The organism is Enterobacter soli (assembly GCF_964208575.1).
GTDB classification, from domain to species: Bacteria; Pseudomonadota; Gammaproteobacteria; order Enterobacterales; family Enterobacteriaceae; genus Enterobacter; species Enterobacter soli_A.
Genome location: NZ_CAXOFU010000002.1, coordinates 54,538 through 165,777, shown reverse-complemented (window position 1 = coordinate 165,777; position 111,240 = coordinate 54,538). Strand labels below are relative to the sequence as shown.

The 111,240-nt window shown below is 57.6% G+C and carries 114 protein-coding genes, 2 tRNA genes, 1 other RNA gene and 1 other annotated feature (1 of these 118 only partly in view); of the genes, 63 read left to right on the top strand and 54 right to left on the bottom strand.

Annotation, left to right across the window (positions count from 1 at the left end; all coding sequences use genetic code 11):
* Positions 1–726, top strand: partial view of an autotransporter outer membrane beta-barrel domain-containing protein gene (locus AB6V08_RS02630; RefSeq protein WP_368541159.1) — the 3' end only. Its footprint begins 9,285 nt before the window's first position; only the last 726 of its 10,011 coding nucleotides appear in the window; its start codon lies beyond the left edge, outside the window; its stop codon occupies positions 724–726.
* A 63-nt stretch (positions 727–789) separates the two neighbouring features.
* Here AB6V08_RS02630 and tcyP read toward each other — a convergent pair whose 3' ends face one another.
* The 4 genes from tcyP to hxpB all read right to left on the bottom strand — a co-directional run bounded on the left by tcyP (position 790) and on the right by hxpB (position 4,557).
* Positions 790–2,181, bottom strand: coding sequence for a cystine/sulfocysteine:cation symporter (tcyP, locus tag AB6V08_RS02625; protein ID WP_368541158.1), 1,392 nt, complete (start codon positions 2,179–2,181; stop codon positions 790–792).
* A 127-nt stretch (positions 2,182–2,308) separates the two neighbouring features.
* Positions 2,309–2,899 (bottom strand): metal-dependent hydrolase, encoded by a 591-nt coding sequence (locus tag AB6V08_RS02620; protein ID WP_368541157.1) that lies wholly within the window; start codon positions 2,897–2,899, stop codon positions 2,309–2,311.
* 94 nt (positions 2,900–2,993) lie between these two features.
* Positions 2,994–3,755, bottom strand: coding sequence for a 2-dehydro-3-deoxy-D-gluconate 5-dehydrogenase KduD (gene kduD, locus AB6V08_RS02615; protein WP_368541155.1), 762 nt, complete (start codon positions 3,753–3,755; stop codon positions 2,994–2,996).
* A gap of 133 nt (positions 3,756–3,888) precedes the next feature.
* Entirely contained in the window at positions 3,889–4,557 is a 669-nt protein-coding gene (gene hxpB / locus AB6V08_RS02610; RefSeq protein WP_368541154.1) for a hexitol phosphatase HxpB, read from the bottom strand.
* Positions 4,558–4,706: 149 nt separating this feature from the next.
* Between hxpB and AB6V08_RS02605 the strand changes: the two genes are divergently transcribed.
* Positions 4,707–5,243 carry a YniB family protein gene (locus AB6V08_RS02605; RefSeq protein WP_368541152.1) on the top strand — a complete coding sequence of 179 codons (537 nt, stop codon included), beginning with the start codon at positions 4,707–4,709 and terminating at the stop codon, positions 5,241–5,243.
* A gap of 34 nt (positions 5,244–5,277) precedes the next feature.
* Here AB6V08_RS02605 and AB6V08_RS02600 read toward each other — a convergent pair whose 3' ends face one another.
* From AB6V08_RS02600 to pfkB, 3 genes are all read right to left on the bottom strand, one after another.
* Complete coding sequence (locus AB6V08_RS02600; RefSeq protein WP_368541151.1) at positions 5,278–6,138, bottom strand: fructosamine kinase family protein; 861 nt, start codon at positions 6,136–6,138, stop codon at positions 5,278–5,280.
* Positions 6,139–6,243: 105 nt separating this feature from the next.
* A complete protein-coding gene (gene ghoS, locus AB6V08_RS02595) occupies positions 6,244–6,534 on the bottom strand; it encodes a type V toxin-antitoxin system endoribonuclease antitoxin GhoS (protein ID WP_368541150.1) in 291 nt (96 codons plus the stop codon).
* 103 nt (positions 6,535–6,637) lie between these two features.
* Positions 6,638–7,570, bottom strand: coding sequence for a 6-phosphofructokinase II (gene pfkB, locus AB6V08_RS02590; RefSeq protein WP_368541149.1), 933 nt, complete (start codon positions 7,568–7,570; stop codon positions 6,638–6,640).
* A 295-nt stretch (positions 7,571–7,865) separates the two neighbouring features.
* Between pfkB and AB6V08_RS02585 the strand changes: the two genes are divergently transcribed.
* Together AB6V08_RS02585 and AB6V08_RS02580 are read left to right on the top strand one after the other, a co-directional pair.
* On the top strand, positions 7,866–8,624 hold the full coding sequence (locus tag AB6V08_RS02585; RefSeq protein WP_368541147.1) for a YdiY family protein: 759 nt from the start codon (positions 7,866–7,868) through the stop codon (positions 8,622–8,624).
* Positions 8,625–8,888: 264 nt separating this feature from the next.
* Positions 8,889–9,122: a hypothetical protein gene (locus AB6V08_RS02580; RefSeq protein WP_368541146.1), complete on the top strand. Its 234-nt coding sequence runs from the start codon at positions 8,889–8,891 to the stop codon at positions 9,120–9,122.
* Positions 9,123–9,328: 206 nt separating this feature from the next.
* On the opposite strand, the gene yniD is transcribed toward AB6V08_RS02580, so the two are convergent.
* Together yniD and yncL are read right to left on the bottom strand one after the other, a co-directional pair.
* Positions 9,329–9,436: a small membrane protein YniD gene (gene yniD / locus AB6V08_RS02575; RefSeq protein ID WP_368541145.1), complete on the bottom strand. Its 108-nt coding sequence runs from the start codon at positions 9,434–9,436 to the stop codon at positions 9,329–9,331.
* Between the two features lie 98 nt (positions 9,437–9,534).
* Positions 9,535–9,627, bottom strand: coding sequence for a stress response membrane protein YncL (gene yncL, locus AB6V08_RS02570; protein WP_368541144.1), 93 nt, complete (start codon positions 9,625–9,627; stop codon positions 9,535–9,537).
* Positions 9,628–9,947: 320 nt separating this feature from the next.
* On the opposite strand from yncL, the gene thrS reads away from it, so the two are divergent.
* The 14 genes from thrS to selO all read left to right on the top strand — a co-directional run bounded on the left by thrS (position 9,948) and on the right by selO (position 22,593).
* Positions 9,948–11,876, top strand: coding sequence for a threonine--tRNA ligase (gene thrS, locus AB6V08_RS02565; protein WP_368541143.1), 1,929 nt, complete (start codon positions 9,948–9,950; stop codon positions 11,874–11,876).
* A 3-nt stretch (positions 11,877–11,879) separates the two neighbouring features.
* Complete coding sequence (gene infC, locus AB6V08_RS02560; protein WP_043000875.1) at positions 11,880–12,422, top strand: translation initiation factor IF-3; 543 nt, start codon at positions 11,880–11,882, stop codon at positions 12,420–12,422.
* A 97-nt stretch (positions 12,423–12,519) separates the two neighbouring features.
* Complete coding sequence (gene rpmI / locus AB6V08_RS02555) at positions 12,520–12,717, top strand: 50S ribosomal protein L35 (RefSeq protein ID WP_003030583.1); 198 nt, start codon at positions 12,520–12,522, stop codon at positions 12,715–12,717.
* A gap of 51 nt (positions 12,718–12,768) precedes the next feature.
* Complete coding sequence (rplT, locus tag AB6V08_RS02550) at positions 12,769–13,125, top strand: 50S ribosomal protein L20 (protein ID WP_000124850.1); 357 nt, start codon at positions 12,769–12,771, stop codon at positions 13,123–13,125.
* 117 nt (positions 13,126–13,242) lie between these two features.
* Positions 13,243–13,367, top strand: a sequence feature (Phe leader region).
* A complete protein-coding gene (gene pheM / locus AB6V08_RS02545; RefSeq protein ID WP_001386830.1) occupies positions 13,248–13,292 on the top strand; it encodes a pheST operon leader peptide PheM in 45 nt (14 codons plus the stop codon). It overlaps the preceding feature by 45 nt.
* Positions 13,368–13,429: 62 nt before the next feature.
* Complete coding sequence (pheS, locus tag AB6V08_RS02540; RefSeq protein WP_368541141.1) at positions 13,430–14,413, top strand: phenylalanine--tRNA ligase subunit alpha; 984 nt, start codon at positions 13,430–13,432, stop codon at positions 14,411–14,413.
* Positions 14,414–14,428: 15 nt separating this feature from the next.
* Positions 14,429–16,816: a phenylalanine--tRNA ligase subunit beta gene (pheT, locus tag AB6V08_RS02535; RefSeq protein ID WP_368541140.1), complete on the top strand. Its 2,388-nt coding sequence runs from the start codon at positions 14,429–14,431 to the stop codon at positions 16,814–16,816.
* 4 nt (positions 16,817–16,820) lie between these two features.
* Entirely contained in the window at positions 16,821–17,120 is a 300-nt protein-coding gene (gene ihfA, locus AB6V08_RS02530; protein ID WP_003857805.1) for an integration host factor subunit alpha, read from the top strand.
* 101 nt (positions 17,121–17,221) lie between these two features.
* The gene (gene btuC / locus AB6V08_RS02525) at positions 17,222–18,202 is read left to right on the top strand and encodes a vitamin B12 ABC transporter permease BtuC (RefSeq protein WP_368541361.1); all 981 of its coding nucleotides are present in this window, start codon (positions 17,222–17,224) and stop codon (positions 18,200–18,202) included.
* Positions 18,203–18,235: 33 nt separating this feature from the next.
* Positions 18,236–18,787: a glutathione peroxidase gene (locus AB6V08_RS02520; RefSeq protein WP_368541138.1), complete on the top strand. Its 552-nt coding sequence runs from the start codon at positions 18,236–18,238 to the stop codon at positions 18,785–18,787.
* The gene (gene btuD / locus AB6V08_RS02515) at positions 18,787–19,542 is read left to right on the top strand and encodes a vitamin B12 ABC transporter ATP-binding protein BtuD (RefSeq protein ID WP_368541136.1); all 756 of its coding nucleotides are present in this window, start codon (positions 18,787–18,789) and stop codon (positions 19,540–19,542) included. Before AB6V08_RS02520 ends, btuD begins: the two co-directional genes overlap by 1 nt.
* Before the next feature lie 74 nt (positions 19,543–19,616).
* Positions 19,617–20,081 (top strand): C40 family peptidase, encoded by a 465-nt coding sequence (locus tag AB6V08_RS02510; protein WP_368541135.1) that lies wholly within the window; start codon positions 19,617–19,619, stop codon positions 20,079–20,081.
* Positions 20,082–20,375: 294 nt separating this feature from the next.
* Complete coding sequence (locus AB6V08_RS02505) at positions 20,376–21,086, top strand: EAL domain-containing protein (RefSeq protein WP_368541133.1); 711 nt, start codon at positions 20,376–20,378, stop codon at positions 21,084–21,086.
* 64 nt (positions 21,087–21,150) lie between these two features.
* Positions 21,151–22,593, top strand: coding sequence for a protein adenylyltransferase SelO (gene selO / locus AB6V08_RS02500; RefSeq protein ID WP_368541132.1), 1,443 nt, complete (start codon positions 21,151–21,153; stop codon positions 22,591–22,593).
* Here selO and AB6V08_RS02495 read toward each other — a convergent pair.
* The 8 genes from AB6V08_RS02495 to ppsR all read right to left on the bottom strand — a co-directional run bounded on the left by AB6V08_RS02495 (position 22,590) and on the right by ppsR (position 30,705).
* Positions 22,590–23,369, bottom strand: coding sequence for a heme ABC transporter ATP-binding protein (locus AB6V08_RS02495; RefSeq protein ID WP_368541130.1), 780 nt, complete (start codon positions 23,367–23,369; stop codon positions 22,590–22,592). The genes selO and AB6V08_RS02495 overlap by 4 nt on opposite strands.
* A complete protein-coding gene (locus AB6V08_RS02490) occupies positions 23,362–24,354 on the bottom strand; it encodes a FecCD family ABC transporter permease (protein WP_368541129.1) in 993 nt (330 codons plus the stop codon). The genes AB6V08_RS02495 and AB6V08_RS02490 overlap by 8 nt, the downstream gene beginning before the upstream one ends.
* Positions 24,354–25,175 (bottom strand): hemin ABC transporter substrate-binding protein, encoded by an 822-nt coding sequence (locus AB6V08_RS02485; protein ID WP_368541128.1) that lies wholly within the window; start codon positions 25,173–25,175, stop codon positions 24,354–24,356. Before AB6V08_RS02485 ends, AB6V08_RS02490 begins: the two co-directional genes overlap by 1 nt.
* Positions 25,172–26,200: a hematinate-forming heme oxygenase ChuS gene (chuS, locus tag AB6V08_RS02480; protein WP_368541126.1), complete on the bottom strand. Its 1,029-nt coding sequence runs from the start codon at positions 26,198–26,200 to the stop codon at positions 25,172–25,174. The genes AB6V08_RS02485 and chuS overlap by 4 nt, the downstream gene beginning before the upstream one ends.
* Before the next feature lie 47 nt (positions 26,201–26,247).
* Positions 26,248–28,233 (bottom strand): TonB-dependent hemoglobin/transferrin/lactoferrin family receptor, encoded by a 1,986-nt coding sequence (locus tag AB6V08_RS02475; protein ID WP_368541125.1) that lies wholly within the window; start codon positions 28,231–28,233, stop codon positions 26,248–26,250.
* A 78-nt stretch (positions 28,234–28,311) separates the two neighbouring features.
* A complete protein-coding gene (gene hemP, locus AB6V08_RS02470) occupies positions 28,312–28,500 on the bottom strand; it encodes a hemin uptake protein HemP (protein WP_368541123.1) in 189 nt (62 codons plus the stop codon).
* A 172-nt stretch (positions 28,501–28,672) separates the two neighbouring features.
* Positions 28,673–29,719, bottom strand: coding sequence for a 3-deoxy-7-phosphoheptulonate synthase AroH (aroH, locus tag AB6V08_RS02465; protein ID WP_368541121.1), 1,047 nt, complete (start codon positions 29,717–29,719; stop codon positions 28,673–28,675).
* Between the two features lie 152 nt (positions 29,720–29,871).
* On the bottom strand, positions 29,872–30,705 hold the full coding sequence (gene ppsR / locus AB6V08_RS02460; protein WP_368541119.1) for a posphoenolpyruvate synthetase regulatory kinase/phosphorylase PpsR: 834 nt from the start codon (positions 30,703–30,705) through the stop codon (positions 29,872–29,874).
* 337 nt (positions 30,706–31,042) lie between these two features.
* Between ppsR and ppsA the strand changes: the two genes are divergently transcribed.
* The 3 genes from ppsA (at position 31,043) to AB6V08_RS02445 (ending at position 37,436) form a co-directional block, all read left to right on the top strand.
* The gene (gene ppsA, locus AB6V08_RS02455; RefSeq protein ID WP_368541118.1) at positions 31,043–33,421 is read left to right on the top strand and encodes a phosphoenolpyruvate synthase; all 2,379 of its coding nucleotides are present in this window, start codon (positions 31,043–31,045) and stop codon (positions 33,419–33,421) included.
* Positions 33,422–33,656: 235 nt separating this feature from the next.
* Positions 33,657–35,057, top strand: a complete 1,401-nt coding sequence (locus tag AB6V08_RS02450; protein WP_368541117.1) for an MFS transporter — start codon at positions 33,657–33,659, stop codon at positions 35,055–35,057.
* Between the two features lie 3 nt (positions 35,058–35,060).
* Positions 35,061–37,436, top strand: a complete 2,376-nt coding sequence (locus AB6V08_RS02445) for a glycoside hydrolase family 3 N-terminal domain-containing protein (RefSeq protein ID WP_368541116.1) — start codon at positions 35,061–35,063, stop codon at positions 37,434–37,436.
* A gap of 5 nt (positions 37,437–37,441) precedes the next feature.
* On the opposite strand, the gene rprA is transcribed toward AB6V08_RS02445, so the two are convergent.
* Positions 37,442–37,549, bottom strand: an RNA gene (rprA, locus tag AB6V08_RS02440) — antisense sRNA RprA.
* A 192-nt stretch (positions 37,550–37,741) separates the two neighbouring features.
* On the bottom strand, positions 37,742–38,857 hold the full coding sequence (gene ydiK / locus AB6V08_RS02435) for an AI-2E family transporter YdiK (RefSeq protein WP_368541115.1): 1,116 nt from the start codon (positions 38,855–38,857) through the stop codon (positions 37,742–37,744).
* A 197-nt stretch (positions 38,858–39,054) separates the two neighbouring features.
* Here ydiK and ydiJ point away from each other — a divergent pair, with 197 nt between their 5' ends.
* From ydiJ to AB6V08_RS02420, 3 genes are all read left to right on the top strand, one after another.
* The gene (gene ydiJ, locus AB6V08_RS02430) at positions 39,055–42,111 is read left to right on the top strand and encodes a D-2-hydroxyglutarate dehydrogenase YdiJ (RefSeq protein WP_368541114.1); all 3,057 of its coding nucleotides are present in this window, start codon (positions 39,055–39,057) and stop codon (positions 42,109–42,111) included.
* Positions 42,108–42,518: a 1,4-dihydroxy-2-naphthoyl-CoA hydrolase gene (gene menI, locus AB6V08_RS02425; RefSeq protein ID WP_368541112.1), complete on the top strand. Its 411-nt coding sequence runs from the start codon at positions 42,108–42,110 to the stop codon at positions 42,516–42,518. Before ydiJ ends, menI begins: the two co-directional genes overlap by 4 nt.
* 94 nt (positions 42,519–42,612) lie before the next feature.
* Entirely contained in the window at positions 42,613–42,807 is a 195-nt protein-coding gene (locus AB6V08_RS02420; RefSeq protein ID WP_368541111.1) for a YdiH family protein, read from the top strand.
* Between the two features lie 45 nt (positions 42,808–42,852).
* Here AB6V08_RS02420 and AB6V08_RS02415 read toward each other — a convergent pair whose 3' ends face one another.
* Positions 42,853–43,482, bottom strand: a complete 630-nt coding sequence (locus tag AB6V08_RS02415; protein ID WP_368541109.1) for a helix-turn-helix domain-containing protein — start codon at positions 43,480–43,482, stop codon at positions 42,853–42,855.
* Between the two features lie 45 nt (positions 43,483–43,527).
* Complete coding sequence (locus AB6V08_RS02410; protein ID WP_368541108.1) at positions 43,528–44,187, bottom strand: winged helix-turn-helix transcriptional regulator; 660 nt, start codon at positions 44,185–44,187, stop codon at positions 43,528–43,530.
* A 483-nt stretch (positions 44,188–44,670) separates the two neighbouring features.
* On the opposite strand from AB6V08_RS02410, the gene AB6V08_RS02405 reads away from it, so the two are divergent.
* The 6 genes from AB6V08_RS02405 to AB6V08_RS02380 are packed head-to-tail and all read left to right on the top strand — an operon-like array spanning position 44,671 to position 50,699.
* Entirely contained in the window at positions 44,671–45,201 is a 531-nt protein-coding gene (locus AB6V08_RS02405) for a fimbrial protein (protein ID WP_368541107.1), read from the top strand.
* 56 nt (positions 45,202–45,257) lie between these two features.
* Positions 45,258–45,935, top strand: a complete 678-nt coding sequence (locus AB6V08_RS02400) for a molecular chaperone (protein WP_368541106.1) — start codon at positions 45,258–45,260, stop codon at positions 45,933–45,935.
* 40 nt (positions 45,936–45,975) lie between these two features.
* Positions 45,976–48,504 (top strand): fimbria/pilus outer membrane usher protein, encoded by a 2,529-nt coding sequence (locus tag AB6V08_RS02395; protein WP_368541104.1) that lies wholly within the window; start codon positions 45,976–45,978, stop codon positions 48,502–48,504.
* Between the two features lie 25 nt (positions 48,505–48,529).
* Complete coding sequence (locus AB6V08_RS02390) at positions 48,530–49,540, top strand: fimbrial protein (protein WP_368541103.1); 1,011 nt, start codon at positions 48,530–48,532, stop codon at positions 49,538–49,540.
* 14 nt (positions 49,541–49,554) lie between these two features.
* Positions 49,555–50,067, top strand: a complete 513-nt coding sequence (locus tag AB6V08_RS02385; RefSeq protein ID WP_368541102.1) for a fimbrial protein — start codon at positions 49,555–49,557, stop codon at positions 50,065–50,067.
* 23 nt (positions 50,068–50,090) lie between these two features.
* A complete protein-coding gene (locus tag AB6V08_RS02380) occupies positions 50,091–50,699 on the top strand; it encodes a helix-turn-helix transcriptional regulator (RefSeq protein ID WP_368541100.1) in 609 nt (202 codons plus the stop codon).
* Positions 50,700–50,734: 35 nt separating this feature from the next.
* On the opposite strand, the gene fdhF is transcribed toward AB6V08_RS02380, so the two are convergent.
* From fdhF to ycgZ, 4 genes are all read right to left on the bottom strand, one after another.
* Positions 50,735–52,885, bottom strand: coding sequence for a formate dehydrogenase subunit alpha (gene fdhF / locus AB6V08_RS02375; RefSeq protein ID WP_368541099.1), 2,151 nt, complete (start codon positions 52,883–52,885; stop codon positions 50,735–50,737).
* Positions 52,886–53,076: 191 nt separating this feature from the next.
* The gene (locus tag AB6V08_RS02370; protein ID WP_368541098.1) at positions 53,077–53,355 is read right to left on the bottom strand and encodes a biofilm development regulator YmgB/AriR family protein; all 279 of its coding nucleotides are present in this window, start codon (positions 53,353–53,355) and stop codon (positions 53,077–53,079) included.
* Positions 53,356–53,384: 29 nt separating this feature from the next.
* Positions 53,385–53,705 (bottom strand): hypothetical protein, encoded by a 321-nt coding sequence (locus AB6V08_RS02365; protein WP_368541097.1) that lies wholly within the window; start codon positions 53,703–53,705, stop codon positions 53,385–53,387.
* Positions 53,706–53,708: 3 nt separating this feature from the next.
* Positions 53,709–53,948, bottom strand: a complete 240-nt coding sequence (ycgZ, locus tag AB6V08_RS02360) for a regulatory protein YcgZ (protein WP_368541096.1) — start codon at positions 53,946–53,948, stop codon at positions 53,709–53,711.
* Between the two features lie 338 nt (positions 53,949–54,286).
* Between ycgZ and AB6V08_RS02355 the strand changes: the two genes are divergently transcribed.
* The 9 genes from AB6V08_RS02355 (at position 54,287) to ldtE (ending at position 63,374) form a co-directional block, all read left to right on the top strand.
* On the top strand, positions 54,287–55,507 hold the full coding sequence (locus AB6V08_RS02355; RefSeq protein ID WP_368541094.1) for a diguanylate phosphodiesterase: 1,221 nt from the start codon (positions 54,287–54,289) through the stop codon (positions 55,505–55,507).
* A gap of 179 nt (positions 55,508–55,686) precedes the next feature.
* On the top strand, positions 55,687–56,415 hold the full coding sequence (locus AB6V08_RS02350; RefSeq protein ID WP_368541093.1) for a MerR family transcriptional regulator: 729 nt from the start codon (positions 55,687–55,689) through the stop codon (positions 56,413–56,415).
* A gap of 330 nt (positions 56,416–56,745) precedes the next feature.
* Entirely contained in the window at positions 56,746–57,114 is a 369-nt protein-coding gene (gene sufA / locus AB6V08_RS02345; RefSeq protein WP_010430228.1) for a Fe-S cluster assembly scaffold SufA, read from the top strand.
* 8 nt (positions 57,115–57,122) lie between these two features.
* Positions 57,123–58,613: a Fe-S cluster assembly protein SufB gene (gene sufB / locus AB6V08_RS02340; RefSeq protein ID WP_368541092.1), complete on the top strand. Its 1,491-nt coding sequence runs from the start codon at positions 57,123–57,125 to the stop codon at positions 58,611–58,613.
* 9 nt (positions 58,614–58,622) lie between these two features.
* The gene (gene sufC / locus AB6V08_RS02335) at positions 58,623–59,369 is read left to right on the top strand and encodes a Fe-S cluster assembly ATPase SufC (protein WP_368541091.1); all 747 of its coding nucleotides are present in this window, start codon (positions 58,623–58,625) and stop codon (positions 59,367–59,369) included.
* Positions 59,344–60,615, top strand: coding sequence for a Fe-S cluster assembly protein SufD (gene sufD, locus AB6V08_RS02330; RefSeq protein WP_368541090.1), 1,272 nt, complete (start codon positions 59,344–59,346; stop codon positions 60,613–60,615). Before sufC ends, sufD begins: the two co-directional genes overlap by 26 nt.
* On the top strand, positions 60,612–61,832 hold the full coding sequence (gene sufS, locus AB6V08_RS02325) for a cysteine desulfurase SufS (protein WP_368541088.1): 1,221 nt from the start codon (positions 60,612–60,614) through the stop codon (positions 61,830–61,832). The genes sufD and sufS overlap by 4 nt, the downstream gene beginning before the upstream one ends.
* A 14-nt stretch (positions 61,833–61,846) precedes the next feature.
* Positions 61,847–62,263: a cysteine desulfuration protein SufE gene (gene sufE, locus AB6V08_RS02320; protein WP_368541087.1), complete on the top strand. Its 417-nt coding sequence runs from the start codon at positions 61,847–61,849 to the stop codon at positions 62,261–62,263.
* Positions 62,264–62,360: 97 nt separating this feature from the next.
* On the top strand, positions 62,361–63,374 hold the full coding sequence (ldtE, locus tag AB6V08_RS02315; protein ID WP_368541086.1) for a L,D-transpeptidase LdtE: 1,014 nt from the start codon (positions 62,361–62,363) through the stop codon (positions 63,372–63,374).
* 49 nt (positions 63,375–63,423) lie between these two features.
* Here the strand turns inward: ldtE and lpp are convergent, their stop codons facing one another.
* From lpp to AB6V08_RS02295, 5 genes are all read right to left on the bottom strand, one after another.
* Entirely contained in the window at positions 63,424–63,660 is a 237-nt protein-coding gene (gene lpp, locus AB6V08_RS02310) for a murein lipoprotein Lpp (protein ID WP_001082307.1), read from the bottom strand.
* 310 nt (positions 63,661–63,970) lie between these two features.
* Positions 63,971–65,392: a pyruvate kinase PykF gene (gene pykF, locus AB6V08_RS02305; RefSeq protein WP_368541085.1), complete on the bottom strand. Its 1,422-nt coding sequence runs from the start codon at positions 65,390–65,392 to the stop codon at positions 63,971–63,973.
* Positions 65,393–65,399: 7 nt separating this feature from the next.
* Complete coding sequence (gene ynhH, locus AB6V08_RS23215) at positions 65,400–65,594, bottom strand: protein YnhH (protein WP_439649856.1); 195 nt, start codon at positions 65,592–65,594, stop codon at positions 65,400–65,402.
* Positions 65,595–65,769: 175 nt separating this feature from the next.
* On the bottom strand, positions 65,770–66,915 hold the full coding sequence (locus tag AB6V08_RS02300) for a PLP-dependent aspartate aminotransferase family protein (protein WP_368541084.1): 1,146 nt from the start codon (positions 66,913–66,915) through the stop codon (positions 65,770–65,772).
* 11 nt (positions 66,916–66,926) lie between these two features.
* The gene (locus AB6V08_RS02295; protein WP_368541083.1) at positions 66,927–68,297 is read right to left on the bottom strand and encodes a pyridoxal-phosphate dependent enzyme; all 1,371 of its coding nucleotides are present in this window, start codon (positions 68,295–68,297) and stop codon (positions 66,927–66,929) included.
* A 400-nt stretch (positions 68,298–68,697) separates the two neighbouring features.
* On the opposite strand from AB6V08_RS02295, the gene AB6V08_RS02290 reads away from it, so the two are divergent.
* The 4 genes from AB6V08_RS02290 to fumD all read left to right on the top strand — a co-directional run bounded on the left by AB6V08_RS02290 (position 68,698) and on the right by fumD (position 71,538).
* The gene (locus tag AB6V08_RS02290) at positions 68,698–69,720 is read left to right on the top strand and encodes a methionine ABC transporter ATP-binding protein (RefSeq protein WP_368541082.1); all 1,023 of its coding nucleotides are present in this window, start codon (positions 68,698–68,700) and stop codon (positions 69,718–69,720) included.
* On the top strand, positions 69,713–70,381 hold the full coding sequence (locus AB6V08_RS02285; RefSeq protein ID WP_368541081.1) for a methionine ABC transporter permease: 669 nt from the start codon (positions 69,713–69,715) through the stop codon (positions 70,379–70,381). The genes AB6V08_RS02290 and AB6V08_RS02285 overlap by 8 nt, the downstream gene beginning before the upstream one ends.
* 25 nt (positions 70,382–70,406) lie before the next feature.
* Positions 70,407–71,219, top strand: a complete 813-nt coding sequence (locus AB6V08_RS02280; RefSeq protein ID WP_003857677.1) for a MetQ/NlpA family ABC transporter substrate-binding protein — start codon at positions 70,407–70,409, stop codon at positions 71,217–71,219.
* Positions 71,220–71,328: 109 nt separating this feature from the next.
* Positions 71,329–71,538 carry a fumarate hydratase FumD gene (gene fumD / locus AB6V08_RS02275; RefSeq protein ID WP_368541080.1) on the top strand — a complete coding sequence of 70 codons (210 nt, stop codon included), beginning with the start codon at positions 71,329–71,331 and terminating at the stop codon, positions 71,536–71,538.
* On the opposite strand, the gene AB6V08_RS02270 is transcribed toward fumD, so the two are convergent.
* The 4 genes from AB6V08_RS02270 to AB6V08_RS02255 are packed head-to-tail and all read right to left on the bottom strand — an operon-like array spanning position 71,519 to position 74,613.
* Positions 71,519–72,205, bottom strand: a complete 687-nt coding sequence (locus AB6V08_RS02270; RefSeq protein WP_368541079.1) for an amino acid ABC transporter permease — start codon at positions 72,203–72,205, stop codon at positions 71,519–71,521. The two genes, fumD and AB6V08_RS02270, sit on opposite strands and share 20 nt — an antisense overlap.
* On the bottom strand, positions 72,202–72,966 hold the full coding sequence (locus AB6V08_RS02265) for an amino acid ABC transporter permease (RefSeq protein WP_368541078.1): 765 nt from the start codon (positions 72,964–72,966) through the stop codon (positions 72,202–72,204). The genes AB6V08_RS02270 and AB6V08_RS02265 overlap by 4 nt, the downstream gene beginning before the upstream one ends.
* On the bottom strand, positions 72,966–73,781 hold the full coding sequence (locus tag AB6V08_RS02260) for an amino acid ABC transporter ATP-binding protein (RefSeq protein ID WP_368541077.1): 816 nt from the start codon (positions 73,779–73,781) through the stop codon (positions 72,966–72,968). Before AB6V08_RS02260 ends, AB6V08_RS02265 begins: the two co-directional genes overlap by 1 nt.
* A 1-nt stretch (position 73,782) precedes the next feature.
* Entirely contained in the window at positions 73,783–74,613 is an 831-nt protein-coding gene (locus AB6V08_RS02255; RefSeq protein WP_368541076.1) for an ABC transporter substrate-binding protein, read from the bottom strand.
* Positions 74,614–75,171: 558 nt separating this feature from the next.
* On the opposite strand from AB6V08_RS02255, the gene AB6V08_RS02250 reads away from it, so the two are divergent.
* The 4 genes from AB6V08_RS02250 (at position 75,172) to AB6V08_RS02235 (ending at position 79,158) form a co-directional block, all read left to right on the top strand.
* The gene (locus AB6V08_RS02250) at positions 75,172–76,578 is read left to right on the top strand and encodes a DUF1996 domain-containing protein (RefSeq protein ID WP_368541075.1); all 1,407 of its coding nucleotides are present in this window, start codon (positions 75,172–75,174) and stop codon (positions 76,576–76,578) included.
* Positions 76,579–76,635: 57 nt separating this feature from the next.
* A complete protein-coding gene (locus AB6V08_RS02245; RefSeq protein WP_439649855.1) occupies positions 76,636–77,985 on the top strand; it encodes a sensor histidine kinase in 1,350 nt (449 codons plus the stop codon).
* On the top strand, positions 77,978–78,601 hold the full coding sequence (locus tag AB6V08_RS02240) for a response regulator transcription factor (RefSeq protein WP_368541074.1): 624 nt from the start codon (positions 77,978–77,980) through the stop codon (positions 78,599–78,601). The genes AB6V08_RS02245 and AB6V08_RS02240 overlap by 8 nt, the downstream gene beginning before the upstream one ends.
* A gap of 77 nt (positions 78,602–78,678) precedes the next feature.
* Entirely contained in the window at positions 78,679–79,158 is a 480-nt protein-coding gene (locus AB6V08_RS02235; RefSeq protein WP_368541073.1) for a heme-binding protein, read from the top strand.
* A gap of 36 nt (positions 79,159–79,194) precedes the next feature.
* Here the strand turns inward: AB6V08_RS02235 and AB6V08_RS02230 are convergent, their stop codons facing one another.
* Positions 79,195–79,335 carry a hypothetical protein gene (locus tag AB6V08_RS02230; RefSeq protein WP_003857665.1) on the bottom strand — a complete coding sequence of 47 codons (141 nt, stop codon included), beginning with the start codon at positions 79,333–79,335 and terminating at the stop codon, positions 79,195–79,197.
* A gap of 124 nt (positions 79,336–79,459) precedes the next feature.
* Between AB6V08_RS02230 and AB6V08_RS02225 the strand changes: the two genes are divergently transcribed.
* Entirely contained in the window at positions 79,460–80,242 is a 783-nt protein-coding gene (locus tag AB6V08_RS02225; protein WP_368541072.1) for an MBL fold metallo-hydrolase, read from the top strand.
* Positions 80,243–80,314: 72 nt separating this feature from the next.
* Complete coding sequence (locus AB6V08_RS02220) at positions 80,315–80,950, top strand: carbonic anhydrase (protein ID WP_368541071.1); 636 nt, start codon at positions 80,315–80,317, stop codon at positions 80,948–80,950.
* Between the two features lie 26 nt (positions 80,951–80,976).
* Here the strand turns inward: AB6V08_RS02220 and AB6V08_RS02215 are convergent, their stop codons facing one another.
* From AB6V08_RS02215 to mdtK, 4 genes are all read right to left on the bottom strand, one after another.
* Positions 80,977–82,572, bottom strand: a complete 1,596-nt coding sequence (locus AB6V08_RS02215; protein ID WP_368541070.1) for an FAD-NAD(P)-binding protein — start codon at positions 82,570–82,572, stop codon at positions 80,977–80,979.
* Between the two features lie 120 nt (positions 82,573–82,692).
* Positions 82,693–82,769: transfer RNA gene (locus AB6V08_RS02210), tRNA-Val, on the bottom strand.
* Positions 82,770–82,773: 4 nt separating this feature from the next.
* A tRNA-Val gene (locus AB6V08_RS02205) sits at positions 82,774–82,850 on the bottom strand.
* 153 nt (positions 82,851–83,003) lie between these two features.
* Positions 83,004–84,377 (bottom strand): MdtK family multidrug efflux MATE transporter, encoded by a 1,374-nt coding sequence (gene mdtK / locus AB6V08_RS02200; RefSeq protein ID WP_368541069.1) that lies wholly within the window; start codon positions 84,375–84,377, stop codon positions 83,004–83,006.
* A gap of 226 nt (positions 84,378–84,603) precedes the next feature.
* Between mdtK and AB6V08_RS02195 the strand changes: the two genes are divergently transcribed.
* Positions 84,604–85,245 carry a riboflavin synthase subunit alpha gene (locus AB6V08_RS02195; protein ID WP_368541068.1) on the top strand — a complete coding sequence of 214 codons (642 nt, stop codon included), beginning with the start codon at positions 84,604–84,606 and terminating at the stop codon, positions 85,243–85,245.
* Positions 85,246–85,274: 29 nt separating this feature from the next.
* Here the strand turns inward: AB6V08_RS02195 and cfa are convergent, their stop codons facing one another.
* Together cfa and punC are read right to left on the bottom strand one after the other, a co-directional pair.
* Entirely contained in the window at positions 85,275–86,423 is a 1,149-nt protein-coding gene (gene cfa, locus AB6V08_RS02190) for a cyclopropane fatty acyl phospholipid synthase (protein ID WP_368541067.1), read from the bottom strand.
* A gap of 298 nt (positions 86,424–86,721) precedes the next feature.
* Positions 86,722–87,921, bottom strand: a complete 1,200-nt coding sequence (punC, locus tag AB6V08_RS02185) for a purine nucleoside transporter PunC (protein WP_368541066.1) — start codon at positions 87,919–87,921, stop codon at positions 86,722–86,724.
* A gap of 115 nt (positions 87,922–88,036) precedes the next feature.
* On the opposite strand from punC, the gene punR reads away from it, so the two are divergent.
* Positions 88,037–88,948: a DNA-binding transcriptional activator PunR gene (gene punR / locus AB6V08_RS02180; RefSeq protein ID WP_368541065.1), complete on the top strand. Its 912-nt coding sequence runs from the start codon at positions 88,037–88,039 to the stop codon at positions 88,946–88,948.
* Between the two features lie 16 nt (positions 88,949–88,964).
* On the opposite strand, the gene purR is transcribed toward punR, so the two are convergent.
* Positions 88,965–89,990 carry an HTH-type transcriptional repressor PurR gene (gene purR, locus AB6V08_RS02175; RefSeq protein ID WP_368541064.1) on the bottom strand — a complete coding sequence of 342 codons (1,026 nt, stop codon included), beginning with the start codon at positions 89,988–89,990 and terminating at the stop codon, positions 88,965–88,967.
* A 296-nt stretch (positions 89,991–90,286) separates the two neighbouring features.
* Between purR and cydH the strand changes: the two genes are divergently transcribed.
* Entirely contained in the window at positions 90,287–90,376 is a 90-nt protein-coding gene (cydH, locus tag AB6V08_RS02170; protein WP_042319665.1) for a cytochrome bd-I oxidase subunit CydH, read from the top strand.
* 162 nt (positions 90,377–90,538) lie between these two features.
* Positions 90,539–91,705 (top strand): MFS transporter, encoded by a 1,167-nt coding sequence (locus AB6V08_RS02165; RefSeq protein WP_368541063.1) that lies wholly within the window; start codon positions 90,539–90,541, stop codon positions 91,703–91,705.
* Between the two features lie 35 nt (positions 91,706–91,740).
* Here the strand turns inward: AB6V08_RS02165 and sodB are convergent, their stop codons facing one another.
* Together sodB and AB6V08_RS02155 are read right to left on the bottom strand one after the other, a co-directional pair.
* Positions 91,741–92,322 (bottom strand): superoxide dismutase [Fe], encoded by a 582-nt coding sequence (gene sodB / locus AB6V08_RS02160; RefSeq protein ID WP_368541062.1) that lies wholly within the window; start codon positions 92,320–92,322, stop codon positions 91,741–91,743.
* Positions 92,323–92,444: 122 nt separating this feature from the next.
* Entirely contained in the window at positions 92,445–93,212 is a 768-nt protein-coding gene (locus tag AB6V08_RS02155; protein WP_368541061.1) for a C40 family peptidase, read from the bottom strand.
* Positions 93,213–93,551: 339 nt separating this feature from the next.
* Here AB6V08_RS02155 and grxD point away from each other — a divergent pair, with 339 nt between their 5' ends.
* Entirely contained in the window at positions 93,552–93,899 is a 348-nt protein-coding gene (grxD, locus tag AB6V08_RS02150; RefSeq protein ID WP_003832760.1) for a monothiol glutaredoxin 4, read from the top strand.
* Between the two features lie 49 nt (positions 93,900–93,948).
* Here the strand turns inward: grxD and rnt are convergent, their stop codons facing one another.
* The 5 genes from rnt to eptA all read right to left on the bottom strand — a co-directional run bounded on the left by rnt (position 93,949) and on the right by eptA (position 98,623).
* The gene (gene rnt / locus AB6V08_RS02145; protein WP_368541060.1) at positions 93,949–94,599 is read right to left on the bottom strand and encodes a ribonuclease T; all 651 of its coding nucleotides are present in this window, start codon (positions 94,597–94,599) and stop codon (positions 93,949–93,951) included.
* 95 nt (positions 94,600–94,694) lie between these two features.
* Complete coding sequence (gene gloA / locus AB6V08_RS02140) at positions 94,695–95,102, bottom strand: lactoylglutathione lyase (protein WP_368541059.1); 408 nt, start codon at positions 95,100–95,102, stop codon at positions 94,695–94,697.
* A 99-nt stretch (positions 95,103–95,201) separates the two neighbouring features.
* Positions 95,202–96,299, bottom strand: a complete 1,098-nt coding sequence (locus tag AB6V08_RS02135) for an alkene reductase (protein WP_368541058.1) — start codon at positions 96,297–96,299, stop codon at positions 95,202–95,204.
* Positions 96,300–96,352: 53 nt separating this feature from the next.
* Positions 96,353–96,952, bottom strand: a complete 600-nt coding sequence (locus AB6V08_RS02130) for a TetR/AcrR family transcriptional regulator (RefSeq protein ID WP_368541057.1) — start codon at positions 96,950–96,952, stop codon at positions 96,353–96,355.
* A 42-nt stretch (positions 96,953–96,994) separates the two neighbouring features.
* Entirely contained in the window at positions 96,995–98,623 is a 1,629-nt protein-coding gene (gene eptA / locus AB6V08_RS02125; protein ID WP_368541056.1) for a phosphoethanolamine transferase EptA, read from the bottom strand.
* Between the two features lie 144 nt (positions 98,624–98,767).
* On the opposite strand from eptA, the gene AB6V08_RS02120 reads away from it, so the two are divergent.
* The 3 genes from AB6V08_RS02120 (at position 98,768) to sodC (ending at position 100,551) form a co-directional block, all read left to right on the top strand.
* Positions 98,768–99,007 carry a DUF1289 domain-containing protein gene (locus AB6V08_RS02120; RefSeq protein ID WP_368541055.1) on the top strand — a complete coding sequence of 80 codons (240 nt, stop codon included), beginning with the start codon at positions 98,768–98,770 and terminating at the stop codon, positions 99,005–99,007.
* 48 nt (positions 99,008–99,055) lie between these two features.
* Positions 99,056–99,952, top strand: coding sequence for an aldo/keto reductase family oxidoreductase (locus AB6V08_RS02115; protein WP_368541054.1), 897 nt, complete (start codon positions 99,056–99,058; stop codon positions 99,950–99,952).
* A gap of 80 nt (positions 99,953–100,032) precedes the next feature.
* Positions 100,033–100,551: a superoxide dismutase [Cu-Zn] SodC gene (gene sodC, locus AB6V08_RS02110; RefSeq protein ID WP_368541053.1), complete on the top strand. Its 519-nt coding sequence runs from the start codon at positions 100,033–100,035 to the stop codon at positions 100,549–100,551.
* Here sodC and AB6V08_RS02105 read toward each other — a convergent pair.
* The 3 genes from AB6V08_RS02105 to AB6V08_RS02095 are packed head-to-tail and all read right to left on the bottom strand — an operon-like array spanning position 100,530 to position 103,662.
* A complete protein-coding gene (locus AB6V08_RS02105) occupies positions 100,530–102,563 on the bottom strand; it encodes an FUSC family protein (protein WP_368541052.1) in 2,034 nt (677 codons plus the stop codon). The two genes, sodC and AB6V08_RS02105, sit on opposite strands and share 22 nt — an antisense overlap.
* Complete coding sequence (locus tag AB6V08_RS02100; RefSeq protein WP_368541050.1) at positions 102,563–103,417, bottom strand: efflux RND transporter periplasmic adaptor subunit; 855 nt, start codon at positions 103,415–103,417, stop codon at positions 102,563–102,565. The genes AB6V08_RS02105 and AB6V08_RS02100 overlap by 1 nt, the downstream gene beginning before the upstream one ends.
* An 8-nt stretch (positions 103,418–103,425) precedes the next feature.
* Complete coding sequence (locus AB6V08_RS02095) at positions 103,426–103,662, bottom strand: DUF1656 domain-containing protein (protein WP_368541049.1); 237 nt, start codon at positions 103,660–103,662, stop codon at positions 103,426–103,428.
* Between the two features lie 186 nt (positions 103,663–103,848).
* Here AB6V08_RS02095 and slyA point away from each other — a divergent pair, with 186 nt between their 5' ends.
* Complete coding sequence (gene slyA / locus AB6V08_RS02090; protein WP_368541048.1) at positions 103,849–104,289, top strand: transcriptional regulator SlyA; 441 nt, start codon at positions 103,849–103,851, stop codon at positions 104,287–104,289.
* Positions 104,290–104,322: 33 nt separating this feature from the next.
* On the opposite strand, the gene AB6V08_RS02085 is transcribed toward slyA, so the two are convergent.
* Positions 104,323–105,684 (bottom strand): MASE4 domain-containing protein, encoded by a 1,362-nt coding sequence (locus tag AB6V08_RS02085; protein WP_368541046.1) that lies wholly within the window; start codon positions 105,682–105,684, stop codon positions 104,323–104,325.
* Between the two features lie 200 nt (positions 105,685–105,884).
* On the bottom strand, positions 105,885–106,352 hold the full coding sequence (gene slyB / locus AB6V08_RS02080; protein ID WP_368541044.1) for an outer membrane lipoprotein SlyB: 468 nt from the start codon (positions 106,350–106,352) through the stop codon (positions 105,885–105,887).
* Between the two features lie 254 nt (positions 106,353–106,606).
* Here slyB and anmK point away from each other — a divergent pair, with 254 nt between their 5' ends.
* The 5 genes from anmK (at position 106,607) to pdxY (ending at position 111,189) form a co-directional block, all read left to right on the top strand.
* Positions 106,607–107,731: an anhydro-N-acetylmuramic acid kinase gene (gene anmK / locus AB6V08_RS02075; protein ID WP_368541043.1), complete on the top strand. Its 1,125-nt coding sequence runs from the start codon at positions 106,607–106,609 to the stop codon at positions 107,729–107,731.
* 93 nt (positions 107,732–107,824) lie between these two features.
* Positions 107,825–108,148: a C-type lysozyme inhibitor gene (mliC, locus tag AB6V08_RS02070; RefSeq protein ID WP_368541042.1), complete on the top strand. Its 324-nt coding sequence runs from the start codon at positions 107,825–107,827 to the stop codon at positions 108,146–108,148.
* A 57-nt stretch (positions 108,149–108,205) separates the two neighbouring features.
* On the top strand, positions 108,206–108,862 hold the full coding sequence (gene pdxH / locus AB6V08_RS02065) for a pyridoxamine 5'-phosphate oxidase (protein WP_368541041.1): 657 nt from the start codon (positions 108,206–108,208) through the stop codon (positions 108,860–108,862).
* Positions 108,863–108,987: 125 nt separating this feature from the next.
* The gene (gene tyrS / locus AB6V08_RS02060; protein WP_368541040.1) at positions 108,988–110,262 is read left to right on the top strand and encodes a tyrosine--tRNA ligase; all 1,275 of its coding nucleotides are present in this window, start codon (positions 108,988–108,990) and stop codon (positions 110,260–110,262) included.
* 66 nt (positions 110,263–110,328) lie between these two features.
* Positions 110,329–111,189 carry a pyridoxal kinase PdxY gene (gene pdxY / locus AB6V08_RS02055; protein ID WP_368541039.1) on the top strand — a complete coding sequence of 287 codons (861 nt, stop codon included), beginning with the start codon at positions 110,329–110,331 and terminating at the stop codon, positions 111,187–111,189.
* The last annotated feature ends 51 nt before the right edge of the window (positions 111,190–111,240 follow it).

Genomic DNA, 111,240 nt, shown 5'->3' with positions numbered 1-111,240 from the left:
GATATCGCCAATAACCTGGAAGTGGAAAACCGCTGGCAGGTGGGCGTGATGGCGGGCTACGGCTCGGCCAGAACGCGCAACCAGGGCGGCGGCGACAGCTACGTGGCGCGCAGCGAGGTGGATGGCTACAGCGTCGGCCTGTACGGCACCTGGTTTGCCGACGGTCGTCCGGACGGCACCGGGCCATACATCGATACCTGGACGCAGTACGGCTGGTACAACAACAAGGTGAACGGCGAAGGGCTGCCGGAGCAGAAATACGACAGCACCACCCAGTCGGTATCCGTCGAGGGCGGCTGGGCCTTCAACGTTTATAACACCTCGCTGATGAGCTTCTTCATTCAGCCGCAGGAGCAGGTGATCTACACCCGCTACGATGCGGATGACGTGAAGGAAGATAACGGCACGAAGGTGAAAAGCCAGAACGACGGCGGCTTTAGCAACCGCCTGGGGATGCGCGTTTACGGCTACTCTGCGGACAAACAGGGCCGCCAGTGGCAGCCGTTTATCGAAGCCAACTGGCTGTACAACGGCTATACCGACACCATCAAGATGGACACCACCCGCCTGGAGTCCAATACGCCGAAGCACCGCTATGAGGTTAAGGCCGGGGTGGAAGCGAAGCTCAGCAACCAGTGGAGCCTGTGGGGCAACATCGGCACCCAGCAGGGCGGCAGCGAGTATCGCAGCATCGAAGGGGGGCTGGGGGTGAAATACACCTGGTAACTATCGGCAGAAACAAAAAAGCCCATCGAAGCGATGGGCTTTTTTTATGCTCAGCTAGCGCGATTAGCGGTGCGCTAACTCTGCGTCGTCTTCGCTCTCCAGCACCGCTTTATCGGTCTGCTTCAGCCACTGGCTGGTCAGCGTACCGGCAGTCATGGAGCCGCTCACGTTCAGCGCGGTACGACCCATGTCGATCAGCGGCTCAACGGAGATCAGCAGCGCAACCAGCGTCACCGGCAGGCCGAGGGCAGGGAGGACGATCAGGGCCGCGAAGGTCGCGCCGCCGCCCACGCCCGCAACGCCTGCGGAGCTGATGGTCACGATGCCAACCAGGGTGGCAATCCACACCGGATCCAGCGGGTTAATCCCCACGGTTGGCGCAACCATCACCGCCAGCATAGCCGGGTACAGGCCCGCACAGCCGTTCTGGCCGATGGTGGCACCGAAGGAGGCCGAGAAGCTGGCGATGGATTCCGGCACGCCCAGACGACGGGTTTGCGCTTCCACGTTCAGCGGAATAGACGCGGCGCTGGAGCGGCTGGTGAACGCGAAGGTCAGCACCGGCCACACTTTACGGAAGTATTTCAGCGGGCTGACGCCGTTCACGCCGAGCAGGATGCCGTGTACCACGAACATGATGCCCAGACCCAGGTAAGAGGCGACGACGAAGCTGCCCAGCTTGATGATGTCCTGCAGGTTAGAGCCCGCAACTACTTTGGTCATCAGCGCCAGCACGCCGTATGGCGTCAGCTGCATCACCAGACGCACCAGCTTCATCACCCAGCTTTGCAGGGTATCGATGGCGGTCAGCACGCGTTCGCCCTTCGGCGCGTCGTCTTTCAGCAGCTTCAGGGCGGCCACGCCCAGGAAGGCGGCAAAGATCACCACGCTAATGATGGACGTTGGGTTCGCGCCCGTCAGGTCAGCAAACGGGTTCTTCGGAATGAAGGACAGCACCATCTGCGGCACGGTCAGGTCTGCCACTTTACCCACGTAGTTAGACTGGATCGCCGCCAGACGCGCGGTTTCAGCCGAACCCTGCACCAGGCCTTCGGCGGTCAGGCCGAACAGGTTGGTCACCAGCACACCCACCAGCGCCGCAATCAGCGTGGTGAACAGCAGCGTACCGATGGTCAGGAAGCTGATCTTACCCAGCTGAGTGGCGTTATGCAGACGGGCCACGGCGCTCAGAATAGAGGCAAACACCAGCGGCATAACGATCATTTGCAGCAGCTGCACATAGCCGTTGCCGACAATGTTGAACCACTGAATAGAATCTTTCAGTACCGGATTATCGGAGCCGTAGATCGCCTGTAACGCCAGACCAAATACCACGCCCATACCCAGACCAACCAGCACCTTCTTCGCCAGACTCCACTGTTTGTGGCGCGTCTGGGCCAGAAGCACTAGCAAAACAACGAACGCGACAACGTTCGCAATGAGTGGAAAATTCATCCCCGTTCTCCTGATTTATTATACGGTCGGTTTAACCCGATCCTGTTGGCGCAAGGTTAGCAGAAGTGTGATGTGGCGCTTATATCCAAATGGAATGGTTTATGACAAATGTGATTGTTTTGTCGGTTTAATGTTCAATCTGGTGATTAATAAAACGATTGAACTGAAACTGCAGCGAATTGATCATCTGCGACGACCAGCGTACTGCACCATTTTCGGGCAAGGTTTGCGGCATCCAGACGGCATAGGCAAAGAGCGCCATGCACAGCACGCGCTCAAGCTGATTGCCTTTTTGCGGCGCGAGAATAGGAAAGCGAAAGCGCCAGCGGCAGGGCCACAGCAGCGGCACGCCCGCCGGGGTGAGCATATCGGCCAGAATATGACTCAGATAGCCGAGCACCATCCCCTGAATCGCATCGGCGGGGACAATCCAGCTTTCCGGGACTTTTAAATAGAAGAGGGTCAACAGGCCGAACACCGCCAGCAGGCTGTGGGTGAACCCCCGGTGGCCGAACGCCCGGGCGATGGGCTTGGAGATCCACTTCAGCCGCTGGCCCAGAAACGACTTGGGGTGATCGATATCTGGCAGCAGGCAGGTCAGCACGGCGGACGGGACGATATGCCACCAGTCACCCTGCGCCAGGACGGGCGTAAGCTCAGCGTTTTTCGCAAACACTGCGCAAGCAATTGAAAAAAGCAGGTGGCCTTCCGCCGTCATGATAAAACCCAGGAAACTGTCGATTCATACAGTATAGGGTTTTTATACAGTGGGCGGAAGAGGTGACGGTGTAACTCTTTGTCACAAAACCACGCTATCGCGCGAGCCAGCCTCCGTCGACCGCCAGGGTATGGCCGTTCACGTAATCCGAGGCTGCCGAGGCCAGAAATACCACCGGGCCCTGCAGGTCAGACGGCAATCCCCAGCGTCCGGCGGGAATGCGGTCGAGGATCTCCTGGCTGCGCTGTTCGTCGTCCCGCAGCTGCTGCGTGTTGTTGGTCGCCATATACCCCGGCGCGATGGCGTTAACGTTAATGCCGTGCGCCGCCCACTCGTTCGCCAGCAGGCGCGTAATCCCCAGCACGCCGCTCTTCGACGCGGTATACGACGGCACGCGGATACCGCCCTGGAACGAGAGCATCGACGCGATGTTAATAATTTTTCCGCCCTGGCCCTGGGCGATAAACTGCTTCGCCACCGCCTGAGAGAGGAAAAAGACCGATTTCAGATTGAGATCGACCACCTCGTCCCAGTCCTTCTCGCTGAAGGTGAGGGCGTCTTCCCGACGAATGGTGCCGGCGTTATTCACCAGAATGTCCACGCGCCCCATCTCCGCGACCGCGTTGTTCACCACCTCAGGAATGCTGGCCTGCACGCCAAGGTCGGCGCGGATCGCCATAAAGCGTCTGCCGAGGGCGGTGACCTGCGCCGCAGTCTCTTCGGGAACCTTACGGTTTACGCCCACGATATCGCAGCCCGCCTGCGCCAGGGCGATCGCCATGCCTTGCCCTAGACCGGTATCGCACCCGGTGACGATGGCCACTTTGCCTGAAAGAGTGAAGGTATCCAGTATCATACGTGCCTCAGAAGTAGGGTTATTGTCATTCTGACGCTAAGAATAGGAGTCGCGGAGAGGAAATGCAAACAAAGTAAAACAATGTTTTATTTTTGTGATTCAGGCAGCGAGCGCTGCCTGAAATAGCGTGTCATTAACCGCGCAGGTGGCTGACCGTAAGCTCTTCGAGAGAGTTCAGCTTAACGTCTGCCAGGGCAAAGCGCGGGTCGTGGCGACCTTCCTCGGCGGGCACGACGATAGAGCGCATCCGCGCCGCTTTCGACGCCACCATGCCGTTAACGGAATCTTCCAGCGCCACGCAGTTGATTGGGGCCAGCCCGAGCTTCGCGGCGCAATCCATATACACCTGCGGGTGCGGCTTGCTGTAGGGCAGCTTTTCAGCCGACGCCAGCGCGTCAAAGCTGTCGCGCAGGTCGAACATGGTCAGCACTTTTTCCAGCATATGCAGCGGAGAAGCGGACGCCAGACCCACCTTAATGCCCTCGGCCTTACACAGGGAGATGGCTTCACGCACGCCGGGCAGCAGCGGTTTGCTCTCTTCAACCAGCGTAATCGCGCGGCTGATAATGCGCGCGGTCACTTCCGCACGGTCTGGCCCAACCCACGGCTGGTGGGCGTACCACAGCTCCACCACCATGTCGATACGCAGCCCGAGCGTGTCGGGAAGCTCGTTACGACGGCTGATGTCCACGCCGAGGCTGGCAATCACGTCCAGCTCAGCGCGATCCCACAGCGGTTCGGAATCGATCAGTAATCCATCCATGTCAAAAATAGCGGCAAGAATTTTGCGCGGCGTCGACATCACAACTTCTCCTTATTCAGGGTGTACGACAAACGATAAGTGCTAAGTGCTTTCTGCAATTTAGCATATTGCCTTTAAAGATCGGGCGAAAATGCGGGTCAGCAGGTAGACTTAGGCACAAATAACGCGTCTTTTTTGAAGGGGAACTCATGACGTATCAACAAGCTGGACGCATAGCTGTCTTAAAACGTATTGCTGGCTGGGTAATTTTTATTCCGGCGGTCATTTCCACGCTGATTTCCGTCTTTAAGTTTATGTACGATCACAGCGAAAAGCAGGCGGGCATCAATGCGGTAATGCTTGATTTTGCACACGTCATGATTGAGATGATGCGCTTCAATACGCCTTTCCTGAACGTTTTCTGGTTCAACTCGCCAACGCCGGATTTCCACCAGCAGCTCAACGTGGGCTTCTGGATTATCTACGCCCTTATTTTCATCGGCATGGCATTGCAGGCATCCGGCGCGCGAATGAGCCGCCAGACCCGCTTTTTGCGTGAAGGGGTGGAAGATCAGATGATCCTTGAAAAGGCGAAAGGGGCCGAGGGCATGAGTCGCGAGCAAATTGAATCGCGGATTGTCGTCCCGCGCCACACCATCTTTTTGCAGATTTTCCCGCTCTATATCCTGCCGGTGATTATCATCGTGGCCGGATACTTCTTCTTCTCGCTGCTCGGCTTCCTGTAAGTTCATCGGGTGGCGCGAGGCCACCCGCATCACCTCATGCCGCCAGCACGCGATCCAGCGCCCGCTGCGCGTTCACCAGATGTTCACCGCCAAACAAAATTGCCCGGTTAATCAGGGTATAAAGCTGGTAAACCGGCTGGCGTTCGAGGAAGTCTGTCGGCAGCGGAGAAACCGACTGATAGCCGTCGTAAATTTGCGGCGGCTGTTCAGGATGCAGCGGCAGCATGGCGAGATCGCACTCTCTGTCGCCCCAGTAGCAGGCGGGGTCGAAGATATACGGGCCGTTCGGCCCCAGCGCGCAGTTCTCTGACCAGAGGTCGCCGTGCAGCAGCGACGGCTGCGGCTGGTGCGACGACAAACGCTGCTGGATATGGTCGACGATGGCGTCGATATTGCCAAACTCCATGCCTTTTTCCGACGCCAGCTCCAGCTGCCAGCCGATGCGCTGTTCGGCAAAGAAGGTTGACCAGCGGCGCTGCCAGGCGTTGGGTTGTGGCGTAGTGGAAAGATCGTTGTCGAAGTCGAGGCCGAACTGCGGCTGGTCGCTCCACTGATGGAGCCGCGCGATCTGTTGCCCGAGAATAAAAGCGTTATGGGCGTCGAGCGGGCGGGACGGCAGATAATCCATGACTAAAAAGCTGTAGTCACGATCGCTGCCAACGGCCCAGACCTGAGGGACGGTCACGGTTTTGCTGCGGGATAACAGCTCCAGCTGATCGGCTTCGGCGGTGAAGATAGGGAGCAGCTCCCGCTCGTCACACTTTACGAAGAAATCACGTCCTGCGTAGCGCAAATGCCACGCGGCGTGGATCTCTCCGCCTGGCAGTTCGTTACGCAGTTCAATTTCACCTTCACCCAGTTGCTCACTTAAAAGATGACTGATAGCCTGCCACATGATATCTCTCCCATGTTGTCTGCCAGATCATAAAGTTAGCGCAAAACCGCTGTAAAAAAATACGAACTAACGCACACCTGAGCCGTTTGGATCCATACAGGGCACTTATTGTTCTTTCTTTTTCCAGTTTTCCCAGGTGTTAACCTCGACGTCGGCCGTTTTATGGGTTGCGCTCTCCACCAGGCCGCTTGCCAGCGCGGTGACATCCTCTTCGCTAAAGGCGCTGACCAGCCCAAACGTCAGGGGGCCCAGTTCGTGAATCGTGCCTTCATCGTCCGTCATGGTGAGCAAAAAGTTTGCGCGGCTGAAGGCGTTGTTGATTTCGTTAAGTTCGGTCAGCGACGCTTCGTGAAAATTAACGGTTACCACGTAGCGCGTAATGTCCCCACTGCTCATTTTTCACCTCGTTGTTATCATGAAAGTTTTCTTAGCATAGTCGATGGCGCGCGTTTGGCGACTTCCGGCGGCGTTTCCCCTCCGCGACGGAGGGGAAAGCGGGTCAGTTCTGAGACAGGTAATCGACGATTTTTTGCGTGTCGGCAAGGGAGCACAGGCGCGTGCCCTGGTTAATGGTTGCGGCGCTCCCTGCGGCAACGCCGTAGCGCGTCATTTCCAGCAGAGAAGCGCCTTGCGCCAGCTTCAGCGCCATCGCGCCCACCATGCTGTCGCCCGCGCCCACGGTGCTCTGGCTTTTCATCGGCGGCGGTACTACCTGCACAAAGCCGGTTTCATCCACGGCTAATGCCCCCTGCGGGCCAAGCGAAACCACCACGCGACGGGCTTTGCCGCTGCGCACCAGCTCCTGCGCGGCGGTACGCACGTCGTCAGGCTGGGTCAGCTCGCGGTTTACCAGCGCGCTGAGCTCTTTCTGGTTAGGCTTCACCAGCTCAAGCCCGCCCGGCTCTAGCGCCGCCTGCAGGGCCTCGCCGGAGCTGTCGACGATGCAGCGAATGCCCCGCTGCTGGACGGCCCGGATCAGCTGGGTTAGCTTTTCGGTTTTCACGCCCGGCGGCAGGCTGCCGCTGATGACCAGCAGCGCGCCGCTCTCAATGGCTAAAACTTTTTCCTCGAGCTGGCGAAACTCATCGTCGGTCAGCCTGGCGCCGGGCATCACGAAGCGGTACTGCTCGCCGCTGGAGCTGACGTGAACGTGCAGGTTCTGCCGGGTCCAGTCCTGCGCGTCAACGGTGGATACCGTTACCTGCTCATCCGCAAGCAGCGCAACCAGATGTTCGCCGGTAGCACCGCCCGCAGGGAAGATGGCGGTCGCCCTGCCGCCGAGGTGGGTAATGGCGCGCGCCACGTTAATTCCGCCGCCGCCCGGTTCAAATACCGGGGCGCTGCAGCGCAATTTCCCTTCCGGATAAATCTGCGGCGTGAGGGTGGCGGAGTCGAGGGAAGGGGAGAGCGTCAATGTATAAACAGGAACCATGATTACCTCCTTTTAGTATGGGCTTCAGTAAGCCTGGCACTAAATGCCCGGAAGGCAAAGTAAATAACAGTATGATTTTAAATATGAATACTGACAAAAGTCGCGAATGTGTTTTATAAAATAAAACGCGTTTTGGGATCGTTCTTATTCAAAAAATGAAATAAGAAATCATTGCTATGTTATTTGCGGCTTTTTATAATTTGTTACCTTTCTCTGGACGCCTTGTCATTGATCCTCAAGAAAGTTTCCGGGACCGTGATGGTCTCTTTTTTTGTTGTACGGACTCCTTAATAAAATGAAGCTTTTGAAGACAGTACCCGCTGCACTGATGATGGCGGGTGGCGTGTTTGCGTCAATGAATGCGAACGCCGATGATTCCGTTTTTACTGTCATGGACGATCCCACCACGGCGCAAAAACCCTTTGAAGGTAACCTCAACGCAGGGTATCTGGCGCAATCCGGTAACACGAAAAGCTCTTCGCTGACCGCTGACAGCACGCTGACCTGGTACGGTAGCAACACCGCCTGGTCGCTGTGGGGCAACGCCAGCAACACCTCCGCTAACGACGAACGCTCTTCTGAGAAATACGCAGTCGGTGGCCGTAGCCGTTACAACATGACCGACTATGACTATCTGTTCGGTCAGGCAAGCTGGTTAACCGACCGTTACAACGGCTATCGCCAGCGCGATGTCTTCACCGCGGGTTATGGTCGCCAGTTCCTGAACGGGCCTGTTCACAGCTTCCGCTTTGAATTCGGTCCGGGCGTGCGTTATGACGAGTACACCGACGGCGATACTAAAACTCAGCCGTTAGGCTATGCGTCCGGCACCTATGCCTGGCAGATGACTGACACCACCAAATTCACACAGGGCGTTTCTGTTTTCGGTGCGGATGACACCACGCTGAACTCGGAAACCGCGCTGAATGTGGCCATCAACGAACACTTCGGTTTGAAGCTGGCTTACAACGTGACCTGGAACTCTTCTCCTCCTGCTTCCGCGCCGGATCATACCGACCGCAGAACCACGATTTCTCTGGGCTACAAAATGTAATTTACGCGGGTCGAAAATATTCGACCCGTTTTTTTATTTTCATTTTTTGTGTTATTTTATTTTAAACGGCGTTTTAAAATAATTGGTCTACGGATATCTCCTTAATTTATCCATAATTCATCTCGGCGACACAGAATTCTTTTATTTGACACGAATTGATAAATAAATGACCTAGGAAAAAGTGTGATCTGGATCTACACTCATATCACAGGCGAAATGTCGCCTTAAGTCGTTTAGCATTAATTCAGTAAGAGAATAATGATTATGAAAAAAATCAAAACCGCGACAGCAGCAATCGTGCTTTCAGCACTTTCATTCGGCGTATTCGCAGCCGATAACGTTGTAAAACCTGCCAGTGACGCTACCGCGCAAATCGGAATTTCCCACGCTTCCGATGTTGAAGCCGGCTCAAACATCGCTCCAGGCTCTCAGTCTACCGGCCAGTCCATGAATGACGCCTTTGACGTGCACAAGCTGGTGGCGGGTGAGTGGTCCTGATTGATTGTCGTCGTGCTGTTATTGCCTTTACGCCAATAACGCAGCCGTCAAAAACCGGATTCTGATGTACCGGTTTTTGCGTATTAAATTCAGGTAAAGATAATTCAGCTTTATTTACGGTCGGTATTTCGTATTGACAAAAAAACCTTCACCGAACGTATTATTCGGCAAAGGTCTCTTTCAATTCTATTTCCGCTACGATTGTTCTAGCCCCAAATCATTGCTGCCCAGCGCAGCAGCAGCATCGCACCGCAGATAGCAATCAACACCAGCACCATTTTCCAGTGTTTTGAGGCAAATCGTTTCGTTGGCATAACCTAATCCTTGTCAGTTGATAATGTCAGTGTACCAAATGACGCGGTGAAATGCGCATTATCCGGGCATAAGGTTATGCAACCCGATACTCGACTGGTCAGAACCAGTGAAATCTGTCGGCAAGAATCAGCAATAAACCAGCGGCTGAAAGTATATTCAATATCACGACGGTTCTACTGGATACGTTCATGTTGTGCCCCTTCAGGTTTAGGACCTGTTCAAGAATAGCTCAGCACCTTGGGAATGCGAGCGCCAGGAGGCGAACCCAGGCAAACTCATGCAAAAGTACCGGATACTTCTGTCTGCCGCAGAGGGTGCAATCTCCCTTTTGTTAGTGTTAACATTGCAAGGCCTTGCGTAAATCGCTCTTTGTCTGATTTCGCAGGTGAATGATGACGAACCAATTTGACGATTGTTGGTCAGATGGCCTCGTAATCTACTGTCAAATAACGATTATTTTCTTTGTATATGCTCTTATGTGTGGGGCATCACTGCAAATAAGGATATAAAATGCCTGTAATTACTCTTCCTGATGGCAGCCAACGCCAATACGACCACGCGGTTAGCCCTATGGATGTGGCCCTGGACATCGGTCCTGGACTCGCAAAAGCGACCATCGCTGGCCGTATTAATGGTGAGCTGGTTGACGCTTCCGATCTGATTGAAAGCGATGCGAAGCTGTCTATCATCACAGCGAAAGACGAAGAAGGTCTGGAGATCATTCGTCACTCCTGTGCGCACCTGTTAGGTCATGCAATCAAGCAGCTGTGGCCAAACACCAAAATGGCAATCGGTCCGGTTATCGACAACGGCTTCTACTATGACGTTGATCTTGACCACACCCTGACCCAGGAAGATATCGACGCGCTCGAAAAACGTATGCACGAGCTCGCCGAAACGAACTACGACGTCATCAAGAAGAAAGTCAGCTGGCACGAAGCGCGTGAAACCTTCGTGAAGCGCGGCGAGAGCTACAAAGTCTCTATTCTTGACGAAAACATCTCTCATGATGACAAGCCAGGCTTGTACCATCACGAAGAATACATCGACATGTGCCGTGGACCGCACGTGCCGAACATGCGCTTCTGCCATCACTTCAAACTGATGAAAATCGCGGGCGCCTACTGGCGTGGCGACAGCAACAATAAAATGCTGCAGCGCATTTATGGTACCGCGTGGGCAGACAAAAAAGCCCTGAGCGCGTACCTGCAACGCCTGGAAGAAGCGGCGAAGCGTGACCACCGTAAAATCGGTAAACAGCTCGACCTGTATCACATGCAGGAAGAAGCGCCGGGTATGGTCTTCTGGCATAACGACGGCTGGACTATCTTCCGCGAGCTGGAAACTTTCGTGCGTTCCAAGCTGAAAGAGTACCAGTATCAGGAAGTGAAAGGCCCGTTCATGATGGACCGTGTGCTGTGGGAAAAAACCGGCCACTGGGACAACTACAAAGATGCGATGTTCACCACCTCTTCTGAGAACCGTGAATACTGCATCAAGCCAATGAACTGCCCGGGCCACGTTCAGATCTTCAACCAGGGTCTGAAATCCTACCGCGATCTGCCGCTGCGTATGGCGGAATTCGGTAGCTGCCACCGTAACGAGCCATCAGGTGCGCTGCACGGTCTGATGCGTGTTCGTGGCTTTACTCAGGATGATGCGCATATCTTCTGTACTGAAGATCAGGTACGTGATGAAGTTAACGCCTGTATTCGTATGGTCTACGATATGTACAGCACCTTTGGCTTCGAGAAGATCGTGGTCAAACTCTCAACGCGTCCGGAAAAACGTATCGGTAGCGATGAGACATGGGATCGCGCAGAAGCGGACCTCGCCGTCGCGCTGGAAGAGAACGGTATCCCGTTTGAATACCAGCTGGGTGAGGGCGCATTCTACGGTCCGAAAATTGAATTTACCCTGTATGACTGCCTCGATCGCGCATGGCAGTGCGGTACTGTACAGCTGGACTTCTCCCTGCCGCAGCGTTTAAGCGCCTCTTACGTTGGCGAAGACAACGAGCGTCAGGTTCCAGTAATGATTCACCGTGCGATCCTCGGTTCTCTGGAGCGCTTCATCGGCATCCTGACCGAAGAGTTCGCTGGCTTCTTCCCAACCTGGCTTGCGCCAGTGCAGGTCGTAGTGATGAACATTACGGATTCTCAGTCTGAATACGTTAAAGAATTGACGCAGAAACTACAAAATGCGGGCATTCGCGTAAAAGCGGACTTGAGAAATGAGAAGATTGGCTTTAAAATCCGCGAGCACACTTTACGTCGTGTCCCGTATATGTTGGTCTGTGGTGATAAAGAGGTGGAAGCAGGCAAAGTGGCCGTTCGCACCCGCCGTGGTAAAGACCTGGGCAGCCTGGACGTAAGTGAAGTGATTGAGAAGCTGCAACAAGAGATTCGCAGCCGCAGTCTTCAACAACTGGAGGAATAAGGTATTAAAGGCGGAAAACGAGTTCAAACGGCACGTCCGAATCGTATCAATGGCGAGATTCGCGCCCAGGAAGTTCGCTTAACAGGTTTGGAAGGTGAGCAGCTGGGTATTGTGAGTCTGAGAGAAGCTATCGAAAAGGCTGAAGAAGCTGGAGTAGATTTAGTTGAGATCAGCCCTAACGCCGAACCGCCAGTTTGTCGTATCATGGACTACGGCAAGTTCCTTTATGAAAAGAGTAAGTCTTCTAAGGAACAGAAGAAGAAACAAAAAGTTATCCAGGTTAAGGAAATCAAATTCCGTCCTGGTACCGACGATGGCGATTATCAGGTAAAACTCCGCAGCCTGATTCGCTTTCTGGAAGATGGCGATAAGGCCAAGATCACGCTGCGTTTCCGCGGTCGTGAGATGGCCCACCAACAGATTGGTATGGAAGTGCTTACGCGCGTCCGTGACGATCTGAGTGAACTGGCAGTAGTCGAATCCTTCCCTACGAAGATCGAAGGCCGCCAGATGATCATGGTGCTCGCTCCTAAGAAGAAACAGTAAGGCCTTCAAGCAGCAAAATCTGTGGAGCCTTCGGGCTTCATAGGTTTTGTTCGCCTATGTTTCGTTTATTTAACAATGCGAAGTGGAAGTTATTAAGATGCCAAAAATTAAGACCGTACGCGGTGCTGCTAAGCGCTTCAAAAAAACCGGTGGTGGTGGATTTAAGCGTAAGCACGCAAACCTGCGTCATATTCTGACCAAAAAATCTACTAAGCGTAAACGTCACCTGCGTCCAAAAGGCCTTGTTTCTAAAGGCGATCTGGGTCTGGTAATCGCGTGCCTGCCGTACGCATAAGCCGTTAACGTTTAATTTTTTTACTAAGAATATAGATACAGGAGAGCACATATGGCTCGCGTAAAACGTGGTGTAATTGCACGTGCACGTCACAAGAAAATTTTGAAACAAGCTAAAGGCTACTATGGTGCGCGTTCACGCGTTTACCGCGTTGCCTTCCAGGCTGTTATCAAAGCAGGTCAGTACGCTTACCGTGACCGTCGTCAGCGTAAGCGTCAGTTCCGTCAACTGTGGATTGCGCGTATCAACGCAGCAGCACGTCAGAACGGTATTTCTTACAGCAAATTCATCAACGGCCTGAAAAAAGCCTCTGTTGAAATCGACCGTAAGATTCTGGCTGACATCGCAGTATTCGACAAAGTAGCGTTCACCGCTCTGGTCGAAAAAGCGAAAGCAGCACTGGCATAAGCCAGTTAAGAGAGGGGGCTTTGCTCCCTCTTCTTATTTAACGCTATCAGAAGATTGACTTTTATCCGGCCAGGCTTTTCAATAAGGTCCTTACGGTTTTTACCACACAAGGTAACGCAAGCATGAATGCTGCTATTTTCCGCTTCTTCTTTTACTTTAGCACCTGAATTCAGGAGGCTAGCGCGTGAAAGATGAAACGAAAAACAGCGCCAATTAAGCCTCCCGATGGAGGCTTTTTTTGTGTCTAAATTCGAGAGAATAAGTCCACCAAATCGGTGCCTGCACCGACATAATGAGGAAAACCATGTCACATCTCGCAGAGCTGGTTGCCAGTGCAACGGCTGCCATTAACCAGGCCTCAGATGTTGCCGCGTTAGACAACGTCCGCGTCGAATATCTTGGCAAGAAAGGGCACCTGACCCTTCAAATGACTACCCTGCGTGAGCTGCCAGCGGAAGAGCGTCCGGCAGCGGGTGCGGTGATCAACGAAGCGAAAGAGCAGGTTCAGCAGGCGCTGAATGCGCGTAAAGCTGACCTGGAAAGCGCTGCGCTGAATGCGCGTCTGGCACAAGAGACCATCGACGTGTCTCTGCCGGGTCGTCGTATCGAGAACGGCGGTCTGCATCCGGTCACCCGTACTATCGATCGTATTGAAAGTTTCTTCGGTGAGCTCGGCTTTACCGTGGCGACTGGCCCGGAAATCGAAGATGACTACCACAACTTCGACGCCCTGAACATTCCAGGCCATCATCCGGCACGCGCTGACCACGACACTTTCTGGTTCGACGCAACGCGTCTGCTGCGTACCCAGACCTCTGGCGTTCAGATCCGCACCATGAAGGAGCAGGAACCGCCAATCCGCATCATTGCGCCGGGCCGCGTCTACCGTAACGACTACGATCAGACCCACACCCCAATGTTCCATCAGATGGAAGGCCTGATCGTTGATAAAAACATCAGCTTTACCAACCTGAAAGGCACGCTGCACGACTTCCTGAATAACTTCTTCGAAGAAGATTTGCAGGTGCGTTTCCGTCCATCCTACTTCCCGTTCACTGAGCCTTCCGCGGAAGTGGACGTGATGGGCAAAAACGGCAAATGGCTGGAAGTGCTGGGCTGCGGCATGGTGCACCCGAACGTACTGCGCAACGTCGGCATCGATCCGGAAGTCTATTCCGGCTTCGCCTTCGGTATGGGCATGGAGCGTCTGACCATGCTGCGCTACGGCGTAACCGATTTGCGCGCATTCTTCGAAAACGATCTGCGTTTCCTCAAACAGTTTAAATAAGGGCAGGACAGAACAATGAAATTCAGTGAACTGTGGTTACGCGAATGGGTGAACACCGCTCTCGATAGCGAAGCGCTGTCGAACCAAATCACCATGGCGGGTCTGGAAGTCGACGGCGTTGAGCCCGTTTCCGGCGCATTTACCGGCGTGGTTGTGGGTGAAGTGGTCGAGTGCGGCCAGCACCCAAATGCAGACAAGCTGCGCGTGACAAAAGTGAACGTGGGCGGCGATCGCCTGCTGGACATCGTCTGCGGCGCGCCAAACTGCCGTCAGGGCCTGAAAGTGGCCGTGGCGACCGTCGGTGCCGTGCTGCCGGGTGATTTCAAAATTAAAGCCGCTAAGCTTCGCGGCGAGCCGTCTGAAGGCATGCTGTGCTCGTTCTCCGAGCTGGGTATTTCTGACGATCATAACGGCATTATTGAGCTGCCGCTGGATGCGCCAATCGGCACTGATATCCGCGAGTACCTGAAGCTTGATGACAACACCATCGAAATCAGCGTGACGCCAAACCGCGCAGACTGCTTAGGGATTATCGGCGTGGCGCGCGACGTTGCCGTGCTGAACCAGGCGGAACTGAACGCGCCAGAAATTGCGCCAGTGGCCGCAACGATCGCTGACACCCTGCCTATTCAGGTTGACGCGCCGGACGCCTGTCCGCGCTACCTGGGCCGCGTGGTGAAAGGGATCAACGTTAAGGCGCCAACGCCGCTGTGGATGAAAGAGAAGCTGCGCCGCTGCGGCATCCGCTCTATCGACGCCGTGGTTGACGTGACTAACTACGTTCTGCTGGAGCTCGGCCAGCCGATGCACGCGTTCGACAAAGATCGCATCGAAGGCGGCATTGTTGTGCGCATGGCGAAAGAGGGTGAAACCCTGGTGCTGCTGGACGGCAGCGAAGCCAAACTGAATGCCGACACTCTGGTCATTGCCGATCACGGCAAAGCGCTGGCGATGGGCGGTATCTTCGGCGGCGAACACTCTGGCGTGAACGATGAAACCCAGAACGTCCTGCTGGAGTGCGCATTCTTCAGCCCGCTGTCTATCACCGGTCGCGCGCGCCGTAACGGTCTGCACACCGATGCTTCTCACCGCTACGAGCGCGGCGTTGACCCGGCGCTGCAGTACAAAGCGATGGAGCGCGCCACGCGCCTGCTGATCGACATCTGCGGCGGCGAAGCTGGCCCGGTTATCGACGTGACCAACGAAGCGACGCTGCCGAAGCGCGCCACCATCACCCTGCGCCGCAGCAAGCTGGATCGCCTGATTGGCCATCACGTTGCCGATGCGCAGGTGAGCGACATTCTGCGTCGTCTGGGCTGTGAAGTGACCGAAGGCCAGGACGAGTGGAAGGCCGTAGCGCCAAGCTGGCGTTTCGATATGGAAATCGAAGAGGATCTGGTTGAAGAAGTGGCGCGTGTTTACGGCTACAACAATATTCCCGATGAGCCGGTGCAGGCGGGTCTGATCATGGGCACGCACCGTGAAGCTGACCTGTCCCTGAAGCGTGCGAAAACCATGCTCAACGACAAAGGCTATCAGGAAGTGATCACCTACAGCTTCGTCGATCCTAAGCTGCAGCAGCTGATCCACCCGGGTGAAGAAGCGCTGATCCTGCCAAGCCCGATCTCCAGCGAAATGTCCGCGATGCGTCTGTCCCTGTGGGCGGGCCTGCTCGGCACTATCGTTTACAACCAGAATCGCCAGCAAAACCGCGTGCGCATTTTCGAAAGTGGATTGCGCTTTGTGCCGGATAATCAGGCAAATTTAGGCATCCGTCAGGATCTCATGCTGGCCGGTGCCATCAGCGGCAGCCGCTATGAAGAACACTGGGACCTGGCAAAAGGGACGGTTGATTTCTACGATATGAAGGGCGATCTGGAAGCGGTTCTCGATCTGACCGGTAAATTATCTGAAATTGAATTCCGCGCGGAAGCGATTCCGGCCCTGCATCCAGGTCAAAGTGCTGCTATTTATTTAGAAGGCAAACGCGTTGGTTTCATTGGGGTTGTTCACCCTGAGCTGGAGCGTAAGCTGGACCTGAACGGCCGTACCATCGTGTTCGAGCTGGAGTGGAACCTGGTTGCAGACCGCGTGATTCCTCAGGCGCAGGATGTTTCTCGCTTCCCGGCAAACCGCCGTGATATCGCGGTTGTGGTCGCTGAAAACGTGCCCGCAGCAGATATTTTGGCCGAATGTAAGAAAGTTGGCGTAAATCAGGTAGTTGGCGTAAACTTATTTGACGTGTACCGCGGCAAGGGCGTAGCAGAAGGTTTCAAGAGCCTCGCTATCAGCCTTATCCTTCAGGATACCAGCCGTACACTCGAAGAAGAGGAGATTGCCGCTACCGTCGCCAAATGTGTAGAGGCATTAAAAGAGCGATTCCAGGCATCATTGAGGGATTGAACCTATGGCGCTTACAAAAGCTGAAATGTCAGAATATCTGTTTGATAAGCTTGGGCTTAGCAAACGGGATGCCAAAGAGCTGGTAGAGCTGTTTTTCGAAGAGATCCGTCGTGCTCTGGAAAATGGTGAGCAGGTAAAACTCTCCGGTTTTGGCAATTTTGATTTGCGAGACAAAAACCAACGTCCGGGCCGTAACCCGAAGACGGGGGAAGATATTCCCATTACAGCCCGCCGCGTGGTGACCTTCAGACCCGGCCAGAAGTTGAAAAGCCGTGTCGAAAACGCAACGCCTAAAGCAGAGTAATATGAACTAACCAAAAAGGTCGCATTCGCGGCCTTTTTTCTTTGCTCTCCCGTAAACCCACCGTAAAATCAAATACATCTCATTCTGATAAAACCATGTCCATGCCTGATTTCGCCCGTCGCCAGCGCCAGTCCGACCTTCGCAGCCTGCTTGTGCTCGTGCTGTTGCTGCTTGCCGCAACGGTTATTAGCCTGTGCGCGGGGGATCGCTGGCTTGGCCCGGAAAGCTGGTTTGGCCCCGACGGGCAGCTTTTCGTCTGGCAAATCCGCCTGCCGCGCACCCTGGCGGTGATCCTGGTCGGCGCGTCTCTGGCGCTGTGCGGCACCATTATGCAGGCGCTGTTCGAAAACCCGCTGGCGGAGCCCGGCCTGCTCGGCGTGTCGAACGGCGCGGGAGTCGGGCTGATCGCCGCGGTTATGCTGGGCGGCGGCGAGCTCTCAGCCTGGAGCATCAGCCTCAGCGCCATCGTCGGCGCGCTGCTTATTACGCTCATTTTGCTGCGCTTTGCGCGGCGACACCTGTCGACCAGCCGCCTGCTGCTGGCGGGTGTGGCGCTGGGGATTATTTGTAGCGCACTGATGACCTGGGCGGTCTACTTCTCCACCTCGTTTGATTTACGCCAGCTAATGTACTGGATGATGGGCGGATTTGGCGGCGTTGACTGGCGTCAGGGCTGGCTGATGGTGCTGCTGATCCCGGCCATTCTCTGGGCCTGCTGCCAGGCGCAGCCCCTGAACATTCTCGCGCTGGGCGAAACCTCTGCTCGCCAGCTCGGTATGTCGATGACGCTGTGGCGCAACGTGCTGGTTATCGCCATTGGCTGGATGGTGGGGGTGAGCGTGGCGCTGGCCGGCGCCATCGGTTTTATCGGCCTGGTTATTCCGCACATGCTGCGCCTTTGCGGCGTGACGGACCACCGCACGCTGCTGCCGTGCGCCGCCATCGCCGGGGCGGCAACGCTGCTGCTGGCGGATATTATCGCCCGGCTTGCCCTCACGGCCGCCGAGCTGCCCATTGGCGTGGTCACCGCCACGCTGGGCGCGCCCGTATTTATCTGGCTACTATTAAAAGCCGGACGTTAAATCACTACCCGTAAGACAACCTGAGGGAATGCTATGCAGTCTGATATTTTGAACACCGAAGTGACGACCATCGACGGCGAGAAAACCACGCTGGAAGGCTACGAAGGCAAGGTTTTGCTGGTGGTCAACGTGGCGTCTAAATGTGGTCTGACGCCGCAGTACGAGCAGCTCGAGAATATCCAGAAGGCCTGGGAGAAAGACGGTTTTGTCGTGCTCGGCTTCCCGTGCAACCAGTTCCTCGGCCAGGAGCCGGGCAGCGAAGACGAGATCAAAACGTTTTGCAGCACCACCTATGGCGTGACCTTCCCGATGTTCAGCAAAATCGACGTGAACGGTGACAATCGCCATCCGCTGTACCAGAAACTCATTGCCGCCGCGCCGACCGCCGTCGCGCCAGAAGGGAGCGGCTTCTTCGAGCGTATGGCGAGCAAAGGGCGCGCGCCGCTCTATCCGGACGACATTCTGTGGAACTTTGAAAAATTCCTGATCGGTCGCGACGGCCAGGTGGTTCAGCGTTTTTCACCGGACATGACGCCTGAAGATCCTATCGTGATGGAGTCCATCAAGCTGGCGCTGGCGAAGTAATGACCCTGCTGATGCAGCTCACGGACGTCGCCGAGAAGGGGCGTCTGGAGCCGGTGACGGCGGCCATCAATGCCGGAGAGATCCTGCATCTGGTGGGGCCCAACGGCGCAGGCAAAAGCACGCTGCTTGCGCGCATGGCGGGGCTGACGACCGGGCAGGGGGAGATAAGGCTGCTGGAGCATACCCTTGCCGAATGGTCGCCGGCGTCGCTGGCCCACCGTCGGGGGTATCTGGTGCAGCAGCAGGTTCCGCCGTTTGCGATGCCGGTCTGGCACTATCTCACGCTGCATCTGCATGATAAAACGCGCGCAGGCCTGCTCACCGAGGTGGCGGCGGCGTTGGGGCTGGAGGATAAGCTGTCCCGCCCCGCCAGCCAGCTTTCCGGCGGCGAATGGCAGCGGGTGCGGCTGGCGGCGGTGATCCTGCAAATCCACCCCGCGGGCAATCCGCATGGGCGTCTGCTGCTGCTGGACGAGCCGATGAGCGGCCTGGACGTGGCCCAGCAGTCCGCGCTCGACAGCCTGCTGAGTGGGCTGTCCCGCGCCGGCGTAGCGGTGGTGATGAGCAGCCATGACCTGAACCATACCCTGCGCCATGCGCACCGGGTGTGGCTGCTGTCGCGCGGAAAGCTCATCGCCAGCGGCACGCGCGATAGCGTGCTGACGCCACCAAACCTGGCGGCGGCCTATAATATGTTATTCCGCAGGCTGGATATCGAGGGTCACAAGATGCTGATCTCCACGGCGGCGGAGTAAGGGTTGGTTGCACGGTTATGCCGTTGCAGGCTAAATTACGGAAGAAAAAATAAAAGCAGAGGATTCGTCTGAAAATGCGATTCTGGTTTCTCTTTGCCGCGGCGCTATTTCTTGCAGGATGCAGCAGCCATCGTGCACCTCCGCCGAATGCGCGGCTGTCAGATTCAATTACGGTGATTGCCAGCCTCAACGATCAGCTGAGCAACTGGCGCGGCACGCCCTATCGTTACGGCGGGATGAGCCGCGGCGGGGTGGATTGCTCCGGCTTCGTGCTGATGACCTTCCGCGATAAATTCGATTTGCAGCTGCCGCGCGAAACGCGTAAGCAGGCTGAAATCGGCACTGAAATTGATAAAGATGATTTACTCCCCGGCGATCTGGTCTTTTTCAAAACGGGCTCAGGTGAGAGCGGTCTTCACGTGGGAATTTATGATACGGACAACCAGTTCATTCATGCCTCCACCAGCCGCGGCGTGATGCGTTCATCGCTGGATAATGTTTACTGGCGTAAAAACTTCTGGCAGGCCAGACGTATTTAGTCACATTTCCCCTCTTTTTTTAGCCGGGCGTGCTGTCAAAAAACAGACGCCCGGTTTTCAGTTATACGGTGATTAAAGTTAAATTTGTTCAGAATTAATTATGTCTGTATGTGTCTGTTTTATCTAAAACTGGCTATTAATGATTAACCAGGATAAAATTAATTAAGATTCAGGGATAAATCTGAAAATTAATACGGAACTAATGAAATCAATCTTATTAAAATCAATGCAGTGGAATTGTGTCAGCAATTGCTCCAGGATGTACACTCTCATCTTTAAAGCGGGGCGAGCGCAATGATTATCACGTTAGATAATGCTTACCAGTCCGAACTTTTACTCTCGCCAGCGCGTAATAGTGCAGGGGAGCTTAAAGCGTTGGAGATAATGGCTAACTTTGTCGGCGTGGGCACAAACGTTCGCATCCCTACTGAACTGGTTATCCCGCATCTTTCTAAAGAAGATGAGCTGGTGTTGTTTCATGAAAAACTTCAGCTTCTTGATACCTGTAAACTGTTCTTTATTCAGCATCAATTAATAGCATGGATAAACATTACACCTGCAATTGTTGAGTTTTTATTAACTAACGAGAACGCTGTTTCAATAATGGAGCGTTACCCGTTTTTAGAGTTAACTGTTAATGAGAACTATCCAGGTTTAAATAACGGAAAGGACGATCTGGATCTGGCAAGAATGGCGATCCGTTATCCTCTGGTATTGGCTAATTTTGGTGCCGGCGCGGCCTCTTTGAAGCCCGTTTATGATGGCCTGTTTAAACGCGTCATTCTGGATAAAAACTTTATTCAGCAGCGCGTCGCGCAACTTTCTTTCGAGCCTTTTATGCGCGCGATCCTCTGGCAAATAACCCCCCATTGCCAGTCGGTGATCGTCTCCGGGATCGACGACCACGGCATTTTGCAGCGCGTGATGTCCTTTGAGTTTGGCGCGATGCAGGGCACACTCTGGCCTGCCGTCACGGCGGAGCACGTGACCACGCTCGTCCAGTGATAACCCTTGTCTTCGCCCGTGTTTATGCGGGGCTAAACCCTCTACACTAAAAGCAGGAGGACTTATGACCCTGTCTTTTACCGCACACTGGCACGACGAATTGCCCGGCTTTTATACCGCGCTAAAACCCACCCCGTTAAAGAATGCCCGCCTCATCTGGCATAACCAGCCCCTGGCCGACGCGCTGGGCGTGCCTTCTGCGCTGTTCCAGCCCGCGCAGGGTGCAGGCGTGTGGGGCGGCGAAACCCTGCTCCCGGGCATGAAACCCCTGGCCCAGGTTTACAGCGGCCACCAGTTTGGTAGCTGGGCGGGCCAGCTCGGCGACGGCAGGGGCATTCTGCTCGGCGAGCAGCGGCTTGCCGACGGACAAACCTTCGACTGGCATCTTAAGGGCGCAGGCCTGACGCCGTATTCGCGCATGGGCGATGGTCGCGCCGTGCTGCGATCCACCATCCGCGAAAGCCTGGCGTCGGAAGCGATGCACGCGCTCGGCATTCCCACCTCGCGGGCGCTCTCGGTGGTGACCAGCGATACCCCCGTTGCGCGGGAAACGGTAGAGCAGGGGGCAATGCTGATGCGCGTTGCGCAAAGCCATCTGCGCTTTGGGCACTTCGAGCATTTCTACTACCGCCGCGAGCCGGACAAGGTTCGCCAGCTGGCGGATTTCGCCATTCGCCATCACTGGCCCGCGTTGCAGGATGAAGCCGACAAATACCGGCTCTGGTTCCGGGATATCGTCGCGCGTACCGCATCGATGATTGCCCGCTGGCAGGGCGTGGGGTTTGCCCACGGCGTGATGAACACCGACAACATGTCCATTCTGGGCCTGACCTTCGACTACGGGCCGTTTGGCTTCCTCGACGACTATCAGCCGGGCTATATCTGCAACCACTCGGACTATCAGGGGCGCTACAGCTTTGATAACCAGCCTGCGGTTGGCCTGTGGAATTTGCAGCGTCTGGCGCAAACCCTGTCGCCGTTCGTCGACGTGGATGCCCTGAACGACGCGCTCGATAGCTATCAGGAGGTTTTACTCCGGGAGTATGGCGCGCTTATGCGCGGCAAGCTGGGGCTGGTCACGCAGGAGAAGGGGGACAACGATATCCTCAACGGATTGTTTGCCCTGATGGCGCGAGAGGGCAGCGACTACACCCGCACCTTCCGCATGCTGGGCCAGACCGAGCAGCGCAGCGGCGCATCCCCGCTGCGGGACGAGTTTATCGACCGACAGGCCTTCGACGACTGGTTCGCCGCGTACCGCGAGCGGTTGCAGCGCGACGGCATTGACGACGACGTTCGTCAGGCGCAAATGAACGCGGCTAACCCGGCGATGGTGCTGCGCAACTGGCTGGCACAGCGGGCGATTGAGCAGGCCGAGCGGGGCGAGTATGACGAACTGCATCGCCTGCACGCCGCGCTGCGCACGCCGTTTGTCGACCGGGACGATGACTATATCAGCCGCCCGCCGGACTGGGGCAAGCGGCTGGAGGTGAGCTGCTCGAGCTAAGGGGCGAGAAAAACCTGCGGCGCGGTGTGATGCGGATGCCTGCCGACGTGAACCTGCGCGCCGTACCAGCGCGCCAGCGCGTCGGCCTGCAGCACCTGCTCCGGCGTGCCGTGGGAAACCATCTGCCCGGAGTGCAACAGCATGATGCGGTCCGCCCACAGCGCGGCGAGGTTCAGATCGTGCAGCACCACGCAGACGTGAAGTTTCCCCTCCCGGGTCAGGCTTTTCAGCAGGCGCAGCAGATGCTGCTGGTGGTAAAGATCCAGCGCTGACGTTGGCTCATCGAGAAACAGCCAGCCTTCCGGCGAACCGTTATTCCAGAGCTGCGCCAGCGCCCGGGCAAGCTGCACGCGCTGCTGCTCGCCGCCGGAGAGCGCGGCAAACTGCCGTCCGGCCAGCGGCGAACAGCCGGTTATCTGCATCACTTCACGCACCACCGCCGCCTCCGGGTGCGACGTCCAGGGCGCGCGGCCCATCCCCACCACGGCCTCGACCGGCCAGTCGAACCCGAGCTGGGTTTGCTGGCGCATCACCGCCCGGCGGCGGGAGAGCTGCTCGGGGTGCCAGTCGTTCAGCGATTTTCCTGACAGCGAACACTCCCCGCCCGTGGGCTTGAGATAGCCCGTCAGCAGGCGCAGCAGGGTCGATTTCCCGGCGCCGTTCGGGCCAATCAGCGCCACCAGTTCCCCTGACGACAGGGTCAGCGACACGTCGTTAATAATGGTGCGCTGCGCCACCCGACAGGAGAGATGCTCTGCGCGATAGCCTTCAGCCATGCTGGCCTCCACGACGAAAAATAAGCCACAGGAACCACGGCGCGCCGAGGATGCTGGTCAGCAGGCCGACCGGCATTTCCGCCGGGGCGACCAGGGTGCGCGCCACCGTATCCGCCACCAGTAAAAGCGCCGCGCCCGCCAGCACCGAGCCGGGCACCACCGCCCGGTGGTCGGCCCCGAGCCACATGCGCATCAGGTGCGGCACCACCAGCCCGACGAAGCCAATCACGCCGCTGACGGCAACGGCGGCCGCCACCAGCAGCGCGCTGCACAGCAGCAGCACCCGCTGCACCGCCTTCACGTCCACGCCGAGGTAGTGCGCCTCTTCTTCGCCGAGCTGGAGCAGGTTGAGCGCCGTGGCGAGCCGCCAGATGATCCAGACCGTCGGCACCATCAGCGAGGTGACCGCCAGCAGCGTTGACCACTGCGCCTGCCCCAGGCTGCCCATCCCCCACAGGGAGAGCTGGCGAAGCTGAGCATCGTTGCTCACCCAGGAGAGCACGCCCACCGCGGCACCGCACAGGGCGTTGATGGCAATCCCCACCAGCAGCAGGCGCGAGAGCGAACTGCCGCGCTGCTGGCTGAGCACGAAGATCGCCACCGTGGCCGCGAGCGCGCCGAGAAACGCCGCCAGCATCGGGGCGTAGAGCATCAGCAGCGCGGGAAGCGAAAGGGGCAGCACCACCCACAGGGCCACCGCCAGCGCCGCGCCGCTGCTGATCCCAAGCAGGCCGGGATCCGCCAGCGGGTTGCGAAACAGCCCCTGCATCACGCAGCCCGCCAGCGCCAGGGAGCCGCCAATCACCAGCGCCAGCAGCACGCGGGGCAGGCGAATGGTGAACCAGATCTGGCGCAGCGCGTCATCGCCGTGGCTCCACAGCAGGCTCACCGGCAGACGCATTGCGCCAAAGCCGGTCGCCAGCAGGGTCATCACCAGCAGCGCGGCGGCCAGCGTAAACAGCGACAGCGCGATCCGCCGGGACATCAGGGAAGCTGCTCCGCTTTCGCGCGCAGCTGCTGGATGGCCTGCGGCGTGCGAACGCTAAACCCGAGCAGCGCCATGTCGTCGACGGCGAGCATCTGCCTGTTGCGCCCGGCAGGGGTTTGCGCCAGACCCGGCAGCGCCCACAGATTTTCCTCACCGCCGAGCGCCTTCACGCCGTCCCCGGAAATCACCACCAGATCCGGCCGGCTGGCGATAACCCCTTCCTGCGAGAGCGGCTGATAGCGGGTGAATCCCTGCATCGCGTTCTGTAACCCGGCGGCGCGAATCGCCGCGTCAGCGCCGGTCTGCTGTCCGGCGGCCATCGCGGTCATTCCGCCGTGGTTGAGGATAAACAGCACGCGCTTGTTCAGCGCCGACTTTGGCAGGGCGGCCAGAGCGTCGCGCACGGATTTGCGCAGGATCTCCCCCTGCGCCTGACGATGCGTGGCCTCGGCAATCACCCGCACCTTCTCGTCAATGACGCTGAGATCGTTGCTGCCCGGCACGGTGACCACGGTGACCTTGCTTTGCGCCACCTGCTTTAAGGCGAGAGAGGGCTGCGCCTGGGCGCTGGCAAGCACCAGCGTCGGGCGCAGGGATAAAATTCCCTCGGCGTTGAGCTGGCGCAGGTAGCCGACGTCGGGCAGGGCGGTTGCCGCCTGCGGCCACTGGCTGGTGCTGTCGCGCGCCACCAGAGAAGACTGGGCGCCAAGCGCATAGACAATCTCCGTGACGTCGCCGCCCAGCGCGACCACGCGCTCCGGCGCGGCGGCAAAGAGCGTCAGCGGAAGGGCACTCAGCAGGACGAGCCATTTTTTCATGCGGCCAGCCCTTTTGGCGTCAGGGCGTCAATCTGGCTGCGCCACTGGCTCTGCTCCGGTTCGCCTTCGGTACGCTGGCCGTAAAGCTGGGCAATCTGCGTGCCGTCGGCGGCAAACAGCTCAAGGCTGGTGACGTGCCCGTCGGCGGTGGGTTTCCGCGTGACCCAGGTCTCCGCGATGGTCTCTTCCAGCAGGTGCAGGGTAAAGGTCGGGTTGAAGATGTTCAGCCAGCCTTTCATCGGCACCAGCTTTTCCACCGCGCCGGTGAAGATCTGCACGCAGCCGCGGTTGCCGACAAACACCATGATTTCGTTGCCGTCCTGGCGCGCCGTTTCCAGCAGCTGCGCCAGCGCGCCGTTCTCAACCCGACAGGCCAGATCGTCACCCACCAGGCGGAAGGCCTGCTGGCGGGAGAGGTTATGGCGCTTGAGCAGGCTGAAGAACTGGTGCACGTCGGTCATGGCGCGCCACTCCCGATCAACGGTTTTCGCATCCGCGCTAACCGCGTGAGCCGGGGCGTCCGCCGCTTTCAGCGCCAGCGGCGGGTTATCGGCGAAGATAAAGCGGGTCAGCACGTCGCCCCAGGCCGAAACGTCGGTGCCGTCGGTGGTGTAAACCTTCAGCAGCGCATCGCCCTGATGGTCGAAGAACTGAATGCTCTGGCGCTCGCCGCGGGCGGTGGCTTCGCTGATGTGGAACACGCTGGCCCACTGGTTGAGGAACAGGCGCAGATCCAGCGCGCGCGGGTTCAGCACCAGCCCGGCGTGGCCGTTGAGGTGCTGATTGCTGAACGTGCCGACCTGCTCATGCACGGCATACTCGTTGCGGCAGATGCATTTGGTTTCGCCCACCGCTTCCAGCGCGCCTAAGATCTCGCGGATCTCACCGTGCAGGCGCCAGGCGTCGTGCCCCACGCGCGCGAAGGTCAGCTCCGCTTCGCTGATGTTCATTAAGCCCGCGATGTCGCGCGCGTACTTGCCCGGATTCTCGTCTTTCAGCTCAAGCCAGCGTGTGTAGTGATTCATTGTCTCTTCCTGTCGAATAATGGCCCCGGCGTACCGGGGCGGGTGGATTACCACTGATAACTCACAAAAATCTTACCGTTGCGGCCGTCCTGCGGAATGCCCTGCGGTGACCAGTACTCTTTGTCGAAGGCGTTGCCCAGCACCAGCGTGGTGGTCACGCCTTTAAGCTGCTCCTGGCCTTTATAGCTGACGTAGAAGTCGTTGACCGCGTAGCCCGGCTGCTTGCTGTAGCTACTGCTGATGTGCGTTGAACGATCGACAAAGGTGCCGATCCAGCCGACGGAGAAGCCGCTTTGCGCCACCGGCACGTCCAGCTTGCTGGTAACGGTGTCCGGGTTGATGCTGGAGATGTACTCCCCGGTGTCGGTATCTTTGCCGCGCGTGCGGTTGTAGGCCATGTCCAGGCTGAACAGATCGGCGGTGTATTTCGCCATCACGTCCCAGCCCCAGATTTTGGCGTCAGGAACGTTATAGGACATGGTGGTCGCCGCCGCAAAATCGACGGTGGTGGAGATGTAGTCTTTGGCTTTGGTGTCGAAGTAGCTGGCTTTGAACTCCAGCGCGTCGTTCGCCAGCATCAGGTCGTCAAAGCGCAGACCAAAGCCGTACTCCTGGGTTTTGTTGGTTTCCGGGCGCAGGTTCGGGTTTGGCACCCAGTAGTTGGTGTAGAAGCTGCCGATGGAGAAGTGTTTCGCATCGTTGTACATCTCGCCCATCGTCGGCGCGCGGAAGGCCTGAGCGTAAGAGCCAAACAGCATCAGCCAGTCGGTCGGGCTGACGGTCAGGCCCGCGCGGGACGACCATTTGTCGGCGTCCACGTCGTCATAGCCTTCGCTGCTGCCGCGGTAGTTGTCGTAGCGCGTGCCACCAAGCAGGGTGACGGGCAGGTCGCGCAGGGTAATTTCGTCCTGCAGCCAGCCGGAGCTGAAGTCGATTTTCGCGTCCGGGAAGCCGGTAGTCACGCCGCCGGGATTTTGCTCCTGACGATAGTACTCCCCGCCGTAGGTCAGCAGGTGCGAGGCGAAGGAGTTGGTGAACAGCCGGGTGCGGTTTTCCACTTTGCCGCCTTTGGTGGTCTGCTTGCGGAACTCGCCGGAACCGTTGACGTTCTGGGCGTTAATCCGCGCTTCTGACCAGTAGATCTTGGCATCCGCATTAAGCCAGTCGTTGCCTTCCGGCGCGATGTTGTAGCCAAGCTGGGCGTCGCGCTGGATGGTTGAGCGATCGGTCATCGGGTTGCTGCTGTCGCTCGCCGCGGGCGTTTGCGGGTTTTTAGGCTCCTGCGCGGCGTTGTTGTAGTAGCGCAGGGAGCCGCTCAGGGTCTGGGCGGTATCGATTTTCCAGCTGCCTTTCGCCAGCATATTGTTAATGGATTCATCGTTTGGCGCAGTGTCGCCGTTGCTCTGGCGGATATCCCCGCGATCGCGGCTCGACCAGGACACCAGCCCGTCCAGAGTGTCGGTGCGGCCAAAGGCGCTGGCACCCATCCCGATGCTGTGGTCGCCCGTGGCGCCCGTACCGAATACGCGGTAGCCGCTGTTTTTGCCCGGCTCCAGCAGGTCTTTCGCATCGGCGGTGTCGTAGGAAATCACGCCGCCCAGCGCGCCGCTGCCGTACAGCAGCGCCGACGGGCCGCGCACCACTTCAATGCGCTTGATCAGCGCGGGATCGAGGAAGGTGCTGTTGAGGTGCCCGGTGTCGGTGCCCTGACGGATGCCGTCAACCAGCACCAGCACGCCGCGACGGTCGTAACCGCGCAGGTTAACGTCCTGGCCGTTGGTGCGTCCCGTGCCGTCGAGGGTCAGGCCCGGGACTTTACGCAGCAGGTCGGCGGCGGAGCTGGCGGCCTGGTTTTCCGGGGCGGTCGCGTCAATCACGCTGACCATCATGGGGGCTTCAAAGGCGCTGCGGGCATTGCCCGTTGCGGTAACGGTAATATCTTCTGCGGCCGCAAGCGCGGCGCCCGGCAGGGTGCTGACAATCGCCAGCGCAAGAAGTGAGGGGCGCAAAGACGCGGAAGGCAGGTGTGGCATAGCAACTCTCCATTAAGAATCGAAAGCGCTGGCTGCCTGGGGGGATCACCTGGGTGGCTGGCGTATTTTTTGTTGACTTTATTTTGTGAGGATCAGCTTTCCGGCATTGGTCTGGCGCAGCAGATAGTGCTGGCCATCATGCTCGATGATCACCCGTCCCTCGTCCCCCAGCAGGCTTTTGCTGTCGATACGGCGGTCGCCGGGCGCGGGAGAGGGGGCTGTGTGCGTGTGTTCAGGCGTTGTTGCTGTGTTATCAATAGGTGACATAATGTTTACAAATAGCAATCAATGTAACAATGATAATCATTATCAACAAAGTCAAAATTCACGGCAAGCGTTTTTGTGAAAATATTGTGACGGGATCAAATTCGGGGGGGAAGGGCGGTCTGGTGCCCTCACCCCGGCCCTCTCCCACAGGGAGAGGGAGAAGGGAGTAACATCAAAAGCGAGAGTCCACCGCCGCCGCCAGTTTCTCCAGCAGCAGCTCGGTGTCTTCCCAGCTCAGGCACGGATCGGTAATGGACTGGCCGTACACAATCGGCTGTCCGGCGACCACTTTTTGCGTGCCTTCTTTCAGGAAGCTCTCCGCCATGATCCCGGCGACGGCGGTTGAACCACTGCGGATCTGCTGGCACACCTCGTCGCACACGTCCAGCTGGCGGCGGTGCTGCTTCTGGCAGTTGCCGTGGCTGAAATCGATCACCAGATGCTCCGGCAGATCGAATTCCGCCAGCGTTTCGCAGGCGGCGGCGATATCCTCGGCGTGATAGTTCGGCTTTTTACCGCCGCGCATGATGATGTGGCCAAACGGGTTGCCGCTGGTCTGGTAGATGGTCATGTGGCCGTTTTTATCCGGCGACAGGAACATGTGGCTGGCGCGAGAGGCGCGGATCGCATCCACCGCAATGCGGGTATTGCCGTCGGTGCCGTTCTTGAAGCCCACCGGGCAGGAGAGCGCCGAAGCCATTTCGCGGTGGATCTGGCTTTCGGTGGTGCGCGCGCCAATCGCGCCCCAGCTGATCAGGTCGGCGATAAACTGTCCGGTCACCATATCGAGGAACTCGGTGGCGGTCGGCACGCCCAGCTCGTTCACCTGCAGCAGCAGCTTGCGCGCCAGCTCAATGCCGTGGTTCACGCGGTAGCTGCCGTTAAGGTCGGGGTCAGAGATCAGCCCCTTCCAGCCCACCACGGTGCGCGGCTTTTCGAAGTAGGTGCGCATCACGATTTCAAGGCGATCCTGATGCTTTTCGCGCAGCCCTTGCAGGCGTTTCGCGTACTCCATCGCCGCATCCAGGTCGTGAATCGAGCACGGCCCGACGATCGCCAGAAGGCGGCGGTCTTCGCCGTTCAGAATTTTTTCAATGCGGCGGCGGGAGGCGGTCACATGTTCCGCAACGTCTGCGGAAACGGGGTGCCGCAGCGCCAGCTCAGCCGGGGTAATCAGGCTTTCAATGCGCGCAGTGCGGAGTTCGTCGGTTTTATTCATGGGATATCTCAGAAAATTTTTGCATCATCGGCAGACTACCGGGAAGTGATGGGCATCACCTTAAACCAATCCCTGCTGATTTCAAGTTCGGGGCCAGTCTGCCCCGATGATGTTCCGGATGATACCTGAATCTGGATTAATGTACTAGCATATTAGTACATGCGTCGATTCAGTCCCATGATATCGAGGATTTTTGTCGCCATTTCTTCTACGGAGAAGTTGGTACTGTTGAGGAACGGGATCTGGTTCTTGCGGTACAGGGCCTCCACTTCCGCCACCTCCATCCGGCACTGGCGCATCGAGGCGTAGCGGCTGTTTTCCCGGCGCTCTTCGCGGATGGCCGCCAGCCGCTCCGGGTTGATGGTCAGGCCGAACAGCTTGTGCTGCAGCGGCTTGAGCGCGGCGGGCAGCACCAGGTTGTCCATGTCGTCGGCAATAAACGGGTAGTTGGCCGCGCGAATACCAAACTGCATCGCCAGATAGAGGCTGGTGGGGGTTTTGCCGCAGCGGGACACGCCGAGCAAAATCACCTGCGCCTGGTCGAGATTGCGCAGGGAGATCCCGTCGTCGTGGGCGAGGGTGTAATCAATGGCGGCGATACGCGCGTCGTATTTGGTCAGGTTGCCGGGGTTAAGCCCGTGGGTGCGGTGCGCAATCGGCGTCGGGTCAAGCTTCAGTTCGCCCTGCAGCGGGGCCACCAGCGCCTGCACGATATCCTGACAAAAGCCCTCACTTTGCAAAATAATGGTGCGAATTTCCGGGATAACGATGGAATAGAAGACCAGGGGACGCACGCCCGTCTGCTGATAAATGGCGTCAATCTGGTCGCGCACCGCCTTCGCGCGGCTTTCGTTTTCCACGAACGGCAGCGTGATGCTGTTGATGGAAACCGGGAACTGCGACATCACCGCGTGACCCAACACTTCGGCGGTAATCGCCGTACCATCAGAAATATAAAAAACGTGGCGATCGACAGCATTATCCATTTTTCTCACCCTGAATATCGTACCTAATTGACTGAAAGCATAAATTAAAAAAGTAAAATACAACAGGGAGTAAATCGTCTTAATTATTAATGAAACGGTATTTTTAATTTTAGTGAAAAGTGGATTTCAATTTCTGAAAAAACGGTATAAACCGACGGTTTTTGTGGGAATCCATTGGAATCATTGGCTTAGCGCATGTAGGGAAAGTGTCCGAAAAATTAAAAAATAAAGTTGCTTACACGATTCACCGTTTTTTTCACAAGAACAATTATGCGAGGATAAATACGCATTAAGGTGTTTCTAAACCCCGTTCAAATATCACAAAAGGATTGTTTCGATGTCCAACAATGGCTCGTCACCGCTGGTGCTTTGGTATAACCAACTCGGCATGAATGATGTAGACAGAGTTGGAGGCAAAAATGCCTCCCTGGGTGAAATGATTACTAATCTGTCCGGTATGGGTGTCTCCGTACCGAACGGGTTTGCCACGACCGCCGAAGCGTTTGACCTGTTTCTTGAGCAAAGCGGTGTAAACCAGCGCATTTACGAACTGCTGGACAAAACGGATATCGATGACGTTTCCGAGCTTGCAAAAGCCGGGGCGCAGATCCGCCAGTGGGTCATCGACACACCTTTCCAGCCGGAGCTGGAAAAAGCCATTCATGATGCCTATAACCAGCTCTCGTCTGACGACGCAGAGGCGTCGTTTGCGGTGCGCTCTTCCGCCACCGCGGAAGACATGCCGGACGCGTCCTTCGCCGGGCAGCAGGAAACTTTCCTGAACGTTCAGGGCTATGACGCGGTGCTGGTGGCGGTGAAGCACGTGTTTGCTTCTCTGTTCAACGACCGCGCCATCTCCTATCGCGTGCATCAGGGCTATGACCACCGCGGCGTGGCGCTCTCTGCGGGTATTCAGCGCATGGTGCGTTCCGACGTTGGCTCATCCGGCGTGATGTTCTCTATCGATACTGAATCCGGCTTCGACCAGGTGGTGTTCATCACCTCTGCGTGGGGCCTGGGCGAGATGGTGGTGCAGGGCGCGGTGAACCCGGACGAATTCTACGTCCACAAGCCGACCCTGGCGGCTAACCGTCCGGCCATCGTGCGCCGCACCATGGGCTCGAAGAAGATCCGCATGATTTACGCCCCGACTCAGGAGCACGGCAAGCAGGTCAAAATTGAAGATGTGCCGCAGGAACAGCGCGACCGCTTCTCCCTGACCGATGCCGAAGTGCAGGAGCTGGCGAAGCAGGCCGTTCAGATTGAGAAACACTATGGCCGTCCGATGGATATCGAATGGGCAAAAGACGGCCACACCGGCAAGCTGTTTATCGTTCAGGCGCGTCCGGAAACCGTGCGCTCCCGCGGTCAGGTGATGGAGCGTTACACCCTGCACGCCCAGGGCAAAGTGATTGCCGAAGGACGCGCCATCGGGCACCGCATCGGCGCGGGCCCGGTGAAGGTGATCCACGACATCAGCGAGATGAACCGCATTCAGCCGGGTGACGTGCTGGTCACCGACATGACCGACCCGGACTGGGAGCCGATCATGAAAAAAGCCGCGGCGATTGTGACCAACCGCGGCGGGCGTACCTGCCACGCGGCGATCATCGCCCGCGAGCTGGGGATCCCCGCTGTGGTGGGCTGCGGCGATGCGACCGAACGCATGAAGGACGACGAGAACGTCACGGTCTCCTGCGCCGAAGGGGATACCGGCTACGTCTACGCCGAGCTGCTGGACTTCAGCGTGAAAAGCTCAAGCGTCGACACCATGCCGGACCTGCCGCTGAAGATCATGATGAACGTCGGTAACCCGGACAGGGCGTTTGACTTCGCCTGCCTGCCAAACGAAGGCGTTGGCCTGGCGCGTCTGGAGTTTATCATCAACCGCATGATCGGCGTTCACCCGCGCGCGCTGCTGGAGTTTGACGATCAGGACGCGAAGCTGCAAAACGAAATTCGCGAAATGATGAAGGGCTACGACTCGCCGCGCGAGTTCTACGTGGGCCGTCTGACCGAAGGGATTGCGACGCTGGGCGCGGCGTTCTACCCGAAACGCGTCATCGTGCGTCTGTCTGACTTCAAATCGAATGAATACGCCAACCTGGTGGGCGGCGAGCGTTACGAGCCGGAAGAAGAGAACCCGATGCTCGGCTTCCGCGGGGCGGGTCGCTACGTGTCTGAAAGCTTCCGCGACTGCTTCGCGCTGGAGTGCGACGCGGTGAAGCGCGTGCGCAACGACATGGGGCTGACCAACGTCGAGATCATGATCCCGTTCGTGCGTACCGTCGATCAGGCCAAAGCGGTGGTGGACGAGCTGGCGCGTCAGGGGCTGAAGCGCGGTGAAAACGGGCTGAAGCTGATCATGATGTGCGAAATCCCGTCCAACGCCCTGCTGGCGGAGCAGTTCCTCGAATACTTCGACGGCTTCTCCATCGGCTCCAACGACATGACGCAGCTGACGCTGGGTCTGGATCGCGACTCGGGCGTGGTTTCCGAGCTGTTCGACGAGCGTAACGAGGCGGTGAAAGCGCTGCTGTCGATGTCCATCCGCGCGGCGAAGAAGCAGGGGAAATACGTCGGGATTTGCGGCCAGGGGCCGTCCGACCATGAGGACTTTGCCGCCTGGCTGATGGAAGAGGGGATCGATAGCCTGTCCCTGAACCCGGACACCGTGGTGCAAACCTGGCTTAGCCTGGCTGAACTGAAAAAATAAATCGGTTTTTTCTGTTCGTTAAAAAGGTGAGGATAATGTCCTCACCTTTTTTATTTTCCCGCCGACATGCGCCCCGTCACTAATAAAGCAAAAAACCAAATATCATAATTTGTCTGTTAATTTAGACAATTGTTAGCCCGCAATGCGTTGCTAATACTTGAGCCTCACTGCGCATTTTCCCCGAACGTGTGCAACTGGTTGAAATACGTTTTAACCTGATAAAAGGCCCATAAAAATGAACATCTCTCCTGTCTTACGTACGAAAGATAAAATAGGTTATGGCTTGGGTGATATGGCCAGCGCGCTGGTCTGGCAAACGGCAACCTTATTTCTGGCTTATTTCTACACGGATGTATTTGGTCTGCCTGCGGCAGTCATGGGAACCATGTTTTTAGTGGTGCGCGTGGTGGATGCCTTTGTCGACCCCTGCATTGGCGCGCTGGTCGACCGAACGCAAACCCGCCACGGCCGCTTTCGCCCCTGGCTGCTGTGGTTTGCCATTCCGTTTGGCGCAAGCTGTCTGATCACCTTTTATGTCCCTGACGTGGGCGCAACGGCAAAAATCATTTATGCCTGCGTGACTTACACCATTCTTAGCCTTATCTATTCAGCCATAAACGTGCCTTACTGCGCTATGCCGGGGGCGTTAACCCTTGACCCGCGCGAGCGCCATTCCCTGCAATCCTGGCGCTTCGGCCTGTCGTTTATCGGCGGCCTGATTGTTACCGTGATTGCCCTGCCGCTGGTGGCCAAACTGGGTGATGGCAACGTGCAGAAGGGATATTTCTACGCCATGAGCCTGATGGGGCTGTTAGGGATCATCTTATTCTTCTGCTGCTTCCTGATGACCCGCGAGCGTTATTCTCCGCGCAGCGATACCTCCGGCTCGATGCTCACCGATTTAAAACGTCTGGCGGGAAATAGCCAGTGGCGTATTGTTTTTATCTTTAATATTTTGCTGCTGACCGCGGTGGTAACTCGCGGCTCGGCAACCATGTATTACGTTAACTATGTGCTGCTGCGCCCGGATCTCGTTTTTGCCTTTATTGTTTCCGGCATGGTGGCATCGCTCAGCGGGGCATTATTATCCGAGCGTTTATTGGGTAAATATGACCGCGTGCGCGCCTATCAGTGGACAATTGTCTCCTTTGTGATCTTCGGCGCGCTTATTTTCTTCCTGCCGCCGTCGCAGGTGTGGCTGATATTCGGCCTCAATATCGTCTTTAGCTTTATTCAGAACCTGACCACGCCGCTGCAGTGGACCATGTTCTCTGACGTGGTGGACTACGAAGAGCACCGCAGCGGGCGCCGCCTCGACGGGCTGGTGTTCTCCACCGCGCTGTTTGCCATCAAGTTTGGCCTGGCGCTCGGCGGGGCCGTGGTCGGCTGGGTACTCGGCATGGTGGATTACGCGCCGGGCCAGGCGGTACAGGCTCCGCACGTGCTGTCGACCATCAACGCGCTGTTTACCCTGATCCCGTGCGCGCTGTTCATGGGCATGGTGGCGCTACTCACCGTTTATAAACTCAATAGCCGACTGGTTAACACCATCGCCCGCGAGCTGGCGAACAAACGTGCGGCTCGCTCCGAGGCGGGGGAGCTCAGCCCGGCACTTCATCAGGTAATCAAGGAGTAACGTATGACGGCAATCTATAAGGATGCGGGGCGTCCCGTACAGGAACGCGTGGCGGATTTACTGGCGCGCATGACGCCGGAGGAAAAATTCGCCCAGATGCACGGCTACTGGCTGATCCTCGACGAAAATGGCGCGCACCGGGAGCGAACCGACTTAAGCGACGAGTTTGCGGGCGTGAGCGAGCAGGCGGAGCTCGGCGAGCGGCTGAAGCTGGGCGTCGGGCAGATCACCCGCCCGCTCGGAACGCACATTGTCGATGCCAAAACCGGCGTTCGCGCGGCAAACCGCCTGCAGCGCATGATGATGGAGGAGACGCGTCTGGGCATTCCGGCGCTGTTCCACGAAGAGTGTCTGGTGGGGCTGCTGTGTAAAGACGCCACGCTGTTTCCGTCGTCGCTCAACTATGGCTCAAGCTGGGATCCGGCGCTGGTGAAACGCGCGGCGCAGCATATCGGCGCCGAGGCGCGCTCGGTGGGCTGCCAGCAGGGGCTAGCGCCGGTGCTGGACGTGTCCCGCGACGTGCGCTGGGGGCGTACCGAAGAGACGTTTGGGGAAGATCCCTGGCTGGTCGGGGTGATGGCCAGCGCCTACGTTGAAGGGTTGCAGGGCGAAAAGCGCGACCTGCTGGCGACGCTGAAACACTACGTCGGCCACTCGTTCAGCGAAGGGGCGCGCAACCATGCCCCGGTGCATCTGGGCTTTAGCGAGCTAAACGACACCTTCCTGCTGCCGTTCGAAATGGCGGTCAAACTCGCCCACCCCGGGTCGGTCATGCCGGCCTATCACGACATCGATAACCAGCCCGGCCACAGCGACAGCTTCCTGCTGACCACGGTGCTGCGCGAGCAGTGGGGCTTCGACGGGATTATCGTGGCGGACTACGGCGGCGTAAGCCTGCTGCACCAGCACCACGGCATTTCCCACGACGCTGCGGAATCCGCCGCGCTGGCGTTTAACGCCGGACTGGACGTGGAGCTGCCGAAAGACGACTGCGCGCGCCATCTCGCCCAGGCCGTCGAGCGCGGGCTGATTTCCATGAGCAAGGTGGATGAGATTGTCGGGCGCGTGCTGACCGAGAAATTCCGTCTGGGGCTGTTCGAAAAGCCCTACGCCGACGAGGCGGGGATCGATCTGCAAAACGACGCCACCCGGCAGGTGGCACGCGACGTGGCGACCCGCTCGGTCACGCTGCTTGAGAACAACGGCATTCTGCCGCTAAGCGGGAAACCGCGCGTGGCGCTGGTGGGGCCGACGGCGGACGATCCGCTGGCGCTGCTGAGCGGGTACAGCTTCCCGGTGCATTTGATCATCAGCGATATGCTGGACGAAACCGCGCAGGTCACCACGCCGCGCGCGGCGCTGGAGCACTATCTCGGCGCATCCCAGGTGCGTTACGCCAAAGGGTGCCACATCATCGAAAAACGGATGGCGGGCGCGCCGGTCTTCCCGGGCGACAGCGGCGGCAAGCCGATGCAGCAGTCCCCGGTGTCGCACGATACGTCGGCGATCCCCGAGGCGGTGCGTGCGGCGCAGGAGAGTGACGTGGTGGTGGCCTGCGTCGGCGATCTCGCCGGGCTGTTCCAGAGCGGCACCGTAGGGGAAGGCTCCGACACCGACTCGCTGAACCTGCCGGGCGTGCAGCAGCTGCTGCTGGAGGCGCTGGTCGAAACCGGTAAACCGGTGATCGTCGTCATGACCGGCGGACGGCCTTATAACCTGCAAGGGCTGGAGGATAAGGTGGCGGCATTTATGCTGGCCTGGGCGCCGGGGCAGGAGGGCGGCTGGGCCATCGCGGACGTGCTGACGGGCCGCGCCGAGCCGCAGGGCAGGCTGGTGGTCAGCGTGCCGAAAAGCGCCGGGGCGATGCCTTACTACTACAACCACAAGCTGAAAAGCGGCGGTACGCCGTTCGCGTTCCACTTCGGCTCGCGCTATCCGTTCGGGTTTGGCCTGGGCTGGAGCCACTTCACCCTGAGCGCGCCGACGCTGGCCGCAGAGCAGGTCGACATTCACGGGGAGGTAACGCTGCGCGTGGACGTCACCAACCGCGGCGAGCGCAGCGGCAGCGAGGTGGTGCAGGTCTACGTGCGCGATAAGGTCGCAAGCCAGGTGCGTCCGCTTCAGGAGCTAAAAGCCTTCCAGCGGGTTACCCTTTCGCCGGGCGAAACCGCGCGGCTCACCTTCACGCTGCCGGTGGACATGTTCAACTTCACCCGCCGCGACGGGAAGCGCATCGTCGAGCCGGGCGAGTTCGAGCTGCAGGTGGGCACCTCGTCGAGGGATATTCACGGGGTGGCGACGGTCAGAGTGAGCGGAGAAACGCGGGTACTGCCAGAGAAGTGGCGGATGCTGAGCCGCTGTGAGCTAAGCAAGGCGTAGTCAGGATAAAAAAAAGCCCATCGTGGGAGATGGGCAAAGACTACACACAGCAATTCGTTGTTTCACTCAGGGGATTTCCATGCTTATAAATCAAGGCGTTGATTTATAACCTTGAGCTAATGATAGGCATGGAGATTTTTTGCGTCGATCAGATTCATCTCAATAGTTAAAGAGGTGTAAAGATTTTTAGCGGTGAATGACAGAGTTACGGGCGATCTGGCGGGTCTGACCAGTTAATTGATAAGCGGTGTTTAAGTATCATGAGGGGACGTGCCGGGCAGCGTGGCGCCACCCGGCAGCAGAGGTTACTGCTTGTTCTTATCTTCCAGCTCTTCCAGCTCGTTCAAAATCTCGTCCGGATCCGTTGCCGGAGGCGGCACCTCGTGGACCCACGCGGAGAACAGACGCCAGGTGACGGCGAGCAGCACCGGGCCGATGAACAGGCCAATCATACCGAAGGCGATTAACCCGCCGATAACGCCGGAGAGGATCAGGATCAGCGGCAGGTCGGCGCCCATGCGGATCAGGATGGGGCGGATCACGTTATCCATGGTGCCCACCACGCAGCTCCAGACCAGCAGCACGGTGCCCCAGGTGGTGTCGCCGCTCCAGTAAAGCCAGATGATGCACGGCACCAGCACCAGCAGCGGGCCGAGCTGCGCGAGGCAGGTCAACAGCATCACCACCGTAAAGACGGTAGCGTAAGGGACGCCGGAGATGGCGAGGCCAATGCCGCCCAAAACGGCCTGAACGAGCGCCGTGACCACCACGCCCAGTGCCACCGCGCGAACCGCCTGCGCCGCCAGCAGAACGGCGGCATCACCGCGAATACCCGCCAGCCGGGTCGCAAAGTGACGAACACCCAGCGCCACCTGCTCGCCGCGCCAGTAGAGCAGGGCGCTAAAGAGCAGCATCAGCGTACAGTGCATCATAAAGCGGCCAATGTGCGCGGCCTGCCCGACGAACCATGTCGTAGTGGTGCCGATGTACGGACGCACTTTTGCCATCAGCGCGCTGCCGCCCATCTCCAGCAGCCCGTGCCACGCGCCGTAAAGCTTGGCGCCAACCACCGGAATGCTGTTAAGCCAGGCGAGATCCGGCAGGGTCATGTCGCCGCTGCTGATCGCGCGAATCACCGGGCCGCTGGAGTCAACCAGGCTATTGACCAGCAGGGCGATTGGAATAATAAACAGCAGAAACAGCAGCAGGGTCATGGCGAGAACGGCCAGCCCGCGACGGCCGAACAGCAGGCGCTGCAGGCGTAAAAACAGCGGCCAGGTGGCGACGACAACGGTAGCGGCCCAGGCAAAGCCGAGCACGAAGGGCTGAACAATCCACAGACACGCAATAATCATGATGGCTAAAAACAGCACCGACAGCAGAATCTGCGCGACATCCCTGGGCTGACGAAGATTGACCATAAATGAAACTTTCCTTAAATGAACGCCAGCAAAGCCGGCGGGAAGGTAAACCGCATCTCTCTAATCATTAGTGATTTCAGCGATTTTTGACAGGTGGATTGTGCCTGTAATTCCCCAGAGCATATAAGAAAAAAATGTGATAAAAAGTTGTGACACAACGCAAACGATTTCCACAACTCTAATTAGGGTCGACCGTAATGATCCCACAGATTTCTCAGGCACCCGGCGTCGTTCAGCTGGTGCTCAATTTTTTGCAAGCACTGGAGCAACAGGGTTTTACAGGTGATACCGCCACAAATTACGCCGACAGGCTGACGATGGCGACCGACAACAGTATCTACCAGCTTCTTCCCGATGCCGTCGTTTTCCCACGCTCAACCGCCGATGTGGCGCTCATTTCCCGCCTGGCGGCGCAGGAGCGTTTCGCCTCCCTGATCTTCACCCCGCGCGGCGGCGGTACGGGCACCAACGGGCAGGCCCTCAATCAGGGCATCGTCGTTGATATGTCCCGCTATATGAATCGCATCATCGAAATCAATCCCGAAGAGGGATGGGTACGCGTTGAGGCGGGCGTTATCAAAGATCAGCTCAATCAGTACCTGAAGCCTTACGGCTACTTTTTCGCGCCGGAGCTTTCTACCAGCAACCGCGCCACCATTGGCGGGATGATCAATACCGATGCCTCCGGGCAGGGATCGCTGGTGTACGGGAAAACCTCCGATCACGTTCTCGGCGTGCGGGCGGTGCTGCTCGGCGGCGATATTCTGGATACCCGGCCGATGCCGGTCGAGCTGGCGGAAACGCTGGGCAACGAGAGCACCGCCAGCGGGCGAATCTACCGCACCGTGCTGGAACGCTGCCGCGACAATCGCCAGCTCATCCTCGATAAGTTCCCGAAGCTTAACCGCTTCCTGACGGGTTACGACCTGCGCCACGTGTTCAACGACGACCTGACCCAGTTCGACTTAACCCGCATTCTGACCGGATCGGAAGGCACGCTGGCGTTTATCACCGAGGCGCGGCTCGACATTACCCGCCTGCCGAAGGTGCGCCGTCTGGTCAACGTAAAATACAACTCCTTCGATTCCGCGCTGCGCAACGCGCCGTTTATGGTGGAGGCGCGCGCGCTGTCGGTGGAAACCGTCGACTCCAAAGTGCTCAACCTGGCGCGGGAAGATATCGTCTGGCACTCCGTGAGCGAGCTGATTACCGATGTGCCGGATAAAGAGATGCTCGGCCTGAACATCGTGGAATTTGCCGGTGACGACCAGGCGCTGATTGAAAGCCAGGTCGCGGATCTGTGTGAGCGTCTGGACGAGCTGATCGCCCGGGGCGAAGGCGGAGTCATCGGCTGGCAGCTGTGCGACGATCTTTCCGGCATTGAGCGTATCTATGCGATGCGTAAAAAGGCGGTGGGGCTGCTCGGCAACGCCAAGGGCGCCGCCAAGCCGATCCCGTTTGCGGAAGACACCTGCGTGCCGCCGGAGCATCTGGCGGATTACATCGTGGAGTTCCGCGCGCTGCTGGACGGCCATGGCCTGAGCTACGGCATGTTCGGCCACGTCGACGCGGGCGTGCTGCACGTGCGTCCGGCGCTGGACATGTGCGACCCGCAGCAGGAGATCCTGATGAAGCAGATCTCCGACGACGTGGTGGCCCTCACCGCGAAATACGGCGGCCTGCTGTGGGGCGAGCACGGGAAAGGCTTCCGCGCCGAGTACAGCCCGGCGTTTTTCGGCGAGCAACTCTTCGGCGAGCTGCGCAAAATTAAAGCCGCGTTTGACCCGGATAATCGCCTTAACCCCGGCAAGATCTGCCCGCCAGAGGGCGTGGATGCGCCGATGCTGCGCGTCGATGCGGTGAAGCGCGGCACCTACGACCGCCAGATCCCGATTGCGGTGCGCTCTTCCTGGCGCGGCGCGATGGAGTGCAACGGCAACGGCCTGTGCTTTAACTTCGACGTGAAAAGCCCGATGTGTCCGTCGATGAAAATCACCAGCAACCGCATTCACTCCCCGAAAGGGCGCGCCACCCTGGTGCGCGAATGGCTGCGCCTGCTGGCGGATCGCGGCGTGGATCCGCTGAAGCTCGAGAGCGAGCTGCCGGGTAAAAGCGCCAGCCTGCGCTCCCTTATTGAACGCACCCGCAACAGCTGGCATTCCCGCAAGGGCGAGTACGATTTCTCGCACGAGGTCAAAGAGGCGATGTCCGGCTGCCTGGCCTGTAAAGCCTGTTCGACCCAGTGCCCGATCAAAATCGACGTGCCGGAATTCCGCTCGCGCTTCCTGCAGCTTTATCACACCCGCTACCTGCGCCCGGTGCGCGATCATCTGGTTGCCACGGTGGAGAGCTATGCGCCGCTGATGGCGCGTGCGCCGAAGACCTTCAACTTCTTTATTAATCAGCCGCTGGTGCGCAGGCTGTCCGAAAAACATATCGGGATGGTGGATCTGCCGCTGCTCTCAACGCCGTCGCTGCAGCGCCAGCTGGTCGGGCACCGTTCGGCCAATATGACCCTCGAGCAGCTTGAAGCCCTCAGCCCGGAGCAAAAAGCGAAGGTGGTGCTGGTGGTGCAGGATCCGTTCACCAGCTACTACGACGCGCAGGTGGTGGCCGATTTCGTGCGCCTGGTGGAAAAGCTGGACTATCAGCCCGTGGTGCTGCCGTTCTCGCCGAACGGCAAGGCGCAGCACATCAAAGGCTTCCTCAACCGCTTTGCGAAAACCGCGCAGAAAACCTCTGATTTCTTAAACCGCGTGGCGACGCTGGGCATGCCGATGGTGGGCGTCGATCCGGCGCTGGTGCTCTGCTATCGCGACGAATATAAGCAAACTCTCGGCGACAGGCGCGGCGATTTCCACGTCATGCTGGTTCACGAGTGGCTGCCCGCGGCGCTGCAAAAAAGCGCTGCCGCCGAGGTGAGCGGCGAGCCGTGGTATCTGTTTGGCCACTGTACCGAAGTGACGGCCCTGCCGGGCGCGCCGGCGCAGTGGGCCTCAATCTTCGCCCGCTTCGGCGCGAAGCTGGAGAGCGTCAGCGTCGGGTGCTGCGGCATGGCGGGAACCTACGGGCACGAAGTGAAAAACCACGCTAACTCGCTGGGGATCTACGCGCTGTCGTGGCAGCAGGCGATGCAGCGTTTACCGCGAAACCGCTGCCTGGCGACGGGCTACTCCTGCCGCAGCCAGGTGAAGCGGGTGGAAGGTAACGGTGTGCGCCATCCATTACAGGCATTACTGGAGATTATCGGATGATCTGGAAACGTGCAGTGACGCTTCAGGCGCTTAACGCCATGGGCGAGGGCAATATGGTCGGTTTGCTGGATATCCAGTTCACGCGCATCGGCGACAACGAGCTGGAGGCCACCATGCCGGTGGACAGCCGCACGCATCAGCCGTTTGGCCTGCTGCACGGCGGCGCGTCGGTGGTGCTGGCCGAAACGCTGGGCTCGGTGGCGGGGTATCTTTGTACCGAAGGGGAGCAGAAGGTGGTGGGGCTTGAGGTTAACGCCAACCACATTCGCTCCGTGCGCAGCGGGCGCGTGCGCGGCATCTGCCGTGAGCTGCACGCGGGCAGCCGCCATCAGGTGTGGCAGATTGATATTCTGGACGAGCAGGAAAGGCTGTGCTGCTCATCGCGCCTCACCACGGCGGTGGTGTAGCGCGTGTAAACATTCAGGATGTTTTGTCTTTGGTCAAAATGTGGGCAGCATAATGTGATATACTGCTCACGTTTTGTACATAAGCGAGGACATCATGGATACCGAATTGAACCCAACCCAACTGGCAATTGAATATTTACGTCGCGATAAGAGCAACCTGTCTCCGGCACAGTACCTGAAAAAACTGAAACAGCTCGAGCTGGAATTTACTGACTTACTCGCGCTCTCTTCAAACGAGCTTAAAGAAGAGATCTACTTTGCCTGGCGGTTAGGTGTTCATGTCCATTAAGTGCTGATATCAGGTCGCGTAAGCGGCCTTTTTTGTGCCCGCCGATCAGTATTTCGCCGGAAGTTTATGGATGCTTATCAGCCGACCCTCTTCCATCTCCACGTAGCCGCCGGCCTTCAGATCCGCCAGAATGCGCATCACGCCGCTGCGGGACAGCTGCGTTTTGTCGCGAATATACCTCTCTGCGGTGATGCCGCGCCGAAAGCTTTCATCCTCATTCATGAGCTGCACCAGCTGCTGGCAAATCAGCTCGTAGGAGGTCAACGCCCCCTGCGGCATGATGGTGTTATAGAGCCGGTTGTACATGTACATCAGGTGGTTGGAGAGCAGGCTCCACAGCGCTTTTTCTTCGATAACCTCATTAACCTGCGCGGCAGATATCACGCCTATCTGGCTCGGTTCAACAATCTTCAGGTAATCATCAAAGAAAATGGCCGAGATATTCGCCACGCCAAAAACGGCAGGGGGTTTCGCCGTGGACAGCAGCAGGTGATCCGAGCGGCGGTAGACGGCGACCGTGCCCTCCAGAATCAGGTAGCACATGGCCTTGCCGTTCACCTGAAGATCCAGCTGCTCCCCGCGGGAAAAGTGGCGCACGGTACTGTAGGGCTGGAGATGGGAAATGAGTTCCCGGGCATAGGGAGAACAGCGGCGCGTTTTTTCAGCGGCAGACATAGGCTTTAACCTTCTATATAACCTTTCTGATTATAGTGTCAGCCCTTAGTATTTACGCGGTAAATGGTTAATTTCAATCAAAATGCCGCGCTGCATGATGATATACCCGCCGGTGCGCAGCTCCGCCAGAATGCGCATGATCCCGCTACGGGAAAGATAGGTTCGACTCTTGATGTAGGCCGCCGCGGTGGTGCTCTGGCGAACGGCGGGGGGCTCCTGCATTAATTCCACCAGCTGAAAGCGAATAATATCGTAGGCCGACATCTGGGATATCTGCGCGCAGTGCTCGTAAACCCGCGACGCGGTATAGACCAGCAGCCGGGCAAAGTGCTGCCACAGATTGGCATTGGCCACGATCTGATTAAAACACTCCAGCGACACGCGGGCTATTTCCGAGGTTTCCAGCGCCCGGACGTAGAGATGCTCTGACGAAAGCTGGCTGCTCACGCCCAGCACAAAGGGCGAAGACTCAGAGTTCAGTACAATCCCGTCGCCCCGGCGGTGCAGGGCCACGCTGCCGTGCAACAGCAAAAAGCACTGGCGCGTATCGTCACAAAAATAGTGAACGATATCCCCCTTCGACACGATTGTTCTCTCGGCGAAGGGCAGAACGTGAGAAATAAGATTTTCAATATGGGCAAACGGTTTTAATTCCAGTGCCGTCAGTTTTTTCTCAGAGACAGGAGCTGTCGTTTGATGTTCCATAGTCGATCTCATTTTTGCCCGTGCGGATGGATATTCAAGATTATTTCGGGATTATCTTAAAAATACGGCGGACAGGGAATATTCAGGCCCGGTCTAAAAATAGACCTGGCGCACCGGGCGGAATTTAACCCTATGAAGTTCAGCGTTATTTATTCAGGGTCTAAAAGTAGACTTACTCAAAAAGGAGGATACGAAATTACCTGGAGACAGAACGTTTAATCCGGGTTTATTGCAATTTTTCTCGCATTATTGTTGTTTCATTTTTGTTAATGCTAAGTCTACAGCTAGACCAATATAGTCGTTGAGTTTGCAAAAATGATTGTATAAATTCCACTCAGTCAGCAGGGCAGTAAATTGTTTGGCTCAATTTTTATAATCTGAACTGCCGACAAATAATAAAAAAATTTTATAAGGGTGTTCACACCAGAGGGTTGGTGTTGCCTGAATATCAGTAATAAATAACGTTAATAAGGAAACCCGTTCATGAGGAAAAATAGTGTTGTTGCTGTATTCACGGCAACGCTGGCGTTGTCAGCATCGTCCGTTTTCGGCGCAGCGGGCACGGTGAACTTTGTGGGCAATATTCTCGATAAAGCCTGTGAAGTAAACGTGGATTCACAAAATCAGATTGTCCCAATGGGGAGTTTTTATACCACTGAATTTCCGTCAACCGGCGCGAAAACCGCCGCAATGGGATTCAACATCGTGCTGAAAGCGTGCCCGGTGACGGTAACGTCGGCGAAGATCCGCTTTGACGGAACGCCGGACCAGACCAACGCAAACCTGCTGGCGATCGACACGTCGGTGGCGGGCGCGGCGAACGGCGTGGCCATCAATCTGATGACGGCGGATAAAGCGGATTTACCGCTCCACGGCACCAATAACTACAGCTATATCCTCAGCAGCACCCAGGATAATACGCTGAAGTTTTACGCGCAGTATATTTCCACCGCCTCAACGGTTGTGGCTGGTCCGGCAAACTCGGTGGCTAACTTCTCCGTTGATTACAATTAATTATTGATAAGTATGGCAGAGGGGCTGGCTCGGGCTCCTCTGCGCTGAGGTTTAACATGATCCGTTTACGCCACGCTCTATTTGCCGCCGCTCTGGCCGGTGGGCCGTTTTTTACCGCCCACGCCGGCGTGATTATTGGGGGCACCCGAATTGTCTTTGACGGCAATAAAAAAGAAGCGGCGATTAATATTAATAATCCTGACGCATCGCCCTATCTCATTCAGTCGTGGATTGAGACCGTAAACGGTGGAGCGGAGAAAGCGCCGTTTATTATCACGCCGCCGCTCTACCGTCTGGATAAAGACCAACAGAACGTCGAGCGCATTGTGATGGCAGGAGCATTGCCGCAGGATCGCGAAAGCCTGTTCTGGCTCAATATTAAAGCCATCCCTGCGGCATCGACCAAACAAAATACCCTGCAAATTGCGGTGAAAACCCGCATCAAGCTGATCTATCGCCCGGCAGCAATGAAAGGCCATATGCCTGAAGAGCAGGCGGAGAAATTAACCTGGCGCCGGGTGGGAAACAGGCTGCAGGTCACCAACCCGACGGACTTTGTAATGAACTTCAACGCGATTTCCGTGGCGGGAAAAGCGCTTGCGGACGTGAGCTACGTGCTGCCGCACGCCTCCACGTTTTTTGATTGTCTCGCCGCCGCGCCGACCGGCGACGTGACGTTCAGCATTATTAACGATTACGGCAGCCCGGGTGCGCTTCATAAAGCCATTCTGTAAATACTGCGCTTCGGTTAATTAACCGAAAGGAACAATCGACATGGTAAGGGAATACGGGGAAATACGGCCGGCCAGGCTGGCGTTATTTATCGCTGTAGCGCTTGCTGGATATACGCAACATGCGCTCAGCCGCGATCTTTTTAACCCGGAGCTGGTGGAGCTGGATAACCCGAGCGCGGGTAGGATCGACCTGTCGCATTTTGAATCCGGCGCCCAGTCACCGGGCACTTACCATGTGGATATTCTGCTGAACGATCGGTGGCTGGAGGCGGGCGACGTTGCGTTTAGCGCCGCGACCGACGCCGACGGCAGCGAACGGCTTGAACCCTGCCTGAGCGTGGCCCAGCTGGCGCAGTGGGGCGTGAAAACCGCGCTGTTCCCGGCGCTGGAGTCGGATAAAGGGGCCTGCGCGAACTTACGGGCGATCCCGCAGGCCGAGGCGGAATTTCAGTTCGGCCAGCAGCGGCTGGCCCTGAGCATTCCCCAGGCCGCGCTCTCCGCCGAGGCGCGAGGCTTCGTCCCGCCCGCGCTGTGGGACGACGGCATCACGGCGGCGATGCTCAACTACAGCCTGAGCGGGGCCAGCACCCGGGCGCGAACTGGCGGCGGCGAAGCGCACAACCAGTACGCCAACCTGCGTCCGGGGATCAACGTCGGCCCGTGGCGATTACGCAACTACTCGACGTGGGCGCGCGATACCCGGGGGCAGAACAGCTGGGACACGGTTTACACCTACGCGCAGCGCGCAATCGCGCCGCTCGGGGCGCAGCTCACGCTGGGAGACAGTTCCGCGCCCGCGGACGTGTTCGACAGCCTGCCGTTTCGCGGCGTCCAGCTCGCTTCCGACGACGATATGCTGCCGGATTCGCTCCGGGGCTATGCCCCGGCGGTGCGCGGAATTGCCCGCACCCACGCGCAGGTCATTATTCGCCAGAACGGGTATCAGATTTACCAGAGCTACGTTGCCCCGGGGGCGTTTGAAATCACCGATATGTACCCCACGGGAGGCGCGGGGGATCTGGACGTCACCGTTAAAGAAGCGGACGGCAGCGAGCAGCAGTTTACCGTGCCCTATGCCTCGCTTCCGGTGCTGCAGCGGGAGGGGCACGTGAAGTACGCGCTCACCGCCGGGCGGTATCGCGCCTACAGCAGCGACGTGCAGAATACGCCTTTCGGACAGCTGACCGGGATCGTGGGGCTGCCCTATGGGCTGACGCTGTACGGCGGGCTTCAGGCGTCGGGCAAGTATCAGTCCGTCGCGGCGGGTCTGGGGAAAAACATGGGCGATCTCGGCGCTGTCTCCGCGGACGTGACCCAGGGCTGGGCCACGCCGCAGGGCGGTCAACAATCCAGCGGGCAGTCCTGGCGCGCCCGTTACAGCAAAAATATCGTCGCCACCGGCACCCAGTTTTCCATTGCCGGATATCGCTACTCGACGAGCGGGTACTACGCCATGCAGGACGTGCTGGACTCCTGGGGCGACGGCACCGCGCTGCGGGAACGACGGCGAAACCGGGCAGAGCTGACCATGAGCCAGTCGCTCGGCGGCCAGCTTGGCGCGGTGATGCTCAGCGCCGCGAGGGAGGATTACTGGAGCGGGGAAAAATCGATGGCCTCCTGGAGCCTGGCCTACAGCAATGCCTGGCGCAGCGTCAACTACGGCCTGACCTGGACCCTCAGCAAGAACGGCGGGGGCGGTACGTCCACCAGCCGGGCGACGGCGGGGACGGATCGGCTGCTGGCGCTGAACGTCAGCGTACCGCTGGACGCGTTTTTGCCGCAAGCCTGGGCGAACTACGGTTCAGGCACCCGCCGGGGCGGGGGCAGCACCCAGACTCTGGGGGTAAGCGGCGTGGCGCTGGAGGGCAATGCCCTGAGCTGGAACATCCAGCAGGGCTATGGCACCCACGGCGTGGGCTATTCCGGCAACGTGAATGGCGATTATAAAGGCACCTATAGCGAGGTGACCGCAGGCTACAGCTACGACAGAAACAGCGAACGGCTGAACTACGGCCTTCAGGGCGGAGTGCTGGCCCATGCCGACGGCGTGACCTTCTCCCAGCCGCTCGGGGAGACCAACGTCCTGATCCGCGCGCCGGGGGCGGCGGGGGTCGGCGTTCAGAATATGACGGGCGTAAAAACCGATTACCGCGGCTACACCCTGGCCGCGAACCTGATGCCGTACCGCAAAAACGACGTCGGCCTGGTCACCGAAACGCTGCCGGGCAACGTCGAGCTGGAGCAAACCGTGAAAACCGTGGTGCCGACGCGCGGGGCGATCGTGCGGGCGGACTATGTTTCGCACGTCGGGATGCGCCTGCTGTTAACCCTCGCCAAACCCGCCGGAGAGGTTATTCCGTTCGGCGCGATGGCGACCGTTGACGGGGCGTCGGGCAACGGCTTTATCGTCGGCAGCGGCGGGCAGGTCTATTTAACCGGGCTAGCCCCACAAGGAAACCTGCTGGTGAAATGGGGCGATGACCCAGGCCAGTCCTGCCGGGCGCGCTATTTTATTCCCGAGAACGCGCGGGTTAACGACGTCGCCGTGGCAAACGCCCTGTGCCGGTAATTACCCTTTAAGAGAAAGTAAACAGATGCAATTCATCAGATATGCCGGGCTGCTGTTAGCCGTTTTATTTCCGCTGAGCGGCTGGGGCTGCGCCTATACCTTTATCGGCTCACCCTATACCGTCGATTACGGCAATATTGTCGTTCAGCGGGACGTGGCGGTCGGGCAGGCCATCAGCAATGAAATATACGGCACGCTGGCCCACGCCTTTACCTGCGCTGCGGCGGCGGATGAAGGGTCGAGCGCCGGAATGAAAAGCGGCGTGCTGCCCTACCTTTTTACCTCGTCGAGCGGTCGCCGGGTATACGCGACGACTCTTCCCGGCGTGGGGATATCCTTCGGCTATTACAAAAACACCAGCGCGGGCCCGGCGAAATATTCCGGTACGACCTGGATTACGGCGGAAAATATGGCGACCGTGAGCTGGAGCTCAAACGCCGGGGATCTCGATATCAACGATTTCCAGCCAATTATTCAGTTCTGGAAAACGGGCAATATTGTCTCAGGCTCCCTGAGCGGCCAGCTGGCCTCGTTTATTGCCTATACCGCCCGTTCGCGCGGCGGTGCATTAGGCGGAGAAATTCCGATATTGGCCGGGGCGGGCTCCATTACCCAGGTGGCCTGCACCATCAGAACGCCGCACCTCGCGTATGCCTTCGGCGAGGTCAACGTCGGTGATTTTGGCGATGCCGCGGGAACGACGCCGCCCTCGGCGCAGAAAACGCAGAGTCTTATCCTGGACTGTGACAGCAGCGCCAATATCAATATGATACTTACGGGCTTGCAGCATCCGGAGGTCGGCGATCCCAGCGTTCTGGCGTTAACCGGGCAGGGCAGCGCCGGGGTGGCGGGGGGCGTGGGCGTACAGCTTCTTTATAACGGTGTGCCGCTGACGCTGAACAGCAATCTGCTGCTGAAAAGAAGCGCGGGTGGGCAGGAGATGTTCCCGCTCACCGCCCGCTATTATCAAACCCGCTCTTCGGTCACCACCGGGTCGGCAAATGCCTCGGCGACGTTAACGCTGACCTATCAATAGGCAGGAGGGTGAAGATGCATGTTATTAACAGCGCTATTTTTGCCTCCTGGCTGGCGATATTTCCCGCCTGCGCCGGAGACAGCGTGGATATTGACGTGACCGGAGATATCGTTGCGTCACCCTGTATTTTCAACGGCGGAAATAACGGCCTGAATATTAATCTCGGCGATATTTACGCCTCGAATATGGCAACGCCGCATTCGCACTCCGAGCCCGTTCCCTTTGCGCTGCGCTTTACCCAATGCCCGGCGGGAACCAAAAGCGTTAGCGTGCAGTTTTCCGGGGTAACCGATCCGGCGGCGGGAGGGGATTACTATAAAAACAGCGGGTCGGCAGGGGGCGTGGCCGTGGGGTTGCAGGATCTTCTGACGGGCAATGCCGCTGGCGCGGGGACGCGAATCAATCGCCCCGTTGAGAGCGACAGGACAATAACGCTTGGCATGAAGGCCTGGATCTATTCCAGCGGGGGCGGCGTGACGCCGGGTACGGTAAACAGCACCGTGGTGCTCACCATGCAATATAACTGACCTTTCAACTATCGGAGGCAGGGATGATAAACGTTTTAATTAAAGACGACGATGTGCTGTATCGGTACGGGCTGGAAGCGGTTATTGCGCAGGCTTTTTCCAGCGAATTTTCGCAGCCTCCGGCGATTGGGTATGACTATACGCCTGAGAATATCCGCCAGGCGGATATTCTTATTCTCTCGCTGCAAACGGGCGGTAACTTCCACTGTATTCCGGCATTAAGCGTGCGCAGTAAGGGGATTATTATCGGCCTGGCGGACAACGTGGCCCGCGCGTCGGCGCTGCCGCCCTGCATCGCGGATATTCTGCTGCTGCCGCGAAAAATCACCGGCGACCGGCTGAGCCAGATCCTCTATTTTGCCTGGAAAAAGGAGCAGCTGGTGGGGGCGCAGAAAAACACCTGTTCCTGTCAGGCCTGCCCGCACAAGGCGCTGTCCGGAAAACAGCACCGGATCATGGATGCGCTGTATCGGGGGAAAACCGCGCTGGAAATCGCCGATGAGCTGAAAATCAGCGATAAGACGGTCTACAACCACAAGTACGCGGTGATGAAAAAATTTAACCTGCAAAGCGACTTAGAGTTGGTGCTGTTTCTCAACAAACTGCACCAGGGGAACGCGGCGGCGTTTTGAAAATCCGGCCTGCACGGCGCGCAGGCCGGCGCCCGTCAGACGTTCACGGCGTTAATTAACCGCGTTTTCATGGTCTGGTAGGCGGAGGCGGCAAAGTCCTCTGCCCAGCGCTGATCCTCAATCGCTTCCAGCTGAACCGCGCAGTACTTGGTTTCCGGCGTTTTGGAGACCGGGTCGAGGTTATCCTGGGTCAGCTCGTTGCAGGCGCCAATCCACCACTGGTAGGTCATATAGACCGCCCCCTTGTTGATACGCTCGCTGATGCTGGCGCGGGTGATCACCTTGCCGCGCCGCGAGCGCACCCACACCAGCTGTCCGTCGCGAACGTTAAGCGCGTCGGCGTCGGCCGGATTGAGCTGCACGCGACCCGGCTCGTCGGCCAGGCTTTGCATCGCGGCGCAGTTGCCGGTCATGGAGCGGCAGGAGTAGTGCCCCACTTCGCGTACCGTGCATAGCACCAGCGGGTACTCCGCGTCCGGCGTTTCGGCCGGGGCGCGCCAGGCGGTGGCAAAAAGCTGGCCCTTACCGCTCGGGGTGTCGAACCGGTTGTCTTTGTACAGGTAAGGGGTGCCGGGATGGTCGAGGGTAGGGCACGGCCACTGCACGTGCCCCATCTCGCCCATTTTTTCCCAGGTCACACCGTAGAACAGCGGGCACAGCTCGCGCATCTCGTCCCAGATCTGCTGCTCCGAGTCGTAGTGCATCGGGTAACCCATCTCCGCCGCCAGCAGGCTGATAATCTCCCAGTCGCGCTTCACGTTGCCGCTCGGTTCGATGGCTTTGCCGAAGCGCTGGAAGCCGCGGTCGGCGCAGGTAAATACGCCGCCGTGCTCGCCCCACGAGGTGGCCGGGAGCAGCACGTCGGCAACTTCGGCGGTTTTGGTCATGAAGATGTCCTGAACCACCACGAAGTCGAGCGCCTCAAAGCCGCTGCGCACCAGGCCGAGGTCGGCTTCGGTCTGAAGCGGATCTTCACCCATGATGTAGTAGGCTTTGACCTTGCCCTCCAGCGCCAGATGCGGCACTTCGGTAATGCGCGTGCCGACCTGCTTGTCCATTTTTTCCGCGTCGATTCCCCAGGCATCGGCAAATTTCTGGCGTACCGCCGGGTCGGTAACGTTCTGGTAGCCGGGGAACATATTCGGCAGCACGCCCATATCGCAGGCGCCCTGCACGTTGTTCTGCCCGCGAACCGGGCCGACGCCCACCGCCGGGCGTCCGAGGTTGCCGGTCAGCAGGGCGAGGCTCGACAGGCCTTTCACCACGTCCACTGCCTGGCCAAACTGGGTCACGCCCATGCCCCACATCACCGTGGCGGACGGCGCGGCGGCAAAGGTACGCATCGCCTGACGCACGTCCGCGGCGGCGATCCCCGTCAGGTGTTCGACCTTTTCCGGGGCGTAGTCTTTCACCGCGTCGCGATAGGCGTCCAGCCCCTCGGTAAAGCGGGCGACGTAGCTTTTGTCGTACAGCTCTTCCTCCAGCAGCACATAGCCAAAGGCATTCACCAGCGCCATATTGCTGCCGTTGTTCAGCTGCAGATGCTGGTCGGCAATGCGCGCGGTCTCGATGCGGCGCGGGTCGCAGACGATAATTTTCGCGCCGTTTTCGCGCGCTTTGAGAACGCGTCTGGCGACGATAGGGTGTGAATCGGCGCAGTTATAGCCAAACACCAGCAGGCATTTGGAGTTTTCGATGTCGTTAATCGAGTTGCTCATTGCGCCGTTGCCGAGGGTTTCCTGTAAACCGGCAACGGAAGGGCCGTGGCAGACGCGCGCGCAGCAGTCGACGTTGTTGGTGTTGAGCACCGCGCGGGCGAATTTTTGCATCACGTAGTTGGTTTCGTTGCCCGTTCCTCTGGACGAGCCGGTGGTCATGATCGCGCGTGGGCCATGCCGATCCTTAATGCTTTTCAGCTTTTGTGCGGTATAGCGAATGGCCTCTTCCCAGGTGACCGGCGTAAAGGCTTCGCCTTTGCGGTAGCGGATCATGGGCTGCGTTAAGCGGGGGGTGAGCAGGCGGGTGTCGTTGAGGAAGTCCCAGCCGTAAAAGCCTTTCAGACAGAGGGTGCCCTGATTGGTGACGCCATCGGCGGCTTCGGCACGGATGATACGGTTATTGTCGACGACCAGATTTAATTTGCAGCCCGCACCGCAGTAGGGGCAGACGCTTGCGATTTTTTTCATCAATAACAGACCTGTTAATAAATGAAGTGATGTTTAACTGGAAATCCCAGTCCCGTAAAAGGGGATTAGCAGGATCTGTGCCAGATTCACATTTCAGCTATACAGGGCGTTACAGGGGGGGAGGGGCGTGTCATCGTCAGGGGAATCGTCACAATTGACGATGACACGTTAGCCGGGCAGAGGAAAATACGTCAAAGATCGTCCATCGTGTAGCCGACAACAATTTCCAGGGTTTTGCGGATGACATCAGCCCTGACGACATCGTCTGTCGCTTCCAGGGTCTGAATCAGCCACAAAATAATGGCCTTGTTGGTTAAATGCCCCTCTGAGGAGAGGACGGAACGTACTGCACTCGAAAAAACAGCGGACTCTTCAGCAAAGCGTTCGCCTGCATGACGGAAGTACTCCGAAAGCGGGCTCTCAAGGAAAGCAGAATGGTATTCTGGTTGAGGCTGAATATTTTGTCTCATGTGTTCTCACCGTAGCTGTATGGTTGCAGTCAATGTATTTTCTTTGGGTCGGTCGGTTTTCCATTACCAAATAACGGCACTACATTGTCTCTATAATTCCTGAGAGGTCCCTCTCTTTCTGGCCGTCCTTGCGCGGTTCTGCGACGCTTAAAGGCGATGCTGTTATTACCTATTTCGGCAATCACCATCGCGAGAGTCTCCCGCCGCTGGGGATCTTGTTCATGTGCTTTCATGTCACGCAGACGCTGAACCAGTGCATCGGTTGTCACAGGCCCCCGCTCTTTCAGAAGGGAAAGAACGGCTTCACCGAGTAGCTGGTCAATCAGTTTGTCTGCGTCACTGCTGTTCATACGTTACCGTTCGAAAAGCAGCCCAAGCAGCATGTGATAATGATGTTCCTCTTCGGGGCCTTCGGCCTTTTCGAGGCGACTTAACAATTTGGTGCAGAGCGATTTGCGATTCAGGTTTCGCCCGTCACTCAGAATTTCTACCACCACCTGCCCCAGGGTTTCCTGCTGGGTGGGCATTGCGGCTTTCTCGAAATATTGCGCAATCGCTGCGGCAGAATCTGCGACATAACCGTTTTGCTGCATGTTTCGCTCCTGTAAATTTCCGTAATCAGTAACGTTACAATTAAGGTATACATATTTTTTAAATCTGTACATCCAAAATGTACAGATTTTTAAAGTTTTTATGATATATTTTATAAACTTTTTACTAATCAGTAGCTTATGTTGTCACAATTTGACAACTTATTAACAGGATATATTGTACAATCTCGGAGAGTTAAGAAGACTTGTACAAAGGAAACATTCATGTTGTGAATAGTGTAAATCATTGAGATGTAAATTATTTGTTAGGCAATTAATGTGCTATAACAGATGCCTATCCACATTTTTTGTGGTCGATCCCTTAACTCCTCAGGAATAGCATGCTTACAACCATCATTTACCGCAGTCATATCTGCGATGACGTTCCGGTGAAAGCGCTGGAAGACATGGTAGCTGCTGCAAATAGTACGAATTCACACGCGGATGTTTCCGGGATCCTGCTGTTCAACGGCACGCATTTTTTCCAGCTGCTCGAGGGACCGGAAGAGCGGGTGACGGAAATTTATCAAAATATCTGCCGCGATCCGCGCCACCATAACCTGGTGGAGCTGCTGTGCGATCACGGGCCGTCTCGACGCTTTGGCAACGTCGGAATGGAGCTGTTCGACCTGCGCAAGTACGACAGGGACGAGGTGCTGCAGCAGGTGCTGGATAAAAGCACGACCCGGTATCAGATGACCTATAACGATCGCGCGCTGCAGTTTTTCCGCACCTTCGTTGAGGCCACCGAAAAGGCAAACTACTTTGAGCTGCCGCCGGGGGACGCGTGGGATTTCATTCCGGAAGAAACGGCCTCCTCGACCCGGCCAGAGGTTATTGCTAAGGGAGCGGACTGCAGCTTCGCGTTTCAGCCCATCGTTGACCCGTTCATGCAGCAGGTTGTCTCCTGGGAGGCGCTGGTTCGCACCCCGTCAGGCGGATCGCCCGGCGACTATTTCAACGAGCTTGAAGGGATGGCGCTGTACGAGTCCGACCTGAGAAGCAAGCAGGTCGCCCTGTCGATGGCCAGCGCGCTGGGGCTGCAGGATCAGCGTCTGGCGCTCAACCTGCTGCCCATGACGCTGGTGAACGTCCCCGACGCGGTGGACTTTTTGCTCACCGCCATTGTGGCAAACGGCTTTGTGCCGGAGCAGGTGGTCATTGAGTTTACCGAGAGCGAGGCGATTTCTCGTTTCGACGAGTTTAAAAACTCGGTCAGGCAGCTCAAAAGCGCCGGGATCAGCATCACTATCGATCACTTTGGGGCGGGTTTCGCCGGTCTTCAGCTGCTGGCGCAGTTCCAGCCGGACAGAATTAAGATTAATCGCGATTTGATTGCCAACGTGCACAAAAGCGGCCCGCGCCAGGCGATTGTACAAGCCATCATCAGCTGCTGCGCATCGCTGGAAATCGAGTTTTGCGCGGTGGGCGTAGAGCGGGCCGAAGAGTGGATGTGGCTTGAGTCTGCGGGTATTTCACAGTTCCAGGGACACCTGTTTGCCAGCCCCCGTCTGGGCGGTATTCCGGCCATCGCCTGGCCTGAGAAAAAGTTCGATTTCTGAGAAAACTGTACCAAATCCTGAAGGGTTTGCTGTACGTGAGGCTCAATTTATACAACAATACATTAACGAGTGGGTGATTTCCGGATCATCCACTTGTAACAGAGTGAGGTCTTAGTTATACAAATAGTTTGTACAATCTGGTAAGGTTGGGTATGGAAGTATTGAGCGTGAGGGAGTTAATGGCCTATTACAGTATCGGCGAAGTCGCTGAACGGTGCGGTATCAACCCCGTTACGCTGCGTGCCTGGCAGCGCCGTTATGGTTTGTTGAAGCCGCAGCGAAGCGAAGGGGGCCATCGTCAATTTGACGATGAAGATATCCTGCGCATTGAAGAGATCAAACGCCTGATGAAAAGCGGCGTTTCGGTCGGCAAAGTAAAAGCGCTGCTAGAAAACAAAGACGTCATGATCCAGGGCAACTGGACCTCTTTCCAGGAAGAGATGATGCTTGTTGTGCGCCACGCCAGCCCCGTCAGGCTGCGCGCCAAAATCAGTGAGTTCCGCCGCGATCACGCGATGGACGTTCTTATCGATAACATCATCACCCCGGTGCGCCAGCGCATGAATCAGGATCAAAACACGGTCCGTCACATGGCGAGCCTGCTCGACGGCGTGCTGATTGAGTTTGCGATTACGTCGCTGATGGAGTCGCGTAAAAAAGCCGGAAAAGATGCGCTGCTGATCGGCTGGGAGTGCGACGATCGCACCCATCTCTGGCTGGAAGCCGCCCGACTGGCGAACAAGGGCTGGCATATTGACGTGCTGGCTGAACCTATCGATTCACCGCGCCCGGAGCTTTTCCCGGGGCAGAATATTTTTGTCTGGACGGGGAAAGCGCCAACGCCGCGTCAGCAGGAACAGCTCGACCACTGGCGGGAACAGGGCTTTGCCGTGTCGTTCCACATTTGATTAAGGGGTCCGAAAGGGCCTTTTTTGTTTCTCCCCGTATATCTTCTCGTTCGGCTCGGCTGAGCCACAGCTATCTCAAAAATAGGCATTTCCGATGCATATTTTATTTTTCCGCGCATCAATAGCCTTCGCGTTTCAAAAGCCATTATTTATCAATGTATTGAACAATTAAATCCATCCCTCCTGCCTGACCCATCAGGGTCTATGCTTAATAAAAGTAGTCAAAAAGGGCGATTTACCTGAAAGCCCCTGCTCGCAAGGGGTTGAAGTGATAATCGTTATCACTAACATGGTGTTATGCCCTGGTGGCTCAATACATGAGGTGGACCTATGGAATTGCATTCAGAAACCTTCAATCCTGCCGATTTTGCCTGGCGTGGCCTTACGCTCACGCCCGCGGCGGCGGCACACATTCACGAGCTGGTGGCGAAAAAGCCCGAGATCCTCGGCGTGCGCCTGGGCGTTAAGCAGACCGGCTGCGCCGGGTTCGGCTACGTGCTGGACACCGTCACCGAGCCGGAAAAAGACGATCTGGTCTTTGAAACCGACGGCGCGAAGCTGTTCGTTGCGCTGCAGGCGATGCCTTTTATCGACGGAACCGAAGTCGACTACGTTCGCGAAGGCTTAAACCAGTTATTCAAATTTCATAACCCGAAAGCCCAGAACGAATGCGGCTGCGGCGAAAGCTTTGGGGTATAGGCGGTACTATGTCTCGTAATACTGAAGCAACTGACGATGTCAACACCTGGAGCGGCGGCCACCTCAACTACAAAGAGGGGTTCTTCACGCAGCTGCAAACCGACGAGCTGGCAAAAGGCATCAACGAAGAGGTGGTGCGCGCGATCTCTGCCAAGCGCAACGAACCCGAGTGGATGCTGGAGTTTCGCCTGAGCGCGTTTCGCGCCTGGCTGGACATGGAAGAGCCGCACTGGCTTAAGGCGCACTACGACAAGCTGAACTATCAGGATTACAGCTACTATTCCGCGCCATCCTGCGGCAGCTGTGATGACACCTGCGCCTCGCAGCCCGGGGCGGTACAGCAGTCCGGGGCCGAGAACAGCTTCCTCAGCAAAGAGGTGGAAGAGGCGTTCAACCAGCTGGGCGTGCCGGTGCGCGAAGGGAAAGAGGTCGCGGTCGACGCCATTTTTGACTCCGTCTCCGTGGCGACCACCTATCGCGAGAAGCTGGCGGAGCAAGGGATCATCTTCTGCTCGTTTGGCGAAGCCATTCACGATCACCCTGAGCTGGTGAAAAAGTACATTGGCACCGTGGTGCCGAGCAACGATAACTTCTTTGCCGCGCTCAATGCGGCGGTCGCGTCCGACGGCACCTTTATCTATGTGCCAAAAGGCGTGCGCTGCCCGATGGAGTTGTCGACCTATTTCCGCATCAACGCGGAAAAAACCGGCCAGTTCGAACGCACGATCCTCGTGGCGGATGAAGGCAGCTACGTGAGCTACATCGAAGGCTGTTCTGCACCGGTGCGCGACAGCTACCAGCTGCACGCGGCGGTGGTTGAGGTCATCATCCATAAGGACGCGGAGGTGAAATACTCCACGGTGCAGAACTGGTTCCCGGGTGACGGCAATACCGGCGGCATTCTGAACTTCGTCACCAAGCGCGCGCTGTGCGAAGGCGAAAACAGCAAAATGTCGTGGACCCAGTCGGAAACCGGCTCGGCGATCACCTGGAAATACCCAAGCTGCATTCTGCGCGGGGATAACTCCATCGGTGAGTTCTACTCGGTGGCGCTGACCAGCGGCCATCAGCAGGCCGATACCGGCACCAAGATGATCCACATCGGGAAAAACACCAAATCGACCATCATCTCGAAAGGGATCTCTGCCGGGCACAGCCAGAACAGCTACCGCGGGCTGGTGAAAATCATGCCAACCGCGACCAACGCCCGTAACTTTACCCAGTGCGACTCTATGCTGATTGGCCCGGACAGCGGGGCGCACACCTTCCCGTACGTCGAGTGCCGCAACAACAGCGCCCAGCTTGAGCACGAGGCGACCACCTCACGTATCGGTGAAGACCAGCTCTTCTACTGCCTGCAGCGCGGGATCAGCGAAGAAGATGCGATATCCATGATTGTGAACGGCTTCTGTAAGGACGTGTTCTCTGAACTGCCGCTGGAATTTGCCGTTGAAGCACAAAAACTCCTCGCCATTAGTCTTGAACACAGCGTCGGTTAAGGAAAGCACATGTTAAGCATTAAAGATTTACAGGTAAGCGTGGAAGACAAAGAGATCCTGCGCGGGCTGAATTTTGACGTCAAGCCGGGTGAAGTTCACGCCATTATGGGGCCGAACGGCTCCGGGAAAAGTACGCTTTCGGCGACGCTGGCAGGACGCGAAGATTACGAAGTGACGCACGGCTCGGTGGTGTTTAACGGCAAAGATCTGCTGGAGATGTCGCCGGAGGATCGCGCGGGCGAGGGCATCTTTATGGCCTTCCAGTATCCGGTGGAAATCCCCGGCGTCAGCAACCAGTTCTTCCTGCAAACCGCGCTCAACGCGGTGCGCAAATACCGGGGGCTGGAGGCGCTCGACCGCTTCGACTTCCAGGATTTAATGGAAGAGAAAATCAAGCTGCTGAAAATGCCAGAAGATTTGCTCACTCGCTCGGTGAACGTCGGCTTCTCCGGCGGTGAGAAAAAACGCAACGACATTTTGCAGATGGCGGTACTGGAGCCTGAGCTGTGCATCCTCGATGAGACGGACTCCGGGCTGGATATCGACGCCCTGAAGATTGTCGCCGACGGCGTTAACTCCCTGCGCGACGGCAACCGTTCGTTTATTATCGTCACCCACTATCAGCGTATTCTCGACTACATCAAGCCGGACTTTGTCCACGTGCTCTATCAGGGGCGCATTGTGAAATCCGGTGACTTTACGCTGGTTAAACAACTGGAGGAGCAGGGCTATGGCTGGCTTACCGAACAGCAGTAATGCGCTCCAGCAGTGGCATCGCCTGTTTGAAGCGCAGGGCGATAGCCGCTCCGAACACGCCCAGCAGCACCTGCAGCAGATGCTGCGCCTCGGGTTGCCGGGACGTAAGCACGAAAACTGGAAATACACGCCGCTGGACGGCCTGCTGAACGGCGAGTTTGTGACGCGCCTGGCGGACGTCAGCCCCGCCCAGCGCGATGCGCTGGCGCTGAGCGTTGAGGCCACCCGGCTGGTGTTCGTCGACGGGCGTTTTCGTCCGGAGCTGAGCGACAGCACGCAGGAGAGCGGTTTTGAAATTGCCGTGAATGACGATCGTCAGGCGCTGGCCGCCCCGGTGCAGCCGGAAGTGTTCCTGCATCTCACCGAGAGCCTGGCGCAAAGCGTTACGCACATCCGCGTGAAGCGCAACCAGCGCCCCGCGAAGCCGCTGCTGCTAATGCACATCACCCAGGGGCTGAGCGGTGACGAGATCAACACCGCCCACTACCGCCACCATCTTGAGCTGGCGGAAGGGGCGGAGGCGACGATTATCGAACATTACGCCAGCCTGACCGACGCCCGGCACTTCACGGGGGCGCGTCTGACGATGAACGTTGCCGCTAACGCGCAGCTTCACCACGTCAAGCTGGCGTTTGAAAACCCGGTCAGCCACCACTTTGCCCACAACGACATTGTGCTGGGGCAGGACGGCGCGGCGTACAGCCACAGCTTCCTGCTCGGCGGCGCGGTGCTGCGTCACAACACTAGCACCCAGCTCAACGGTGAAAACACCACGCTGCGCATCAACAGCCTGGCGATGCCGGTTAAATCGGAAGTGTGCGACACCCGCACCTGGCTTGAGCACAACAAAGGCTACTGCAACAGCCGCCAGCTGCACAAAACCATCGTCAGCGACAAAGGCCGCGCGGTGTTTAACGGGCTGATTAACGTCGCACAGCACGCCATTAAAACCGACGGGCAGATGACCAATAACAACCTGCTGCTGGGGCGTCTGGCGGAAGTCGACACCAAGCCGCAGCTGGAGATCTACGCCGACGACGTGAAATGCAGCCACGGCGCAACCGTCGGGCGCATTGACGACGAACAGATGTTCTATCTGCGCTCGCGCGGGATAGATCGGCAGGCGGCGCAGAAGATGATTATTTACGCATTCGCGGCGGAGCTGACCGAGGCCCTGAGCGACGGTGCGTTAAAACAGCAGGTGCTGGCGCGCATTGGCCAGCGTTTGCCCGGAGGCGAAGCATGAGTTTTCCCGTCGACAAAGTACGGGCAGATTTCCCGGTTCTGACCCGTGAAGTGAACGGTTTGCCGCTGGCCTACCTCGACAGCGCGGCCAGCGCCCAGAAGCCGAATCAGGTGATTGACGCCGAAGCGGAATTCTACCGCCACGGCTACGCCGCCGTGCACCGCGGGATCCACACCCTGAGCGCCGAGGCGACCCAGAGCATGGAGAACGTGCGCACGCAGGTGGCGGCATTCCTCAACGCGCGCTCGCCGGAAGAGCTGGTGTTCGTGCGCGGAACGACTGAAGGAATCAACCTGGTGGCGAACAGCTGGGGCAGCGCGGAGGTCCACGCGGGCGATAACATCGTTATCACCCAGATGGAGCACCACGCGAACATCGTCCCGTGGCAGATGCTCTGCGAACGCACGGGAGCGGAGCTTCGCGTCATCCCGCTGAACCTGGACGGCACGCTGCAGCTTGAGCGGCTCGACGCGCTGCTCGACGAAAATACCCGGCTGGTGGCGGTGACACAGGTTTCTAACGTGCTGGGCACCGAAAACCCGGTCGCGGAGATTATCGACAAGGCGCACCGCGCTGGCGCGAAGGTGCTGATCGACGGCGCCCAGGCGGTGATGCACCACCGGGTTGACGTGCAGGCGCTGGACTGCGATTTCTACGTCTTCTCCGGGCACAAGCTCTACGGGCCGACCGGGATCGGCGTGCTCTACGTCAAAGAGGACATTTTGCAGGCGATGCCGCCGTGGGAAGGGGGCGGGTCGATGATCGCCACCGTCAGCCTGACGGAAGGCACCACCTACGCCCGCGCGCCGTGGCGCTTTGAGGCGGGGACGCCAAACACCGGGGGCATCATCGGCCTGGGCGCGGCGATTGCCTACGTTTCCTCCATTGGCCTTGATGCCATCCAGGAATACGAGCAGGTGCTGATGCATTACGCCCTGCAAGAGCTCGCCAGCGTGCCGGATCTCACCCTTTACGGCCCTGCGGCGCGTCAGGGGGTTATCGCCTTTAATCTCGGGAAGCATCACGCCTATGACGTGGGGAGCTTCCTCGATAACTACGGCGTGGCCGTGCGCACCGGGCACCACTGCGCGATGCCGCTGATGGCGTTTTACCAGGTCCCGGCCATGTGCCGCGCGTCGCTGGTGATGTACAACACCCTGGAAGAGGTTGACAGACTGGTGGCGGGACTGAAACGCATTCACCAGCTGCTTGGATAACGGAGAGGCAAGAGATGGCCGAACTGCCGGACAAAGAGAAACTGCTGCGCAACTTTGGGCGCTGCGCTAACTGGGAAGAGAAGTACCTCTACATCATCGAGCTGGGGCAGCGCCTGCCGCCGCTCAGCGAAGAGGCGCATAGCCCGGAAAATATCATTCAGGGCTGTCAGAGCCAGGTGTGGATCGTGATGCGCCAGAACGACGCGGGCGTCATTGAGCTTCAGGGCGATAGCGACGCGGCAATCGTTAAGGGGCTTATCGCGGTGGTGTTTATCCTGTACCACCAGATGTCGGCGCAGGACATCGTCGCCTTTGACGTGCGCCCGTGGTTTGAAAAAATGGCCCTGACGCAGCACTTAACCCCCTCCCGATCTCAGGGGCTGGAAGCGATGATTCGCGCAATTCGCTCCAAAGCCTCAATCATTAGCTAGACTTACAGGACAGCATTCATTCTGTTTCGCGAGGTGGTTCCCGCCTCGCTGGTTTTTCAGCTTTCTGGCGTTCTGTCAGTGAATAAGGAATCTCAGCATGAAGCGCGCGTCTATTATTACACTTTTACTTCTTGGCTCGTTCAGCGCCCTTAATTCGGCCTGGGCGGTGGATTATCCATTGCCGCCAGCGGGCAGCCGACTTATTGGACAAAATCAAACTTACACCATTCAGGAAGGGGACAATAAACTCCAGACCATTGCCCGACGCTTTAATACCGCTGCACAGTTGATTCTCGAAACGAATAATACTATTGCCCCGGTTAATCCGGCGCCGGGAACGGTAATTACCATTCCTTCGCAGATGCTGCTCCCGGATACGCCGCGGGAAGGTATTGTGGTGAATCTGGCGGAGCTGCGGCTTTACTACTTCCCGCCGGGTGAAAATATCGTTCAGGTTTATCCGCTCGGCATCGGTCAGTTGGGGCTGGAAACGCCGGTCTCGACCACCCGCGTGAGTCAGAAAATCCCAAATCCAACCTGGACCCCAACGGCGGGCATCAGAGCGCGCTCGCTGGCGCAGGGAATTAAATTGCCGCCGGTTGTACCCGCCGGGCCAAATAACCCGTTAGGACGCTTCGCATTGCGTCTGGGGATAGGTAACGGGGAATATCTCATTCACGGCACCAGCGCGCCGGACAGCGTCGGGCTGCGGGTCAGCTCCGGCTGTATGCGGATGAATGCCCCGGATATTAAAGCCCTGTTTGAACAGGTGCGCGTCGGGACGCGGGTGCAAATCATCAATGAACCGGTGAAATACGCCGTCGAGCCGGACGGTAAACGCTATGTGGAAGTCCACCGTCCGCTGGCGCAGCAGGAAGGGGAAAACCCGCAGACGTCGCCGATTAACCATTCCGCGGAGTTTGCGTCATTCGTTTCTGCCTCCGGCAGCGATAAAACATTAATCAACAGGGCGTTGTCGCGCCGTGCAGGCATTCCGGTAGTGGTATCGGCAGGCAATGGCCCGTCAGCGAACAATGACGTGCAGTCGGTGCAAAACAGTCGGGTATCCGCGGCGGTGACGGAAGGCGAGGGAGAGAGAGTCACGCAGTAGAGGCAAAAAAAATGGCGCACAATGTGCGCCATTTTATTAACAGGTACTATTACTTACGGTATTTAGTAGCCTGGTTGTCCAGACGCTGGTTAGCGCGAGCTGCGTCGTCTTTAGCAGCCTGAACGTCGGAACGCATTGCGTTCACGTCGTTGCTCAGCTGGTCAACTTTAGCGTTCAGAGTCTGAACGTCAGAAGACAGCTGATCGATTTTAGCGTTGCTGGAGCAACCTGCCAGCAGAGTAGAACCCAGGATTACCGCGCCCAGTACCAGTTTAGTACGATTCATTATTAATACCCTCTAGATTGAGTTAATCTCCATGTAGCGTTACAAGTATTACACAAAGTTTTTTGGGTTGAGAATATTTTTTTGATGGGAATACGCCTATTTTTGATCGTTCGCTCAAAGAACCATCGAATTCACCCATTTTGTCCAAAAAGCTATGTTAAAAAAGGCATTTTTCATCGGATTCATCTTAGATAAATCGCTATTAAATAGAAAAACCCGATTTGCTTTTTGATTAGAACTGGCTAAAGGCAGGAATAAAAAAAGCGCCCCGAAGGACGCTTTTTATAAAATTTAATTCGTTCGGGAATTATTACAGCACGTGAACAGATGCAGTATTGGTTGTACCTGATGGCACCAGCGCACCAGAAACCATCACCACCACGTCGCCTTTCTGTGCCAGGCCGCGATCGACGAGCTGCAGAGCCACTTCTTTACCCAGACGATAGAAATCATCGGTAGACGCGATCTCTTTCACCAGGTGAGGGATAACGCCTTTGCTCAGAACCAGCTGACGCGCAGTGGTTTCGTTGGTGGTCAACGCCAGAATGGTGGCATCCGGGAAGTACTTACGGATAGCACGCGCAGATTTACCGCCCTGGGTCGCAACCACGATCAGCGGCGCTTCCAGTTTCTCTGCGGTTTCTACTGCACCGCGGCACACTGCTTCGGTGATGCGCAGCTTACGGCTGTCGTTGTTGTAGTCCAGACGGCTGGTCATCACGCGGTCAGTACGCTCACAGATGGTTGCCATGATAGAAACGGCTTCCAGCGGGTATTTACCTTTTGCGGATTCACCGGACAGCATGACTGCGTCAGTACCGTCGAGGATGGCGTTAGCCACGTCGCCTGCTTCTGCGCGGGTAGGGCGTGGGTTTTTGATCATGGAGTCCAGCATCTGCGTTGCGGTGATGACCACTTTACGCGCGCGAACGCATTTCTCGATCATCATCTTCTGCGCGAAGATAACTTCTTCAACCGGGATCTCAACGCCCAGGTCACCACGTGCAACCATGATGCCATCAGACGCTTCGAGGATTTCGTCGAAGTTGTTCAGGCCTTCCTGGTTTTCGATTTTGGAGATGATCTGGATCTTCTCGCCGCCGTGCGCTTTCAGGTGCTCACGGATTTCAACCACGTCAGAACGTTTACGGATGAAGGACGCCGCAACGAAGTCAACGCCTTGCTCGCAGCCGAAGATCAGGTCTTGCTTATCTTTCTCAGCCAGCGCTGGCAGAGCGATAGAAACGCCTGGCAGGTTAACGCCTTTGTTTTCGCCCAGGTCGCCGTTGTTCAGCACTTTACAGATAACTTTGTTACCTTCGATAGCGGTAACTTCCATACCGATCAGGCCATCGTCCACCAGAACGGTATTGCCAACGGACAGATCGCTGGTGAAGCCTTCGTAAGTCACAGCAACGATTTCGTTGTTGCCGACAACAGACTTGTCAGTGGTGAAGGTGAAGGTCTGGCCTGCTTTCAGAGAAACGTCGTTGCCGCCTTCCAGTTTGATGGTACGGATTTCAGGACCTTTGGTGTCGAGCAGGATGGCTGCTTTTTTACCGGTCTTGCTCATCACGTTGCGCAAGTTCTGGATACGCTGACCGTGTTCAGCATAGTCACCGTGGGAGAAGTTCAGACGCATAACGTTCATGCCGGCGTCCAGCATTTTGCTCAGCATCTCTTCAGATTCGGTTTTCGGGCCGATGGTGCAAACAATTTTCGTCTTTTTCATGACAGTCTTAGTCTTTAAGTTGGGAAGGATATGGAAATCTCGCTCCGGGGGCGCACCGCCGCAGAGCCAAACCTGTGTTGCAAAAGAGTATATGACACGCACTAAGGATAGGAGACATCAAATGAGCGTGCAGAAGAAAGTGTGCCTGAGTTTCAGCCCAACGGGAGAGAGGAGAAGTTGTACGTTGTTTTTTGTATTCCAAGCGCTGAAACCATTCACCAGGGATTAGGCGCGCATTATACGCTGATTTTCAGTTAAAAGGAAAATGAAAACAGCGTTTCAAAAATAATCTGTGCAGTTTCACATAGGATTGTTATCAAGGCGTTAAGGCATAATGACAACTTATGGCGGCAGGTGTGTAACCTGCCGCATTTTGCTTAATCTTTAAGCGCGCGATCCAGATCGGCGATCAAATCTTTCTTATCTTCTATGCCGACGGACAGGCGAATCAGTTGCGGGACAATGCCGTTTGCCAGCCGCTGCTCCAGCGGAATCGACGCGTGGGTCATGCTGTAGGGCTGGCTGACCAGGCTTTCCACGCCGCCCAGGCTCTCTGCCAGCGTAAACAGGCTGAGCCTGCGGATCACTTCCGTCGCCCGTTGCGCATCGCCTTTCACCACCACCGAAATCATGCCGCCGGGCAGCGCCATCTGCTCGCGCGCAAGCTGATACTGCGGATGGGACTCCAGCCCCGGATAGAACACCTTTTCCACGGCGGGGTGCTGCTCCAGCCATTGCGCAATCGCCAGCGCGTTGCTGCTGTGTTTCTCCACGCGCAGGGACAGGGTGCGGATGCCGCGCAGCGTCAGAAAGCTGCTGAACGGATCGAGCACGCCGCCGACCGCGTTTTGCAGATAGCCGAGCTTTTCCGCCAGCGCCGGGTTGTTTCCCACCACCGCCAGCCCGGCGACAACGTCGGAATGGCCGTTGAGGTATTTAGTGGCTGAATGCACGACGATATCAAAGCCCGACTCCAGCGGGCGATGAATCAACGGCGAGGCGAACGTATTATCCGCCACGCTGATGACGTTATGGCGGCGGGCGATTCCGGCAATCGCCGCGAGATCGGCCAGCTTCAGCAGCGGGTTGGTTGGCGTTTCCACCCAGACCATGCGCGTGTCCGGGCGAATGGCGGCTTCCAGCCCGGCCAGATCGTCGGGCTTCACCCAGCTGACCTGAAGCCCGGTGCTGCGCTTGCGCACGTTCTCGATCAGGCGATAGGTTCCCCCGTACACGTCGTCAATGGCGACGATATGGCTGTCCTTGTCCAGCAGCTCCAGCACCGTAGAAATCGCCGCCAGGCCGGAGGCGAACGCGTAGCCGCGGGTGCCGCCTTCCAGTTCGGCAATGGCGGTTTCCAGCGCGTGGCGGGTCGGGTTGCCGCTGCGCGAGTATTCGTAGCCGGTATGCTCGCCGGGAGAAGGTTGCGCAAAGGTCGAGGTTGCGTAAATCGGCGGCATAACCGCGCCGTGCTGGTCGTTAAATTCACCGCTGTGAACGCTCAGGGTTGCCAGATTTTTCATGATGATTTCCTTTATTGCTGTAGACGGTTGCGCCACGCGGTCAGCACGTCGCTGCGCGTAATCAGGCCCAGAAAGCGATCGTTATCGTTAATCACCGCCACCAGACCGCGGTCGAAAATGGCGTGCAGGGCGCTTTCCGGCGCGCGTTTATCGAGAAACTCCACCTGGCGGGTCATGGCTTCGGTCACCGGCAGGGCGAAGCGGTCGCCGTCGCCGCCGATGTGTCGCAGCAGATCCCACTCATCGACAATCCCGACGACCGTGCCGCCATCGAGCACCGGGAGCTGAGAGATGTCATACAGGCGCATTCTCGCCAGCACCGTGGAAAGGGTGTCATCCGGCGCGGCGGTGACGGTAGCGCCTTCGTCGTGGCGCAGGGCGATGTAGTCCGAAAGATCTCCCGCCTGCGGACGTGACAGCAGCCCCTGCTGGCGCATCCAGTCGTCGTTGAACATCTTCGAGAGGTATTTATTGCCGCTGTCGCAGGCGAAGGTCACCACCCGCTTCGGCGTGGTCTGCGCCTGGCAGTATTTCAGCGCCGCCGCCAGCAGCGTGCCGCTGGAGGAGCCCGCCAGAATGCCTTCGGTTTTGAGCAGCTCGCGGGCGGTGGTGAAGGCCTCTTTGTCGCTGATGCGCCAGGCGCGATTCACCCCTTCGATATGCGCCAGCGGCGGGATAAAGTCTTCGCCAATGCCTTCCACCAGCCAGGAGCCCGCGTCCTGATAGCGCCCGGTTTCCACCTGATCGGCCAGAACCGAGCCCGCGGGATCGGCCAGCACAAACTCGGTGTGCGGAGAATGCTCCGCAAACCACGCCTGCAGGCCGCCGAGCGTGCCGCCGGAGCCGACGCCGACCACAATGGCGTCAATATTGCCGTCGAGCTGGGCGAACAGCTCCGGCGCGGTGGTGGTGCTGTGCGCCAGCGGGTTGGCTTCGTTATTGAACTGGTCAATATAAAACGCCCCCGGCAGCTCCGCGGCGAGACGCTGGGCGTAATCCTGATAGTAGGCCGGATGGCCTTTATTCACGTCCGAGCGGGTCAGCACGACCTGCGCACCCAGGGCGCGCAGGTGGAAAATCTTCTCCCGGCTCATCTTGTCCGGCACCACCAGGATCAGCGAATAGCCTTTCTGGGCGGCAATCAGCGCCAGCCCCAGCCCGGTGTTGCCCGCCGTGGCCTCGATAATGGTGCCGCCGGGCTTGAGCAGGCCCTTGCGCTCCGCCTCGTTAATCATCGACAGCGCCACGCGGTCTTTGATGGAGCCGCCCGGGTTTTGGTTTTCCAGCTTCAGAAACAGCGAGCAGGGGCCGGTATCAAGCTTGTGCAGCTGGATGAGCGGCGTACTGCCGATCAGTTCGGTAACGGAGTGATAAATGGTCATGAGAATGTCCTGTGAGGATGTCATGACCGGATGATAGGGCGGCGAAAATCTGGCAATAAAGAACGTTTAACTGCCTTTTAGAACGGAAAGTAATATTAATGACTTTTTCGGAGGGAAAGACAGCAAGACGTAAAGTGGTCTGGATGTGAGGATGGCTATATCGGCATAAAATGCTGTAAAAATAGCCGTTTTTAACCCCCGCGCCCGGTGAGATATTCATCCGGCAGATAATCATTGCTGAAATTGAGCTAAAAGCTTCCCGGCCTGTAAATCCGCGATTTATTTGTTTTAGTTATAAGAAATGCTTTTTTGGTCATTTAAAACCTGAAAATCACTGATTACTATCGTTTGGACATCCATACTGCTAAACCGCTATATGCGTAACGGATAACGAATAAGAATGATAGTTCTCAGGAATATTTCGAAGATTTTTGACAACGGAAAGGTCGCACTCACCGCCGTTGATAACGTCAATTTGACGATTGAACAGGGACAGATTTACGGAATTATTGGCTACAGCGGCGCCGGCAAAAGCACCCTGATCCGCCTGCTTAACGGCCTGGAAAAACCAAGCGCCGGCAGCGTGACCATTAACGGGCAGGATATCTCGGCGGCGAAAGGGGAAGCCCTGCGCCAGGCGCGCCTGAAAATCAGCATGGTGTTTCAGCACTTTAACCTGCTGTGGTCGCGCACGGTCAACGAAAACATTGCCTTCTCCATGCAGATTGCCGGGGTGTCGAAAGCCAACATCGCCGCCCGCGTCGCGGAGCTGGTGGAGCTGGTCGGCCTGAAGGGCCGCGAAAATGCCTATCCGTCGCAGCTGAGCGGCGGCCAGAAACAGCGCGTCGGCATTGCCCGCGCGCTGGCCAATAATCCGGACGTGTTGCTGTGCGATGAAGCCACCTCGGCGCTCGACCCGCAAACCACCGATCAGATCCTCGATCTGCTGCTCGACATTAACCGTCGCTTTAAGCTGACCATTGTGCTTATCACCCACGAAATGCACGTGGTGCGCAAAATCTGCGACCGCGTGGCGGTGATGGAGAACGGCAAAGTCGTGGAAGAGGGGGATGTCCTCAACGTGTTCACGCACCCGCAGCAGCCGATCACACAGCAGTTTGTGCGCCAGGTCAGCCAGTATGCCGAAGAGGGAACCTTCAATACCGAGCTGGCGAACGCGCTGGACGGGAGCGTTATCCGCCTGACCTTTACCGGGCACAGCACCCATCGCCCGGTGGTGGGCGAGCTCACCCTGCGCTACGGCCTGCCGTTTAACATTCTGCACGGCAAAATGACGCAAACCGCCCACGGCGTCTTCGGGCAGCTGTGGGTACAGGTAGTGGCAAACGATGAACAACTGAACAATATCCTCGCCGACCTGAAGCAAAGCGATATTGAAGGCGAGGTGATTAAACATGGCTGAGACGCTCTTTCCCCATCTGAAGTGGGATCAACTGTGGGCGGCAACCCAGGAAACTCTGTACATGACCGCGCTTTCCGGCGTGGCGACCTTTGTCCTCGGGATTGTGCTCGGCCTGGCGCTGTTTTTAACCGCGCGCGGCGGGCTGTTCCAGAACCGCACGGTCTACAGCGTGATTTCCATTGTGGTGAACGTGTTTCGCTCGATCCCGTTCATCATCCTGATTGTGCTGTTGATCCCTTTCACCAAAACCATCGTTGGCACCATTTTGGGCGCCAACGCCGCGCTGCCCGCGCTGATTGTCGGTGCCGCGCCGTTTTATGCACGCCTGGTGGAAATCGCCCTGCGTGAAGTGGACAAAGGGGTCATTGAGGCCACGCGCTCCATGGGCGCTCGCCTGAGTACCTTAGTCTTTCGGGTTTTACTGCCGGAATCATCACCTGCACTGGTTTCAGGTATTACGGTGACGCTGATTGCGCTGGTGAGTTATAGCGCAATGGCGGGGGTGATTGGGGCTGGCGGTCTGGGAAATCTGGCTTATCTGGAAGGATTCCAGCGCAACCACGGTGACGTCACGCTGGTGGCAACGGTGACCATTTTGATCATCGTTTTCATTATCCAGTTCTGCGGCGATGTCATTACCTCGTTATTAGACAAAAGATGATAGCTAAAACTACAGGAACCACATCATGAAAAAGACACTGACACTGATCGCCGCAGCAACCCTGAGCGCCCTGAGCTTTGCATCCTGGGCCGACACCCTGACCGTGGGCGCGTCCAACACGCCGCACGCCGAAATTCTGGAGCAGGCGAAGCCGATTCTGGCGAAGCAGGGTATCGACCTGGAGATCAAACCGTTCCAGGACTACATCCTGCCTAACACCGCGCTGGCGGGGCACGACATTGACGCGAACTACTTCCAGCACATTCCGTATCTGAACAGCGTGCTGAAAGATCATGCGGGCGATAAGGATTACGATTTTGTCAGTGCGGGGGCTATCCACATTGAGCCAATCGGCATCTACTCCAAAAAATACAAGTCGCTGAAAGATCTGCCGGAAGGCGGCAAAATCATCATGCGCGACGCGGTATCTGAAGAGGGCCGTATTCTCTCCATCTTCGAAAAAGAGGGTGTGATCAAGCTCAAGCCGGGCATCGACAAAGTGACGGCGCGCATCAGCGATATCGTTGAGAACCCGAAAAAACTGCAGTTCACGCCAAACGTTGAAGCCTCTCTGCTGCCGCAGATGTACAACAACGACGAAGGCGCGGCGGTGGTGATTAACGCTAACTACGCCATCGATGCGGGTCTGGATCCGGTTCACGACCCGATTGCGGTCGAGAGCGGCGAAAATAACCCGTATGCCAACATCATCACCGTACACCGCGGCGACGAGAAGAAGAAAGACATCGTGGCGCTGGTGAACGTGCTGCACTCTAAAGAGATTCAGGACTGGATCCGCACCAAATACAAAGGCGCCGTGATTCCTGTCAATAACTAATTAGTTGATTTCTCTGATGAAGCCCGGCGAGTCCCTCGCCGGGCTTCTTTTTTGTATCCAGCCAGCGAATCATTTAAGCTGAGTCTTTAGCGGCAACGGAGTGATAACGATGGGCAATGTGACTAAAGATGAAGCGCTGTACCAGGAGATGTGCCGGGTGGTCGGGAAGGTCGTTCTCGAAATGCGTGATTTAGGCCAGGAGCCGAAACATATTGTGATTGCCGGGGTGCTGCGAACCGCGCTGGCGAACCAGCGCGTGAAGCGCAGCGAGCTAACAACCCAGGCGATGGCAACGGTGGTTAAAGCGCTGGCCGGGTAACGCGCCAGCGTTTTGCGACATGCTCAAGCGCGCAGCAGAGCAGGTAATAGACAACCCCCGTAAAGATGAAAATGGCCGCCGGGTAGATCTGCACCCGGTTGTTCACCTGTCCCGCCACCGTCGTCAGCTCCGGCACGTTAACAATAAAGGCCAGCGAGGTGTCCTTCAGCAGGCTGATAAAAATCCCCACCAGCGACGGCAGGATATTACGCAGCGCCTGCGGCAGCAGCACGCGCCACAGCGTCTGCTGCGTGCTGAACCCCTGCGTCACCGCCGCTTCGTACTGCCCGGCCGGTAGCGCGTTCAGCCCGGCGATGACCGTATGCATCACCGACGCCGCCGTAAACCACGCCAGCGCCAGCGTCACCGTCATGGCGCCCGGGAGATCGCCCCCGGTGAGCAGCGGCAGCAGATACCACATCCAGAAAATCACGAATATCAGCGGGATACCGCGGATAAGCTCCGCCCACAAAAAGAGCGCCCTGCGCACCGGCCCCGGATAGCGCCACGCCAGGCACGCCAGCCCGATGCCGCCCGGCAGGGCGATCGATGCCGCGCCCAGCGCCATCAGCAGCGTCAGCAGCACGCCGCCAGGCTCCCCGGCGGCGAGGCGTCCCCAGAGCAGATAGTCCAGGTTATCGATAATCACGTTCAGCCCGTCAATCATGCGTTTTCACTCCTCGTACGGGCCGCGCGGCGGCGGGTGCGCGCCGGGGCGGGGCCGCTTCGGGCCAGCAGCAGGCCCAGCGCCACGCCGGTCAGCAGGTAAAGCAGGGTGCCCACGGTGAAGGCCTCCAGCGCGTGGGCGTTATAGCTTTCGATCTGCCGCACCTGGTACGTCAGCTCGGCAAAGCCAATCCCGCTCGCCAGCGAAGAGAGCTTCATCAGATTGAGATACTGCCCGACGACCGGCTGCCACGCGTTGGCAAGCCCCTGGGGCAGAAGGATGTAGCGAAACCGCCGCCAGGCCGAGAACCCCTGCGCCAGCGCCGCCTCGCGCTGCCCGGCAGGGACGGCGCGAAGGCCGGACTCCACCTCTTCAATTAAGAAGGCCGAGGTGAACACCCCCAGACCCCACGCGGAGCACAGGAACTCCGGCGTGAACCACCAGACGTTGCCCGGCAGTACCGACCAGCTGTGATCGGCGTTCACCAGATCGCGAAACCCCTGCGGCAGCCCGTTCCAGGCGGCGAAGTACCAGAACAACAGCTGCACCAGCAGCGGGGTATTGCGAAACAGCGACACCCAGGCGCTGACGACCATGCTTCCCGGGCGCCCGGCGCACAGGCGCAGCAGCAAAAAGAGCACCGCCAGCAGGCTTGCGAGCAGCACGCCCGCCAGCGTCACCCAGAGGGTGGTGAGATAACCGGAAAAAATCCACTGCAGGGGCTGCCCGGTCAGCACGCCCTGCCAGTCGAGCCCGGGCATCAGAGGTGCTCCTGATGCAGCGGATCCAGCACTTTTTGCAGGAAACGCCGGGCGCGGGGATGGGCCGGCCGGGTAAAGAACTGCTCCGGCGGGGCGGTTTCGAGGATCTCGCCGCCGTCGATAAAGACAATCCGGTCGGCAATTTCCCTGGCGAACTGCATCTCGTGCGTCACCACAATCATGGTGATCCCGCTGTGGGCGAGGGCTTTCATCACGAACAGCACTTCACCGATGGTTTCCGGGTCGAGCGCCGAGGTCGGCTCGTCAAAAAGAATGATTTGCGGCGAAGAGGCCAGCGCCCGGGCGATGGCCACGCGCTGCTGCTGCCCGCCGGAGAGCTCTGCCGGGAAATGGTGCGCTTTCTCCAGCATGCCGACCTTTTCCAGCAGCGCCTGCGCCCGTTCCTGCGCCGGGCGCGGCTTCCAGCCGTGGACATGCTCCAGCGCCAGCGTGATGTTCTGGCTGGCGGTGAGGTGGGCGTACAGGTTGAACTGCTGAAACACAAAGCCCACGCGGCTGCGCAGCTGGCGAAGCGCGTTGCCCGTAAGGCGCCCGGTGGGTTTGCCGTCGATGAGGATCTCGCCGCCGTTGAGGGTTTCAAGCTGGTTAATCAGGCGGATGAGCGTGGATTTGCCGGAGCCCGAAGGGCCGAGGATCGCCACTACCTCTCCGGGATTGACGCTCAGGCTCACGCCTTTTAAAACCGAATGATCGCCGTAGCGTTTCACCACGTCCCGAAATTCGACGCTGGCGCGGTCCAGATGTGAAAAATCCGCGGCACGTGCCGCGGAGTGGGAGAATAAACCTGAGAGCATATTATCTGGCTTCTATTTTAAAGGCGCGTGGCTGCGGGGACGGGTTTTGCGGGCCAAACCAGGTATCGTAAATTTTTGCCGCCTGGCCGTTTTTCTCAAGGTTAACCAGCTCGTCGTTCACCGCCTTCAGCAGCGCCGTTTCGCCTTTTTTCACCCCGACGCCAATCTCTTCTTTACTGAGCAGATCCGGCAGGATTTTGAAGTTTGCCTTATCCGGCGCCTGCGCCAGCAGCCCGGCCAGAATGGTGCTGTCCTGGGTGATCGCCTGCACGTTGCCGTTGCGCAGCGCCGTCAGCGCCAGCGGAATGTCGTCATACGACAGCACCCGCGCCTGCGGGAAGCGCTGATGCAGCGACTGTTCGCCGGTGGTGCCTTTTACCGCGCCGATGCGCGCCCGGCTGTAGTCGTCGAGCTTATCGCCAGATTTTGCCGGGACGAGGAACTGCTGTCCGGTCACAAAATAGGGGGTGGAGAAGTCAATCACCTGCGCGCGCTCCGGCGTGATGGTGATGTCTGCCACGATCAGATCCGCTTTCCCCGACTGAAGCAGCGGAATGCGGTTTGCCGGGTTGGTCGCCACCAGCTCCAGCTTCACGCCCAGCGATTTTGCCAGCGCGTTGGCGAAGTCGACGTCGTACCCGACGATATCGTGCGTTTTGGCATCGATCGATCCAAACGGCGGGTTGGCATCAAACGTCGCCACTTTCACCACTCCCGCGGCCTTGATGTCCGCCAGCTGATCCGCCTGCGCCTGGGCGGAGAGCAGGCCGCCCGCCGTCAGTAAACCCAGCGCCAGAGCCAGCTGCTGATAAGATTTTTTGTATGCTGCCATAGTGTTATCTCGTCCTGTCGTTTTTGTTTTGTCCCGCTACGCTCCCATAAGTAAAGGCTATCGCCAAATACGTTATCTGACTTTGCTTGCAACAAAAAAGCATTAGTGAACAAGGTGTTATCGGCAGGTAAAAAGAGTGTGCTGCTATTTGCGCATCCTGCACATCAACAGTCGATTTTGGCATTTCCCCTGAGGCGAATTTGGGTGTTTAACTTAAGCCAGGTTGAGTGAAAAGGGGTAGAGGCAATGAAAAAGTGGATAAGCACGTTACGGCGGTTTTTTGCGACCCGACCCGAGAATGCGGAGAACAGCGCGCAACGTGTTCTTGAGTCGATACTTCCCGTCGCCAGCCTTTACGGCGTAGACGTCGCCAACATTGACCCGGAGTGGTTCCATGATCAAGCGTCACGCTGAACTTCGCCGCACCCGCGAAATGTACTGGAACGAGCTGTGCTAACGGTCTGTAAAGCCGGCGCGAACGGAAAAATACCCGGGGAATTCCTCGGTTAATTAGCGCGCCTTTGCTACCAATGTGTCCTTTCATAAATGGAGATAATTATGAAACGGACTAATTTAGCTCCCGTACTTTCCGCCACCGCGTTACTGATTGCCATGCAGGCGGCACATGCCGGCCCGCAGGCGCAGGTTGTTTGTAGCTATTCCCGCACCCTCGGCGATGACGCCATCATGATGTATGGAATGCCTGACCATGCCATGCTGCATGATTTCTTTGGTAATACCCGCACCGACGCGCATTCGACCGGCGAGTCCCTGCGCGAACATGAAGCCACCACCTGCGATAACAAAGCCGACGGCTCCGCGTACTGGGCGCCGTCCCTGCGCCTGCCGGACGGCACGGTCGTTAAGCCGGCCTATCAAAAAACCTATTATCAGGCGTGGAACGTCGATACCTATCCGCTGCATCCTTTCCCGCCCGGACTGTCGCTGCTGGCGGGGGATCACCACGGCACGGCCCCGAATTCCCGCATTACGTTTTTGTGCGGCAACGGTAAGGGGTACACCAACAAAACCGGCGAGGTCTGCGGCCTGCGTAAAGCCAAAGATGCGGTGCAGTTCAACATCGGCATCCTGTTCCCGAACTGCTGGGACGGCGTTAACCTCAAGCCCGTTCACGGTCAGCCGAACGCCATCTACGACACCAACGGTCAGTGTCCGAGCGCCTTCCCGGTGAAAATTCCGACGGTGAACATGAACGTGGCCTACGTGCTGCCGGGCATCACCTCTCTGGACACCAGCAAGGTGCAGCTCTCCCTCGACCCCGTTATGCACGGCGATGAGCGCGAAGAGCGCTGGGGCAGCCTCTATACGGCGCACGCGGACTTCATGAGCGGCTGGCAGGAGGACGCGGCGCGCTTTATGACCGAAAGGTGCATGAACCTCGGAATGGACTGCGGAACCAACGTGCCCTTTGGCTACTCCCCGGCGAAGGCGAACGTCTGGCTGAGCAGCCTTGAGCCGAGAGCCACCCAGCCCGCGCCCCAGGCGCTGCTGGTGCAGGACAACTGGAAAAACGGCGGGCGCACCAAAAACAGCGAAACCCTGACGCTGGTGAAGTTTAAAATTCCACCGCTGCCGGCCGGACAGGATACCTCCACCTTTAAATACAGCGTGCGTATTTATGGCGGGAAGGTGGAGAAAAACGGGGCGGATCAGATCTTCTTCTACCCGACCAGCAACAACTGGGACCCGGCCACGGTCACCTGGCGGACGCGTCCGGCCTGTAACTACAATTCCGATGCGATCCTCTATCTGAACGCCTCGCGCGAATACCGGATGGTGAACGTCGATAAAGCCGTGCGTAAGGCGCTGGCGGAAGGCAAGACCGAGATCTCCTGGTACATCGGCGGCGACCGCCAGGGCAACCACTACCAGTTTGAACCGGCGCCCTCCCGCGAAAGCCTGATCCTGATGCTGACCGGGTTTAAAACCACGCCGGAGATCTGATAACGGCAGGTTTTTTTTTGTTCTCTAAAAGCGTAGCTGGTAATGTCGTCTGCCTGAATGACTGCGCCAGTTAACGCCATGAACACCAGCCACCTTCGTCAACGCAGCATCGCCGTCTGGGTGCTGCTTTGTCTTATCAGCAGCGCGCTGCTCTACGCCGAACAAATCCGCCGCCAGTACTGGGAGCGCGATCGGGCGTTCTCAACCCTGTTTTCGAACCTGAGCGCGGTACTCACCGAGAATGAGTCGGTCTTACCGCTGCTCAACGGTGACGAAGACATCGCGGCGCTGCGCAAAAAGTTCCCGCAAATCATCGCCCTGGAGAAGACCTCCCGGCGTCCGCTGGATGCCGCGCGCGTTGAAGATTTTCACGAGCAGAGATACTGGCTGTACAACCCCTGGCGGCAGATCCGGGTGCTTATCGACCTCACGCCGCTGCTGACGGCCAGCCGGAACTTCTCGCACCTCGACATCCTTTCTGCGGATCGCCCCGACCCGCAGCCATCGGGCGCGTTCTGGCACTGGCAGCGCACCTTCCCGCAGCATACGCAACCTTTTACGCTCAGGGCGGACGCCGAACCTGACTGGCTCGCGGTGTCGTGGTTTCTCTATCCACTGGTCTTTATTGCCTGGGGCGGCGCGGTGGCGGCGGCGAGCATGGTGCTCTGGCAGCGCCGGGCGCGAAAAGAGGCGGAGCAGCGCGCGCACTACTATCAGCACGCCAGGCTGAACACGCTGGGGGAGATCACCGCGGGGATCGTGCATGAAATCAACCAGCCGCTCACCGCCGTGCAAACCTGGATCCAGGGCGCCCAGCGCCAGCAGGCACAGGACAATCCGCAGGCGGTGTCGCAGGCGCTGGCGGCGGCGCTGGTGCAGACTCAGCGCATTAGCGCGCTGCTGACGCGTTTTCGCGAACACGTGGTGCAGGAAAAAGTGATCCTGCGCGAAACCGGCCTGGCGCAGTGCTGGCAGCAGGTTGTGAATTTACTCGAGCACGAGCGCAGGGCGGAGCATATCACCGTCAGCCACGCCTTCGCGGCGGATGCCGCCACGGTCATGGCCGACGGGCTGTGGCTGGAGCAGGTGCTGCATAATTTACTCAGCAATGCGATTCAGGCCCAGCAGGATATCCCGCGGGGCTGGGTGCGGATTGAAAGCCAGAAACGCGAGCGTGACATTGAGATAACCCTTACCGACGGCGGGCCGGGATTTAGCCCGGAGGCGCTGCAACATGCGTTTATGCCGTTTTACAGCGGACGCAAAGAGGGCATTGGCCTCGGTATGACCTTAACGGAATCCCTGATGACGCGGATGAACGGTTCGATCGCCCTCGACAACGCGCCGGGCGGCGGGGCGCGGATCCGGCTGCGGCTGGCGCAGGGAAAGGAGACAGCAAATGGATAACGTAATTTACCTGATTGACGACGACGCCTCCGTCCGGGAGTCGCTGGCATTTTTACTGTCGGGGATGCGCTGGGAGGTGAAAACCTGGGACAGTGTGGATGGCTTTACGGCGGCGCACCGGGGGGAGACCGCGCTTGTCGGCTGCCTGCTGCTGGATATGCGCATGCCGGGCAAGGGCGGGCTGACGTGGCTGGAGGAGGGCGAATGGCCGTGGCCGCTGCTGCCGGTGATTGTCATGACCGGACACGGCACGGTGGATGCCTGCCGCCGGGCGTTTCGCAGCGGCGTGTTCGAGTTTTTCACCAAGCCGCTGGACGCCGATAAGCTCATCGAAACCGTGGGGCTGGCGTTCGAAGAGAGCCAGCGGCGGTTTGCGCTTTGGCAGGACGTTTCGCAGATTAACGCCCGCGTCGAACAGCTGACCGCGCGGGAGCACGAAGTGCTGGTGGTGCTGATGGAGGGCTGCAGCAATAAAGAGGCCGCACTGCGCCTTAACCTCTCGCCAAGAACCGTGGAAGCGCACCGCGCCGCGGCGTTCGCCAAGCTGGGCGTCAGCAGTCTGGTTCAGGCGATCCGCGATTACGACAAACTGCAATCCGTAAAACTACCTGGATAACTGCGTAATCAACCGAATTACCTTTCATTGCACACGCGGATAACCTCGAGGTGTCTCCCACTCTTCGAGGATAAGCGATGAAAACGATAACCATGGTTGCGGCGCTGGTCGCAGGTAGCCTCACCCTGACGGCGCAGGCAGAAACGCTGAGCCAGAAAAATCTCTCGCTGGCGCAGGCCAACGCCCTGGCGACGTCCGCCATTCAGGCCTGTACGGCGAAAAATTACCAGGTCACTGTCACCGTGGTTGACCGCGCGGGCGTGGTGAAAGCCGTTCAGCGCACGGACAACGCCGGGCCGCACACGGTTAAAGCCAGCGAGATGAAAGCCTATACCGCGCTCAGCGCCAAGAATGCGTCGGGCAAGGTGATGGAAGCGGCGCAGAGCAACGCGGGAGCGCAGAATATGCGCGATGTTCCCGGCTTCCTGCTGCTGGCGGGTGGCCTGCCGGTGAAAGAGGGCGATGAGGTCATCGGGGCGATTGGGATCGGCGGTGCGCCGGGCGGTCATCTTGACGAAGCGTGCGCCCAGCAGGCGATCGACGGATTGAACAAGTAATATAAAAAAAGCACCGGCCTAACCGGTGCTTTGTCATCAAATCTTGCAGGCATCGCCGCAGTCATCGTCAGCTACAATCGCCTGCGCTTTTTTGTCCGCGTCATCCAGACGTTCAGCGTTACGCTCTTCGGCTTCATCCAGTCCGTTAAACACCAGATTGTCGAGATCAATTTCCATAATTTACCTGCTCATTCAGTTTTTGATACTGGCACAGTATAGGGCAAAAAAGCCCGGCAATGTACTTCGCAGCACATAAGGATAATCCCTGCCATACTCAGAGCTTTATCCCGGAAAAGCGCTCATGATTACACTGTGTAAAACCTGCGGCACCTCCTATGACCATCAGCCCGATCGCTGCCCGATTTGCGAGGACGAGCGCCAGTACGTTCCGCACACCGGGCAGGCGTGGACGAGCCTTGACGCCGTGACCTCCGCGCACAGCAACAAATGGCAGCAGCTCGAGCCGCAGCTGTTGAGCATCAAATCCGTCCCCGCGTTTGCCATCAATCAGCGCGCGCTTTTACTGCTGACCCCGCAGGGCAATATTCTGTGGGATTGCATCCCGAACCTCGACCCGGCGACCCGGGCGCTGATTACCGCGCTGGGCGGGCTGCGCGCTATCGCGATTTCACATCCGCACTACTACTCCACCATGCAGGACTGGGCGGCGGCGTTCGATGCGACAATCTACCTGCACGCCAGCGACAGAGAGTGGGTGATGCGCGACAGCCCGGCCATTCATTTCTGGCAGGGCGACGCGCTGGAGATTATGCCGTCGGTCACCCTGCTGCGCCTCAGCGGGCATTTTGCGGGCGGCACGGTGCTGCACTGGCAGAATGGCGAGGGTGTGCTGCTGGCGGGAGACATTTTGCAGGTCACGCCGGGCAAAGACGCGGTATCGTTTATGTGGAGCTATCCGAATATGCTGCCGCTGCCTGCCCGCAGCGTCGAGCGAGTGACGGGGCTCCTGGAGGGAAAACGATTTGCGCGCCTGTACGGCGCCTTCGAGGGGCAGAATATCCCGGCCCGGGCCGATGAAATCGTGCAGCGGTCGGGCCAGAAATATATTGCTTGTCTCAGGTAAAGGGCGGTGGGTAAACTTCAGGAGCGTGATCGCAATCACGCCTAAATTAAAACAGATAAAAGAGATATTGCTATGCAACATATCATTGAAGGTTTTCTCAGCTTTCAAAAAGAAGTCTTCCCGCAACGCAAAGAGCTCTTTCGCAGCTTAGCGTCCAGCCAGAATCCCAAAGCGTTGTTCATTTCCTGCTCCGACAGCCGTCTGGTGCCAGAGCTGGTCACCCAGCAAGAGCCAGGACAGCTCTTTGTCATTCGTAACGCCGGCAACATCGTGCCGCCGTTCGGGCCGGAGCCAGGCGGGGTTTCTGCGACCATCGAATACGCCGTTGTGGCGCTGGGCGTGACCGATATCGTTATCTGCGGCCACTCTAACTGCGGCGCGATGAAAGCGATTGCCGACAATGCGGATCTCGGGCCGATGCCTGCGGTGTCCCACTGGCTGCGCTACTCCGATGCCGCGAAAGCGGTGGTGGAAAACAAAACCTGGGACAACGGCACCGACAAAGTGAACGCGATGGTGCAGGAAAACGTCTTCGCCCAGCTGAGCAACATCAAAACGCACCCGTCCGTTGCGGTGGGCCTGCGCAATAACTCCATCCGCCTGCACGGCTGGGTGTATGACATTGAAAGCGGCGTGATCCGTGCGCTGGACAAAAACACGAAAACCTTCGTGTCGCTGTCGGATAACCCGGAAGTCTTCTTCGAGTAATCCCCGTCCAGGGCACGGATGCCCTGCTAATCGTCGCTGTAGGGCAGCGTCCTGCGCAGACCCGACGCGTTTCTCTCCGCCGCTTTTGCCATCGCTTTTGCTATCTCTGCACATTCCGACAGACCCTGCACGAAGGGTTGATCGTGCATCAGCCAGGGGATCGCCCCAAAGGCCACCCGACCGCGAATAGACGCCGGGGCCGTGAGGGTATAGTCATCGCCGAACGCCGGCAGCGCTTCCCCGGTCGCCATCAGCTGCCTGCGCAGCGAAGGGAAGGGCAAATCTTTTACCTTGAGCGGCTTCTGCCCGCGGGCATCGATATAAACGTCAAAGCGGTAGACGTTATCCTGAGTCGTAATCACCGTCTGCGAACTGCCCACCTCCAGCTGATAGTCATTGCCAAGCGCCATCACGCTCAGCACGCCCGCCTCGCGCAGCGCCAGCAGCCGGCGAATGGACTGGGAGGGGATAGCGGCGTAATTGTCGATAAACACCCGCTGCAGCCCTTTCTTGAAGCGCTCCCGGTCCCGCTCGTTCAGGTGCGGCACAATCTCCTGAACCACTTCATGCAGGCGCAGAATGGTGTAGCGCCAGGCCACGGTGTGCTTATCGCGCTTGTTTTGCTCAACTTCCTTCAGGTTTTCCTCAGCCCAGCGAAACGGGTCGTGCTTTTTACGATCCGCGTACCAGGCCTCGAGCAGGCTGTCGGCGTCCAGATTGTGCAGACCGATCTCTTCACACCACTGCGGGTCGGCAAGTTTCAGCTCTTCCACCATCAGCGTATACACCCGATCCAGCAGCCCGTCGTCGCCTTTGTCGATTTCGCGCTGTACGGCCGCTTCGGTCAGGATCTCCAGCGGCTCGTAGGGGATGGGGCAGTAAAAGTCGGCTTCCGGCAGAATGCCGGAGCGGGACATCAGGGTGATGCGTAACTGCCGGCTCGCCTCGTCCAGGATGAAGCGATCCTGCACAAAATCCCCGTGCTGGATGGCAACGGCCATTGCGGCGTCCAGCCCGCTGAGGGATGTGCCCATGATCCCCACCCGACAGGCGGAGATTCTGGCGTCCATCAGCCCTGACCACGGGCTTGGGAAGTAGGTGCGGGTGGATTCGTCTTCGTCAGGCCAGACGTGGCCCGTTGCCACCACGGCCAGATCGAATCGCGCCGGGAAGGGGCGATCGTTCACCGAGAGCGTTACGCCGTCCGCGTCCGCATCCAGATCGGTAACGGCGGAGGCTTCGTGGATCGCCACCTCGAACCCGCGCTGCCTGGCCTTTTCGACGATGGCTAAAAACCGATCGCGAAAATATTCACCTAATAAAATGCGGGGCAGGAACTGCCGATCGTGCAGCGTGGCTTTATCGACGCGATAGCGCGCCAGATGGCTTTCGCTCAGGCTTTTCAGCCAGTCGAGATAGGTGATAAACAGCGGGGGAATTTCGATGCTGGCAATGTTGGCCAGCATCAGGCGCGAGTTATCTTCATCGCTGTAGGGCATCCCAACGCCGGCCTCATCAGCCTGTTCAAAGACCGTTACCGAAAGCGGGGCGGGGTTTTGCAAAAGCGAGTAAAAGGTGTAAATCCCTGTCGGACCTGAGCCGATAATCGCAATTTTCTTCATCAACACGCTTCCTGTGCTTTTTTAATCATGAGAAAAGCGTAGCAGGATAAATGTTAAGAAATTCAGCTAAGGGGATAATTCAGAAGATAAGAAGGAATTTGCACCATTTCAGGACTGAAATGGTGCGTCCGAGTGGACTCGAACCACCGACCCCCACCATGTCAAGGTGGTGCTCTAACCAACTGAGCTACGGACGCAGAATGGTGCGTTCAATTGGACTCGAACCAACGACCCCCACCATGTCAAGGTGGTGCTCTAACCAACTGAGCTATGAACGCAACGTGTTGTCGGCGACAACGGGGACGAATATTAGCGGCACTCCCCGGATCAGGCAAGAGGGAAAACGCAATTTTCTCTCAGATTTCACGCGATTGCTGTATTCCCGTTCAAAATGCAGAGAAAGTAGCCGCCCGCCAGCGGCTACTGTGCATTTAACGCGCGGCGCGCTGCAAAATCACCGTCGATGGCTGACGCTGCAGGAAGCGCATTCGCAGCATCATCAGAATAGCCGCCGAGGTTAAGCCGATGATAAAGCCCATCCAGAAGCCCGCCGGGCCCATCCGGTCGACCACCAGATCCGTCAGCGCCAGCACGTAGCCGCTCGGCAGGCCCAGCACCCAGTACGCGGTAAAGGTAATAAAGAAGATAGAGCGCGTATCTTTATACCCGCGCAGCACGCCGCTGCCGATCACCTGGATGGAGTCGGAAATCTGGTAGATCGCCGCCAGCAGCATCAGGTGCGAGGCGAGAGTCACCACCTCCGGGCTGTCGTTGTAGAGCAGGGCAATCTGCTCGCGGAACGCCACGGTAAAGAGCGCGGTACAGGCCGCCATGCACACGCCCACGCCAAGCCCGGTGCGGGCGGCGGTTTGTGCGTCAAGCGTAGAACCTTGTCCCAGACGGAACCCGACGCGAATGGTGACCGCCGCGGCAAGGGACATTGGCAGAACGAACATCAGCGAGCTAAAGTTCAGCGCTATCTGGTGCCCGGCAACGTCCACAATGCCCAGCGGCGACACCAGCAGGGCGACGACCGCGAAAAGCGTCACTTCGAAGAACAGCGCCAGGGCGATAGGCAGCCCGAGCTGCACCAGGCGTGTCAGGATCGTCATGTCGGGCTTGCTGAAGGACGCTTCGTTCCGGATATCGCGCATGGAGCGGGCGCGCTTAACGTAGGTGAGCATGCTAAAGAACATCACCCAGTAAACCGCCGCCGTCGCCACGCCGCAGCCGACGCCGCCGAGCTCCGGCATCCCGAAATGCCCGTAGATAAAGACGTAGTTGACCGGGATATTTACCAACAGGCCGATAAAGCCCATCACCATACCGGGCTTGGTTTTCGCCAGCCCTTCACACTGGTTACGTGCCACCTGGAAGAAGAGATAGCCCGGCGCGCCCCACAGCAGCGCGCGCAGATAGCCCACGGCTTTATCCGCCAGCGCAGGGTCGATGTTGTGCATCGCGCGGATGATATGACCCGCGTTCCACAGCACCACCATGATCAAAATTGAAACGGCGCCCGCCAGCCAGAACCCCTGACGAACCTGATGCGCGATGCGTTCGCGGCGCCCGGAGCCGTTAAGCTGGGCGATAACCGGGGTCAGGGCTAACAGCAGGCCGTGACCAAAAAGAATCGCCGGGAGCCAGATAGAGGTTCCGATGGCAACCGCGGCCATATCGGTGGCGCTGTAGCCACCCGCCATGACCGTATCCACAAATCCCATTGCGGTTTGAGCAACCTGCGCGACGATCACTGGTATAGCCAGTGCCAATAGCTGACGCGCCTCATTCATGTACTTCTGCACGTGAACACCTTTGTATTGTTGTTATTTGAGAGACTAAAAAAGCCGCCGTAACTGGCAGCAAGAAAGAAAATGCAGGGGGGTGCCAGCTATTGTAGCGGGGTTTAACTAATTATCTAGTGAAAAAATCGCCAGAAAATGCGCTCCGCTGGCAACCTGTTTTTCCAACTGTTATTGTGGTGGGATTAAACGGTGTCACCACCGTCCGGAAAAAACAGGAGTTGTAAGCATGTTTACTGGTATTGTTCAGGGCACGGCTAAACTGGTGTCCATTGATGAAAAACCCAATTTCCGCACTCACGTTGTCGAGCTGCCGGAATATATGCTCGACGGTCTGGAGACCGGAGCATCGGTTGCGCATAACGGCTGTTGTTTGACGGTGACGGAAATTAACGGCAACCACATCAGCTTTGATTTAATGAAAGAAACGCTGCGCATCACCAACCTGGGCGAGCTGGCGGTGGGCGATACCGTGAACGTAGAGCGTGCCGCGAAGTTCAGCGATGAGATTGGCGGCCATTTGATGTCGGGTCACATCATGACAACCGCCGAAGTTGCGAAAATCCTGACGTCAGAAAATAACCGCCAGATCTGGTTTAAAGTTCAGGATCCGACATTAATGAAATACATCCTTTATAAAGGATTTATTGGTATTGACGGTATTAGCCTGACGGTAGGCGAAGTGACGGCAACGCGTTTTTGCGTGCATTTAATTCCTGAAACATTACAGCGCACAACGCTGGGTGCAAAAAAGCTGGGGCATCGGGTGAATATTGAAATTGATCCGCAAACCCAGGCGGTAGTGGATACCGTCGAGCGCGTGCTGGCGGCAAAAGAGGCCGCGATAATTAAAGCGGCTGAAGCAGAATAAAAATAACCCCGGATATCCGGGGTTATTTTTTATCGGGCGACGCGCAGGCCGTGTTCTATCCCGCGACTGAAAACAACCTGCCACAGCTGAATATCCCTTGCGCGAAACGCGCCCGCGCAGGCATTCAGATAATAAGTAAACATGCGTTTGAATCGTTCGGAATAGTTGTCGGCAATTTCCGGCCAGGCGGCCTGGAAACGGGAATGCCACGCCATCAGCGTGGTATCGTAATCCGCGCCGAAGTTATGCCAGTCTTCCACAATGAAATGCGGCTCGCTGGCCTTCGCAATCTGGCGCACGGACGGTAAACAGCCATTCGGAAAGATGTATTTGTTAATCCACGGGTCGACGCTGAGATCGGTTTTCTTCGAGCCAATGGTGTGCAGCAGGAAAATACCGTCCGGCTTCAGGTTACGGTCGGCGACGTCAAAATAGGTGTCGTAGTTTTTAGGCCCAACGTGCTCGAACATCCCGACGGAGACAATCCGGTCAAACTGGTCGTTCAGCTCGCGGTAATCCTGCAATAAAATGGTGACGTCCAGCCCCTGACACCGCGTCTGCGCCATCTTCTGCTGCTCGGCAGAAATCGTCACGCCAACCACGCTGACGCCGTAGTTCTGCGCCATATACTGCGCAAGACCGCCCCAGCCGCAGCCGATATCCAGCACCCGCATCCCCGGCTGTAGCTGTAATTTCTCGCAGATTAAGCGCAGCTTCGCCTGCTGGGCATCTTCGAGGGTTTCAGCATCTTTCCAGTAAGCGCAGGAATACTGCATGAAAGGGTCGAGCATGCGGCTGAAAAGGTCATTGCCGAGGTCGTAATGCTCTTTACCGACAATCCACGCCCGCTTTTTGCTTTGCAGGTTGAACAGGCGGGCAGAGGCGACGCGCAGGGTATCTTTGAAATTACGCGGAAGCTGGTTTTCAAGACCGGCGCGGAGCACGCTGGAGAAAAAGATGTCCAGCCGCTCGCAGTCCCACCAGCCGTCCATATAGCTTTCACCCAGTCCTAACGATCCCTCCTGCAAGACACGCTTGAAAAAATCAGGATGTTTGACCTGGAGATCGGAGGGGGAAGGCCCGTTAATGGCGATGCCTGCACGTCCCAATAGTTCACTGACGATCCTGGACCAATTGTCGTCCGGAACGCTGACTTCTTCTATACACGATGAACTCATAGCTTCTCCATCACCTTGCTGTGATCAGAACCTTCAAACAGCGTAGACGCTTTTTATGGTTTGTGAGAAATCTCACGGTATTCCACCGCGAGGCTAGTATCCGACGTAGAACAGAGGAAGGGAGATAACCCTTGCCGAAATGACTGCAATGTAAAACGGGAGCACGCTGGCTCCCGTTAATACTTAATATTTATCGTATTTAATCGAACCAAATTTAGTATAGGCCTCAAAATTTGGTGATTCAATAGAAAATTCTTAGCAACCTAATCACTGAAATGTAACATAATTTCCGGCGCGATTAGGCGTGCGAGGTTTCCGCCCGCGCGTCGGCATCCTGCGCTTTTTGGGCGGACGACTGCATTTTGTAGCCGATGCCCGCAAGCGCAACGGTCACCAGCATCACGCTGGTGGTGGTCAGCAGCGGCGTGGCAATCAGGGCGGATACCACCAGGCTCGCCAGGAAACAGAGCCCAAGCTGGAGCGTGTTTTGCAGCGCCGCGGCGCGTCCGGTCGCCTGTGGGAACGGGCGTAGCGCCTGAGCCACCACAATCGGGTAAATGGCACCGTTAGCGATAGCCATCACGCAGAACGGGATCAAAATTTCGGTCAGACCCGCGCCCGGAATAAACCCGACCGCCCAGGTGCCGATCACGCTGAACGCATAAAGCACCAGAAGCCAGGGCAACATCTGCTGACCCTGCCATTTTTGCAGCGCGGCGCGACAGCCGTAGCCGCCCACCAGGAAGGCGATGGTCTGCGGGACGTAGCTCAGGCCGATGGCAGCCGGGCTGTAGCCCATATCGTGCAGAATAAACGGCGAACCGGTCAGCCATGCGAAGAAGCTGGCAGAGCAGGCCGCGTAGATGAGCACGTTACCGCGGTACGCTTTGGCGCGCAGTAAAAAGGTAAAGGTGATCGGCTTCGCTTGCGGATGAGGCGCTTTTTTATGCGCGGGCTTGAGCGCAAACGCGGGCAGCATCAGCACCAGCGTGATGGCGAACAGGGTGGCGAAAATGGCCTGCCAGTCGAAATGGGCGAGGATCCAGCTTCCCAGCAGCGGCGCAAGGGCAGGAGAAAGGCCGACCAGCGGCATAATGGTGGCGAAGATGCGGTTGGTGCGCGATGCCGGGTAGTAATCCGTCACCAGCGCCTGCCAGGTTACCGCCGCAGCGCAAACGCCTACCGCCTGAACAAAGCGCAGCACCAGCAGCCAGGTCGCGTCGCGTACCCACAGCATCCCCAGGCAGCCCACGGCGAAGATCGCCAGACCCAGCAGCAGCACCGGCTTGCGGCCAAAACGGTCGGACAACGGCCCCCACAGCAGCTGCGCGAAGGCAAAACCGGCCAGGAACAGGCTCAGGCTGGCGCTGATGGCGGCGGCAGGGGTTTGCAGGTCTTCCTGCATGGCGGCAAAAGCAGGCAGATACATGTCGGTCGCTAAAAAGCCCAGCACGCTCAGGCCGCCGAGCCAGACTAAAAATCCTTTCCCGGGTTGCATTCTTTTATTCTCCTTTGGGAGGCAGGTGTACGTTGGCGCAGAGTGTAGGGAGTGCAAAGCGGCTTGTGAAACGCTAATATTTGGCGGTTGCATTCAAAAATTTTGCAGGCAGAAAATGTGGTCAGATTATTCTCTTGAAGTTGTGGATGCTGTCGCCCGTAACGGCAGCTTCAGCGGCGCCGCGCAGGAACTCCACCGCGTCCCTTCGGCTATCAGCTATACGGTTCGTCAGCTCGAAGAGTGGCTCGCCGTTCCGCTGTTCGAACGCCGCCATCGCGACGTGGAATTAACGCCGGCTGGTGCGTGGTTTTTGAAGGAAGGGCGTTCTGTTATCAAAAAAATGCAGATCACCCGCGAGCAGTGCCAGCAGATCGCTAACGGCTGGCGCGGGCATCTGTCGATTGCGGTGGACAATATCGTTAAGCCCGAGCGGACGCGGCAGATGATCGTCGATTTCTATCGCCACTTCTCAGACGTTGAGCTGCGCGTGTCCCAGGAGGTGTTTAACGGCGTCTGGGACGCGCTGGCCGACGGCAGGGCGGAGATGGCGATTGGCGCCACGCAGGCGATCCCGGTCGGGGGGCGCTACGCCTTTCGGGACATGGGGATGCTGAGCTGGAACTGCGTGGTGGCAAGCGATCATCCGCTGGCGAAGATGGAAGGACCGCTCAGCGACGATACGTTGCGCAACTGGCCGTCGCTGGTGCTGGAAGACACCTCGCGCTCGTTGCCCAAGCGTATTACCTGGCTGCTGGACAACCAGCGTCGGGTGGTGGCGCCGGACTGGGAGTCCTCGGCAACCTGCCTCTCTGCGGGGCTGTGTATCGCGATGGTGCCGGTGCATTTCGCGAGGCCGCGCATCGATGCCGGGGAGTGGGTGGCGCTGGAGCTTGAGAACCCGTTCCCGGATGCCGCCTGCTGCCTGACCTGGCAGCAAAACGATATCTCGCCCGCGATGGCCTGGCTGCTGGATTACTTAGGAGACAGCGAAACGCTGAACCGGGAGTGGTTACGGGAGCCAGCTTAACTGGCTCCATAAAAGATTAACGGCGGTAGTCGCGGAACGGGCCGTCCGCCACGGAGCGGCGCTCGATAAGACGCGGGTGAACCTCAATCGACTGAGACTCTTCACGTTTATTCACGATCCTGTCCAGCAGCATGTTGAAGGCCGTTTCGCCCAGCGAATCTTTCGGCTGGTGGATAGTGGTCAGCGCCGGGGTGAAGAAACGCGCGTTGCGCACGTTGTCATACCCGATCACCGAAATATCCTGCGGCACGCGGAGGCCCAGCTCGTCGGCCGCGCAGAGCGCGCCCATCGCCATGATATCGCCGCCGCAGAAGACGGCAGTGGGGCGATGCTGCTGGGAGACGATCTGCTGCATGGCGCGATAGCCGGATTCCGGCTCAAAGTCACCCTGCACAATCCAGTTTTCCGGCACCGAGATCAGCGCTTCTTCCATGGCTTTCATAAAGCCCGCCAGACGGCCCGCGCCGGTGTTGCGCTCCAGCGGGCCCGGGATCACGCCAATCTCGCGGTGGCCGCGCTCAATCAGGTAGCGGCCGGCCATATAGCCGCCTTCGAAGGCGTTATCGATAACCGAGTCGGTAAAGTCGGCGCGCGCTTCGCCCCAGTCCATCACCACCATCGGAATGTGGCGATACTCTTCGAGCATCGACAGCACCGATTCCGGGTATTCGGAACACATCACCAGCAGGCCGTCGACGCGCTTTTGCGCCATCATCGACAGGTAAGCGCGCTGCTTTTCGATGCTGTTCCAGGCGTTGCCCAGAATCAGGGTATAGCCTTTCTGGAAGCAGTTTTTCTCAACGGCTTCGATAATTTCAGCAAAATAGGCCGCTTCGCTGCTGGTCGCCAGCAAACCAATCGATTTGGTGTGGTTGACTTTGAGGCTGCGCGCAACCGCACTCGGTGAGTAGTGCAGCTCTTTGATGGCCGCCCAGACGGCGTTGCGCGTTTCTTCAGCAACAAAACGGGTTTTGTTAATAACATGTGATACGGTTGTAGTGGAAACGTTTGCGCGTTTTGCTACGTCTTTAATTGTTGCCATTAAATTTCACTCCAGACCATATCCTAAGCTCCTGAAAAACGGGAAGGTAAACGTTTGCCTTCTCACACCCTTATCACGCAACTTTGGATTGCGACACGCCGGGAAAACGACACAGGACGTCAGGAGGGGATCAATGGCCGGTACGCTAATAAATTTAGCGTGGAATTTTGTCCTATCTTGATGAAAAGGGGAAGAGCAAAAGTGGTTATCATTTTAAATCCAGGAAGATTTTTGACGTAAACTGTGTAAAATGAGCAGGCTCACTTTTCGTAAGGTGATTAAAAGGAGAGAAATTGATGAGTTCGGATCTTAAGTTTTCGCTGGTTACCACCGTTATTGTGCTGGCGCTGATTGTGGCTGGCGGTTTAACGGCTGCACTGCATTGATTTACACGGGGGGGAGCCTTCTCCCTCCTGCTTTCCCCGATTGTTACTTATCCTGCAAAAATCTTTTGCCATTTTGTTAACTTCTCATTTTTTGTGATTGATGTCATGCTTTCGGCTTCTTTATTCTGTGTCGTGAAATGACGCGGCATCCGGAGTTGACGCATGAAAATCAATTTTCCCCTGCTGGCCCTGGCGATTGGCGCCTTTGGGATTGGCACCACTGAATTCTCCCCGATGGGACTGCTGCCGGTTATTGCCCGGGGCGTGGATGTCTCTATTCCTGCCGCCGGGATGCTGATCAGCGCCTACGCGATCGGCGTGATGGTCGGCGCGCCGCTGATGACGCTGCTGCTGTCGCACCGCGCCCGGCGCAACGCGCTGATTTTCCTGATGGCGATTTTTACCCTCGGGAACGTCCTGTCCGCCATTTCCCCGGATTACACCACGCTGATGCTGTCGCGCATTCTGACCAGCCTTAACCATGGCGCGTTCTTCGGGCTGGGCTCGGTCGTGGCGGCAAGCGTGGTGCCGAAGCATAAGCAGGCCAGCGCGGTGGCGACCATGTTTATGGGCCTGACGATTGCCAACATCGGCGGCGTACCTGCCGCGACCTGGCTCGGTGAAGCGATTGGCTGGAGAATGTCCTTCCTCGCCACCGCGGCGCTAGGCGTGGTGGCGATGGCGGCGCTGTTCTTCTCTCTGCCGAAAGGCAGCGCAGGGGAGCGCCCGGACGTGCGTAAAGAGCTGTCGGTGCTGATGCGCCCGCAGGTGCTCTCCGCGCTGCTCACCACCGTGCTGGGTGCCGGGGCGATGTTTACCCTCTACACCTATATTTCCCCGGTGCTGCACGACATCACCCACGCAACGCCGCTGTTTGTTACCGCGATGCTGGTGCTGATTGGCGTCGGGTTCTCCGTCGGTAACTACCTCGGCGGGAAGTTTGCCGACCGTTCGGTAAGCGGCACCCTGAAAGGGTTTTTAACCCTGCTGATTGTCATTATGGTGGCGATCCCGTGGCTGGCGCGTAGCGAAATCGGGGCGGCCGTGGCGATGGTCGTGTGGGGCGCGGCAACCTTTGCGGTCGTTCCTCCGCTGCAGATGCGCGTGATGCGCGTGGCTCACGAAGCGCCAGGGCTTTCATCATCCGTAAACATCGGGGCGTTCAACCTCGGGAATGCGCTGGGCGCGGCGGCGGGCGGTGCGGTGATTTCCGGCGGTCTTGGGTACAGCTTTGTGCCGGTGATGGGGGCGATTATTGCGGCGCTGGGTCTGCTGCTGGTGGTGATGTCCGGTCGCAAACAGCCTGAAACGGCCTGCGCGGCGGAATAAAAAAACGCAGAAGGGCGAACCCTTCTGCGCGTCTCTTACGCTGCGAAGTTCTTCGCAACAAATTCCCAGTTAACCAGCGCCCAGAAGTGCTCCAGGTAGTTCGGGCGCGCGTTACGGTAGTCGATGTAGTAAGCGTGCTCCCACACGTCCACGGTCATCAGCGGCGTTGCGCTGGTGGTCAGCGGGGTGCCCGCGTTAGACGTTGATACGATAGCCAGTTTGCCATCGGCCTCTTTTACCAGCCAGGTCCAGCCAGAACCGAAGTTTTTGATCGCCGCGTCGGTGAATTTCGCTTTGAAATCAGCAAAGCTGCCGAAGGCTGCGTTGATGGCAGCGGCCAGTTCGCCCGCAGGTTCGCCGCCCGCGTTAGGTGCCAGGCAGTGCCAGTAGAAGGTGTGGTTCCACACCTGAGCGGCGTTGTTGAATACGCCACCTTCAGAGCTACGCACGATCTCTTCCAGGGTTTTACCTTCGAACGCGGTGCCTTTAATCAGGTTGTTCAGGTTGGTGACATAGGTCTGATGGTGTTTGCCGTAGTGGTATTCCAGGGTTTCCGCAGAAATATGCGGAGCCAGGGCGTCTTTTGCATACGGTAATGCAGGTAATTCGAACGACATTGCTTCTCTCCTTATTGTTTTTAATGTTGCCAATAACCTTACAGACAACAGGGATAGAGTAGCAAATTGAAAGGGTATGCAAAAGAGGAACTTACCCTGCCGCGGCTGCGGCAGGGCAGGGATTAACGAATGGTTTGCGGGGTCATTACGCGGCGTGCGCCTACGTAGTGACGTACCCAGTAATCTTCGCTGAGGGAGGTGATTTGAATGTCCTGGCCGCTGCGTGGCGACTGGATAAACTTCCCGTTGCCGACATACACGCCAACGTGATCGGCGGTGCCGCGCCCCTGGGTGCGGAAGAAGACCAGATCGCCGTTTTCCAGCTCCCCGCGATTAACCGGAGAGGCATCGCGCAGGTGGTACATTTCGTTTGCGGTGCGTGGAATGCGGAATTTCACCAGGTCTTTATACGCGTAATAAACCAGGCCGCTGCAGTCGAAGCCGGTGCGCGGAGATGTGCCGCCCCAGCGATAAGGTTTGCCAATCTGGCCCATCAGCTTGTTCAGCGCGGTTTTCTGCGCTTTCTGCACGCGCACTTTGTGCACTTCCGCAATCTTCATTCCCTTAACGCACTTCGCCTTATGACCTTTGCGGGTGGTGCATTTTTCGGTAACGAGGTTGGCGGCCGTTTTTTGGACTTTGCGCGAGCTGGATGGGGTAATACGAGTGACTTTGGCTTTGCTGGAGGAGGTGCGTTTGGTTTTTGCGGTGGTTTTTTTCTTTTCGGTCTTGCTGGCTGTTTTTTTCTTACGTTCTGTGGTTTTCGCCAGATGCGTTTTTTGCACGGCAGACTGCCGCGCCTGCTGAGAGGCGTTCGCCGCTGGCGTGAATGCGAGTGATGTAAACAGTAAAGCACAGAGCGTGATCGAGATTTTATTTATCCGCGCCACTGGCCAGTCCCCTGATTAAAGCAGGTCATCAATACTACCTGCGTGTGATTTTCAAAAACCCGTCGATTCTAATCTATAAAAACCCTGAAAGTTAATAGCATTTTTCAATCTAAAAATCTGTTTCGTTAGCAAGTGCAAATATTTTGATCAATCTGTCGCACTCTTGCTCGCTTCTTAAGCAAAACCTTATGCGGAACAGGGTTAAGCTACATTTGGAATGCAACTTTTAGCGGTAACGGTTAAAATATATAGACGTGACAAAAATGTTATTTTCCGATGTCGCTCTGAACCGCTACAATGTCAGACGAATGCCGTAACAGAAGTTTAAGGAAGCAAGACATGAGCACCACTATTGAAAAAATCCAGCGCCAGATCGCTGAAAACCCGATTCTCCTGTACATGAAAGGTTCTCCGAAACTGCCTAGCTGCGGTTTCTCCGCGCAGGCGGTTCAGGCGCTGTCTGCCTGCGGCGAGCGCTTTGCTTACGTTGATATCCTGCAAAACCCGGACATTCGCGCTGAGCTGCCAAAATACGCAAACTGGCCGACCTTCCCACAGCTGTGGGTTGACGGTGAGCTGGTTGGCGGTTGCGACATCCTGATCGAAATGTATCAGCGTGGCGAACTGCAACAGCTGATCAAAGAGACTGCGGCGAAGTACAAAACTGAAGAGCCAGACGCAGAATAAGCTTCTGCGGAGACAAAAAAGCGACCTGTTCAGGTCGCTTTTTTTTTAACTATTCTTCGCTGTCGCCCGTCGGCAGCGGCCAGCCGCCCAGACGCTTCCAGCGGTTGACGATTTCACAGAACAGCTCCGCCGTGCGCTCGGTATCGTATAGTGCCGAGTGCGCCTGGGTGCCGTCAAACTCAATTCCCGCCGTGATGCAGGCTTTGGACAGCACCGTCTGCCCCAGCGCCAGGCCGCTCAGAGCGGCGGTATCAAAGGTCACGAACGGGTGGAACGGGTTGCGTTTGAGCGACGCGCGCTCGGCGGCGGCCATCATAAAGCTGTGATCGAACGTGGCGTTGTGCGCCACCATGATCGCCCGGCTGCAGTCGCTCTCCTTCATGCCTTTGCGCACCATTTTGAAGATGGCGTGAAGGGCGTCGTATTCGCTGACCGCGCCGCGCAGCGGGTTATGCGGATCGATGCCGTTAAAGGCCAGCGCTTCCGGCTGCAGGTTGGCGCCTTCGAACGGCTCAACGTGGAAATGCATCGTGGTGTCCGGCGAAATCCAGCCCTGTTCATCCATCTTCAGCGTGATAGCGGCAATTTCAAGCAACGCATCGGTTTTAGCGTTAAATCCGGCTGTTTCTACATCAATGACAACGGGATAAAAACCACGAAAACGGTCGCACAGACCGGTAAATTGAGCGTTATCGGACATCAGGGTCTCTTACATGGGGAAAAAAGCAGTGCGCATTATGGCAAATTTTAAGAGGGGATGCAGTAAAACAACGGGCGCATGATGCGCCCTGAGGATCAGTTGCCCAGACCGCGACCGGCGTCTTTGGCTTCAATCAGCTCGATTTTGTAACCGTCTGGATCTTCAACAAACGCGATCACCGTGGTGCCGCCTTTGACCGGGCCGGCTTCGCGGGTGACGTTACCGCCGTTGCTGCGAATGCGCTCGCAGGCTTCGGCTGCGTTATCAACTTCCAGCGCGATGTGGCCGTAAGCGGTGCCCAGCTCGTAGCTGTCCACACCCCAGTTGTAGGTCAGTTCGATCACGGCTTCGTCGGATTCTTCACCGTAACCGACGAACGCCAGCGAGTATTTGTATTCCGGGTTTTCGCTGGTGCGCAGCAGCTTCATGCCCAGAACGTTGGTGTAGAAGTTGATAGAACGTTGCAGGTCGCCAACACGCAGCATGGTGTGAAGTAAGCGCATAATTTCCTCTTTAACCAATGGAAGGGATTATCTTTTTGATCAGAAACGATGTTTTAGTATAGCGGCGAAATATCGCCGCTATCAATGCACAACGGGGAATTACAGGGAAGGGTAGTCGGTATAGCCTTCTGCGCCGCCGCCGTAGAAGCTTTCCGGGCGCTGCGGGTTCAGCTCGGCTTTCTGCTTCAGGCGAGCCACCAGATCCGGGTTGGCGATGTAATCACGACCGAAGGCCACGGCGTCAATCAGACCTTTGCCGATCAGATCTTCCGCTTTCTCCGGGGTGTACGCGCCCGCACCGATAATTACGCCGTGGAAGCGCTCGCGCACTTTCTGGCGGAAGGCGTCGGTATACGGCTGACCGCCGGCCCAGTCCGGCTCGGACATGTGCAGATAGGCAATGCCGCGCTTCGCCAGCTCTTCAATCAGATACAGCGCGTCGGCTTCTTCGTTCGGGCCGTTGTCGACGTTCTGGAAAGAGCCGATTGGGGATACGCGGATACCAATGCGGTCGGCGCTCCACTCTTTGCACACGGCGTCAACCACTTCCAGCACCAGACGCGCGCGGTTCTCTACGCTGCCGCCGTACTGGTCGGTACGGTGGTTAGAGGACGGAGACAGGAACTGGTGCAGCAGGTAGCCATGGGCGGAGTGCAGCTCAATCAGGTCGAAGCCTGCTTCACGGGCGTTCGCCACCGCCTGGCGGAAATCGTTCACGATGCCCGGGATCTCGTCGGTTTCCAGCGCGCGCGGCATAGAGGTATCGACGCGGATGGCGTGACCGTTCTCATCACGCAGGGAAGTACGGGTGTTCGCGCTCAGAGCAGAGGCCGACACCGGCGCCTGGCCGCCAGGCTGGATACTGCTGTGCGAAATACGACCAGTGTGCCACAGCTGAACCGCGATACGGCCATCTTCTGCGTGAACGCCAGCGGTGATTTTTTTCCACGCGGCGATCTGCTCCGGGCTGTGCAGGCCAGGCGCGCCGGCATAGCCTTTCGCCTGGGCGGAAATCTGGGTGGCTTCGGTGATGATGAGACCCGAGCTTGCGCGCTGACGGTAATATTCACCCATCAGTGGCGTTGGGATATCGCCCGGCTCAATGCTGCGCAGACGCGTAAGCGGCGCCATAAACACGCGGTTTGGGGCGGTAACAGCACCCACTTTCAACGGGGTAAATAGTTTTTCAGCTGACATAAAGACTCCTGAGTAGACCAGTCGACTAGTAAAAGGGTAAATAAAAACGCCTGCTAAACGCCAGGCGTTGTAATACTGCTTTTCACATGAGCCAGCGCGCTTTCAAGCGGCACCGCACTGCGAGAAATTTTGGCCTGCAGGTTTGCCCCTAGCCAGAGCGCGTACAGCACCTGCGCCTGAGTGAGCGGCTCACCGGAAAAGGCCAGCGTTTTTTCTTCGCGGCCTTTCTCAAGCGCCTGAGCCAGCAGGGCGATGACGCCGCGGGCTCCTTTGTCCATTGCGGTGCGCATATCTTCGGAAAGATCGCACACCTCGGCAGACAGTTTTACCGTCAGGCATCCGCTGATAATGCCCTGCTGACAGAACTGGTTCAGCGTTTCCTGATAGTAGTTAAGAACACGGTCGCGATAGTTCCCTGCACCACTGTCAAAGTGGGCGGCGAGGCGCTGATGGTAACCGGCATAGTGCCGTTCCAGCATGGCCACGCCAAAGGCCTCTTTGGAGCGGAAGTAGTGGTAAAACGACCCCTTCGGTACCTCAGCGGTTTTTAACAGTTCGCTCAGCCCCATCCCGGTAAACCCGCGATGCATGCAAAGCCGCTCGCCGGTCGCCAGTAGGTGTTCGCGTGTGTCGTGTTCTGTCTGTCTGCTCATGGACGGCACTGTAATAGACCGTTCGGTCTAATGCAAGTGGGTTTACTGGCGACAGCCATTGAGAATATCCAGCTGCTCCTGATAAACCGTTGATTTAACGTTCATCATGCCCAGCACGGTCGAGAACAAATTGTCCTGGGAAACCGCATTTTTTGCAGCATGGTCTCGTATACACTGCTGATTCACGCCGAAGTTTTTCGCGTAATCCGGCGAAAGCCAGAACATAAACGGAATGTGCGTTTGCTGCTCGGGAGCCAGCATGTAAGGCGTGCCGTGCAGGTAAATTCCGCTTTCCCCCAGCGATTCACCGTGGTCGGAAAGGTAAATCAGCGCCGTGTTCATGCTGCCCTGACGCGCTTTCAGGGCGTCGATGGTTTTGCTGACCACGCTATCGGTGTACAAAATCGAGTTGTCGTAGGTGTTGATCAGCGCCTGGTGGTCGCAGTCCTGGATCTCGTTGGTGTCGCAGGTTGGCGTGAATTTACGGAAGCTTTCCGGGTAGCGACGATAGTACGCCGGGCCGTGGCTGCCCATCAGGTGAATGACCAGCACGGTGTCCTGCTTCAGGCCGTCCAGCACGTTATCCAGACGGTAGAAGTTCACGTCGTCGATACAGGATTTATCCTTGCAGAACTGGTCGAGCTTCCACTGGGTCATGTCGGTGTGCGGAATGCGGTCGCACGCCCCCTTACAGCCGCCGTCGTTATCGCGCCACAGCAGGTTGATTCCCGCGTGTCCGAGCACGTCGAGCAACCCTTCCTGATGGCGGGCGAGGTCAGCGTCGTATTTTTTGCGCGTCATTCCGGAGAACATGCAGGGCACGGAGACGGCCGTTTCCGTGCCGCACGACGAGGCCTGCGGGAAGTTAATAATGTCTTGCTTTTTCAGCTCCGGGTTGGTTTCACGCGCGTAGCCGTTCAGCGAATAGTTCGCCGCGCGGGACGCTTCGCCCACCAGCAGCACCAGCACGGTCTTTTTCTGCTGGCCGGAAATCACCGGGCCTTTATGGGCATCTTCACCGATGCGCACCAGCGTTTGATCGCCCGCAAACCACCGCATTTTGCTGTATTTCACCACCGCGCTGACGTAGTTCGCCGGGGTCACCATCTTGACGATGCTTTTATTGTTACGGAACAGCGAAGCGTAGTCTTTGTAGAAAACGGAGGCCACCAGAATAATCACCAGCAGCGCGCCGAGCATCGCGGCAGCGCGCGTCAGCAGGGCGTACCACCACTTTCCGCTGCGAATGCGCGTCGCGGCGAGCACCAGCGAAGGGATTAAACCGGCAATGACAATCCAGGCGATCAGCTGCGGCGTCACCAGAGCGGTCGCTTCCTGGGAGTTGGTTTCGAACACGTTCACAATCATGTTCTGATCGATGACCGCGCCGTAGGTATACATGAAGTAGGTCGCGCCCGCGCATCCCATGGTTAGCAGGATCAGCAGCGGCTTGCGGATAAAGGGGATGTTGAGCAGGCTGAAGACAATCACCCAGCCGCAAAACAGCACCAGCGGCACCGAGGCGGCAAACAGCATGTCGTGCAGTCGAGCAGGGGCGATGATGGCCCAGCTGCGCTGAATGAACAGGGCGTTCAGCACGGTGAAGAAGAGAGCACAGGCCAGAGTGAATTTTGTATCGTTACACTGTAACTTTTTGATGAACCGCGTCATAAATGAACCATTCTTTATAGTGATGCGGCGAGTATAGAGAGGGAAGATTAGTGAAACCTTAATGCCACATTTCTGTGTTAAAGCCTTGCACGCGCGGCATTTAGCGTCTTCACTGTAGGTGAGTAACGGTTTCTGGAGGTGTGTGTGGCAGAGCAGCTGGAGTTTTTCCCCATCCAGAGCCCGTGCCGGGGAATTTGTCAGGCAGACGAGCGCGGCTATTGCCGCGGGTGTATGCGCACCCGCGAAGAGCGGTTTAACTGGCAGAATTTTAGCGACACGCAAAAACAGGACATTATTCGCCTCTGTCGTCAGCGCCTGCTGCGCAAATTACGCGCAAACAAAGCGGCCGATGCCGAAGAACCTCAGCAACCCTCACTGTTTTAGCAGCGTAATTGCGTATACTCATAGCATCTACTCCTTGAGGAAATTGTTATGGTTCAGCGTATTACTCTTGCACCCCAGGGCCCGGAGTTTTCCCGTTTTGTGATGGGTTACTGGCGCCTGATGGACTGGAATATGTCCCCCATTCAGCTGGCAAGCTTCATTGAAGAGCACATCGATTTAGGCATCACCACCGTCGATCACGCCGATATCTACGGCGGTTATCTGTGCGAAGCGGCCTTCGGCGAGGCCCTCAAGCTGGTTCCGGCGCTGCGTAACCAGATGGAGATCGTCACCAAGTGCGGCATCGCCACCACCGCGAAGCCTGAACACGCGCTGGGTCACTACATTACCGATCGCGACCATATCGTTAAAAGCGCCGAGCAATCGCTGGTGAATCTGGCGACTGACCATATCGATCTGCTGCTGATCCACCGCCCGGATCCGCTGATGGACGCCGACGAGGTGGCAGAGGCGTTCCTGAACCTGCACCAGAGCGGCAAAGTGCGCCATTTTGGCGTGTCGAACTTCACGCCGGCGCAGTTCACCCTGCTGCAGTCCCGCCTGCCGTTTACCCTGGCGACTAACCAGGTGGAAATTTCCCCGGTTCACCAGCCGTTGCTGCTGGACGGTACGCTGGATCAGCTGCAGCAGCTGCGCATTCGCCCGATGGCGTGGTCTTGCCTGGGCGGCGGTCGCCTGTTCAACGACGAGGCATTCCAGCCGCTGCGCGACGAGCTGGCGACGGTGGCCCGCGAGCTGAACGCGGAAAGTATTGAGCAGGTGGTTTACGCCTGGATCATGCGTCTGCCGTCGCAGCCGCTGCCGATTATCGGCTCCGGCAAAATTGAGCGCGTGCGCTCGGCGCTGGCCGCTGAAGAGCTGCAAATGACCCGCCAGCAGTGGTTCCGCATCCGTAAGGCAGCGCTGGGCTACGACGTACCATAATCTGGAAAATGGTGACTTTCCGGTGAAATCTTTGCCCCTGGTATAGACTTAAGGGGCAAAAAATAATCAACGGAGGTCACATGAAGCGTTTTGCTCTGGCACTCGTCACGCTGGTTGTTTGCGCAGGTGCGCAGGCCGCCAGCGATGACGTCGAAATGCACCTCGTCACATCTGAGGGGATTGGGCAGTCCGTCGGGACGGTAACCATCACCGAAACCGACAAAGGTCTGGAGTTCGCCCCTCATCTCAATGCACTTCCTCCCGGTGAACACGGTTTTCACGTCCACGCTAACGGCAGCTGTGAGCCTGCGCTGAAAGAGGACAAACCCTCGGCGGCTGAAGCGGCAGGTGGACACCTCGATCCGCAGAGTTCCGGCAAACACGAAGGCCCTGACGGTATGGGGCATCTGGGCGACCTGCCCGTACTGGTGGTCAACAACGACGGGAAAGCCACAGAGCCGGTGGTCGCGCCACGGCTGAAGAAGCTGGACCAGGTTAAAGGCAAAGCGCTGATGATCCACGTCGGCGGCGACAATATGTCCGATCGGCCTAAACCGCTGGGCGGCGGCGGGGCGCGCTACGCCTGCGGCGTGATCTGATCCCCAATGGTGCCCGGCGGCGGAGCCTGCTCCAGCTGAGACAGCGAGCAGTGCAGCCGCCAGACTATTGAGGCTAAATCGCGCGCCGCCGGAAGATGGTGGCGCGCGAGCGTATCGCAAATACGCTGCAGCTCGTTGAGCGTCGCCTCCAGCGGACGCTGCTGAACCCCGCGTTCGCTCATCACGTCCCGTAACAGCGCAATACACACGTCCCGCACCTGCGACAGCGGATCGGAGCGGGTTTCCCACGCGCGCAGCTGCCACACCACGTGGGAACAGTTGAGCAGCACCACGCCCCAGCGCAGCAGCCAGCGGCGGGAGAGGGAGTCCTGGCTGTTATTGAGCTGGCTCACGTGGTGATAAACCAGCGATTCATACTCGCTCTCGCGCAGGTGCGGCCTGCGGCTTAGCTGGTCAACAAAGCCCCGGCGCAGCTCGCGGATGTGACGCCGGCTTTTACGCGCGTCGGAGCCCGGACGCAGCACGGCAAACGCCAGCCACGCCAGCGCCACGCCGATGATTTTCGCCAGGTTATCGTTCAGGAAGCTGGCGAAGTCGTAAACCGGCGGATTGGTCACGGCGATGAACGACCCCATAAACACAATCAGCTGGCCCCACAGCCCGGCAAGCTTTGGCATTTGCAGCTTGAGCAGCTGCATGGTGGTCAGCAGGGGGAAGAGAAACAGCAGGAACTGCCACAGATCGGTGACTTGCACCATCAGGCCGAACATCACCACAAAGCTGAACAGAGAGAGCAATACCAGCGTGCGCAGCAGCAGCGTCAGGGAGTTAAAGGGCGAGGCGGCAACGGAGTACAGCACGCAGCTGATGGCCGCCAGGGTGAGCGCCGCGGAGGTGGAATCCCACTGGGTAGCGATCCCCCAGGTGCCGACCAGCGTCAGGGCGCAGAAGGTGCGAAAACCGCTCCACAGCGCTTCCAGGCTGTCCGTGTGCCGCGCCAGCGCGGGGCTTCGCGGGACGGCTAACTCGGTGATCGGCGTGGCGTTTTCCACGGCGCGGATCCAGCGGCTGCTGCGCAAATAGAGGCGGCAGAAATAGCGCAGCCGCTGCCAGAAAGCGCGGTGGCGATAGTCATATTCATCCACCGGCGCCAGCGGGGCAATAATGCGCGCCACGCTGTAAAAGTCCGCCGTCGGGCGGGCGAGCTCGGCCAGCAGGGCGTCGATGACTTCCCGGGTATTCGCGGGCGGGTTCGGCCAGTTGAGCAGCATCCGGCGCAGGCTGGAGATGGCGCTGGTCATGCGCAGCTGCTGGTGGAGCAGGTAGTTCAGCAGCGCATTCTGCCGACGGAAGCGGTAGTGGCTCCAGAAGGCCTGAATGCGCAGCAGGTTCATGGTCAGGATCTGACCGATGACTTTTTCATGGGCGAGGCGGATTTCATCGGTGGTATCCGGCTGCCAGAGCAGGCTCGCATGTTCCAGCAGGCGAGCGTGCATGGTTTTTAATGCGCCAATAAGCGTGGTGCCGTCCGAGGTGCTCGGCAGGATCATCATCATCACCCCGCCACACAGGATCCCGATAATCACCTCGCACACGCGGGCCTGGGCGATATCCCACAGCTCGGTGGTGTCCAGCACGTTGATGACCGGAAAGGCGATAATGGCGGCGGTATAGCCCGCAAGCTGGAAGGCGTAGGCAACGTTGTTGGTGAAGTGGGCGCAGGCCCAGGTACACAGGCCGAGCCACGCGGCCATGCTCAGTAAAAAGAGCCAGGGATCGTTCAGGGTATGTCCGGCAATAATCAGCGCAGCCGTTGCGCCCAGCAGGCTGCCCGCCACGCGCCCGAGGCTTTTGCTGATTACACCGCCCACGGTCGGGAAGCTCACCACCGCCGCGGAGGTCATCGCCCAGTAGGGTTCATCCAGGTTCAGATGATAGGCGACCATGAGCGCCAGACACATCGCAATGCCGTTGCGCAGGGCATAGCGCCACTGTGGCCGGGTTGCTTTGACCCAGGGTACGTTACGCCAGGAGAAAGCGGGCAGGTTCATCAGCGCGTCCCGATGGAGACTGTGCAGGTGGTGCCTGACACCAGGGTGATGTCTTTCGGCAGGCTGTCGAACTCGACGCGCACCGGTACGCGCTGGGCCAGGCGCACCCAGGGCACGTTAGGCTTAATGTCCGGCACCAGGCCAGAATCGGTCTCCACGCTCTGATCGTAGATCGCGCGACCGATGCTGGATACGTGACCCTGTAACGTCTGCGAGCCGCTGTAGAGGGTGATTTGCGCCGGCGCGCCTTCCCGGATATGGCGCAGTTTAGTCTCTTCAAAATAGCCGACGACGTAGAACGAGCGGCTATCGACCAGGGCAAACACGGGCTGTCCGGTGGTGGCGTAGTTCCCGACGCGGGCTGAAAGGTTAGTGACCCATCCGTCAACGGGGGATTTCACCACCGCCTGCGTCAACTCCCACTGCGCCTGTTTCAGCGTGGCTTCGGCAACGTCAACGCTGGCCTGCATGGCCTTCACGTTGATATTGGCAGTGTCTAAATCCTCGGCTGAAATATAGTTTTGCGATAAATGGCGACGGCGATTGGCTTCGTTATTGGCTTTTGCCAGGTCCGACTGCGCTTTGGCGAGCTGCGCCTGAGCGTTAAGGATAGCGATACGGAATGGGGTCTCATCAATGCGGAACAGGACGTCGCCCTGCTTGACGAACTGGTTATCTTTCACCAGCAGCGCGGTGATGCTGCCGGACACCTGCGGCGTGATGCTCACCTGCTCGGCGCGGATTTTACCGTCGCGCGTCCAGGGAGACTGCATGTAGTAATTCCACAACCACCAGCCGGCGATCAATGCCAGGGCCAGAACCATCAGACTAGAGAAATATTTTAGCGTTTTCATCGAATTATCTACCAGACAATCAATACGGCAAGGCCAAGACACACGGACAGGGCAAACAGGGAGAGATCCATCAGCATGGGGTGCCAGATTTCACCGGAATACATCCAGTCGCGCAGCAGACGGTGCGCAACCAGCCAGATCAAAAAGCCCAGAAAGACGGCTTTAAAAATGGGGGGGAAATAGACTGATGCACCGACAATCAGGTCCTGAAGGGGTAACCCCGCGGAGCTAAATGAAAACGTCACGAGCAGAAATCCTTTGCAGTTGAAGGGGAGCCAGGGCGGCCGACCGTCACGCGATGAGGCGTCAGTAATCAGTTTACGTCATACTTACAACATCGATGAATGCAGTATTACATTTGTTTTGGCAATATAAATGCTGCACACTATTCTAAAATCAGTATAATAACTTAGCAAGCTAATTATAAGGAGATGAAATTGGAATCGCCACTTGGTTCTGATCTGGCAAGGTTGGTACGCGTCTGGCGTGCTCTGATTGACCATCGCCTGAAACCTCTGGAATTGACACAGACACATTGGGTCACGCTGCATAACATTCATCAGCTGCCGCCCGAACAGTCGCAAATTCAACTGGCGAAAGCGATCGGCATTGAGCAGCCGTCACTGGTACGTACGCTGGACCAGCTGGAGGAAAAAGGACTGATCTCCCGGCAAACCTGCGCCAGCGATCGTCGCGCTAAGCGCATCAAGCTCACTGAAAAAGCGGCGCCAATCATTGACGAGATGGAAGCCGTAATCAGCAAGACGCGAGGGGAGATCCTGTCAGGGATCTCGCCAGAGGAACTGGACATGCTTATTGGCCTTATCGCACGCCTTGAGCAGAACATCAGTGAACTGCAGTCGCGCGACTGACACCTGAAAGGCCTTGCACCCGCAAGGCTTTTTTTATTTGAACACCACCACGCGGTTACGTCCCGTCTCTTTCGCCTCATACATCGCTTTATCGGCGCTTTCTACGCACTCTTCGGCGGTGGTTTGCGCTGAGGTCGCCGTAAACACGCCCATACTGATGGTAATCGGCTCCGGAAGCTGTCCGTTGCTGCTGGATTTATCAAAGCTGCTTAAGTGAAGGCGAATGCGCTCGGCAACCTGCAAGGCGGCTTCCGACGAGGTATTGTTCAGCATCAGCACAAACTCTTCGCCGCCAATGCGCGCGGCGATGTCCTGCGGGCGAACGGAGTCCACCAGAAGATTGGCGACAAACTGCAGCACTTTATCGCCCTGGAGGTGACCATAAGTATCGTTAATGCGTTTGAAACGATCCAGATCGCTGACGATAACCGACACCGGGCGACTGGGCTTCACCGAACCGAGCGTCTGGGTGAGGGTGTCGTAGAAATAGCTGCGGTTATAGAGGCGCGTAAGCGGATCGCGAATCGAGTTTTGATAGGACTGCTGATACTTCAGATGGGATTCACGGTACAGATTAAATACGTCATAAAGCAGCACAAATATAATCAGAAGCGTTGCTGCTGTTTCAAATAAACGGGAGCGGTACCAGGCAATATCTTCCGCGTATCCACCCATCATCAGCATCGCCAGCGTCACAATGTAGCAAACGCACAGGAAATTACCGCCGACCCAGAACAGATTGCGCAAACGGGTAATAATCATCAGCGTGGCTAATGCAACAACCCATATTATAATCAGGATGATATTGATTACGTGGCTCCAGAGAACCATGAACTGTCGCGTTTCATTATCCACTAAATCAATCATTAATCTGTCGGAATGGCTGGAATAGAGCCACGCAAACGAAACCATTGATGCGGTGAATATAAATAAGCCAATAAAGATGGCGATATGGGCCAGGCGGGAAAGCGGATAATCCCGGATTGTATAAAGCAGCGCCGCGATAATCATTAATACCGCCATCATGATGTGGCGGAACATGAAGAAAATCATGGCGTCGTTATAGTTAATGACGTTGAACTGGTAGAGGTCAAGCCAGGCCGGGAAGCTGGAGAGCGTGCCCAGCATCAGCAGCATTGAGCCGTCAAACGCAAACGCCAGGGCAACCAGATAGATGCGCCTGCGGTCGCACCAGTATTTCATCGACATGAAGCAGGCGATGAAAAGATGAAATACCAGCAGAAAGATGGTGAGCGTCGGGAATAGCAGAGGAGAAAATGAATGAACGAGCTCAACCAGCTTCGAAAAAGAAACCTGTAGGATCCCGATGACGATAATGCAGCCAAGGCAAAAGGCGATATAACGGTTCTGTATATAACGAGTAATCGGAATCATACGTGTTTTTAACAAAATAGAAATAGAGATGAAGAAAATGTGAATTCATTAAGTTTAATGATTTATAGCGGGAATACTTTGCGCAGGAGCAATAATAAGAAGGGTAATTATTAGAAGGTGAGGACGTATTTGTAAGTATATTTAATTAAATGATGAATAATGTAAAAGGATGCAGCCGGGCGGCTACATCCTTCTGATATTTAGCGTGGGGAAACGGTGACCTGGCTACCGTTGCTTGCCAGAACGACGCGCTGGCCAGCAGAGAAGCGAGTGTTGCCCTGTTTCTGCACAACCATGATGGTGCTGCCGTCGTCTTTACGGATTTCCAGCTCAACGCCCTGGGTTTTGTTCATCGCACCCTGTACGCCCTGGCCTGCGACGCCGCCGGCGACAGCACCCGCTGCGGTTGCCAGAGAACGACCGGTACCACCGCCAATGGTGTTACCCAGGAAACCACCCAGCACAGCACCACCGATAGCGCCAACGACGTTGCTGTCATCACCACCCTGAATCTGTACAGGACGCGCATTAACAATCGTACCGTAAGTCACGTTTTGAACTTGTTTAGCCTCAGACGCGGTATAGACGTCCCCGGAAAGGGAATCGTTGTTCACACAACCCGCCAGCGTCAATCCAATAAGCGAAACGCCCAGTACACGTAAAATCATTTGAATCTCCTGTTCACCAAAAACGCCCAGTCGGGCATCCGTTATGGCTAAATTATATGGCATTAGAGGCCATAGTTCATATCTTTGCACTAACAATAAGAAAATTGTACTTGAATTTGGCTTAACGAGGCGTAAACAAACCGCCCCCTGTGAAAGAGGGCTTGCATTGTTAAAAAATATTATCGGCGCGTAGCAAAGCGGCGCCGTTTATGGTGGAGTGGTGGCAATTCGCCCACGCAACGTAAGGAAAACGCATGAAATCGGGTCGCTATATAGGTGTTATGTCGGGCACCAGTCTTGATGGCGTAGATGTCGTTCTGGCTGCAATAGATGAAAATATGGTGGCACAGCAGGCGAGCCTGACGTGGCCGATCCCTGTGGCGCTGAAAGAGGACATCCTGGGCATCTGCCAGGGACAGCAGCTGACGCTCTCGCAGCTGGGCCAGCTGGACGTGCGCCTGGGCGCGCTGTTTGCCGATGCGATCCTGGCGCTCATGCATAAAGAAAACCTGCAGCCGCAGGATGTGGTGGCGATTGGCTGCCACGGCCAGACGGTGTGGCACGAGCCCACCGGTGAAGCGCCGCACACCCTGCAAATTGGCGATAACAACCAGATCGTCGCGAAGACCGGCGTCACCGTGGTGGGCGATTTTCGCCGTCGCGATATCGCTCTTGGCGGGCAGGGCGCGCCCCTGGTGCCGGCCTTTCACCAGGCGCTGTTGGCGCATCCGACCGAGCGCCGCATGGTGCTCAATATTGGCGGTATCGCCAACCTCTCAATGCTCATCCCCGGCCAGCCGGTTCGCGGGTACGATACCGGACCCGGCAACATGCTGATGGATGCCTGGATCTGGCGGCAGTGCGGCAAACCCTATGACAAAGACGCGCAGTGGGCCTGCGATGGAAAAGTGGTGCTTCCGCTGCTCCAGTCCATGCTCAGCGATCCGTATTTCGCCGCTCCGGCGCCGAAAAGCACCGGGCGCGAGTATTTCAACTACGGCTGGCTTGAGCGCCAGCTTGCGCCGTTCCCGGCCCTTGCGCCGCGTGACGTTCAGGCCACGCTGGCCGAGCTCACGGCGGTCTCCATCTCTGAGCAGGTGCTGCTGAGCGGCGGCTGCGAACGTTTGCTCGTCTGCGGGGGCGGCAGCCGCAACCCGCTGGTGATGGCGCGACTGGCCGCGCTGCTGCCGGGAACGGAAGTCTCCACCACCGATGACGCGGGGATCAGCGGCGATGATATGGAAGCGCTGGCCTTTGCGTGGCTTGCCTGGCGCACCGTCGCCGGGCTGCCGGGGAATCTGCCTTCGGTCACCGGGGCGCGTGAAGCCTCTGTTCTGGGCGCCATTTTCCCGGCAAATCCGCGTCATAATCAGAGTTAACTGAAATTCAGCGCTGCAGGTTGCCGTTAAGATAATGGAAAAACAGGAGGGCAGCAGTGCCCTCCAGACCAGGATAGTCTTCGGAACACGATCATGAAAAAACTCATTCTCCTTGTTGCCCCTCTTTTGCTGGCCGGATGCAGCGCCTATAACCAGTTTGTTGAACGCATGCAGACCGATACGCTGGAATACCGCTGTGACGAAAAGCCGCTGACCGTGAAAATCAACAACCCTCGCCAGGAAGCCAGCTTCGTGCTCGACAACAAGCTGCTGACCCTCAAGCAGGGCATGTCCGCCTCCGGCGCGCGCTATACCGACGGGATTTACGTCTTCTGGTCTAAGGGCGACGAGGCCACGATCTACAAGCGCGACCGCATTGTGCTGAACAATTGCCAGCTGCAAAATCCGAAGCGTTGAGATTTTTACGGGGGCGGCGCACAATAGCGCCACCCACTCTCAACGTCAGCTAACGCCATGTCAGATAACGACGAATTGCAGCAAATTGCGCATCTGCGCCGTGAATACACCAAAGGCGGCCTGCGTCGCCAGGATCTTCCCGCCGAACCCCTCGTACTGTTTGAACGCTGGCTGAAGCAGGCCTGCGAAGCGAAACTTGCCGACCCGACCGCCATGGTGGTTGCCACCGTTGATGAAAACGGCCAGCCGTACCAGCGCATCGTGCTGCTGAAACATTACGACGAGAAAGGGCTGGTGTTCTACACCAACCTCGGCAGCCGCAAAGCACACCAGATTGAAAACAACCCGCGTGTTAGCCTGCTGTTCCCGTGGCACATGCTGGAGCGCCAGGTGATGGTGACAGGCAAGGCCGAACGCCTCTCTACCCTTGAAGTGGTGAAATATTTCCACAGCCGCCCGCGCGACAGCCAGATTGGCGCGTGGGTGTCTAAGCAGTCCAGCCGAATTTCCGCCCGCGGCGTGCTGGAGAGCAAATTCCTCGAGTTAAAGCAGAAATTCCAGCAGGGCGAAGTGCCGCTGCCGAACTTCTGGGGCGGATTCCGTATCCCGATCGAGCAGATGGAGTTCTGGCAGGGCGGTGAACATCGCCTTCACGACCGCTTTTTATACCAGCGCGAGAACGAAGGCTGGAAAATCGACAGACTGGCCCCATAATCCCCGAAATTTGTTGTGTTAAGCGCTAGCGCTACGTGCGCCAGCGCTTTATTCTATGTTCCTTTCGCATCAGGCGAAAAGTCGTGTACCGGCAAAGGTGCAGTCGTTTATACATGGAGAATTTGATGGCAAGCAGTAACTTGATTAAACAATTGCAAGAGCGGGGCCTCGTGGCCCAGGTGACGGACGAGGAAGCGTTAGCAGAGCGACTGGCGCAAGGCCCGATCGCGCTCTATTGCGGCTTCGATCCCACCGCTGACAGCTTGCATTTGGGGCATCTTGTTCCATTGTTATGCCTGAAACGCTTCCAGATGGCCGGCCATAAGCCTGTCGCACTGGTAGGCGGCGCGACCGGTCTGATTGGTGACCCGAGCTTTAAAGCCGCTGAGCGTAAACTGAACACCGAAGACACCGTGCAGGAGTGGGTGGACAAGATCCGCAAACAGGTTGCACCTTTCCTCGACTTCAACTGCGGCGATAACGCTGCGATTGCTGCCAACAACTATGACTGGTTTGGCGGTATGAACGTACTGACCTTCCTGCGCGACATCGGCAAGCACTTCTCAGTTAACCAGATGATTAACAAAGAAGCCGTTAAGCAGCGTCTGAACCGCGACGATCAGGGCATCTCCTTTACCGAGTTCTCCTACAACCTGCTGCAGGGCTACGACTTTGCCTGCCTGAACAAGCTGCACGGCGTTGCGCTGCAGATCGGCGGCTCTGACCAGTGGGGTAACATCACCTCCGGTATCGACCTGACCCGTCGTCTGCACCAGAACCAGGTCTTCGGCCTGACCGTTCCGCTGATCACCAAAGCAGACGGCACCAAGTTCGGTAAAACCGAAGGCGGCGCGGTATGGCTCGATCCGAAGAAAACCAGCCCGTACAAGTTCTACCAGTTCTGGATCAACACCGCGGACGCTGACGTTTATCGCTTCCTGAAATTCTTCACCTTTATGGACATCGACACCATCAATGCCCTGGAAGAAGAAGACAAAAACAGCGGTAAAGCGCCTCGCGCTCAGTATGTTCTGGCGGACGAAGTGACCAAACTGGTTCACGGCGAAGAAGGTCTGGCGGCGGCGAAACGCATTACCGCGAGCCTGTTCAACGGCACGCTGAGCGACCTGAGCGAAGCCGACTTCGAACAGCTGGCGCAGGATGGCGTGCCAATGGTTGAGATGGAAAAAGGCGCTGACCTGATGCAGGCGCTGGTGGATTCCGAGCTACAGCCGTCCCGCGGCCAGGCGCGTAAAACCATCGCCTCTAACGCCATCACCATCAACGGTGAAAAACAGGCCGATCCGGAATATACCTTCGCGGACAGCGATCGTCTGTATGGCCGCTACACGCTGCTGCGTCGCGGTAAAAAGAATTACTGCCTGGTCTGCTGGAAGTAATCAAAAGTATGCAGGGGCGTGGGAAACCACGCCCCTTTTTTATTTCAGGGTTGTGGTAAGCAAAAAATGAAGAACATCCTCGCCATTCAGTCCCACGTTGTTTTTGGACATGCTGGCAACAGCGCCGCGGAATTTCCGATGCGCCGCCTCGGCGCCAACGTCTGGCCCCTCAATACCGTTCAGTTTTCCAACCATACGCAGTACGGCAAATGGACCGGCTGCGTAATGCCGCCGTCGCATCTTACCGAGATAGTGCAGGGCATTGCCGATATCGACCAGCTCAGGCGCTGTGACGCCGTTCTGAGCGGCTATCTCGGCTCGGCGGAGCAGGGGGAGCATATCCTCGGCATCGTCCGTCAGGTGAAGGCCGCGAATCCTGCGGCGAAATACTTTTGCGATCCGGTCATGGGGCACCCTGAGAAGGGCTGCATCGTCGCGCCCGGCGTGGCGGAGTTCCACGTTCGTCACGCGCTGCCGGCAAGCGACATCATCGCCCCGAACCTGATTGAGCTGGAGATCCTCTGTGAGCACCCGGTCAACAGCGTAGAAGAGGCCGTAAGCGCCTCTCGCGAACTGATCGCGCAGGGCCCGGAGATTGTTCTGGTTAAGCATCTGGCGCGCGCGGGGCTGAGCCCTGACCGTTTTGAGATGCTGCTGGTGACCAAAGATGAAGCCTGGCACATCAGCCGCCCGCTGGTGGACTTTGGCGCGCGTCAGCCGGTTGGCGTGGGGGACGTTACCAGCGGACTGCTGCTGGTGAAGCTGCTGCAGGGCGCAAGCCTGCGCGAGGCGCTGGAGCACGTGACCGCCGCCGTGTATGAGATCATGATTGCGACGAAAAACATGCAGGAGTATGAGTTGCAGGTGGTGGCGGCGCAGGATCGTATCGCCAGCCCGGAGCACTATTTCAGCGCGACCCGTTTATAATCGCGCGCCTTTCGAACGCCGGGTGAGCGATAGCGCCACCCGGCAATCAGA

What these genes read in the sequence shown, in the direction of transcription:
- AB6V08_RS02250 (WP_368541075.1), top strand. Translation starts at nt 75,172, where the DNA reads ATGAAACGGACTAATTTAGCTCCCGTACTTTCCGCCACCGCGTTACTG.
- sufE (WP_368541087.1), top strand. Translation starts at nt 61,847, where the DNA reads ATGGCCGAACTGCCGGACAAAGAGAAACTGCTGCGCAACTTTGGGCGC.
- AB6V08_RS02580 (WP_368541146.1), top strand. Translation starts at nt 8,889, where the DNA reads ATGAAAAAAATCAAAACCGCGACAGCAGCAATCGTGCTTTCAGCACTT.
- anmK (WP_368541043.1), top strand. Translation starts at nt 106,607, where the DNA reads ATGAAATCGGGTCGCTATATAGGTGTTATGTCGGGCACCAGTCTTGAT.
- AB6V08_RS02225 (WP_368541072.1), top strand. Translation starts at nt 79,460, where the DNA reads ATGATTACACTGTGTAAAACCTGCGGCACCTCCTATGACCATCAGCCC.
- punR (WP_368541065.1), top strand. Translation starts at nt 88,037, where the DNA reads ATGTGGTCAGATTATTCTCTTGAAGTTGTGGATGCTGTCGCCCGTAAC.
- eptA (WP_368541056.1), bottom strand. Translation starts at nt 98,623, where the DNA reads ATGACGCGGTTCATCAAAAAGTTACAGTGTAACGATACAAAATTCACT.
- sodC (WP_368541053.1), top strand. Translation starts at nt 100,033, where the DNA reads ATGAAGCGTTTTGCTCTGGCACTCGTCACGCTGGTTGTTTGCGCAGGT.
- fdhF (WP_368541099.1), bottom strand. Translation starts at nt 52,885, where the DNA reads ATGAAAAAAATCGCAAGCGTCTGCCCCTACTGCGGTGCGGGCTGCAAA.
- AB6V08_RS02600 (WP_368541151.1), bottom strand. Translation starts at nt 6,138, where the DNA reads ATGTGGCAGGCTATCAGTCATCTTTTAAGTGAGCAACTGGGTGAAGGT.
- pheS (WP_368541141.1), top strand. Translation starts at nt 13,430, where the DNA reads ATGTCACATCTCGCAGAGCTGGTTGCCAGTGCAACGGCTGCCATTAAC.
- ppsA (WP_368541118.1), top strand. Translation starts at nt 31,043, where the DNA reads ATGTCCAACAATGGCTCGTCACCGCTGGTGCTTTGGTATAACCAACTC.
- yncL (WP_368541144.1), bottom strand. Translation starts at nt 9,627, where the DNA reads ATGAACGTATCCAGTAGAACCGTCGTGATATTGAATATACTTTCAGCC.
- pykF (WP_368541085.1), bottom strand. Translation starts at nt 65,392, where the DNA reads ATGAAAAAGACGAAAATTGTTTGCACCATCGGCCCGAAAACCGAATCT.
- hxpB (WP_368541154.1), bottom strand. Translation starts at nt 4,557, where the DNA reads ATGTCGACGCCGCGCAAAATTCTTGCCGCTATTTTTGACATGGATGGA.
- ghoS (WP_368541150.1), bottom strand. Translation starts at nt 6,534, where the DNA reads ATGAGCAGTGGGGACATTACGCGCTACGTGGTAACCGTTAATTTTCAC.
- cydH (WP_042319665.1), top strand. Translation starts at nt 90,287, where the DNA reads ATGAGTTCGGATCTTAAGTTTTCGCTGGTTACCACCGTTATTGTGCTG.
- AB6V08_RS02510 (WP_368541135.1), top strand. Translation starts at nt 19,617, where the DNA reads ATGCGATTCTGGTTTCTCTTTGCCGCGGCGCTATTTCTTGCAGGATGC.
- AB6V08_RS02585 (WP_368541147.1), top strand. Translation starts at nt 7,866, where the DNA reads ATGAAGCTTTTGAAGACAGTACCCGCTGCACTGATGATGGCGGGTGGC.
- sufS (WP_368541088.1), top strand. Translation starts at nt 60,612, where the DNA reads ATGAGTTTTCCCGTCGACAAAGTACGGGCAGATTTCCCGGTTCTGACC.
- btuD (WP_368541136.1), top strand. Translation starts at nt 18,787, where the DNA reads ATGACCCTGCTGATGCAGCTCACGGACGTCGCCGAGAAGGGGCGTCTG.
- slyB (WP_368541044.1), bottom strand. Translation starts at nt 106,352, where the DNA reads ATGATTTTACGTGTACTGGGCGTTTCGCTTATTGGATTGACGCTGGCG.
- ihfA (WP_003857805.1), top strand. Translation starts at nt 16,821, where the DNA reads ATGGCGCTTACAAAAGCTGAAATGTCAGAATATCTGTTTGATAAGCTT.
- AB6V08_RS02400 (WP_368541106.1), top strand. Translation starts at nt 45,258, where the DNA reads ATGATCCGTTTACGCCACGCTCTATTTGCCGCCGCTCTGGCCGGTGGG.
- AB6V08_RS02100 (WP_368541050.1), bottom strand. Translation starts at nt 103,417, where the DNA reads ATGAAAACGCTAAAATATTTCTCTAGTCTGATGGTTCTGGCCCTGGCA.
- AB6V08_RS02165 (WP_368541063.1), top strand. Translation starts at nt 90,539, where the DNA reads ATGAAAATCAATTTTCCCCTGCTGGCCCTGGCGATTGGCGCCTTTGGG.
- thrS (WP_368541143.1), top strand. Translation starts at nt 9,948, where the DNA reads ATGCCTGTAATTACTCTTCCTGATGGCAGCCAACGCCAATACGACCAC.
- AB6V08_RS02115 (WP_368541054.1), top strand. Translation starts at nt 99,056, where the DNA reads ATGGTTCAGCGTATTACTCTTGCACCCCAGGGCCCGGAGTTTTCCCGT.
- AB6V08_RS02255 (WP_368541076.1), bottom strand. Translation starts at nt 74,613, where the DNA reads ATGGCAGCATACAAAAAATCTTATCAGCAGCTGGCTCTGGCGCTGGGT.
- AB6V08_RS02370 (WP_368541098.1), bottom strand. Translation starts at nt 53,355, where the DNA reads ATGAGACAAAATATTCAGCCTCAACCAGAATACCATTCTGCTTTCCTT.
- AB6V08_RS02195 (WP_368541068.1), top strand. Translation starts at nt 84,604, where the DNA reads ATGTTTACTGGTATTGTTCAGGGCACGGCTAAACTGGTGTCCATTGAT.
- selO (WP_368541132.1), top strand. Translation starts at nt 21,151, where the DNA reads ATGACCCTGTCTTTTACCGCACACTGGCACGACGAATTGCCCGGCTTT.
- rnt (WP_368541060.1), bottom strand. Translation starts at nt 94,599, where the DNA reads ATGTCCGATAACGCTCAATTTACCGGTCTGTGCGACCGTTTTCGTGGT.
- AB6V08_RS02285 (WP_368541081.1), top strand. Translation starts at nt 69,713, where the DNA reads ATGGCTGAGACGCTCTTTCCCCATCTGAAGTGGGATCAACTGTGGGCG.
- AB6V08_RS02605 (WP_368541152.1), top strand. Translation starts at nt 4,707, where the DNA reads ATGACGTATCAACAAGCTGGACGCATAGCTGTCTTAAAACGTATTGCT.
- ydiJ (WP_368541114.1), top strand. Translation starts at nt 39,055, where the DNA reads ATGATCCCACAGATTTCTCAGGCACCCGGCGTCGTTCAGCTGGTGCTC.
- hemP (WP_368541123.1), bottom strand. Translation starts at nt 28,500, where the DNA reads ATGTCACCTATTGATAACACAGCAACAACGCCTGAACACACGCACACA.
- AB6V08_RS02280 (WP_003857677.1), top strand. Translation starts at nt 70,407, where the DNA reads ATGAAAAAGACACTGACACTGATCGCCGCAGCAACCCTGAGCGCCCTG.
- AB6V08_RS02220 (WP_368541071.1), top strand. Translation starts at nt 80,315, where the DNA reads ATGCAACATATCATTGAAGGTTTTCTCAGCTTTCAAAAAGAAGTCTTC.
- sufC (WP_368541091.1), top strand. Translation starts at nt 58,623, where the DNA reads ATGTTAAGCATTAAAGATTTACAGGTAAGCGTGGAAGACAAAGAGATC.
- kduD (WP_368541155.1), bottom strand. Translation starts at nt 3,755, where the DNA reads ATGATACTGGATACCTTCACTCTTTCAGGCAAAGTGGCCATCGTCACC.
- fumD (WP_368541080.1), top strand. Translation starts at nt 71,329, where the DNA reads ATGGGCAATGTGACTAAAGATGAAGCGCTGTACCAGGAGATGTGCCGG.
- tcyP (WP_368541158.1), bottom strand. Translation starts at nt 2,181, where the DNA reads ATGAATTTTCCACTCATTGCGAACGTTGTCGCGTTCGTTGTTTTGCTA.
- menI (WP_368541112.1), top strand. Translation starts at nt 42,108, where the DNA reads ATGATCTGGAAACGTGCAGTGACGCTTCAGGCGCTTAACGCCATGGGC.
- AB6V08_RS02390 (WP_368541103.1), top strand. Translation starts at nt 48,530, where the DNA reads ATGCAATTCATCAGATATGCCGGGCTGCTGTTAGCCGTTTTATTTCCG.
- AB6V08_RS02405 (WP_368541107.1), top strand. Translation starts at nt 44,671, where the DNA reads ATGAGGAAAAATAGTGTTGTTGCTGTATTCACGGCAACGCTGGCGTTG.
- AB6V08_RS02265 (WP_368541078.1), bottom strand. Translation starts at nt 72,966, where the DNA reads ATGCCCGGGCTCGACTGGCAGGGCGTGCTGACCGGGCAGCCCCTGCAG.
- pdxH (WP_368541041.1), top strand. Translation starts at nt 108,206, where the DNA reads ATGTCAGATAACGACGAATTGCAGCAAATTGCGCATCTGCGCCGTGAA.
- pheT (WP_368541140.1), top strand. Translation starts at nt 14,429, where the DNA reads ATGAAATTCAGTGAACTGTGGTTACGCGAATGGGTGAACACCGCTCTC.
- sufB (WP_368541092.1), top strand. Translation starts at nt 57,123, where the DNA reads ATGTCTCGTAATACTGAAGCAACTGACGATGTCAACACCTGGAGCGGC.
- aroH (WP_368541121.1), bottom strand. Translation starts at nt 29,719, where the DNA reads ATGAATAAAACCGACGAACTCCGCACTGCGCGCATTGAAAGCCTGATT.
- AB6V08_RS02620 (WP_368541157.1), bottom strand. Translation starts at nt 2,899, where the DNA reads ATGACGGCGGAAGGCCACCTGCTTTTTTCAATTGCTTGCGCAGTGTTT.
- grxD (WP_003832760.1), top strand. Translation starts at nt 93,552, where the DNA reads ATGAGCACCACTATTGAAAAAATCCAGCGCCAGATCGCTGAAAACCCG.
- AB6V08_RS02365 (WP_368541097.1), bottom strand. Translation starts at nt 53,705, where the DNA reads ATGAACAGCAGTGACGCAGACAAACTGATTGACCAGCTACTCGGTGAA.
- ycgZ (WP_368541096.1), bottom strand. Translation starts at nt 53,948, where the DNA reads ATGCAGCAAAACGGTTATGTCGCAGATTCTGCCGCAGCGATTGCGCAA.
- AB6V08_RS02475 (WP_368541125.1), bottom strand. Translation starts at nt 28,233, where the DNA reads ATGCCACACCTGCCTTCCGCGTCTTTGCGCCCCTCACTTCTTGCGCTG.
- AB6V08_RS02295 (WP_368541083.1), bottom strand. Translation starts at nt 68,297, where the DNA reads ATGACCATTTATCACTCCGTTACCGAACTGATCGGCAGTACGCCGCTC.
- btuC (WP_368541361.1), top strand. Translation starts at nt 17,222, where the DNA reads ATGCCTGATTTCGCCCGTCGCCAGCGCCAGTCCGACCTTCGCAGCCTG.
- AB6V08_RS02235 (WP_368541073.1), top strand. Translation starts at nt 78,679, where the DNA reads ATGAAAACGATAACCATGGTTGCGGCGCTGGTCGCAGGTAGCCTCACC.
- rpmI (WP_003030583.1), top strand. Translation starts at nt 12,520, where the DNA reads ATGCCAAAAATTAAGACCGTACGCGGTGCTGCTAAGCGCTTCAAAAAA.
- mliC (WP_368541042.1), top strand. Translation starts at nt 107,825, where the DNA reads ATGAAAAAACTCATTCTCCTTGTTGCCCCTCTTTTGCTGGCCGGATGC.
- yniD (WP_368541145.1), bottom strand. Translation starts at nt 9,436, where the DNA reads ATGCCAACGAAACGATTTGCCTCAAAACACTGGAAAATGGTGCTGGTG.
- gloA (WP_368541059.1), bottom strand. Translation starts at nt 95,102, where the DNA reads ATGCGCTTACTTCACACCATGCTGCGTGTTGGCGACCTGCAACGTTCT.
- sufD (WP_368541090.1), top strand. Translation starts at nt 59,344, where the DNA reads ATGGCTGGCTTACCGAACAGCAGTAATGCGCTCCAGCAGTGGCATCGC.
- AB6V08_RS02385 (WP_368541102.1), top strand. Translation starts at nt 49,555, where the DNA reads ATGCATGTTATTAACAGCGCTATTTTTGCCTCCTGGCTGGCGATATTT.
- AB6V08_RS02450 (WP_368541117.1), top strand. Translation starts at nt 33,657, where the DNA reads ATGAACATCTCTCCTGTCTTACGTACGAAAGATAAAATAGGTTATGGC.
- pdxY (WP_368541039.1), top strand. Translation starts at nt 110,329, where the DNA reads ATGAAGAACATCCTCGCCATTCAGTCCCACGTTGTTTTTGGACATGCT.
- AB6V08_RS02085 (WP_368541046.1), bottom strand. Translation starts at nt 105,684, where the DNA reads ATGATTCCGATTACTCGTTATATACAGAACCGTTATATCGCCTTTTGC.
- ydiK (WP_368541115.1), bottom strand. Translation starts at nt 38,857, where the DNA reads ATGGTCAATCTTCGTCAGCCCAGGGATGTCGCGCAGATTCTGCTGTCG.
- AB6V08_RS02380 (WP_368541100.1), top strand. Translation starts at nt 50,091, where the DNA reads ATGATAAACGTTTTAATTAAAGACGACGATGTGCTGTATCGGTACGGG.
- tyrS (WP_368541040.1), top strand. Translation starts at nt 108,988, where the DNA reads ATGGCAAGCAGTAACTTGATTAAACAATTGCAAGAGCGGGGCCTCGTG.
- ppsR (WP_368541119.1), bottom strand. Translation starts at nt 30,705, where the DNA reads ATGGATAATGCTGTCGATCGCCACGTTTTTTATATTTCTGATGGTACG.
- rplT (WP_000124850.1), top strand. Translation starts at nt 12,769, where the DNA reads ATGGCTCGCGTAAAACGTGGTGTAATTGCACGTGCACGTCACAAGAAA.
- AB6V08_RS02350 (WP_368541093.1), top strand. Translation starts at nt 55,687, where the DNA reads ATGGCCTATTACAGTATCGGCGAAGTCGCTGAACGGTGCGGTATCAAC.
- purR (WP_368541064.1), bottom strand. Translation starts at nt 89,990, where the DNA reads ATGGCAACAATTAAAGACGTAGCAAAACGCGCAAACGTTTCCACTACA.
- AB6V08_RS02355 (WP_368541094.1), top strand. Translation starts at nt 54,287, where the DNA reads ATGCTTACAACCATCATTTACCGCAGTCATATCTGCGATGACGTTCCG.
- AB6V08_RS02260 (WP_368541077.1), bottom strand. Translation starts at nt 73,781, where the DNA reads ATGCTCTCAGGTTTATTCTCCCACTCCGCGGCACGTGCCGCGGATTTT.
- AB6V08_RS02495 (WP_368541130.1), bottom strand. Translation starts at nt 23,369, where the DNA reads ATGGCTGAAGGCTATCGCGCAGAGCATCTCTCCTGTCGGGTGGCGCAG.
- AB6V08_RS02410 (WP_368541108.1), bottom strand. Translation starts at nt 44,187, where the DNA reads ATGGAACATCAAACGACAGCTCCTGTCTCTGAGAAAAAACTGACGGCA.
- AB6V08_RS02520 (WP_368541138.1), top strand. Translation starts at nt 18,236, where the DNA reads ATGCAGTCTGATATTTTGAACACCGAAGTGACGACCATCGACGGCGAG.
- AB6V08_RS02505 (WP_368541133.1), top strand. Translation starts at nt 20,376, where the DNA reads ATGATTATCACGTTAGATAATGCTTACCAGTCCGAACTTTTACTCTCG.
- AB6V08_RS02240 (WP_368541074.1), top strand. Translation starts at nt 77,978, where the DNA reads ATGGATAACGTAATTTACCTGATTGACGACGACGCCTCCGTCCGGGAG.
- chuS (WP_368541126.1), bottom strand. Translation starts at nt 26,200, where the DNA reads ATGAATCACTACACACGCTGGCTTGAGCTGAAAGACGAGAATCCGGGC.
- AB6V08_RS02135 (WP_368541058.1), bottom strand. Translation starts at nt 96,299, where the DNA reads ATGTCAGCTGAAAAACTATTTACCCCGTTGAAAGTGGGTGCTGTTACC.
- AB6V08_RS02215 (WP_368541070.1), bottom strand. Translation starts at nt 82,572, where the DNA reads ATGAAGAAAATTGCGATTATCGGCTCAGGTCCGACAGGGATTTACACC.
- AB6V08_RS02290 (WP_368541082.1), top strand. Translation starts at nt 68,698, where the DNA reads ATGATAGTTCTCAGGAATATTTCGAAGATTTTTGACAACGGAAAGGTC.
- pfkB (WP_368541149.1), bottom strand. Translation starts at nt 7,570, where the DNA reads ATGGTTCCTGTTTATACATTGACGCTCTCCCCTTCCCTCGACTCCGCC.
- AB6V08_RS02490 (WP_368541129.1), bottom strand. Translation starts at nt 24,354, where the DNA reads ATGTCCCGGCGGATCGCGCTGTCGCTGTTTACGCTGGCCGCCGCGCTG.
- AB6V08_RS02245 (WP_439649855.1), top strand. Translation starts at nt 76,636, where the DNA reads ATGACTGCGCCAGTTAACGCCATGAACACCAGCCACCTTCGTCAACGC.
- AB6V08_RS02395 (WP_368541104.1), top strand. Translation starts at nt 45,976, where the DNA reads ATGGTAAGGGAATACGGGGAAATACGGCCGGCCAGGCTGGCGTTATTT.
- ldtE (WP_368541086.1), top strand. Translation starts at nt 62,361, where the DNA reads ATGAAGCGCGCGTCTATTATTACACTTTTACTTCTTGGCTCGTTCAGC.
- lpp (WP_001082307.1), bottom strand. Translation starts at nt 63,660, where the DNA reads ATGAATCGTACTAAACTGGTACTGGGCGCGGTAATCCTGGGTTCTACT.
- AB6V08_RS02300 (WP_368541084.1), bottom strand. Translation starts at nt 66,915, where the DNA reads ATGAAAAATCTGGCAACCCTGAGCGTTCACAGCGGTGAATTTAACGAC.
- sodB (WP_368541062.1), bottom strand. Translation starts at nt 92,322, where the DNA reads ATGTCGTTCGAATTACCTGCATTACCGTATGCAAAAGACGCCCTGGCT.
- sufA (WP_010430228.1), top strand. Translation starts at nt 56,746, where the DNA reads ATGGAATTGCATTCAGAAACCTTCAATCCTGCCGATTTTGCCTGGCGT.
- cfa (WP_368541067.1), bottom strand. Translation starts at nt 86,423, where the DNA reads ATGAGTTCATCGTGTATAGAAGAAGTCAGCGTTCCGGACGACAATTGG.
- AB6V08_RS02420 (WP_368541111.1), top strand. Translation starts at nt 42,613, where the DNA reads ATGGATACCGAATTGAACCCAACCCAACTGGCAATTGAATATTTACGT.
- AB6V08_RS02445 (WP_368541116.1), top strand. Translation starts at nt 35,061, where the DNA reads ATGACGGCAATCTATAAGGATGCGGGGCGTCCCGTACAGGAACGCGTG.
- punC (WP_368541066.1), bottom strand. Translation starts at nt 87,921, where the DNA reads ATGCAACCCGGGAAAGGATTTTTAGTCTGGCTCGGCGGCCTGAGCGTG.
- AB6V08_RS02230 (WP_003857665.1), bottom strand. Translation starts at nt 79,335, where the DNA reads ATGGAAATTGATCTCGACAATCTGGTGTTTAACGGACTGGATGAAGCC.
- AB6V08_RS02415 (WP_368541109.1), bottom strand. Translation starts at nt 43,482, where the DNA reads ATGTCTGCCGCTGAAAAAACGCGCCGCTGTTCTCCCTATGCCCGGGAA.
- AB6V08_RS02130 (WP_368541057.1), bottom strand. Translation starts at nt 96,952, where the DNA reads ATGAGCAGACAGACAGAACACGACACACGCGAACACCTACTGGCGACC.
- AB6V08_RS02485 (WP_368541128.1), bottom strand. Translation starts at nt 25,175, where the DNA reads ATGAAAAAATGGCTCGTCCTGCTGAGTGCCCTTCCGCTGACGCTCTTT.
- AB6V08_RS02270 (WP_368541079.1), bottom strand. Translation starts at nt 72,205, where the DNA reads ATGATTGACGGGCTGAACGTGATTATCGATAACCTGGACTATCTGCTC.
- AB6V08_RS02105 (WP_368541052.1), bottom strand. Translation starts at nt 102,563, where the DNA reads ATGAACCTGCCCGCTTTCTCCTGGCGTAACGTACCCTGGGTCAAAGCA.
- slyA (WP_368541048.1), top strand. Translation starts at nt 103,849, where the DNA reads ATGAAATTGGAATCGCCACTTGGTTCTGATCTGGCAAGGTTGGTACGC.